Here is a 113517-nt window from a genome sequence, read left to right on the forward strand (position 1 = left end):
GCGCGTAGTTTGCGGCTTCTCCCTCTGCGAACCAGACCCATCGCTCGATGTCGTGGGTCGAGAGTGCAATCGTGAGCATCAGGTCCGCGTCCGCCCTTTGATCGACGGCCTCACCCGAATCAGGATCGGGCGCCGGCACCCCCTGAACGCGCGTCACGAGCACTCCGTGGAAGGCGAATTGCGTGATCGGGCTCACGACATCAGCGGAATCGCCTTCTTCATCCGGATCCACGGTACCGACCAAGCCGATGCGGTCGCCAGCTTTGACTTGACCGCCCACCACTCTGTCGGCGGGAAGCGTGAAGGACACCAGCTGCATTCCCGGAGGTACCGACACATCGCCAGTGGCGGCGAGCTCCGCTGGATCAATGAAACGATCCTCCAGGAGTTGCTCACCAACAAGTATGTCGGCGTCGGCGACGAGGCCTTCCAACTCGGAAAGGTCGCTGACGGCGCCATCAGCGATGTTTCGGATCGGTACTGTGTCCAGCCGTACGAAGTCGGCGATCACCCCACCGTCCGTTCCCTCGGGAATCTCTTCCCGGACGATGTACACCTCGGCGAGCTCGGTGCCGGCTGCGGCACGCGCATCTGCGCCACGCACATAGGTAATGAGCAAGAATGCTCCGACGGCGGCGACAACGAGTGCCACGATGGCGCCGATGATTCGGGTCTTCATATTGGATGTCTCCTGATGGCGGAAAAGCAGTAGGGGTGCCGTGCAGGACTAGCCCGACAGTCGTACGATCATCAAGTCCGAATCGGGCGAGTCGCCCAACTCGAATCCATCGGCGAGGTCTACATACGACCGGAAATACCCCTGAATCGTCTTATTGGCGCAGCCTCCCGAGCACGCCGATCGATCGGGGTCGTTGATACCTGGCACTCGGATTCCGGTGATGTGGAAGGCGGCAAAGGCAACCAAGTGATATTCCACGTCAGAGCCGTTGCACATTGGATTTGGATCCGTCGGGCGTGATGCATCTCGGCAGTCATCGAAAAGCGGAATGAGAACGGTCTGCCCGATGTAACTGCTGAGCAGTTCGGCAGAACATCCAGAAGAGTTGCCGTTGGCGCCGGAAGTGCCTGGCACCCATGGATCGGCTAGGTCGATGTCCACCGTGCAGTTCGAAGACTCCACCCATCCAAATGCGCCCCTTGAGAACACATCAGCCACGCCATCGCCGTCTTCGTCGGGCCCGCAATGCCTGCGCTCGGTCACGTCATAGCTGATGTTGATGGTGGAGCCAGTGAAATCGTCACCGGTCGGCTCATGATCCGCGAATTCGCAACGCCCGAACGTGAGTGCAAGAGTGTTGCCCGCGACGGGAAGCCCCCAAACGGCACTTGCTTCAGCAACGACGGTCGTAGGAGCGAGTCCGAGGGCCGAGGCGAGAGGATGACTGAGTGCTGCGTCACCGTCGATGGTCTGGGTCGACGTCCTGACTGTGACCTTCCCGCTCCGACCATCCACCTCGAAGGTGCCTTCGGGAATTGATGCGGTGGCAGCTCCATCATTCGCGTTGCTATCCGAGTACGTGGATGCAACGTCGCTAGCATCCCCCTCACAGGAGTCGGGTAGCAGTGCGCACTCTTGGGCGACGGCAAGCGCTGCCGCGTCAGCACCGTTCTGGAGCTGGGCCTTCTCGTAGTACAGCAGCCCGATATCCACTACGAACGCCAGTATCGCGAGAAGCGGTACGAGGAGGAGAGCGAACGTGACCGCGGTAGCCCCGCGCTCCTCGCGATTGTGAGCACGAAGAACGTTCAACCGCCGCATCGCATGCTCCCGGTTCCCTTGAGTCTTACCTCCGGTGCGGCCACGCTCAACCACCCCGTCAAATCGGTCAATGGCGTCGTTACGACCATTGTCAACTCGTCGTCATCCACCGTGTCGCTACAAAGGAATGGGTATTCGAACTCAACCGGGCCGGCGACAAGCGCGTCAGCGCGTGCTTCTGCGGATTCCTCGACCGTTGGGCTGCCAGATGCGACCTCATCGTCGTAGTGAATCGCGTAGTAACGAGCGCCTTCGCGAGCTGCGGCCGTAACGGCGAGCTGCTGGCTCAGCACCCAGCCGAAGTCGATGATCGCAAACAGCACGAGAAGGAGCAACGGCAGGATGAGCGCGAACTCGACCGCCGCGGCCCCGCGTTCCGGCGCTTTGGATGGCATGGTGACCTTCACGACGAAGAGACCGGCCGGCCGTGTTCTATCAGGACACGGCCGGCCGGTTGAAGAGCAATCAGCCGGCGGAACCAGCGGGCGCCGGGATGGTCTCCGTGCCGTCCAGAATCGGAACGATCGTGTCGTTCACCCAGTCCACGAGCGCGGGTGCGATGAGAGTCAGGGCGCCGACAATGACGATCGAGGCTGCGCCGATGATAAGCGCGTACTCGGTCGCGGTCGCGCCCTCTTCTTCACTGCGGACGGAGTTGACGAGCGCGCGAACGCGCGAGTATGCCTTGAGCATTGCTGTGTCCTTCGGGTTCGAGGAGAGAGAATTGCCACCGGCGGGCACCAGCGGCTAAGCGAAGGTAACTGTGCGTATGCATACGTAGCTATGCCCCCGTTTGGGGGTGCGGAAGGATTTGCAGCACACGGACCTGTGGGAAAGCACGGAAAACCGCGGATTCACCGAATCGTGGTCCCCCGGTCTGGGGGTACGTCGATGTACCCCACAGGGGTTGACCCCGGAGGTTTTCGTCCGTTTCACGCTCCGACGATGAGGACGGCGAGCAGTGCGCCCACCAGCATCGAAGGTCCGAACGGGATCGATCCGCGCAGCGTCACGCGCCGGAGAAGCAGGGCCACGATCGCGACCAACCCGCCCACCACGAATGCCGCCAGCAGCCCGATGAGCCATGTGTTCAGTCCGAACCATCCGAGCAGCAGGCCGATCACGAGCGCGAGCTTCACGTCCCCCATGCCCATCGACGACGGCGAGATGAGGGCGAGCACGAAGTACACGGCGAACATCGCCGCCGACCCGATCGCCGCCCAGAGCAGCGCGATCCACTCCCCCGACACCCACGTCGGCGGCACCAGCAGCACCCCGACACCGGCGAGCGCCGGGAAGATCACGGCGTTCGGGAGGCGCTTCTCCGCAAGGTCGACGAGCGCGAGCACGGTGGATGCCGCGGCGAACACGAAGAGCGCGGGCAGGATCCACGCGAGACCGAACCGCAGGGCGAGCGCGCCGAACGTGACGGCGGTGATCACAGCGCCGGCGACGCGGACGGTGCGCAGCGGCATCCGCTCGCCCTTCGTCGAACGCTGCGTCCAGGCAGCGAGCGGCCACCACCCGAGCGCGGCCCCGACGATGGCCGCGACCACGGCGGTGGTCACGGTCTCGAGCGGCATGATGTGCAGCGTAGCGGTTCGATCCATCGACAGCGTTCGCCGTGGCTGACACAGTGGAGGGACCACACGGAGGAGACGAGATGAGCGCAGAGGTCGAACAGGCATACGACGCGGTCACGCGCGAGCTCCTGATGGACGAGGACTATGACGTCGACCTGACGCCCGACGGGCTGCTCGTGAAGGGGCGGCTGTTCGCGTTCCTCGATGGCGACGACCTGGTGGTCGAGCTGCCCGAGGCTCGGTCATCCGACCTGCGGGAGCGCGGGATCGCCGTGGCGTTCCACTCGACGAAGGGCGGCGACAGCCGCAACTGGGTGCGCGTCGCCGACCTGCAGCTCTGGTCGGAGCTGGCGCGGGAGGCGCACCAGTTCGTCGGGGAGCCGCCGGTCGGGCATCAGTCGTAGGGGCGTTTCCGGTGAGCCTGCCGCCGTCACTGCGGCCGCGCGCTATTCGCATGTACATTCGATGTTCGCGCGCCTTCTCCATCAGTACATTCGAATAAATGTCGGAGGGTCATGCGAACATCGAAGCATGACGACGCAGGGCGACCGGGTGGCCACGCAGCCGCACGCCCTGCTCTTCGCGATCAGCGGCGGCGGGGCGCTGGGGCGCGTCGGTGAGGGGTTTCGAGAGCTCGTCGCAGCCTGGTTTCCGGCGGCGGATGCCGCGGCTGAACCGGATGCCGCCGCTGAGACCGATGCCACAACCGAAGCGGATGCCGCGGCGAATCCATCCCGAGGCGCCGATGCCCTGAATGACGATCAACTCGTCGAGGCGCTCAGGGCGATCGCCCGGCTCGAGCGATCGATCGAGGCGCTGAAGCTGCAGTGCTCCTCGGCGATCGCCAGGCGTTCGGTGGGCGATTCCCGGCACGACGGGCTCGCGGGTCGACACGGCTTCGCGTCACCCGAGCGGTTCATCGCCGCCACCACCGGCGCGAGCACGTCCGAGAGCACCAAGCTCATCGCGGTCGCCGCGGCCACCTCGACCCGCGAGTCGATCGGCGCGCAGGCCGCTCGAGGGCCGCGCTATGCGCACGTCGCCGCGGCGATCTCCGCCGGAACCATCTCGGTCGAGGTCGCGCACCGCATCACCACGTTCCTCGACTCGCTGCGGCTCACGATCGACGCCGACCACCTCGAGCCCACCGAGCTGAAGCTGCTCGAACGGGCCGGGGCCGTCGGCGTCGACGGCCTCACTCGCTACTTCAAGCTCCTTCGCGCGCAGCTCGACAAGCCTGGCGTCGCAGCACGCGAAGAGGAGCTGCACGCGCGACGGTCGCTGCGCATCTGGGAGGACCAGCACGGGCTCATCCACCTGCGCGGATGCTTCGACCCCGCCACGGCCGCGCCGATCAAGCTCGCGGTCGAGACGCTCGTGTCCGCAGACCTCCACGCTGCACGCGACGCGAAGAGCCGACTCGCGGCCCGCACTGCGGCGGCCGCTTTGGAGGCGATCAGCGCATCGGATGCCCCGGCCTCGCTCGCGGCCAGTGCATCGGATGCCGCGGCCCCGCGCGCGGCCAGTGCATCAGATGCCGCCGCCTCGCACGCGGCACACGCACCGGATGCGGCCACCTTGCGCGCGGCCCATGCATCGGATGCCCCCGCCTCGCACTCGGCCCATGCATCGCACGCCACCGCGCCCGTGACGCCCGTGCCCGACGCGGCCGACCGGGCCCTCGCCGACACGCGCACCATCGAGCAGATGACCGCCGACGCCCTCGCTGACATCGCCCGACTCGCCACCACGGTCGAAGAGGCGCCGCCGGCGCTCGCGGCCGCGACGGTCGTCGTTCGCATCGACAACGACGACCTCATGAGCGGGGTCGGCTTCGCGACCATCGACGACATCGACCAGCCGATCTCCACGACCACCGCCCTCGGCATCGCCGCCGGTGCGGGGCTCGTCCCGATGGTCACCACGGGCGACGGCGAGGTGCTGCACCTCGGGCGCCGTCAGCGGCTCTTCACCAAGGCCCAACGCATCGCACTGGCCGAACGCGACGGCGGATGCGCCCATCCCGATTGCGCTCGCCCGACCGCGCACACGCAGGCGCACCACATCCGGTGGTGGCTCGCACACAGCGGCCCGACCGACCTGTCGAACGGGGTCCTGCTCTGCGCGTTCCATCATTGGATGGTCCATCACGACGGATGGCAGATCTTCATACGCGACGGCGCCGTCTGGTTCGTGCCGCCGCCGCATCTCGATCCCGAACAGCGCCCACGACCGGGTCGCCGCGCCGCACGTCTCGACCTGTTGGCCGCCTGAGGTGACGCGCGCCGGCACGCCGCTGGTGTGAACGCCGCAGGCGCGCCGCGCGTGTGAACGCCGCCGTCGCGGCCGGCACGCTGCGGCATCCGACATCGCAGGCACCAGCAGCCGCGCACGCCGCACCGATCACCAGCGCGCCGCTGCGACGCAGCGCCGCTATGCCACCTCGTCGCGCGAGATCTCGACCATCTCGTCGCGCGGCACGACCTTCACGCGCACCCGACCCTCGGCCGCGCCGAGCGCGAGCTCGTGCTCGTCGAGGCGGTGCCAGCCGTCGAGGTCGGTCCACTCGATGCCGCGCGACTCGAGCATCTCGATCACCGACTCCTCCGACGGCGACTCGGGCCGCCACCAGTTGCCGAGGTCGTTGATCAGGTGGCGGATCGTCTCCATCGCGTCCGACTTCGTGTGCCCGATGAGGCCGACCGGTCCGCGCTTGATCCAGCCGGTCGCGTAGACGCCGTACATCTGGCGCGGGTCGCCCGACTCCTTGTCGCGGATGAGCACCTGGCCCTCGTGGTTCGGGATCACGCCGAACTTCTTGTCGAATGGGATGCCCGGCAGCGGCGTCCCGAAGTAGCCGACCGCGCGGTAGACGGCCTGCACGGGCAGTTCGCGGATCTCGCCCGTGCCGCGCACGCCTCCGGCGCCATCGGGTTCGGTGCGCTCCCAGCGGATGGCGCCCACGCGACCGTTGCCGTCGGAGAGGATCTCGAGCGGCTTCGCGTAGAAGTGCAGGTGCAGGCGACGCGACGCCTGCCCGACCTCGCGCTGCCGCCACTGCTGCAGCACCTTGTCGATGACAAAGACCTGCTTGTTGCCCGAGACCGCGGCGCGCGCGGCGTCGTCGTACTCGAAGTCCTCGTCGTAGACGATCATGTCGACGTCGCGCAGCTCGCCGAGCTCGCGCAGCTCGAGCGGCGTGAACTTCACCGAGGTCGGGCCGCGACGGCCGAACACGTGCACGTCGGTCACCGGCGACTCGGCGAGGCCGGCGGCGACGTTCGCGGGGATCTCGGTCGGCATCAGGTCTTCGACGTGCTTCGCGAGGATGCGCGAGATGTCGAGGGCCACGTTGCCGTTGCCGATCACGGCCACTTCGCGCGCCTCGAGCGGCCAGGTGCGCGGGTAGTCGGGGTGCCCGTCAAACCAGCTCACGAACTCCGCGGCGCCGTAGGAGCCGTCGAGCTCGATGCCCGGGATGTTGAGCGACGCGTCGCGCACGGCACCCGTCGCGAAGATCACGGCGTTGTAGTGCTTCTTCAGGTCGTCGAGCGTGATATCGGTGCCGAAGCGCACGTTGCCGAAGATGCGGATGTCGCCGCGGTCGAGCACCTCGCGCAGGGCGGTGATGATGCCCTTGATGCGGGGATGGTCGGGCGCGACGCCGTAGCGCACGAGGCCGTAGGGCGCCGGGAGGTGGTCGAAGAGGTCGATCGAGACGTCGAAGTTCCGCTCGGCCTTCAGCAGGATGTCGGCGGCGTAGATGCCGGCGGGGCCGGCTCCGACGATCGCGAGTCGCAGCTTGTTCCTCGTCACGTGCGTGGTCTCTCCATCAGGTCTGGCTGTGATCAGCTCTGTCGCTCCACGATCGTCTCGGCGAATCGCGTGAGCGCTTTCTTCACGCTGCCCTCGGGCAGCGGCGCGAGCGCATCCACGGCCTCGCGCGCCCACCGGTGGGCCTCAGCGAGCGTAGCGCGCGTCGCCTCGTGCTCGCGCAGCTCGGCCACGATCGCGTCGACGGTGCGGCGCGACGGCACGACGCGCGCGGCCTGCGTGTTCGTGTCGTGTGGGTCGAACGCGGTGACCGGCTCGGTCTCGACCACCACGTCGCGCTTGATGCGCCGCAGCAGGTCGGCGGATGCCGCATCCGTACGTGCGAGCTCGGCGAGCCGCAGCAGCGGAAGCGTGACGACCCCGGCACGCAGGTCGGTGCCGGGCACCTTGCCGGTCTCCTCGGGCTGCGGCGAGAGGTCGATGACGTCGTCGATGAGCTGGAACGCCACGCCGATCTTCTCGCCGAACTCGACGATCGGCTTCTCGAAGGCGGGGTCGGCGCCCGAGAAGACGACGCCCGACTGCGCGGCCGCGGCGATGAGCGAGCCGGTCTTGTCGGCGAGCACCTGGATGTAGTGCGCGATCGGGTCCTCGCCGTCGGTGGGCCCGACGGTCTCGTGCAGCTGGCCGAGCACCAGCCGCTCGAACGTGTCGGCCTGCATGCGGATCGCCCGCTCGCCGAGGCTCGCCATGAGCTGGCTGGCGCGGGCGAAGAGCAGGTCGCCCGTGAGGATCGCGACCGAGTTGCCCCACACCGTCTGGGCGCTCGGCACGCCGCGGCGGCGCTCCGAGTCGTCCATGACGTCGTCGTGGTACAGCGAGCCGAGGTGGGTGATCTCGATGGCCTCGGCCGCGGTGACCACGTCGTCGGTGGTGCCGGCGCCGAGCTGCGCGGTGAGCAGCGTGAGCATCGGCCGCACGCGCTTGCCGCCCGCTTCGAGCAGGTAGCGCGTCGAGACATCCGCGATCGAGTCGGCGAAGCTCACCTCGCGCACCAGGCCGGCCTCGACGCGCTCGATGCCCGCGTCGATCGCCCTGGCCATGGCCTTGTCGGCGGAGGACGCGAAGACCCGCTCGCTCAAGCCGAGATTCGCGGCGAGCGCGGAGCCGCGTCGCGCGACCGGAGTGCTCGGTTTCACGTCTCCCAGCCTACCGGTGCGGTTCCTGTGAGCCGTGTCGATGACGGCGAGCGGATGCCTCGTCACTCGCCGTGCGGGCGAGGGGTACCGGTGGTCGAGGAGCGAGCGAAGCACGCGTATCGAGGCCGGACACGGGTCTCGATACGCGTCCGGCTGCCCCGGGCGCTACTCGACCACCGGCTTGCGCGCGCGGTGCAGCGCGACGATGCCCATCGAGAGGTTGCGCCACTCGACGTCGACCCAGCCGGCGTCGCGGATCCAGCCGGCGAGCGTGCGCTGGTTTGGCCAGGCGTTGATCGACTCGTTGAGGTACTCGTAGGCCGTGTCGTTCGAGCTCGAGAGCTTCACGAGCGGCGGCATCACGTACCGCTGGTACGCGTGGTACCCCGCCCGCACGACGCCCGTGGGTGGGTGCGAGAACTCGCAGATCACGAGGCGTCCACCGGGCTTGGCGACGCGGAAGAACTCCGCGAGCGCGAGCTTCGGCTCGTTCACGTTGCGCAGGCCGAACGAGATCGTGACGGCGTCGAACTCCTCGTCGCCGAACGGCAGCTTCGTGGCATCCGCCTCGACGAAGACGATGTTCGGCATGCCCGCCTGCCTGCGGCGCCCGACCTCGATCATGCCCGGCGAGAAGTCGGCCGCCACGACGGACGCTCCGGACTTCGCGAGGCTGGCGCTCGAGGTGCCGGTGCCCGCCGCGACGTCGAGGATTCGCTCCCCGTACTTCGGCGCGACGGCCTTCGTCGTGGCGACGCGCCACAGCGGCGCGTTGCCCACCGACAGCACGTTGTTGGTGCGGTCGTAGCGGGCAGCGACCCGGTCGAACATGGCCGAGACCTGGTCGGGATCCTTGCCGAGGTCCGCGCGTGTCATCCCTCGAGTCTACGGCGCGCATGCCCGCCGTCCCGGCGCCGTCGGCCACCCTGCGAAGGTCCTGAGCGCGCTGCATGCATCGGAATGCAATCGGATGCCGCGGCGTTCCATCACGCGGAAGCAATGCGGGTCGACGCCCGCGGGGAGGAATCCATGAAGGCCATCTGGAACGGCGCGGTGATCGCGGAGTCCGACGACACGATCGTGGTCGAGGGCAACCACTACTTCCCGCGCGAGTCGCTCGTCGACCAGCACTTCTCGTCGAGCGGCAACCGGAGCGTCTGCCACTGGAAGGGCACCGCCAGTTACTACCACGTCGAGGTCGACGGCCGGCGCAACCCGAACGCGGCCTGGTTCTACCCGACGCCCTCCGAGGCCGCTTCCGAGATCACCGGACACGTCGCCTTCTGGCACGGCGTGGAGGTCGTCGCCGCGTAGCACCGACGTAGGCTGGTGCGGTGATTCACCCGGATGGCTCGGCGTCGCACGCCGCACGGCCACGGCTCGTCGTGCGCACCGAGCCCGTCGACGAGCTCGCTCCCCTGATCCAACGCGCCGACCCGCGGCATCCGCTGCTCTGGATGCGACGCGGCGAGGGCATCGTCGGCCTCGGCGAGACGTTGCGCATCGAGACGAGCGGCCACGACCGGGTGGTCGACGCCGCCGCCGCGTGGACGTCGCTCGCCGACGACGCCGACATCGACGACCGCGTCGGCCTGCCCGGCACGGGACTCGTCGCGTTCGGCGCGTTCGCGTTCGCCGACCAGTCCGAGTCGACGAGCGTGCTCGTCGTGCCCGAGCTCGTGCTCGGCATCCGCGAGGGGCGCGCGTGGGTCACCCGCATCGCGCTCGCGACGGGCGACGACGAGGCAGCGGATGCCGCGGCATCCGAGATGCTCGAGATCCCCGAGCCGGCGCCGAGGCGTCGCGTGCCCCGGGTGACGTTCTCCCCGGGCGCGGTGCCGCCCGAGCAGTACCAGGCAGCCGTGGCCGAGGCCGTGCGCCGCATCGACGCGGGCGACCTCGAGAAGGTGGTGCTCGCCCGGCAGCTCCTCGGCGAGCTGCACGAGGAGGACGGCCTGCGCGCGACCATCCACCGCCTGGCCGAGGACTATCCCGACACGTGGGTGTACGCGGTCGACGGCCTCATCGGCGCGAGCCCCGAGACGCTCGTGCGGGTCGACCACGGCACCGTCTCGGCGCGCGTGCTGGCCGGCACGACCGCACGCGGTGCGGGCGAGGCATCCGATCGCGAACGCGCAGCGGCGCTCGCCGCGTCGCCGAAGGACCTGGCCGAGCACGCCCTCGCCGTCGCGAGCGCCGTGAAGCGGCTCGAGCCGCACACCGCCCGCCTCGACGCGAGCCCCGAGCCGTTCACGCTGCAGCTGCCGAACCTCTGGCACCTCGCGACCGACCTCAAGGGCACGCTCGGCGACGGATCGAGCTCGCTCGACCTCGTGCAGGCGGTGCACCCGACCGCCGCGGTCGCCGGCACGCCGCGACGCGTTGCGCTGAAGGTGCTCGCCGAGCTCGAGGGGTTCGACCGCGGCCGCTACGCCGGACCGGTCGGCTGGATCGACGGCGACGGCGACGGCGAGTGGGCGATCGCGCTGCGCTGCGCGCAGGTCGCGCCCGACGGCACGGTGGCCGCCTACGCCGGCTGCGGCATCGTGCACGACTCGGTGCCGGCCGACGAGCTCGCCGAGACGGTCATGAAGTTCCGCCCGATCGTGGAGGCCTTCGGCGGCTGACGGCCGTGACCGCCACCGGCGGTCACGTCGCCGCGAGCAGCCGCGCCTTCTCCGCCTCGACGTCGTACTCGACGGCCGGCCACTGCAGGTCCATGGCCTCGAGCGCGTCGATGAGCAGGTGCTGCACGGCGAGGCGCGCATACCACTTGCGGTCGGCCGGCACGACGTACCACGGCGCGATCGGCGTCGACGTGCGGTCGAACAGCACCTGGTAGGCGTCCTGGTACTTCGGCCAGAGCATGCGTTCCTCGATGTCGCCCGGGTTGAACTTCCACTGCTTCTCGGGGCGGTCGAGCCGATCGAGCAGGCGCACCTTCTGCTCGGCGGCCGAGATGTGCAGCATGACCTTGACGATCGTCGTGCCCTCGTCGACGAGCTCGGCCTCGAACTCGTTGATCGCGCCGTAGCGCCGCTCGATCTCCTCGGGCGGCGCGAGCTCGCGCACCCGGCCGATGAGCACGTCCTCGTAGTGCGAGCGGTCGAAGACGCCGATCTTGCCCGCCTGGGGCGCCTCCTTGCGGATGCGCCAGAGGAAGTCGTGCGCGAGCTCCTCCTCGGTCGGCTTCTTGAACGCCGCGAGCTGCACGCCCTGGGGGTCGACCGATCCCATCACGTGCTTGATGATCCCGCCCTTGCCGGCGGTGTCCATCGCCTGCAGTACGAGCAGCACTCGGCGCCCGTCGTCGCCGGCCTGGTGGTTCGCGTAGAGGCGCTCCTGCAGGTCGGCGAGCACGAGCGCACCCTCGGCGAGGGCGGCGACGCCGCCCGCCTTGTTGCCGTCGAACCCCGGATGCGTGTCCGTCGGGGAGGTGATCAGCTGGAACCCCGGCTCCACGCGCAGGAGCAGCTTGGGATCCTCGGTCCAGTACGACTCGCGGCTCATGTCACGCTCCCCTCGCGCGACGCGGCGACGCGCAGGTCCCATCCTGTCGATCGAGCGGATGCCGCGGCAAGGGGTGGCGCGGCGCGTCAGCGCTCGAGCGGCACCTCGACGAGCTGCGGCCCGTCGATGCGGCCCGTGAGCGCCTCGTCGAGCTCGCCGCGCGTCGTGACGCGGACGTAGCCCCAGGCGTACGCCGCGGCGAGCGCCGCGAAGTCGACCTGCTGCGGCGTGAACTGCACGCGATCGAACGCCTCGGGCGGCGCCGAGCCGGCGACCTCGAGCGCGTCGAAGATCGTGCCGCCGCCGTCGTTGCCCACGATCACCTGGATGCGCGGGCGCTGCTCGCCCTGGCCGAGCAGCAGTGAACCGACGTCGTGCAGCAGCGTGAGGTCGCCGATGAGCGCGCGGGTGACGCCGCCCCCGCCGGCCGAGGAGCCGGGAGCGGGCGACTGGCTCGCGATCGCGATGCCGAGCGCCGTCGCGACCGTGCCGTCGATGCCGGCGAGTCCGCGATTCGCGTGCACCGTGATGCGCCGGCCGGGCACGGCACGATCGGCGTCGCGGATGAGCCGGGATGCGCCGTACACGAGCCGGTCGTGCGGCCAGGTCGCGGCCCACAGCGCGTCGACGAGCATCCGTCGCGTGACGGGCGCGCGCACGACCGCGAGTTGCGCGCGCATGTACTCGCGCTGCGCCGCGAAGTCCGACACGTGCCCGGTCTCGTCGATGCCGTCGCGCACGGATGCCACGGGCGGAAGCCCCTCGTCGACGAGCATGCGGCTCGCCCGCACCCATCGGCCGGTCCATGCGCGTTCCTCGGGCGTCGGCGCATGGTCGGCCGCGCGCACCGCACGCTCGAACCGACGGACCGTTCGCCCGGGGTTGTACCACTCGCTCCCCCACGGCGCGACGACGATCGTCTCGACGCCGTCGCGCTGCACGAGCGCGGGCACCTCGCGCGAGAGCGTCGGATGCCCGAACACGACCACGCGCTCGACGTCGTCGCCGAACCCGGGTTCGTGCAGCAGCTCACGGTAGGCGACCACGAGGTTGGGACCGAAGTGCGCGCCGCTCGTAACCTCGGCGATCAGCGGCCAGCCGCCGGCGCGCGCGAACTCCTCGGCGCCCGGTCCGGCAGTCGCCCCGGCGACGACGACGGTGCGCGGCCCCGCTTCGATGACCGCCGCATCGACGGATGCCGCCGCGCCCGCGCCGTCGGCATCGAGTACCGCCCGCTCGCCCCGCGCGTTCGGCCGGGGCGGCTCGTCGAGGGCGACCACCGCCGACAGGGGCTCACGGTACTGGAGGTTCAGGTGCACCGGACCCGGGCCGGGGTGCGGCACGGGATCGCCCGATGCGTCACGTCCGAGCGCCGCGTCGACGGCCTCGCGGGCGAGGCGCGTCGCGGCATCCGCCTCGCCTGCGGCCCCGTCGGGTGCTGCGACGTCGCGCTCGAGCCGCACGGCGCCGGCGAAGATGCCCGGCTGCACGGTGGTCTGGTTCGAGCGGATGCCGCGGAGCTCCACCGGTCGGTCGGCCGAGCACACGATGAGCGGCACGCCGGCGTGGTGCGCCTCGAGCACGGCGGGGTGCAGGTTCGCGACCGCGGTGCCCGACGTCGTCACGACCACCGCCGGCCGGCCCGACTCGACGGCCGTGCCGAGCGCCAGGAAGCCCGCGCCGCGCTCGTCGATGCGCACGTGCAGTCGGATGGCGCCGACGCGCTCGAGTTCAGCCGCGGCGAGCGCGAGCGCCTGCGACCGGGAGCCGGGTGCGACGACCACGTCGCGCACGCCCTCGCGCACGAGCGCGCAGAGGAGCGCCGTCGCGGCATCGCTCGCGGGACTCCGCCGGGTCACGACCCGTCGGGGCTCCGCATCACCCATTCGGACGCCCGGAGGGACCCGCCTCGCCGGGTGCGTCGGGGGCGTCGGGGCGCTTGCGCTCGGTGCCGAGCGTGTCGCCGCCCGGCTCGAATCCGTCGGCCGAGCTCTCGCCCGTGGCGCGGCCCTGCGTGCGGCCGGGATTCGGCGGGTTCATCGGGTCGTCGGCGTCGAGGTCGGCGAGCTCCTGCTCGAGGCGGCGGATGCGCTCGTCCTGCGCGGCGTCGTCGCGGAGCTGACGCAGGAACTCGGTGTCGTCGTCGGGCGCCATCGTGCGACCTCGTGCGGAACCGACCCGATTGGCCCGCCCGCGACCGATGATGAACCAGAGCAGGGCGCCGATGATCGGCACGAAGAGGATCACGACGATCCACCAGCCGCGGCGCAGACCCCGGATGCGCGTCCGGTCGAAGAACGCGCAGTCGGCGACGGCGTAGATCGTGAAGATCACGGCAGCGACGCCGAGTCCGAAGAGCAGCCGGGCCATTCTCACAGTCTAGGCGCGTCGGCGCCCCCTCGGGCTGTGAGAGCGCTCAGGGAGCGTCGACCTACACTGTCATGGTGAAATCCGTGCCCACCTGGATCTGGTACACCGCGCTGCGCGTCCTGCTCTTCGCGGTCCCGCTCGCCGTGCTGCTCATCGCCGGCGTGAATCCGTGGGTGTCTGCGGCCGTCGCCGCCCTCTTCGGACTCAGCGCATCGCTCATCTTCCTGCGCCGGCAGCGCGAGGAGATCGCGGGCGACCTCTACGCCGCCCGCCATCGCGAGAAGCCCGCGGTGCGCGAGGACGACGAGGAGGAGGACGCCGCGGTCGACGCCGCCGAGTCGACCCCCCGCGATGAGGAGCGCCAGGCGCCCTCCGCTGGTTGAGGGGCGCTCAGAGCGCGAACGCCAGCCCCAGCCCCACGCCGTAGGCCAGCGCCGTGAAGCTCGCGAGCTGCAGCGCGAGCAGCAGCTCCCGGGTCGTCTTCGCCCAGAGCACGATGATGCTCGCCGGGATCGCGAGCAGCAGCGCGAACATGACCAGCCACGCCGTCGGGTACAGCAGCGCGAAGAACACCACGAACGCGAACGGCACGAGCATGAACACGGCGAACAGGATCCGGCCGGCGAGCGGCCCGACGAGCACCGCGAGGGTGCGCTTGCGCGCGGCCTTGTCCTGCGCGACGTCGCGGAGGTTGTTCGCCATGAGCACGGCGCACGCGAGCAGGCCGGCGCCGACGCCGCCGAGCCACGCCTCGAGGTTCACGGTGAGCGCCTGCACGTAGGCCGATCCGGCGGTGGCGATGAGCCCGAAGAACACGAACACGAACAGCTCGCCGAGGCCGTAGTAGCCGTAGGGATGCTTCCCGCCCGTGTAGAACCACGCCGCGACGATGGCGACGGCGCCCACCGCGAGCAGCCACCACTGCTGGGTCACGATCACGAGCGCGAGGCCGGCCAGCGCCGCGAGCGCGAAGAAGCTCAGCGACACCGCGAGCACCTGCCTCGGCTTCGCCGCCCCCGAACCGGTGAGGCGGGCGGGCCCCACGCGATGATCGTCGGTTCCCCGGATGCCGTCGGAGTAGTCGTTCGCGAAGTTCACGGCGATCTGCAGCGCCAGCGCGACCACGAGCGCGAGCAGTGCACGGGCCGGATGCCACGGGCCGTCGGCGATGGCCACGACGCCCGCTCCCGTGCCGAGCGCGACCGGCGCGATCGCGAGCGGCAGCGTGCGCAGGCGCGCTCCGGCCACCCAGTCGGCGGCGGTCGCTGGGCCGCGCACGGCGCGCGGGCCGGAGGCCGCGCGCGCCGGATTGCCCGACTTGCCGTGGGTGCGGGCGCGGACATCGTCGGGATTCACTCGCTGGGGTTTCGGGCGTGCCACACGGCCATGCTAGTTCGCGACCCTATGCCTTCGTCGGTCGTCGAGTAGCGCCCGCCGCAGGCGGACGCGTATCGAGACGTGGCGAGCTTCATCGGATCGACATCGTTGCGTCTCGATACGCGTCGACTTCGTCGGCGCTACTCGACGACCGGGGTCAGCGCACGTCCTTCACCGCGTCGAGGTACCGGGCGACCACTTCGAGCTCGTCGGCGGTGAACTGCTCGTGCACGCGCCGCATGCCCTCGAGGATGCCCGCGTACGGATCGTCGTCCCCGCCGCGACCGGCTCCCGCGAGCACGTCGGGCCGCACCTGCACCACCACGCGCCGGCGGTCAGCCGGATCGGTGGAGCGCTCGATGTAGCCCTGCTTCTCGAGCCGGTCGAGCACGCGCGTGGTCGTGCTCGTGGGCAACTCGGTCTGCTGGCTGATCTCCCCCGCCGTCATCGGCGCGCCGTTGCGGGCGATGAACCCGAGCGCCTGGAGGTCGACCACGTTGACCCCCATCGAGCGCGCGATGCGCTCGTTCGTCATCACCGACGAGGCGATGACGAGCTGCATGAGTCCCGCGATACGCCCGGTGACCTCGGCCTTGCTTGACATCTGCGCTCCGACTCCTTATCGTTCCCGTTATGGGATTATCCCATAACGGGACTATCCCGCACTGGAAGCAACTTCAGCATACGAAAGGACGACGAGCATGGCCACCACCCCACGCCGAGGGCTCGCCATCGGCATCCTCCTCTTCGCCTCGTTCATGGACCTGCTCGACGTCACGATCGTGCAGGTGGCGTTGCCGTCGATCGGCGCCGACCTCGGGGCATCCGAGGCGCAACTCGAATGGATCGTGAGCGGCTACATGCTCGCCTTCGCGGTCGCACTCATCACGGGCGGCCGCCTGGGCGACCTGTTCGGCCGGCGCCGCGTCTTCCTGGTCGGCGTCGCCGGGTTCACGCTCGCCTCGGCGGCCGCCGCGTTCGCATGGTCGGGCGACGCGCTCGTCGTGACCCGCATCGCGCAGGGCCTCTTCGCCGCGCTCATGGTGCCGCAACTTCTGGCGTCCGTGCAGGCGCTGTTCTCGCCGAAGGAGCGCGCGCCGATGTACGGCCTCATCGGCGGCGTCAGCGGCCTCGCCGCGGTGCTCGGCCCGGTGCTCGGCGGATGGCTCGTCGACGCCGACCTGTGGGGCCTCGGCTGGCGCACGGTGTTCCTCATCAACATCCCCGTGGGCATCGTGATCTTCGTGCTCGCCGCCCGGTTCGTGCCCGAGACGCGCTCGCCGCGGCCGATGCGCCTCGACCTCGTGGGCGTCGCGCTGCTGAGCGCCGTCGTGCTCGCCTTCATGGTGCCGCTCGTGGAGGGGCAGTCGCTCGGCTGGCCGGCCTGGCTCTGGCTGCCGGTCGCCGTGGGGGCCGTGCTGCTCGCCGTGTTCGTCGGATACGAGCACCGCCGCATGCGCCGCGACGGCTCCGCGCTGCTCCCGATGCCGCTGTTCGCGGACCGCGGCTTCTCGGCGGGCATCGTGACGCAGGCCGCCTTCCAGGGTTCGCTCAACGCCTTCACGCTGCCGTTCATCATCTACCTGCAGGTCGGGCTCGGCTTCGATGCGCTCACCGCGGGCCTCAACCTGCTGGCGTTCAGCCTCGGCGCGCTCGTCGGCACCGGCGTGGTGATCCCCCTCGTCGGGCGCGTGGGCAAGTACCTGGTGACCGCGGGCGCCGTGATCCTCGCCGCCGGCGTGCTCTGGGTGTTCGCGGTGGTCGCCGAGACCGGCGCCGACTTCACCGGCTGGGCCGCCGTCTGGCCGATGCTCCTGTCGGGCCTCGGGCTCGCGCTGCTCATCATCCCGCTCGTCGACGTCGCGCTCGCGACGGTGCCGGTCGCCGATGCCGGCGCGGCATCCGGTGCCTACAGCACGTTCCAGCAGCTGGGCGCGGCCGCGGGCGTCGCGGTGTCGAGCACCGTGTTCTTCACCGTGGTCGGCGACGACTGGAGCCGCGAGCACGTCCTCACCGCCCTGCAGGCCTCGGTGTGGGTGTCGGTCGCCGGCTTCGCGATCGCGGCCCTCGCCAGCCTGCTGCTGCCGAGCCGCCGTCGGGTGCAGGCGCACCTCGAGGAGGCCCGCCGCCTCGCTGAGGCCGACGTCGACGCCGAGGCCGTGGAGCCGACGCCCGTCGCGTGACCTACTCGCCCCGGCCGCCGCGCATCCTCGCCTCGAGGGCGCGGCGGTCGGGCTTGCCCGACGCGAGCAACGGCAGTGCGTGGACGAGTTCCAGGCGCACGGGCCGAGCGGCCGGGGGGAGGCCGGCGGCGTCGGTCGCCGCCGCCAGGGCTTCGAGGGCACCGGATGCCGCGGCGGCATCCGTGCGCGTCGCCACCACCGCCGTGCGCTCGCCCCACTCGCGATCGGGCACGCGCACCGCCACGGCGTCGGCGAACCCCGGCACCCCGCGCACTGCCCGCTCGACCTCGCCGAGCGAGACCTTGACGCCGCCCGAGATGAGCACGTCGTCGGCGCGGCCGCGGATGCGGAGCGTGCCGTCGTGCGTGAGCTCCCCCAGGTCGCCCGTGCGGTACCACCGGGCGCCGCCGGCGTCGGTCGTGAAGGCGGCCGCGGTGCGCTCGGGGTCGCCGAGGTACCCGTCGGCGAGCATCGGACCCGACAGCTCCACGGCGCTCTCGGTGATGCGCACCGCCACGTTGTCGAGCGCGCGGCCGTCGTAGACGCATCCGCCGGCCGTCTCACTCGAGCCGTAGGTGCGCGTGATGCGCACGCCGAGCGTGTCGGCGGCGAGGGTGAGGGCGGGCGACGCGGCCTGTCCTCCGAGGAGGATGCGGTCGAACACGTGCAGCGCGTCGGCGACCTTCGGGTCGGTTCGGGCGGCGTCGACGAGCCGCTGCAGCTGCACCGGCACGAGCGACGTGTAGCGCGGGTACCGCTTGTCGAGCCGAGCGGATGCCGCGGCGAACTCGGCCGGGTCGAAGTGCTCGCCGTCGAGCAGCACCGGTTCGGTCCCCGCCACGATCGACCGGACGAGCACCTGCGCACCCGCGATGTAGTGCGTGGGCAGCGCGAGCAGCCACTGCCCCGGACCGTGCAGCGCGGCCTCCGTCGCTGCAGCGCTCGCGCGCAGGGCGTCGGCCGACAGCAGCACGCGCTTCGGGGCATCCGTCGACCCGCTCGTCTCGACCACGAGCGCGATGCCGTCGTCGACGAGCCAGGTGGGTTCGTCAGCGCTCGGTGGTCGAGGGGAAGCGACCGGCCACACCGCCGGCCCGCCGGCGAGCGCGGCGCGGAGCGCGTCGGTGACCGCGCCCACGTCGGACGCCGGAACCCGGATCAGCGGCTTCATCGCGGCCTCAGTAGTGCCAGGGGTAGGGGCCCCAGTCGGGGTCGCGCTTCTGCAGGAAGGCGTCGCGGCCCTCGACCGCCTCGTCGGTGCCGTAGGCGAGTCGCGTCGCCTCGCCCGCGAACACCTGCTGCCCGACCATGCCGTCGTCGACCGCGTTGAACGCGTACTTCAGCATGCGGATCGCCGTCGGCGACTTCGTGAGGATCGTGCGCGCCATCGCCAACGCCTCGCGCTCGAGGTCGGCGTGCGGCACGACCCGGTTCACGGCGCCCATCTCGTAGGCGCGCTGCGCCGAGTACTCCTCGGCGAGGAAGAACACCTCGCGGGCGAACTTCTGCCCGATCTGGCGGGCGAAGTACGCCGAGCCGTAGCCGGCGTCGAACGAGCCGACGTCGGCATCCGTCTGCTTGAACCGGCCGTGCTCGAGGCTCGCGATCGTGAGGTCGCACACGACGTGCAGCGAGTGCCCGCCGCCGGCAGCCCAGCCCGGCACCACCGCGATGACGACCTTCGGCATGAAGCGGATGAGGCGCTGCACCTCGAGGATGTGGAGGCGGCCGAGCGCCGAGAGGGAGGGGTCGCGGGACGTGTGCGCGTCGCCGACGTCGTCGTACTTGTAGCCGTCGCGGCCGCGGATGCGCTGGTCGCCGCCCGAGCAGAACGCCCAGCCGCCGTCCTTCGGGCTCGGGCCGTTGCCGGTGAGCAGCACCACGCCGATGCGCGGGTTCGTGCGGGCGTCCTCGAGCGCGCGGAACAGCTCGTCGACGGTGTGCGGCCGGAACGCGTTGCGCACCTCGGGCCGGTCGAACGCGACGCGGGCGATGCGCCCGTCGTTCGAGTGGTGATAGGAGATGTCGCTGAAGCCCTCGGGTCGCCCGCCGGGGACGCCGGGTGCGGCATCCGTCCACTCGCTCGCATCGAACAGTTCGGAGACCTCGCGCGCCATGCATCCAGCCTATTCCCGCCGTTCACGCCGGGCGCGGGCAGTGTCACCCCTTCTGGGTGTTTGACAGAAACGCCGGCGCAGCTGGGCGATGGTGCGATGCTCGGGCCGTGGCTGAGCGTGTGGAGCTGGCACGTCGGCTCGCTGGAGACGGCCCATGGGACGCGGTGCTTGGAAGGCTGCGGCCGCCCCATCGCCGCCGCGACTTTAGACCAATGGCAGAGTCGCGGCGGGAGGTTGCGTCGACTCATACCTTCTCGAGAGGCACACCATCTTTCATCGCTGCGGCTTGGACTGCCGGGTTCAGCGGGGCTCGCCATGCGGTCTTTGCGTCCCGCGATATACCCTCGGTTGGGTATTCGCTATCGAAAGTGATATTCACGTTCTGCCAGACGGTCGATTTGTACTTGTCTGGAAGGTATTTTTTTACGACGAACAGCGTTGGACGACGGTCGCCGAATGCTGATCGCTGGATCAGAACCCCATTCGGCGGGTGAATGCCTCGAGCGGCGAGTTCTTTCGGATCCAGCAGGATATTCAATACGAACGCTGGCCGCTCGGTCGCGTTAAGGCTGTACATCTCCTGCACTACCGTCCGGAACTCTCGGGTTGTCACGAAGTCGATCAGCTCGTCATAAGTCGATCTCATCACGCTACGCAGTTCGGTTCGATCAAATTCGAGCCCGTCGTAATTATCTTCGACGCGCTCCACCTTGTCTGTATGCGTCACCAGTGGACCCCCCCGCACGCGCAGAGATCAAACCTACCGGCGCCACCGCAGATCGACCCCGCGATCTGCGCCTCCGCCCCAGGAAGGCCGGTTTCACCAAGCTCGAACCGGGTTCCGTGGACGTGATCTTCGAAGGTCCGGCTTGAGAGCCTGAAGCCTTCGGGAAGATCGGCGCCTGCAGCGCGGAGACTCTCAATCGACAAGGTATCCGCGACGGCATCGTAGGAGCGTGTTTCGTCCTCGGTCACCTTCCGCAACCGTTCGATGAACTCTGGTGACGTGAGGGTATCGATCAAGCTGCTCGTGATTTCGACAAGCCGCTCTCGGTCGAGCTGATCCGGTTCAGACATTGCTCCGCCCCCCTCAGGCGATTGCTGGTCACCGGCACGACAAACACCCCCCATTTTGATGCTTGCCTCGGGTCCTGTCCCGGCATTCGACATGCTCCTCGCAATCGATGCCGCAGTCAAGGAAACCTCAGAAGTTGAGAACTGCGGCGAATAGGCGAGCATGCGTCAGCACGCGAGCGCTCCGCCGCGCCCACTTTGGAGGCGGCTCAGGTGACCGGGAGCGGCGTCACGGGCGGCGGCGGGCCGCCCGTGAAGAACGCGACGACGCCGGCGTAGACGACCGAGCCGACCCAGATCGCGCCGTAGGTCAGCGGGATGAGGGCCGCGATGAGCAGCACGAGCCCGATGACGGCGATGACCACGTTGCGGCCCGCGGAGTCGCGGCGCACCTCGGTCTCCTCGACGCCGAGCTGGTCGAGATCGTCGGACATAGGCACCCCCAAGGAACCTCACGCTAACAGACGAGCGTTCTCCGGTTCACAGGTGCCACGATGGGAGGGTGACCGACGACGCCGCACCGCCCGCCTCCGGCGCCCTCCCGTCCCTCGATGAGCTGCTCGCCACGGCGCGGGTCGTGGCCCTCCCGATGGTGACGCGCTTCCGCGGCATCGAGGTGCGTGACGCCATGCTGCTCGAGGGTCCGGAGGGCTGGACGGAGTTCTCGCCGTTCGCCGAGTACGACGACGAGGAGGCATCCGCCTGGCTCGCCGCGGCGATCGACTTCGGCTGGAGCGCCCCGCCGCCCGCGCTGCGCGACCGCATCCCCGTCAACGCGACCGTGCCGGCCGTCGACCCCGACAGCGTGCGCATCGTGCTCGAGCGCTTCCCCGGATGCCGCACCGCGAAGGTCAAGGTCGCCGGCGGTGACGAGCCCCTGTCGACGGATGTCGCGCGCGTGCGCGCCGTGCGGGAGGTGCTCGGACCCGAGGGTCGCATCCGGGTCGACGCGAACGGCGGCTGGAACGTCGACGAGGCCGAGCACGCGATCCACGCGCTCGCGCCGTTCGACCTCGAGTACGTGGAGCAGCCGTGCCCGTCGATCGACGAGCTCGCCGAGATCCGCCGCCGCACGAAGTACATGGGCATCCCGATCGCCGCCGACGAGAGCGTGCGGCGGGTCTCCGACCCGCTCGCGGTCGCCGAGGCGGGTGCGGCCGACCTGCTCGTCATCAAGGCGCAACCGCTCGGCGGCATTCACCGGGCGCTGCGGATCATCGAGCGCGCAGGCCTGCCCGTGGTGGTCTCGAGCGCCCTCGACACGAGCATCGGCCTCGCGATGGGCGCGCGCCTCGCGGCATCCGTGCCCGACCTCGACTACGACTGCGGCCTCGGCACGGCGTCGCTGCTGGCGGCGGATGTCACGCGCGCGCCGCTGCTGCCCGAAGACGGGTCGATCGCGGTGCGCCGGGTCGTGCCCGACCCCGAGCTGCTCGATCGCTACGCCGCCGACGAGGCGCACACCGACTGGTGGCTGGAGCGCCTGGGCCGCGCGTACGCGGTGCTCACGAGCGGCCGGGACGGCGAGTAGTCGCGCAGCGACCGCCCGGTGGTGACCCCCGGATTGGGCACTCACGGACGTGCCGAGTCTTCGATAGTCAGGGGTCGCACGGATGTCTCGCGTCGACGGGGACGCGACCGTGGAGGGATGTGCGCGCCGCGCGCGGCTCGCACGACGTGAAACCCGACACAGAGGAGACCAGATGTTCAAGCGAACCCTGACCAACATCGGCGCGGGCGTCGCGCTCGCCGCCGCGGGCGTGCTCGCCACCGGTGCCGCCGCCTATGCGCACGAGTGCTTCAACCCCAACCGCTCCGACCAGGGCAACGCCGGCGCCTCGAACTCGCAGGCGTGGTTCACGGTGCACGTCGAGGAGCTCACGTTCGGCATGTCCGAGGAGGACGCGGCCTGCTTCCTCGACGCCTACGCGTCGACCGGTGCGCCGTCGTCCTTCACGATCCACGTGAAGGGAGCGAACGGCCAGGACGGTGTCGTCGCTGGAAACAACCCGCACCCCGAGAAGGCCGCCGACGGCAAGGGCATCGACGAGATCTTCGCCGCACACGGCGCGGACATCTTCTTCGCCTTCGAGACCTGCGGGATCCCGGCTCCGTTCTGAGCGACAGACGGGTCCGGGCGGAGCGGCGCACACCCGCTCCGCCCGGACCTCTCTCATGCCGCGGCTGCCCGCAGCCGGGCTACCACAGCACCACCATCATCGGCACCGAGCTCGAGTCGGCGTAGCCCTCGCCGCCGTCGAACTCGACGGTCAGCAGGTGCGCCCCGGCGCCGAGCTTCGGCAGCTTCGCCTCGAACCGTCCGTTGGCGTCGACCGCGACCTGGGTCGTCGCGATCGCCGTGCCGCCGTCGGAGACGGTGACCGTGCCGATCGGCGTCGTGCCGTCGGCCGCCGTGACCTGGCCGGCGACCTTGATCGCCGAGCCCGCCTTCGCGAGCACCTTGCTGGGCACCGCGAGCACCGAGGTGCCCACGGCCGGCGGCTCCTGCTCGTCGACGAGCACGGCAGCGGTGCGGGCCGGCAGCGTGAGCGTACCCGACGCGGTGTTCCACGCGGTCGACTTCACGACCGGGTCGGAGCCGTTCGCGAGCGCGTCGGCGAGCGCGAACTCGCGTCCGGCGAGGCCGTCGACCTGCTCCGTGATCGCCTCGGGCGACGCGTTGAACACCACCAGGGCGCCGTCGAGCTCGGGGTCGACGTCGTCGCCCACGAGGTCGTCGATCTGCATCACGATGAGGCCCGGCGTGGCATCCGCCCCGCTGTTCGGGAACGTCACCTTCTGGTCGATGAGCTCGGCAGAGCCCAGCTGCAGCAGGTCGACGTCGCCGCGCACGCGCAGCAGGTCGAGCGCGGATGCCTCGGCCGCCGCCATGTCGGCCGCGGTCGGCTTCAGTGCGGGGTCGGCGAGCAGCGGCGCCATGTCGTTCCAGTGGTCGCCGTTGTCCGCCTTGTTCGGAAGGCCCGACCCGAACGTCGACTCCTGACCGGTCCAGTCGATGCGGTTGAACCAGTCGCCCGAGTTGTAGCTGTTGCGGTCGAGCGACTTCGAGCGCAGCAGCTCGGTGCCGGCGTGCCAGAACGAGGGCGTCTGCGCGAACGTCACGGTCGCGAGCGACAGCGTGTTCATGCGCACGCGGTCGGCCATCGACGTGTCCGTCGGGAGCTTGAGGATCCCGAGGTCGAAGAGCGTCTCGTTGTCGTGCGCGTCGACGTAGTTGATCACCTCGTCGGGCTGGTCGGCGTAGCCCGCGGGCGAGTCGTTGTAGTCGAACGCGTCGCCGCGCTTCACCGTGCCGTCGGAGCCGGTGAACTCGAACGCGCGCAGGTTGCCCGCGAGTCCGAGCTTCACGAGGTCGGTCTGCTCGCCGAGCGTGCGCGTGCCCTCCCGAACGGGGTGCCCGTTCGGGTCGCCCGCGAGACCGGTCCCGAAGCCCTGGTCGAACTTCGAACCCGCGTCGACGGGGCTGCCGCCGTGCACGCCGTCCCGGAGCCGGTCGTTGAACGTGCCGATGCCCGTGCCGCCGAGCTGCCCCTGTGTGGCCTGCTCGAACAGCGCGTTGTTCGCCACCTCGCCGAAGTTCCAGCCCTCGCCGTAGAGGTACACCGCCGAGCCGTCCACGCCGTCCTCCGCGAGCGTGAGCTCGTTCAGCGCCGCGCGGATCGCGAGCATGTTGTCGCGAGAGTGGTGGCCCATCAGGTCGAAGCGGAAGCCGTCGACCTTGTACTCCCTGGCCCACAGCACCACGGAGTCGACCATCAGCTTCTCGGCGACCTGGTGCTCGGTGGCGATGTTCTGGCAGCACGTCGAGGTCTCGACGTTGCCGACGCCGTTGAGCCGCTGGTAGTAGCCGGGCACGATCCGGTCGAGCACCGACTTCTGGCCCTGGCCCGATGCCGCGGTGTGGTTGTACACCTCGTCGAGCACGACCTGCAGGCCCATGCCGTGCAGCGCGCCGACCATGCCGCGGAACTCCGCCACTCGGGCGCCGCCGTTCGGGTCCACTGCGTAGGAGCCCTCGGGCGCCTGGTAGTGGAACGGGTCGTAGCCCCAGTTGAAGCCGTCGAGGTCGCGGATCACGTCGATGCACGCCTGCTGCTCGGTCGACGCCGGACCGTACGACGCGAGGTCGCAGGCGGGCGTCGCCTGCTGGTCACGGCGCTCCTCGATCGTGGCGATGTCGAACGTCGGCAGCAGGTGCACGGTGTTGATGCCCGCGTCGGCGAGCTGGCGCAGCTGCGCCGTGCCGGCCGAGTCGCGCGCGAAGGCCGCGTACGTGCCTCGCTCCGCCTCGGGCACCGACTCGTCGGTGATCGAGAAGTCGCGCACGTGCAGCTCGTAGATCGCTCGGTCGACGGGTCGCTCCACCTTCGGCGCGGCCGTCTTCGCCCACTGCTCGGGCGCGAGCGAGTCGTCGTCGAGGTTCACGACGACCGTGCGTGCCGAGTTCGTGGTGAGCGCCACGGAGTACGGGTCGGTGACCGAGTTGACCTCGATCGCGCCCGTGGTCGGGGCGAACACCTCGACCGACCAGCGGTACTCCTCGCCGACCGCGCGTCCGTCGACGTTCCACGTGCCGTCGGCGGCGTTCCACTCGGCCGGAACGACCGTTGGGTCGCCCGTGCCGCCGGCGGGCCAGACCTCGAGCGAGGCCGACTGCGCGGTGGGCGCCCAGAGGCGCAGGGTCGCGTCCTGGCCGCTCACCGTCGCACCGAGCGGCACGGATGCCACGGCGTCGGCATAGAGGTCGTCGAGCACGCCGGGCAGCTGCACGCCGGTGAACGCCGACAGCGTGTCATCCGTCACCTGCGACACCGCGAGCTGCTCGGTGAGGAGCTGCTGCACCTCGGCGCGGTCGAGCCCGACCGGGTGCAGGGCGATGAAGCCCTCGAGCGCCGGGAACTTCGCCAGCTGCTCGTCAGTGAGGCCCGCCGGGTCCCGCTGGAGCTCGATCGGCTCGCCGCCGCCGGTCACGGCGCCCTCGGCTGCCGCGAGCCCGGCATCGGCCGCGTGCTCGAGCGCCCAGGTCGCCGAGTCGGCGGATGCCCCGCCGAGCAGGTCGGCCGGCCAGGCGAGCGTGTCCTCGCTCACCCAGTGCGCGCGCGACTGACCCGTGCCCGCGAGCGGCGGATCCGTCACGACGATCTCGAGCACGTGCGTCGCGACCGTGTAGCGGAACTCGACGAGCTTGCCGTCGGTCGCGGTGAAGGAGTAGTTCGCACCGTCACGAGCGCCGCCGACGCCGTAGTTCTCGGCCCAGCTGCGGTCGTGGGCGACCTTCACCTCGTAGTTGCCGCCCGGGATCGACGAGCTGGACCACGTGTATACGCCGTCCTTGTCGCCGTCCTGCATGAGCGAGGCGAGGCACTCGGGCTGCCAGTCGCCGGGGCATCCGACCTCGGACTGGAAGCTGCCCGGCAGCGTCACGACGGGACCCTCGGCCGTGGATGAGACGACCTTGGTCACGGGGTTCCAGAAGAACGTCACCGGCTTCGTGCCGTCGGTCGTGTAGGTGATGTTCGGCCCGTTCGGCTCGCCGTTCGCGCCGTAGTTGACGTCCCAGCTGCCGTTGATCGCCACCTTGTACTCGTAGGTGCCGGCGGGCAGGGTGAACGTGCCCTCCCAGATGCCGTCGGCGCGCTTCGTGAGCTTCGCCGCCTCGCAGCCGGGGGTCCAGTCGCCCGCGCAGTTCATCTCGGAGTTGTGGTTGCCGGGCACCGTGACGAGGTCGATCGGCTGCTCGGGCTCCTCCTCCTCGACGAGGTTCACGGCGTTGCCCACCGACGCGTAGGTCGAGGCGGCGGAGCGGTGGCCCGCGGCATCCGTCGACACGGCGCGGTACTCGACGAGCGTGCCGTCCGCGAGGCCCACCGTGTCGTGGAAGACGCGCGGCGTGGTGTCCTCCGCGGTGCCGAGCGCGTGCCACTCGTCGCTGCCCGCGACGCGCCACGAGAAGCTCGTCTCGGCCCAGGTGGCGTCGTCGACGTCGGCGACGACCGGCGTGATGCCGGTGACGCCCGCGCCCGCGGCCGGGGTCGCGACCGAGATGGCGGATGCCGCGTCGGGCGCGCTGACCGTGCGGTCGGCCTTCAGCACCACCGTGCCGAGCGCCGGCACGGTCACGGATGCGACGCCGTCGGCGTTCGCCGTCACGCCCGGGCCGTCGGTGCCGTGGAGCGGCGCGAAGACGCCGCCCTTCGTGAGCGTCGGGACGTCGACGGTCTTCGCGGCGTTCGAGTTGTTGGCCGCGACGAGCACCTCGACCTTCTCGGTGCGGTCGATGCGCGAGAACGCGTAGACGCCCGCGCCGTTGTCGACGTAGCGCTCGACCTGCGCGCCGGTCGCGAGGGCCGGGTGCGCCTGGCGCAGCGCCGAGAGCTCGCTGATGTGGCCGTAGAGCGGCACGTCGGTTCCGGCGTGCGCCCCCGTGCCGAAGGTCTCGCCGGTCACGAGCGACTGGCCCTGGTACTCCGCGACCTGGGTCGGGAACAGGGTCTGGCGCGCGCTCTGGTCACCGCCGATTCCCGCGAAGCCCTGCTCGTCGCCGTAGTAGACCACGGGCTGGCCGCGCGTGAGGAAGAGCAGCTCGTGCGCGAGCTCGTCGCGCTGCAGCGGGGCATCCGTAGACTGCAGGAAGTAGCCGACGCGACCCATGTCGTGGTTGCCGAGGAAGGTCGGCAGCGCCGTCGCCGACGAGTCGGGAGTCGTGTAGTAGTCGTCGCCCGCGAACAGCGACTGGAGGTTCTTCGCCGAGTTGCCCGCCGCGAAGCTCACGGCCTGCGACTGGAAGGTGAAATCGAGCACCGAGTTCATGTCGGTCTTGCGCACGTAGGGCGAGAGCTTCTGCGGGTCGGCGTCGTAGACCTCGCCGAACATGAAGAAGTCCTGCTTGCCCTGCGCGTGCGCGTAGTCGAGCACGTCGGTCGCCCACTGCTCCCAGAACTCGAAGTTCACGTGCTTGGCCGTGTCGATGCGGAAGCCGTCGATGCCGAGGTCGATCCAGTCCTCGTACACGTCGACGAAGCCGTTCACGACGGTCGGGTGCTCGGTCATGAGGTCGTCGAGGCCGACGAAGTCGCCGTACGTGACCGACTCGCCCTCCCACGTGGAGTCACCGCGGTTGTGGTACAGCGTCGGGTCGTTGAGCCACGCCGGCACCTTCAGGTCGGCGTCCTCGGGCGCGACCTTCGGCGTGTAGGGGAAGCTCGTCGCCGCGTCGAGCGCGGGGAACGGCTTGGTGCCGTCCGCGTACTCGGGGAGCTTGATCTCGTTGCCGTCGGCGTCACGGTAGGGCTCGGTGGCGATGTCGATGTACGAGTACTGCTGCTCCTCGTAGTCGATGACGTCGGCCGTGTGGTTCGTGATGATGTCGAAGTACACCTTGATGCCGCGGGCGTGCGCGTCCGCGATGAGCGCCTGGAGCTCCGCGTTCGTGCCGAGGTGCGGGTCGATCTGGGTGAAGTCGGTGACCCAGTAGCCGTGGTACCCGGCGCTCGCGTTCGCGCCCTCGCCCTGCACCGGACGGTTCTTGAAGCTCGGCGTGAGCCAGATCGCCGTGGTGCCGAGGCCGTCGATGTAGTCGAGCTGCGAGTGCAGGCCCGCGAGGTCGCCGCCCTGGTAGAAGCCCTTGTGCGTCGGGTCGAAGCCGGTCGCGAGGGCGTCGCCCGTGAGGCCGCCCTCGTCGTTCGTCGCGTCGCCGTTCGCGAAGCGGTCGGTCATCACGAAGTAGAACACCTCGTCGCTGCCGGGCTGGCGCACCGGGTCGGCCACGAGTGCGGCGTCGGATGCCTCGTCGTACGCGCCGCGCAGGCCCGTCGCCTCGAGGCCGACGCGCTTCAGGGTGTCATCGAACACGACGCGCACGGGCGTGTCGCCCTCGACGGTCAGCGGGATGTTGCCGTCGCCGCCGTTCAGGCCGTAGGACTCGGCCCAGCTGTCGTTCACGGCGACCTTGTACTCCCACGTGCCGGCCGGGATGGTGAACTCCGCGGCGTAGACGCCGGGCGTGGCGGTCGGCGCGAGATCGGTGGCCGCGCAGTCGGGCTGCCAGTCGGCCGAGCAGCCGAGCTCGGACTGCAGGCTGCCGACCAGCGCGAACGACCGGTCCTCCGCCTGCGCGGGAAGGACGGACAGCACCACCGCAGCGGATGCCGCGAGCGCTCCCGTCACGATCGCCGCCAACCATCTGCGCTGCTTCGCGCTCCGCGTCATCCTCGACTCCAGTTCTCAGGGCACGTCGACGTGCCACCCGGCTGGGGGTGACGCTAGCAGCGGAGCTCGCGTTAATGCAAGCGCTTGCAACACATGTGGCGCACAGCACTGCGGATGCCGCGTCGTGGCGCCATCCGCAGTGCAAGCGTTCTCACGGAGGTGGGGACGGCTTCTCCCCGTGGTTCCCCTCGTCTGGCGGCGGTCAGAACGTGTGGCTCAGGTAGACGGAGCGGCGCATCTCGTCGCGCAGGCGCTCGCCCTCGAGGCGGCGCACGTGGAGCTCTGCGAGCTCCTCGCGGCTGAGCGGCTGCCGTGACGTGGCGGTCATCGCGAGCACGCCGGCGCGGATCGCCCGCGCCATCCGGGCGAGGCCGTGGACCGCGCCGACCTCGGTCGCCGCGGCGGAGGAGCTGATGGTGAGTGCGGTGTTCATGACGATCCTCGATGGTTCGGAGCCCGCCGGTTGCGAGCCGTGACCCCAGTACAGCGCCGACCGGGGTGTCGCCTCATCGGCGACGGCTACCGAGATCGCCGATGCGGGCTACCGAGATCCCGGGAGCTCACGCCGTGAACAGGCCGAGCTCGCGTGCGGCGCGCACCGCGTCCTGGCGCGACTGCACGCCGAGCTTCGCGAGCACCGCCGCGACGTGGCTGTCGACCGTGCGCACCGACACGACGAGGCGTTCGGCGATCTCCGCGTTGGTGAGGCCCTCGGCGAGCAGCCGCAGCACCCCCACCTGGCGGTCGGTGAGCCCCTCGGGGTTCTGCCGGGTGAGGTTCGACGGACCGCGCGGGATGCTGCGCACGCCGCGTTCGCGGAGTCCCGCGCGCACCCGGCGCGCGAGGGGGGCAGCGCCGATGCGGTCGAGGATGGCGAGCGCATCGAGCAGGTCCGCCTCGTCGGGGCTCTCGGCGAGCGCCGCCGCCTCGTGGTAGGGCGCACCCGCCTCCCGCCAGAGCTCGACGGCGCGGCGCCAATCGCCGCGCGCCTGCACGGCGGCCGGGAACCCCTCCTGCTCGGGCACCTCGATGTCGTCGTCGCCGGCCCGGCGCAGGACGTCCCCGAGCTCGGCCCGCAGCGACGCCGCGTTCCGGCTCGCGGCCTCCTCGTACTCGGGGCGCGCGATGGCCCGCGCAGCGGCCGCGTCGCCGCGGAGCAGCGCCGCCTCGGCTCGAGCCACGGCGACCGGGCCGCGTCGCTGCAGCTCGCCGAGGTGCTCCGCGAGTCGCCGCGCCTCGTCGAGCACCTCGTCGGCGCCCTCGTCTCCGCGGCGCAGGCGCACCGTGCCCATCACGGTCAGCGCGACGCAGCGGGCATGGGGCGGCCCCGGCAGAGGCTCGATGACGGCGAGGGCGTCGTCCCAACGCGCGCGGGCCAGGTGCAGCCGCGCCTGCTCCATCTGCTGGTAGCTCACGAAGCCGATGAACTCCGCCCGCTCGGTGATCTCGATGGCCCGCTCGAGGTGCACCTCGGCGAGGTCGAGCCGGTACTGGTCGAGCAGCCCCCAGACCAGGTTGACCGAGGCGCGCGCGGCATCCTCGATGTCATCGACGGCGAGCGCGACGTCGGCGGCTTCGAGGAGCTCGACCATGCCCGCGTCGTCGGCGAGGAACATGAGCGCCGTGCCGTGGTTGTTCAGGGCGTGCGAGAGCACCCCCGCGTCGCCCGTCTCGCGGGCGATGGCGATCGCCCGCCCGGCGAGTTCGATCGCGCGCACCGTGTCGTGGGCGAGCAGGGCGAGCTGCGACTCGTTGCTCAGCGCCATCGCGTACAGGCTCCGGTCGCCCGCGTCGACGAGCAGTGCGGATGCCTCCTGCGCCGACGCCTCGGCCGGTGCGCGGAGCCCGTCGAACCACTGGAACCGCGACAGCCAGCGCAGGCTCGCGCCGAGCCGCCGCACGTCGCCGAGCGCACGACGATGCTCGACCGCATCCGTCTGGGCGAGCATCGCCGAGTGCGCGGCACCCACGGTGTACGCCTCGATCGCGTAGTGCTCGGTCAGGTCGGCGAGGGTGGCCGTGTCGTAGCGCCCGGCGTGCTCGAGCGCCACGCGGTAGTGCGCGGCTGCCTGGCGGTGCGCTCCCGATGCGGCGGCATCGCGTCCGGCGCGCGGCGCCCACTCCACGATGGCGTCGACGTCGCCGGCGGCGAGCGCGTGGTGCACGAGCCGGGCGGGGTCGGCGACGCCCGAGGCGACGAGCGCGTCGAGCGCGTGCTGCTCGAGCTCGATCCGCCGCGACGCCGGCAGCGAGTCGACCACCGCGCGCCGCGTGAGCTCGTGGCGGAACCGCACCCCGTCGGGGCTGACCGCCAGCAGGCCGCCCTCCTCGGCCGCCCGCAGCGCGCCCGCCGAGCCGGGCACCAGTCGCGCGAGCAGGTCGGCGTCGACCGCAGACGGCACGACTGCGAGCTGCTCGACGTGCTCCTGCGTGGCCGCGTCGAGCCGCCGGAGGCGCCCCGTGACGGCATCGACCACGGTCGGCGGCACGGTCACCTCGTCGGCCGACGCGACGAGCTCGCTCACGAAGTACGGGTTGCCCTCGGTCATCGCGAACACGCGTCCCGCGTCGAGCCCGCTGCCGGCGGTGAGGGCGCCGACCGCCGCGGGAGACAGGCGCTGCAGGGCGAGGCGCTCCACGCGCTCGCTGGGACCGAGGTCGCCGAGCAGGCGGTTGAGGGGGTGGTTGCGATCGAGCTCGTTCCGGTAGGTGAGCACGAGGGCCGCGGGCACGGCGTCGATGCGGCGAGCGAGGAAGCGGAGGACGTCGAGCGTCGCCTCGTCGGCCCAGTGCACGTCCTCGACGACGAGGATCGTGCCCGGGGCATCCGCCAGCTCGTCCTGCAGCGCCGCATAGACGTCCTCGCGGTCGCCGCCGCGTAGGGCGTCGCGGAGCCGCGGTCCGACGTCGGGGGCGAGGTCGCGCAGCGGGCCGAGCGTGCGCGGGGTCGACATCGCGTCGCACGAGCCGACGAGCACGCGCGTGCCCGCCGGCGGATCAGCGCGGAGCGCCTCGACGAGGCTCGTCTTGCCGATGCCGGCCTCGCCGTGCAGCAGCACGACGCGACCGCGACCGCTCACCGCCTCGCCGGCGGCATCACGGAGCTCGGCGAGCTCGGGCTCGCGCTCGAGCAGGTCCCTGCGCATAGTGCGAGCATGCCCGCGCGCCACCCGGCACGCAACCGAGCGCGCCCGGAACACGGGAAGCGGCACTGCGACCGCGCGGTGCGGCGGTCACCGCCCGGCGGCCGCGGGGATCAGAGCCCCGAGTATGCGTGCAGGCCCTTGAAGAACAGGTTGACGATGGTGAAGTTGAACAGCACCGTCGAGAAGCCGATGATCGCGAGCCACGCCGACCGCGAGCCGCGCCAGCCGCGCGTCGCCCGGGCGTGGATGTACCCGGCGTAGACCACCCAGATGATGAACGTCCACACCTCCTTGGTGTCCCAGCCCCAGTACCGGCCCCAGGCCGCCTCGGCCCAGATCGCGCCGGCCATGAGCGTGAACGTCCAGAGGATGAACCCGATGATGATGACGCGGTAGGCGAGGTTCTCGAGCGTCGCCGAGTCGGGCAGCGTCGCGAGGAACGACTGCTTCACGGCCTTGCCGGATGCCGCGATCGACTCGCGGCGCGCCTGCATGAGCTGCACGACCGACAGCGCGAAGCCGAGCGCGAGGAAGCCGACCGACGAGGTCGCGACGAAGACGTGGATCACGAGCCACGCGGACTGCAGTGCGGGCGGCAGCGGCACGACGCTGACGTAGAAGTTCACCGTGGCGATGCCGAGGAGCACGAGCACGAGGCCCGTCACGAACGTGCCGAGGAAGCGCAGGTCGTGCTTCGACACGACGAGCACGAGCAGGTAGACGCTCGTGATGATGAGCGTGCCCGTGAGCGCGAACTCGTACATGTTCGCCCACGGCACGCGGCCGGCCGCGAGGCCTCGCGTGATGTCCGCCGCGAGGTGCAGCGCCCACGCGACGACGGTGAGGGCGACGCCGACCCGCAGCGACGGCGAGCGGCCATAGGCGACGGCGCCGTCCTGAGCCCATCGGGATGCCGCGCGCTTCGGCGGTGCGGCCACGATCGTGCCCCCGCCGGCTGCGTCGGCCGTGCGCTCGGATGCCTCGACGGAGGCGGCCTTGGCGTCATCGGCCGCCTTGGCGGCCACGGCCGAGCGACGCGCGAGGTCGATCGCGTACGCGATGAACGCGAGCGCGTACACGGCCATCGCCGAGTACACGAGGATGATGGAGATCTCGTCGAGCGTCACGTGACTACCTTACGTCGGGGGATTCGCGGGGTCATCGGGCGATTCCGCGGCCTTCCCCGCGTGCTTGTCGGCGAACGCGGCCACGGCGTCCTCGAGGCCGGGGTCCTCGCCGCGGGCCAGACCGGCGTACTCGAGCACGACCGTGCCGTCGGGCCGGCGGGCGGCCTTCACCCACATGCGCCGGCGCGGCACGAACAGCGAGAGCAGCAGTCCGCCGACGATGAGCACGGCGAAGACGAGCACCCAGCCCTGCGAGGGGTCGTTGTGGATGTCGAAGCTGGCGAAGCGCGAGACGCTGTGCGAGAAGTCGTCCTCCGCGGCATCCGGATCTGCGTTCTCGAAGGTGATGGAGCCGAGCCCGTTCGGCAGGTCGACGGTGTCGCCGGGCATCAGCTCGAGCGAGTCGACGCCGGTGCTGCCGCCCGTGAGCTGCTCCATGGTCGACGGGTCGAGCGTGTAGACCGAGGTGGGGGTGCCGCCGTCGATGCCGAGGTCGCCCTGGTACACGTTGAGCGTCAGCACGGGGTAGACGAGGTCGGGGTAGCTCGACGTGTAGGCGCCCGACGGGAGCGTCGTCTGCGTCGGGTAGAGGAACCCGACCATGCCGAGCTGGTCGGCGAGGCCGTCGGGCACCTTCACGACGCCGATCGAGGTGAGGTTCGCGTCCTGCGGCAGGAACGGCACCGAGTCGGTGAACACCACGTTCCCGTCGGGGTCGCGCACCGTGATCGTGGGCGCGTAGCCGTTGCCGAGCAGGTAGACGTCGGTGCCGTGCACGCGCAGCGGCTCGTTGACCTTGACGATGCCCTCCGCCGGCTCGCCGCCCTGCGCCTGCACGGTCACGCGCGCGGTGAAGTCGATCGGCTGCCCGATCGCCTCCTGGTTCCGCGTCTCGTAGACGGCGTCGAGCTCCTCGAGCGACAGGCGGTAGGGGTCGAGGCGCGTGTCGTCGAAGAAGCGCCCCGGGTTGAACGAGTCGTAGGCGGCGAGCGTGTTCACGAACGACTGGCCCTCGACCACGACGCGCTGGCCCGAGAACCCGAACCCGCCGCCGATGCCCACGGCCACGAGCACGCCGAGCAGCGCCGTGTGGAACACGAGGTTGCCGGTCTCGCGCAGGTAGCCGCGTTCGGCCGAGACGGATGCCTCGCCGCGCAGCTCGTAGCGCTCGACCCGGTAGCCCGCCTGCTTGAGCTGCGTCGCCGCGGCGGCGATCGCGGCATCCGTGTCGACGCCCGCCGGAAGGGATCTCTCGGTGTACCCCGCCAGCCGCTGCAGTCGCACCGGCGTGCGCGGCGGCCGCGCCCGGAGCGCGTCGAAGTGGTGCTTCGTGCGCGGGACGACGCAGCCGATGAGCGATACGAACAGCAGCAGGTACACCGCCGAGAACCACGCCGACGTGTAGACGTCGAACAGCTGGAACCCGTCGAGCACCGGCGCGAGGCCGGGGTTGTCGGCGAAGTACTGGGTGACGCCGTTCGGGTCGCTCGAGCGCTGCGGCACGAGCGATCCGGGCACCGCGGCGATCGCGAGCAGGAGCAGCAGGAGGAGCGCCGTGCGCATGCTCGTGAGCTGCCGCCAGGCGAAGCGCAGCCAGCCGACGAACCCGAGCTTCGGCTGCGCGATCGCGTCGCCCTGAGCCGGGCGAGGGCTCGCGGCATCCGTCGACCCGTCATCGCGCACGGGGGCGTCGATGTGGTCGTCGGGACGCGACAGCGCGTCGGGATCAGATCGCGGGGACAAAGCCGGTGATCACCGCCTGCAGTTCGTACATCCAGATGCTCCAGAGGCCCGACACCATGAGCAGGCCGATCGCGATGAGCAGCGAGCCGCCGATGATGTTGATCGTGCGGATGTGCCGACGGAGGAACGCGAGCGAGCCCGTGACCCAGCCGAAGCCGAGCGCCACGAGCAGGAACGGGATGCCGAGGCCCAGGCAGTAGGCGAGGCCGAGCAGTACCGCGCGGCCGGCCGACGCCGAGTCGGCGCTGAGCGTGAGCACGACCGCGAGGGTCGGGCCGATGCAGGGCGTCCAGCCGAGGCCGAACACGATGCCGAGCAGCGGGGCGCCCGCGAGCCCGGTCGCCGGGCGCCAGGACGGCTTGAACGTCCGCTGCAGGAACGTGAACTGGCCGATGAACACGAGCCCCATGAGGATGAGCACGACGCCGAGCACGCGCGTGATGGTCTCGCCGTACGCGTTGAACCACGCGCCGGCCACGCCCGCGAGCAGGTTGAACGTGACGAACACGAGCGTGAACCCGGCGATGAACAGCAGCACGCCGAGCACGAGTCGCCGACGGTAGCGCCGTTCCTCCGAGGGCTCGGCCGAGGCATCCGTGAACCCGCCGAGGTAGCCGAGGTAGCCCGGCACGAGCGGCAGCACGCACGGCGAGAGGAACGACACGACGCCCGCGGCGAGCGCGATCGGCACGGCCGCGAGCAGCTGCCCGTTCAGCACGATGTCGCCGACGCCTCCCACGCTCCCGTTGCCTCCTAGGCCTGCTCGGCGAGGAGGTCGTCGATGATCGACTCGAGGATCGACGCGTCCGTGAGCTGGCCGAGCACGCGAGCCGCGACGCGGCCCTGGCGGTCGAGCACGATCGTCGTCGGCACCGCCGCCGGCGGCACGTCACCCGCGAAGGCGAGCTGCGCGGTGCCCTCGTTCACGTCGAGGATCGACGGGTAGCTGACGCCGTAGGTCTGCTCGAAGGATGCCGCGGTGCCGGCCTGGTCGCGCACGTTGACGCCCACGAAGGCGACGCCCGGGTTGTCGATGGCCGCCTCGCCCTCGTCGCCGACGCCGACGCCGAACGACTGCGAGACCTCCTCGAGGATCGGCGCCTCGACGCGGCATGGGGCGCAGCCCGCGTACCAGAAGTTCACGACCGTGACGCCGCCGAGCGTGTCGGCGGAGTCGAACGTGGCGCCGTCGACGGTCTCCCCCGAGAACTCGATGGGCTCGCCGCGCTGCGACGCGTCGAACTCCGAGATCGTGCCGTCCCCGGCGATGTAGTTCTTGCCGCTGCCCTCGCGGTACTGGTCGGCGAGCGGGTCGCTCGCGCAGCCCGCGAGCAGCAGGGCGGATGCCGCGGCGAGCGCGACGATCGCGGAGCGCTTCATCACACCGCCCCCACGTCGGTCGCATTGGCGGACAGCCCGGCAGCCGGATCGCGGTATCCCACCTCGACGAACCGCTCGCCACGGCGCTCGTACGTCGTGATGCTCGACAGCGCACAGCGGCGACGGCGCGGGTCGTGCGCGAGCGACTTGCCCGTGACGCTGCGGTGCACCATCCAGATCGGCAGCTGGTGACTGACGATGACCGCGTCACCGCCATCGGTCGCGTTCCAGGCGTCGTCCATGGCGAGCAGCATGCGACGGGCGATCGAGCCGAACGGCTCTCCCCAGCTGGGCTCCCACGGATTGACGAGGAACACCCAGTTGCGCACATCGCGCAACGCGCCGTCCCGCCCGCTCATGCGCTTGCCCTCGAAGCGGTTCTCGGGCTCGATGACCCGGTCGTCGAGCGCGGTCTCGAGGCCGAACACCCGTGCGATGGGCTCCGCGGACTGCTGCGTGCGCTGGAGCGGCGACGAGACGAGCGTCGTCACGGGCCGCGACCGGGAGAGCAGGTCGTCGGCGGCGAACTGCGCCATCTCATGCCCGAGGCTGGACAGGCCGTAGCCCGGGAGTCGGCCGTAGAGCACGCCCTGGGGGTTGAACACCTCGCCATGGCGCACGAGATGGATCTGCTCGGCCGGCACGGACTCCAGTCTAGAGAGCGGTTCCCTTTGAATCCGCCGAGGGTCCGCGCCGGTGGTGGAGGAGCCTCGGAGCGGCTGCTCCTCAACCGCGGATGCGCTCGACGGTAGGATGGGTGCCCGTGACTTCCCGCACCCTCATCAAGAACCTCGCCGCGCTCCCCGACGGCCCCGTCTCCGTCGCCGGATGGGTCGACACCGTGCGCGACCAGAAGAAGGTGCAGTTCGTCATCCTGCGCGACGAGACCGGTGCGGTGCAGCTGGTGAACCCGGCGGTGCGCGAGCTCGACCCCGAGGGCGTCAGCGTCGGCGCGGCCGAGGCGCTCGCCCTCACCGAGTCCATCTCGGGCCTCTCGCACGGCACGTTCGTGCGCGTCACCGGCGAGCTCAAGCACGACGAGCGCGTGAAGCTCGGCGGGCTCGAGGTGAAGATCGGCGACCTCGAGGTCGTCACGGCGGCCCTCGAGATCCCCATCGCGGCGGACTCGGGCCTCGACAAGCGCATGGACTGGCGATTCCTCGACCTGCGCCACCCGAAGCAGAACCTCATCTTCCGCATCCAGACCACGTTCCTGCACGCGCTGCGCACGTACTGGGTCGAGCACGAGTTCGTCGAGGTCCAGACGCCGAAGCTCATGGCCTCGCCGTCCGAGTCGCGCGCCGAGCTCTTCCAGCTCGAGTACTTCGACACCACGGCCTACCTCGCGCAGAGCCCGCAGCACTTCAAGCAGATGGCGCAGTCCGCGGGCTTCGGCAAGATCTTCGAGGTCGGCCCCGCGTTCCGCGCCGACCCGTCGTTCACGTCGCGCCACGCCACGGAGTTCACGTCGATCGACACCGAGGTCAGCTGGATCGACTCGCACGAGGACGTCATGCGGCTCCACGAGGAGCTCATGGTCGCGGGCTTCACCGCGGTCGTCGAGAAGCACGGCGCCGAGGTCGCCGAGCTGTTCGGCATCGAGCTCACCGTGCCGACGACGCCGTTCCCGCGCATCCCGCTCGCCGAGGCGAAGCAGATCGTGGCCGACCACGGCTACGTGGTTCCGCGTGCCGACGCCGACATGGACCCCGAGGGCGAGCGCCGCATCTCGCAGTACGTCAAGGAGATGTACGGGCACGACTTCGTGTTCCTCACCGACTACGCGTCGACGATCCGGCCGTTCTACCACATGCGCCACGAGGACGACCCGTCGCTGACCAAGTCGTACGACCTCATCTACAACGGCACCGAGATCTCCACGGGCGCGCAGCGCGAGCACCGCATCGACGTGCTCGTCGCGCAGGCCGAGTCGATGGGCCTCGACCCCGAGGAGCTCGGCACGTACCTCGAGTTCTTCAAGTACGGCGTGCCCCCGCACGGCGGCTTCGGCATGGGCCTCGCCCGCGTGCTGATGCTCATGCTCGGCGAGGGCTCGATCCGCGAGACCACGTACCTCTTCCGCGGCCCGACCCGCCTGCTCCCGTAGTCCAGCCCGGGTCGCCGGCCGCTCCAGCCTCGGTGAGATGACGCGATCCGCCCTGCCCGCCTGAGCAGAAGGGCGGATCGCGTCACTTCGAGCCGGGGACCCAGCCCGCGGCGATGAGCGCCTCGCGAAGGCGCTCGAGCCGTGCGGTGCGCCGGATGCCGCGGTGCGAGCGATTGAAGCGCACGACGCGCCATCCCGCGCGGGCCAGGTCGTCGAGCCGGTCGACGTCCCGCGCATACTGCGCGTCGTCCAGGCGATGCTGCTCGCCGTCGTACTCGACGAGGACGCGGCACTCGGGATAGACGAGATCTCCGATCGCGATGCGTCGACCCCGATGGTCGAAGACGTCGAGGTTCACCTGGGGTTCGGGGAGCCCGTGGGCGACGATGTCGAGGCGCAGTTCGGACTCGGCAGGCGAATCGGTGCGAGGTCGGACCCGGCCCATCGCCTCGACGAGCGCCCGATGCCCGCGACGTCCGGCGCGTCGAGCGACCGCGGATCGCAGCTCGTCCACGTTCGCGATCGGGCGGCTCCGCCGCATGAGTGTGTCGCCGACGATGACGAGCTCGCGCACGGACAGCTCGGAGGCGAGCTGGCACCAGGCGTCCACCGCCGAGACGGCTCGGAGTCCATGGATAGTGGCGAGCCGCACATCGCCCTCCCGCACCCGATGTCCTCGCACGCCGCTTGCTCGCGGGAGTCCGTTCGGGACGAAGGCGCCGACGTCGAGGCGCCCGTCGACCGGCGGGCGAACCGGCAAACCGTGGAGGATCGCTGCCGTACGGTGCGTGAAGATCTCGCACGACCGCATCCGCTGCGCGTACGCGACAGCGCGGTCAGGAACGGTCGTGCCCTGCCTCGCGGGCATGCGCACGCCGCTGAACGGGATCTCGAGATCCGCAGACCGGAGCCGCTTCTCGGAGACGCCGAGCCGGGTCGCCCGCGCGAGGCTGAACGGGACTCCGGCGAGCTCGTCGGGAAGCGGGATTCGGCGAGGCACCTCCGCAGTCTCGCCGCCCGTCTCCCACTCCCGCGGTGTTCCGCTTCACGCGTGCCCGTCCACCCATTCCCCATCCCGGTGGAGGACGGGTCGCGAGGTGACGCGATCCGCCCCGTCGTGCGATCGGGATGGGCGCATCGCGTCATCTCGCGCGAGCGGAAGGCCGGCGAACCGCGCGTAGGCTCGAAGGATGGTCGACCTCACCCCGACGGTCCGCATCGAGGGCGGCACGTTCCGCATGGGCTCCGCGGAGTTCTACCCCGACGAGACGCCCGTGCACGAGCGCACCGTCGCCGCGTTCGAGCTCGACCTGCACCCGGTGACGAACGAGCAGTTCGCGGCGTTCGTCGAGGCGTCGGGCTATGTCACGGTCGCCGAGCGCCCGCTCGATCCGGCGGACTTCCCCGGGTACGACCCGGCCGGCCTGGTGCCGGGCGCGCTCGTGTTCACGCCGACGCCCGGCCCGGTCGACCTGCGCGAGTGGCGGCAGTGGTGGCGCTGGGGCGAGGGCGCGAGCTGGCGGCATCCGCTCGGCCCCGACGGCCTCGACGCCCTCGAGGAGCGACCCGCCCACCCGGTGGTGCAGGTCAGCTTCGAGGATGCCTCGGCCTACGCCGCGTGGGCGGGTCGGCGCCTGCCCACCGAGGCCGAGTTCGAGTTCGCGGCCCGCGGCGGCCTCGACGGCGCGCGGTTCGCGTGGGGGGACGAGGAGTTCCCCGACGGGAAGCTCATGGTGAACCGCTGGCAGGGCTCCTTCCCGTACCGCAACACGGGCGCCGCCGGCTGGGTCGGCACGTCGCCCGTGATGACGTTCCCGGCGAACGGCTACGGCCTCTACGACGTGACCGGCAACGTCTGGGAGTGGACGACCGACTACTACGCGCCCCGCCACGAGGTGCCCGGCCAGTCGCCGGTCGACGCCGGGGCCCGCGAGAACCTCCTCGCCGCGGCATCCGCCGAGCCGGGGTCGCGCATTCCGCGCCGGGTGCTCAAGGGCGGATCGCACCTCTGCTCGCCCGACTACTGCCTGCGCTATCGCCCGTCGGCCCGCTCCCCGCAGGCCGACGACACCGCGACGACGCACATCGGCTTCCGCTGCGCGCGCGACGTCGCCTGAGCTGCGCGGACGCCGACCGAGCTGCGCGCACGACGCCGACTGTCCCGGCGACGTCCCACGGAGCCGCCCCGAGCACCGGCGACTCCCCGCCCACCTCAGTCCGCCGGATGCCGCGCTGCGACCGCGTCGGCGAGCGTCGGGTATACCCGCCCGGCCGCTTCCAGCCCGTGGAACCAGCTCCCCCGGCGTGCCACCGCAGCGCCCGACTCGGGGACCGCCGCGAGCCGCAGCTCGACGCCGTGCCCAGCGAGGTCGCGATCGAGGTCGGCGAGCGTGTCGAGCACGGTGATCGACGTCACGCCCATGCGGGTGAGCTCGACCGCCACCGCACGCACGCCCCCGTCGCCGCGCGACCGCACCGCGTCGAGCACCGCGTTCTCGTACGCCAGCGCGTTCGCGGTGTAGAGCGGGCCGAGCAGCCGGATCGGCAGCACTCCGTCGGCGGGCTCGTCCACCTCGACCCGGAGCCGGTCGAGCTCGCGCAGCACGACGCCGAGCGTCGCGACGATGCCGACGGCGACGGCGAGCAGCAGCCCGGCCGTGAGGCCGACCGCGGCGGTGACGACCGCGATCCAGAAGTCGTTCCGGCTGATGCGCCAGAACCGCACGAGCGACGCGATGTCGACGAGCCCGACGACCGCGACGAACACGAGCGCCGCGAGCGTCGCCTGCGGCAGGAGGCTCAGCACCGGCGCGAGGAACAGCGCGACGAGCACCGCCAGCACGACGGTCACGATCGAGGCGAGCTGCGTGCGCGCGCCAGCGCCCTGGTTCACCGCGCTCTGCGAGAAGCCGCCCGCGGCGGGCAGCACCTGGAAGAACGAGCCGACCGTGTTCGCGGCACCGGTCGCGAGCAGCTCCTGGTTGCTGTCGACCTGTGGTTCGCCGGGTTTGCGGATGCCCCGTGCCACCGCCGCGGACTCGAGGAACGCCATGATCGCGATCGCGATCGCACCGGGCAGGAGCGCTCCGAGGTTCGCGAACGACGGCAGCTCGGGAGCGGGGAACCCCTGCGGCACGGGATCGATGAGCTCGACGCCCGCGTCACCGAGCCCTGAGAACGCCACGAGCAGGATGCCGCCCGCGACGACCACGAGCGGGCCCGGCACCCGCGGCAGGAATCGCTTCAGCAGGAGCAGCACCGCGATCGACCCGGCCGACAGCGCGATCGTGGCGGGGTTCGCGCCGGGGACGGCCTCGAACACGGCGACCACCGAGCGGATGAACCCGTGCGTGCTGAGGTCGTCGGTCTCGCCGAGCAGCTTCGGCAGCTGCCCCACCGCGACGGTGGCGCCGACGCCCACCTGGATGCCGACGAGCGTCGCCTTCGAGATGTTCTCGACGAGCGACCCGAGCCGCACCACGCGCGCCACGAGCAGGATCACGCCGACGAGCAGCGTGAGCGCCATGAGGTCGGGCACCGGGTCGTCGGACCCGGCGGCGACCCCGGCGGACACCAGCGTCGTGCCGCTCAGGGTCGCGATCGTCGACGTCGTCGAGACGCTCATCGCGCGCGAGCCGCCGAGCATGGCGTAGACGAGCATGGGCACCATGCAGGTGTAGAGGCCGAGCTGCACGGGCAGGTTCGCGATCGTCGCGTACGCCATCGCCTGCGGGATCACCACAGCGCCCGCCGAGAGCCCGGCGAGCACGTCGGGCCCGAGCCAGCCGAGCCGGTACCCCGCGAGGGTCGGGAACAGGCGGAACCGGCGCGGCGCGGCGACCGCCGGGACCTCGGCGCGCGGCATCCGCTACGCCTCGGGGAAGACGGTCGACCAGTCGCGCTTGACGCTCACGACGGTGAAGCCGTGGTCGGATGCCGCGGCGAGCGCCTGCTCGGCCCCCTTGTCGTAGGGGGCGTCGCCGCGTCCGCCGTCGTCGTCGTGGTGGATGAGCAGCGACAGCGAGCGCGGATGCCCCTGCACGTAGCGCAGCATCGGCACATCGCCGTTGGAGTTGCCCGCGGCCAGCAGCGGACGACGCCCGATGCGGCTCCAGATGCGGATGGGCTTCTCGGGGCCGTCGTCCATGAAGTCGAATGTCGAGCCGTAGCGCACCGCGGTCGCGTCGTCGTCGTAGGTCAGTCCGACGGCCGACCCGACGACACGCTCGGGCGGGATGCCGTAGTACTCGACGGTCATGGGCCGCATGAAGTCGCGGTCGCCGCCCGACACGATGTAGCACGCGAATCCGTGCGCCTCGAGGAAGCGCAGGAGCTCGATCATCGGCTGGTAGATCGCGAACCGGTAGGGCCGGTGCAGCGTGAGGTGCTCGGCGTCGCGGTAGAACGCGGCGACCTGCGCCTCGTAGTCGTCGACGCTCTCCCCCGCCGTCGACGCGAGGATCGCACCAACCATCGCGTGCAGGTCGGAGTCGTCGCCCGCGTAGTGCTTGTCGATCGCCCCGCCGAGCCACGCGAGGTCGCCCGTGGCGGCGGCCCGGTAGGGCTGCCGGTCGGCCAGAGACGGGTCGGCGTCCACGGCCGCCTTCCACTGCTGCACGATGAAGTGCAGCTGCGTCGGCATGGGCTTCTCGGTCCAGAGCGTGCCGTCGTTGTCGAAGACGGCGACGCGTTCGGACTCGGGCACGGCGTCGGGGCCCGACGAGACCGACGCCGCGAACGCGATGATCGCGTCGCGCGTCGGCCCGTCGGACCACGACGGGAGCGTGCGGGGCACCCGATGCCCCGTCAGTCCCTGGCCATGGCCGCGGCGAGGTGCGCCTCGAGGTCGACGTAGGCGTCGTCGGCGATGTCGAAGACGACCTTGCGGATCTCGCCGTTCACGAACGGGAAGTTCGATCCGGCGTAGTCGGCCGCGACCGCGTCGGCCGAGTCGTAGCCGATGCAGAGGCCCTCGCCGCAGAGCGAGAAGTGCCCGAGCACCGTGCGGATCTCGGTCTCGGCGACCTGCTGGTCGTCGACGTACAGCCGCAGCGGACCGACGCCCTCGCGGTACTCCCCCGTCTTCTCCTTCGTGAAGTCGACGCCGATGACGTGCGACCCCGAGGTCGGCGCCGGCGCCGCGACGCGGTAGATCGGCGGGATGCCGAGGAAGTTGTACACGTAGACGACCTGCCCGTCCTTGATGAACAGCGAATGCCCTCCGAACCGGGAGCCCTGGGCGAAGATCACGCCCTCGGACTGCCGCGTGAGGTCGACCTCGGCGAGCACCTTGAACGACACGCCGTGCGTGTTCGCCGCGGAGCGCTCGGGCACCTCGGACGTGCCCGGGTAGTAGGTGTACTGGCCCGAAGGCGGCACCGGCACGTGGAACTCCATCGTGATGAAGGTCTCGAAGTCCTTCGGGTTGCCGATGATCTGGAGGTCGTTGAGCGGCAGCACGAGATTGCGCTTCGCCTCCTCCATCCACAGCGCCTTCAGCTCCTCGACCTTGTCGGGGTGCTCCCCCGCGAGGTCGTTCGCCTCAGACCGGTCGACGTCGGTGTGGAAGAGCTGCCACACGTCATCGTCGAACCGGCCGCGGCCGCTCACCGGTCCGTGCTCCGTGACGGCCTTCCAGCCCTCGTGCCAGATGCCGCGATTGCCGAACATCTCGTAGTACTGGGTCTCCTTCTGCGTCGCCCCGTCGGTGTCGGCGTCGAAGGAGTACCGCATCGAGACGCCGTCGAGCGGACGCTGGGTCACCCCGTTGTACGCGTCGGGCAGCGAGACGCCGCACGCATCGAGGATCGTCGCGACGATGTCGGTCGAGTGGTGGTACTGGTTGCGGATCTCGCCGCGCGCCTGCATGCCGGCCGGCCACGAGATGACGAGCGGGTCGCAGACGCCGCCCTGGTACACGTACCGCTTGAACATCCGGTACGGCGTCGAGAACGCGGCAGCCCATCCCGTCGGGTAGTGGTTGTAGGTGTCGGGGCTGCCGAGCTTGTCGACGAGCCGCAGGTTGTCCTCGAGCGAGTCGGGGTAGCCGCCGAAGACCTTGCCCTCGTTGACCGAGCCGTTCGGGCTGCCTTCACCGGATGCCCCATTGTCGGCCGCGTAGATGACGAGCGTGTTCTCCAGCTGGCCCGACTCCTCGAGGTAGTCGATGATGCGGCCCACCTGCGCGTCGGTGTACTCGGAGAATCCGGCGTACACCTCCGCCATGCGGGAGAACATCGCCTTCTCCTCGTCGCCGAGCTCGGCCCACGGGCGCACGAGGTCGGTCTCGGAGAACGTGCCCTCTGGCATCGGGTTGAGCGGCGTGAGCTCGGTGCCCTCGGGCAGGATCCCCTTCTCGATCATGCGCGCGAGCACCCACTCGCGGTAGGCCTCGTAGCCGTCGTCGAACTGGCCCTTGTACTTGTCGATGTACTCCTGCGGCGCGTGATGCGGCGCGTGGTTCGCGCCCGGGCAGAACCAGAGGTACCAGGGCTTGTCGGGCTCGGTCTGCTTCACGTCGCGGATCATCTTCAGCGCCTGGTCGGCGAGGTCCTTCGAGAGGTGGTAGCCCTCCTCGGGCGTGTACGGCTGCTCGATGTAGTGGTTGTCCTCGGCGAGCGACGGGTACCAGTTGTTCGTCTCGCCGCCGACGAATCCATAGAAGCGGTCGAAGCCCTGCGCGAGCGGCCAGTTCTTCTTCGAGGCGCCCGCGGTCCACTCGTCGATCGGCACGTTGTGGTTCTTGCCGACCCAGAACGTCGCCCAGCCGGCGTCGCGCAGCAGGTGCGCCATCGGCACGTTCTCGGGCGGGATGTGCGAGTTGTACCCGGGGAACCCGGTCGACGACTCCGAGATGGTCGCGAACCCGTTCGCGTGGTGGTTGCGTCCCGTGAGGAACGTCGACCTCGTGGGCGAGCACAACGCCGTCGTGTGCCACTGCGTGTACGTCAGGCCGTCCTTCGCGAGCCGCTCCATCGTCGGCATCTGGATGCGCCCCCCGTACGGCGACCAGGCCGCCTGCCCGGTGTCGTCGTAGAGCACGACGAGCACGTTCGGCGCGCCCTTCGGCGCCGGCTCCGGCAGGAACGCGTCCCAATCGCCCACCGAGTCCCGTACGTCGAGCTTGATGGTCCCCTTGAATTCCTTCGCCACGATGCGTACCCCTTCCCCCAGACCGACCGCCGAGGGGTTCGGCGGTCGTGCCTTCACGTTGCCACGCGGCATCCGTCGAGGCAAGGAACAAGCTCCGAGCGAACCTCACCTCCCGGTGGTCGAGGAGCGCCGCGCGCAGCACCCCGGTCGTCGAGTAGCGCCGGCGAAGCCGACGCGTATCGAGACGCGTCCCCGCCACTCCTCACGCGTCGGGCATGCTCCGACCCTTGGCCCCAGCCCTTCGCGGCATCCGCGGCTCCTCGGGCAGGTCATGCACCGCGGGCCCTTCGATGCGCACTCCGGATGCCTCGAACCGCGAGCCGTGCAGCGGGCAGTCCCAGGTGCATTCCGCGTCGTTCCACTGCAGCACCCCGCCGAGGTGCGTGCACACCGCGCGGACCGCGACCGTGCGACCGTCGACCGTCGAGATCCCGTGCGGCACCCCGCCGCGCGTGACGACGACGCCCTGACCCTCGGACGGACGCTGCGCAGGCGCCCGCCGACCCTCGGCCTCCGCCCAGCCCACCGCGATCCACTTGCCCACGCGCGACCCCTCCGCGACGCCGCGCCCGAGGTCCGACGGCATCGTCGTGCGCGAGCCGATCACGCGGATCCACGGGCGGCGCTCCCGCCATGGCACGCCGAGGATCTCCTCGCTGATGCGGATCCCGGCCGCGGCGCCGTTCGTGAGCCCCCACTTCGCGTACCCGGTCGCGATCCAGACCCGGCCGGAGCCGCGCGGCATCCGACCGACGAAGGGGACGAGGTTCGCCGAGTGGTAGTCCTGCGCGGCCCAGCGGTGGGTGAGCTCCGCTCCGGGGAAGTGCCGGCTGGTCCAGTCGACGAGGTCCTGCACCTTCGCCTCGGTCGAGGGCACGCGGCCGGGCGCGTGGTGGTTGCCGCCGACCATGAGCAGGGGCGGCGCATCGGCGTCGAGGTCTGGCGCGGTGCGCAGCGACCGGGTCTCGCCGTCGACCGAGATGAACAGACCCTCGGGCAGCGGTCCCTCGACGCGGTAGGTCGTGAGGTACGAGCGCGACGGGCGCACCTTCGCGAAGTACAACCCGCGATTGAGCACCGGATGCCCCGTGGCGATCACCGCGGCATCCGCTCGCACCACGCCGTTCGGCGTGTGCAGCTCGACCGGCCGCCCGGCGTGCACGCCCTGCACGCGCATGTCCTCGAGCAGCACGCCGCCCGCGGCGACGAAGGCGCGCGCCATCGCGACCAGCAGCCGGTACGGATCGAGCCCGAGCTGCGCGGGCAGCGCGACGCCGCCCGCGAACGGGAAGGGCAGCGGCATCCGCTCGACGCGCTCGACCGGCAGGCCGGCCTCCGTCGCTGCGACGAACTCGCGGTCGATCGTGCGGAGCCCGTCGTCGGAGGTGGCGAAGCTGTACGCCGTCTCCTCGGTGTACGGCACGCCGTGATGCTGTGCGAAGTCGACGATGAGGGCCTGGCCGTCGAGGTTCGCCTCGACGTACGCGCGCGCCAGCCGAGCGGGATGCACCGCGCGGAGCCGCTGCAGCATCGCGCCCTGGAGCACGCTCGCCTTGCCCGTGTTGAGGCCCGACGCGAGCGCGCCGACGTCCCGCGCCTCGAGCACCACGACCTGCATGCCGGCGTCGACGAGCGTGAGCGCGGTCGACAACCCGGTGATGCCGGCGCCGACGACGGCGACGTCGAACCGCTCCCCCGGCGACACGGCGCCCTCGTACCGGGCGGTGGGTGCGGCGTCGCCGTTCGCGGCGGCCGCTGCGAGGTCCCTCCAGAGCGAGGCCATGCGCCCAGTCAACGCCCGGTGCCGTGCACCGGCAAGGGTTTGACGGGCGCGGATGCCGCGACTACGCGCCCGCGTCGTCGCCTCAGTCGGTTCGGCGGATCCAGTCGAGCGCGAGCTCCGCGACGGTGTCTGGCGCGTCGTCGGGGACGAGCTTCCCCGCGCCGTCGACGAAGGCGAGTTCCATGCGGTCGGCGAAGCGTTCGGGGTGGGCGCAGACACGGCGGATGAGCGACTCGTCGAACCTCGTGTCGAGCCGGCCGAATGCCACGAGCGTCGGGACGGTCAGGCGCATCCGCCGGTAGACGCCCCGGCTGAGCCGCATCGACTCCGGGAGCACCATGCCGCGGTAGAGGTGGCGTACCGCCTGGTCGATCTCGGTTCGTCGCATGGGCGCGAGGTGCGCGGCGATGGTCGCATCCGGCAGGACCTCCGCGTTGTACGGCCCCGTGAACACGCGGCGAAGCGAGCTTCCCGGGCGATGCCAGATCAGCGACGGCAGGTGCCGGAACGCCGGGACGAGCCTCGGGCTGAACGACATGAAGACGGGCGGCATCGAGAACTGCACCGCCCGCCGCACGCGTTCGGGATGGGTGTAGGCGAGCTGCGTCGCCGTGACCGCCCCCATGTCGTGGCTGACGACGTGTGCGCGTTCGATGCCGAGGGCCTCGAAGACGGCGAGCAGATCGTGCAGTCGCGTCTCGCGCTCGATGCCGGGGTCGTCGGCTTCGGTCCATCCGGCCCCGCGGAGATCGGGGCAGATCACGCGGTAGCCCTGCTCGGCGATCCGCGGTGCGACCCGATGCCACTGCCACCAGTGCTGCGGGAAGCCGTGCAGCATGACGACGGGTTCACCGGCGCCAATCGTCGCGACGTGGGTGCGCAGGCCCGGCGTCTCGACGACGAGGTGGTCGAAGCCGGGCGCACCGGGCAGCGACGGCGCCCAGTCGGTGGTCTCGGCGGTGGACACGAGGTGGGGTTCCTGGGCACGCATGACGACTCCTTCGTCGCGCCAGCTCTACTATGTTCATAGTGGAGACTACTATGGTCATAGTAAACCGGTTCGAGGAAGGTGTCCATGGCCGCGACGAGGGATCGAGCACTGGACGCGGCGGTCGAACTTCTCGGCTCCGACGGGATGCGAGCCCTGACCCACGCGCGGGTCGACGCGCGCGCCGGGCTTCCGCCGGGGACGACGTCGAACTGGTTCCGCACGCGGCGGGCGCTGCTCATCGGCGTGGTCGACTGGATGGCGGAGCTCGAACGCGCGGACTTCGACGCCGGCGAAACGCCGATGCCGCCCGGGCCCGAGGCGCTGATCGAGAACATGTGCGCCGCGATCGACCTGCAGACCGGTCCATACGCGGCCCGCACGCGGGCGCGCTACGCGCTGTTCCTTGAGCTCGCCCCCGATCCCGAGCTGGGCGAGCCGCTGCGACGGCAACGCGGCGAGTTCGAACGATGGACCGAGCAACTGGTGACCGCGGCCGGAATCCCCGACCCCGTTCCGGCCGCTCGCGCGCTCATGGCACTCGGCGATGGCCTGATGCTGCACCGGCTCACCGTCGACCCCGCCCTCGATGTGCGACCCGTCGTCGAGCGCGCGGTGCGGAGCCTGACGGCCGTGCCGTGATCGATGCGATCGGGCCTCTCCCTGCCCCGACCGGGCCGTTGCCGGCTATCCGGCCAGCAGCGCCGTCTTCAGCCGCACCGGGTCGATGCGCCAGTAGTTGTGCACCTCGCCGTCGATGAGCAGCACGGGGATCTCCTCGGCGTAGCGCTCGGCGAGTGCCTCGTCGTCGAGGATCGACTGCTCCTCGAGGGTGATGCGCGGCGGGGCATCCGACGCCTCGACCTCGGCGATCACGGCCTGCACGACCTCGCGCGCATCGTCGCAGAGGTGGCAGCCGGGCTTGCCGATGAGGGTGAGGTGGAGCTCTCGGGTCACGTCTCCAGCGTACGTCGGCGCCGGTGGTGGAGGAGCGCCCGGCGGAGCGTCCCGGTGGTCGAGGAGCGCCCGGCGCAGCCGGACGCGTATCGAGACCCAGCGAGCCTCCCCGGGAACAGCGAAAAGCGCCAGGCCCGCAGGGCCTGACGCTCAGCCGGTCGTGCGAAGACGACTACTTCTTGTTGCGACGCTGGTGACGCGTCTTGCGAAGCAGCTTGCGGTGCTTCTTCTTCGCCATGCGCTTGCGGCGCTTCTTGATGACGGAACCCATCGAAACCTCACAGAGAAAGATCAGTCGGGCGCGCGTGCCGCAGCCCGGGGCGGAGAGCCTCGGGATAGTCTAGCGGATCCGCGCGGCGGCGCCGTTCGGATGCGTTACCGTCGAGGAATGCGCGCCGACGACCTCGTGATCCGCACGACCACCGAGGACGACTGGTCGTCGGTGCGCACGCTGCGGCTCGAGATGCTGCGCGACTACCCGCTCGCCTACGGCGAGACGCTCGAGCACGCCGAAAGAGTCGACGAGACGGGCTGGCGACTCCGCGCCGCCCGTGGCACGACGCCGGGGCAGACGTCGATCGTCGCGATCGACGGCGACCGCTGGGTCGGGCACATGGGCGGGTACATCCCCGACGCGCGCACCGGCCCGCTGCTCGTCGGCGTCTACGTGTCGCCCGACTACCGCGGCGACACGCTCGGAGTGACCCGTCGGCTCCTCGACGCCGTCGAGGACTGGGCGCGCGAGCACGGCGACACGCTGCGCCTCGAGGTGCACGAGGACAACCCGCGCGCCCGACGGTTCTACGAGAAGCTCGGCTTCACGCTCACCGGCCGCAGCCGCGAGTACGAGCTCCCGCCCGGCGGACTCGAGCTCGAGATGGTCAAGCCGCTGCGCTGACGGCGGGGCACGCCGCGGTGACGGGGGCGCACGGCAGACTGGCGTGATGACCGTGTTCATCCAGGTGCTGCTCATCGCCGCGATCCTCGGCGCCGGCATCGCCGCCGGGGTCTTCTACGCCTTCTCGGGCTTCGTGACCCAGGGGCTCGATCGACTGCCTCCATCGGATGCCGCGCGGGCCATGCAGGAGATCAACGTGACGGCCGTGCGCGCACCGCTCATGCTCGAGCTCTTCGGCACGGCGCTCATCGCGGCCGTCGTGTTCGTGCTCGCCCTGCTCGGGTCGCTCGGCGACGGCACCTCGTGGGCGGTCGCGTCATCCGTCGTCTACCTCGTCGGCGCGATCGGCGTGACGGGCGCCGCGAACGTGCCCCGCAACAACCGGCTCGCCGCCACCCCGGCCGCGGATGCCGCGGCGCTGGCCGCCGCGTGGACGGCGTTCCGCCCGGGCTGGCAGGCGTGGAACCACGTGCGCACCGTCACCTCGGCGCTCGCCTGCCTCGGCTTCACGCTCGCCCTCCTCGCCACCTGATCCGCCTCGCCCGGTCGTCGAGTAGCGCCGCGCGAAACGCGACGCGTATCGAGACGCAGCGCGTTCCGTATCCGGTCGTCGAGTAGCGCCGCGCGAAGCGCGACGCGTATCGAGACGCAGCGCATTCCGACCCGGTCGTCGAGTAGCGCCGCGCGAAGCGCGACGCGTATCGAGACGCAACGAGACGTCCGCTTACTCGCCTCGCCTCCACTGCTTCCGAGACAGCCCAGGCAGCGCATCGAACCGACCCTCGATCAACGCGAGCCGCTTCGCGCGACTCCATCCCTGCACCTGCTTCTCGAGGGCGAATGCGTCTTCGACGCGATCGAACTCCATGCTGAAGATGAGCCGCACCGGAAGTCGACGCCGAGTGTAGGCCGATCCCTCCCCGCGTTGGTGTTGGGCGATTCGTCGCTCGAGGTCGATGGTGCTTCCGACATACATGGTTCGGTCGATGCATTCGAGGATGTAGAGGTGCGGCATGCAATCCAGCCTGCGCTGCCGGGCGGCGGGTCGCGGCGGTTCGGTTCGCTGCAGGTGCGGATTCGTTCGGCGCGCCGATGGGGAGGAGGGCTCGCAGTCGTGGCGTCTCGATACGCGTCGCGCTTCGCACGGCGCTACTCGACGACCGGCAGCGGAACCTTGCGTCTCGATACGCGTCGCGCTTCGCACGGCGCTACTCGACGACCGGCCGACGAAACCCTTGCGTCTCGATACGCGTCGCGCTTCGCGCGGCGCTACTCGACGACCGGACGGGTCAGCGACGCTTCTTCTGGCCGACGACCGCGTGCGCGGCCTCGGCGAAGCGCTGGCCGATCGCGGAGGCCCAGGCGCGCTGGTCGTCGTTGAGCGCTTCGCCCTGCGCCTCGGCCTCCGCCTCGGCGAGGGTCGCGGCATCCGCTGCGGCATCGGATGACACGAACGGAATGAGCCAGTCTTCAAGGGTCTCGAGCGGACCGCGGTCGAGGTGGTAGTAGCGGTGCTGGCCCTCTTCGCGCACACCGACGAGGCCCGCCTCGCGCAGCACCTTGAGGTGCTTGGAGACGGTGGGCTGGCTGAGGCCGAGCGTCGAGACGATCTCGGAGACGCTGATCTCGCCGCCGGATTCGGGCGCGGACGTCTCACGATCGAGGAGCACCCCGAGGATGTCGCGCCGGGTCGTGTCCGCCACCACGTCGAAGATGTCCGCCATGCGTCAAGGGTAGTCATTCCCGCCGAGGAGTACCATGACTCACGCATTCGGTGACGGCGGCTAGGGGGCTCGATGCGCGCACGGGCGATGGACCGCCTCGGTCGATCGGATCGGCGGTCATGGCTCGGCCGACTCCGCGACGCGGTCGACGCGCTCGTCAAGAGCTCGCCCTCGCGATTCGCGATCCTCGTCTTCGCCGCGCTCATCCTCGTCTTCACCCTGCTGTTCTCGTTGCCGATCGCGCGGGCGGGCTCGGGCTCTGGTGCGCCGCTGCACGACGCGTTCTTCACGGCCGTCTCGGTCATCTGCGTCACGGGTCTCGCCACGGTCGACATGGCGACGTACTGGTCGCCGTTCGGGAACGCCCTCGTGTTCATCGGCGTCAACATCGGCGGCGTCGGCGTGCTCACGCTCGCGTCCATCCTGGGCTTCGTCATCTCCCGCCGGCTGGGGCTGCGGGCCAAGCTCATCGCGGCGAGCGACACGAACCCGTCACGCATCCACGTCGGCCCCGTCTCGGAGCGGCAGGCGGTGCGACTCGGCGAGGTCGGCGGCCTGCTCGTGACCGTCGTGATCACCGCCCTCGTCATCGAGCTGACCCTCGCGGTCGCGATGATCCCGAGCATGCTCCGCACGGGATACGACTGGTTCCACTCGATCTGGTACAGCTTCTACTACTCGGCGATGGCATTCACGAACACGGGCTTCAGCCCGAACCCCGGCGGGATGGAGCCCTTCGAGCAGGACTACTGGATGCAGACGCTGCTCATGATCGGCGTCTTCGTCGGCAGCCTCGGCTTCCCAGTGATCTTCGCGCTCGCGCGATCGTGGCGAACCCCGCGTCGGTGGAGCCTCCACGTCAAGCTCACGATCACCACGACCGTGATCCTCTTCGTGCTCGGCGCCGGCATGTTCCTGCTGCTGGAGTACAACAACCCGAGGACGTACGGCCAGCTGGATGCCGGACCGACCGTCTTCCAGTCGCTCTTCATGTCGGCCATGACGAGGTCGGGCGGCTTCGCGACCATCAACATGCACGACCTCAACGGATCGAGCCTGCTCGTCTCCGACATGCTCATGTTCATCGGCGGCGGCTCGGCGTCGACGGCCGGTGGCATCAAGGTCACGACGCTCGCCGTGCTGTTCCTCGCCGCCTTCGCCGAGGCGCGCGGCGCGCCCGCGATGGAGGCGTTCGGCCGGCGTATCCCGCGCGACATGCTCCGCCTCTCGGTGAGCGTCGTGCTGTGGGGCGCGACCATCGTCGCGGTGTCGTCGATCGCGATCCTCCAGATCACCAAGGAGCCGTTCGACTACGTGCTCTTCGATGTCATCTCGGCCTTCGCCACATGCGGCCTCTCGACCGGCCTCACGGGCGAGCTCCCGCCCGCCGGCGTCTACGTCATGGGCGCCACGATGTTCTTGGGGCGGGTTGGTACAGTGACTTTCGCCGCGGCCCTGGCCGCCAGCCAGCGCCGGCAGTTGTACCGTCGTCCGGAAGAGAGGCCCATCGTTGGTTGATCGGATCAGACACGACGCCCCGGTGCTCGTGATCGGCCTCGGCCGGTTCGGCGCGGCGACCGCGGGCCAGCTCGACCGGCTCGGCCGCGAGGTGCTCGCGGTCGACGACGACGAGACGCTCGTGCAGAAGTGGGCCGAGCGGGTCACGCACGCAGTGGTGGCGGATGCGCGCAATGTCGACGCGCTCCGCCAGATCGGCGCCCAGGACTTCTCCATCGCCGTCTGCGCGGTGGGATCGTCGATCGAGGCATCCGTGCTCATCACCGCGAACCTCGTCGACCTCAAGATCCCGCAGATCTGGGCGAAGGCCATCTCGGCCTCGCACGGCAAGATCCTCGAGCGCATCGGCGCGAACCACGTGATCTACCCCGAGCGCGAGGCGGGCGAGCGCACGGCGCACCTCGTCAGCGGTCGCATGCTCGACTTCATCGAGTTCGACGACGACTTCGCGCTCGTGAAGATGTACCCCCCGAAGCCCATCCGCGGCAAGAACCTCACCGAGTCGGGCGTGCGCTCGCGCCACAATGTCACCGTGGTCGGCGTGAAGAGCCCCGGCAAGCCGTTCACGTACGCGACCGAGAAGACCGTCGTGTCGAACCACGACCTCATCATCGTGTCGGGCACCGAGGGCGACATCGAGAAGTTCGCGGCACTCGAATAGGGGCGCACGGATGCCGCGACGGCGGCCGTCGATCCTGCATCGGATGCCGCGACGCACCGAGCCCGTTAGAGATCCGTTAAGAAGATTCACAAAATTGTGAATCGCGCGTAGCATCGCGCTCATGACCACCGTGATCAGCACCCGAGGCCTCGAGAAGCGCTTCGGGCGCACTATCGCCCTCGACGGCCTCGACTTCTCCGTCGACGCCGGCGAGATCCACGGCTTCCTCGGCCCGAACGGCGCCGGGAAGTCCACGACCATCCGCATCCTGCTCGGCCTCGCCCGGGCGTCGGGCGGCGAGGCGACCCTGTTCGGCCGGGACCCCTGGAAGGATGCCGCCGACCTGCACCGGCGCGTCGCGTACGTGCCCGGCGACGTCGCGCTCTGGCCGAACTTCACCGGCGGCGAGGCGATCGACCTGCTCACCCGGCTTCGCGGCGGGATGACCGACAAGGCCGCCTATCACGACCGCAAGCAGCGCCTGCTCGACGTGTTCCAGCTCGATCCGCGCAAGAAGGGCCGTGCGTACTCGAAGGGCAACCGCCAGAAGGTGGCGCTCGTCGCCGCGTTCGCCACGCCCGCCGAGCTCTACGTGCTCGACGAGCCGACGAGCGGCCTCGACCCCCTGATGGAGCAGGTCTTCAACCGCGAGATCGATGCGGTGGCCAAGGAGGGCGCGACCGTGCTGCTGTCGAGCCACATCCTCTCCGAGGTCGAGGAGCTCTGCGACCGGGTGACGATCATCCGGGAGGGGAAGGCCGTCGAGAGCGGCACGATGGCCGACCTCCGGCACCTCACTCGCACCGAGGTGGCCTTCGTGCACGAGGCCGGTCAGCAGGAGGCGATCGATGCCATCGAGGGCGCCTACGACCTGGTGGTCGACCACGGCCGAGTCAGCTTCACGGTCGACACCGACCGGGTCGCGAGCGTCCTGCCCGAGCTCGCCCGCCTCGACGTGAAGGGCCTCACGGTCTCGCCGCCGTCGCTCGAGGACCTCTTCCTGCGACACTACGGCGACGAGCTCGCCACGCTCGTGCAGGCGCAACGGTCATGACGCGAGTCCTCGTGCTGCTCCGGCAGCGGATCCGCCGCGACCGCCTGCAGCTCGCGCTGTGGATCGTCGGCATCGCGGTGCTCACCTACGGGTCCATGAGCGCCGTGCTCTCGACCTACGGCGAGGAACAGGACCGCCGTGAGATCCTCGGCGTCGCGATCGCGACCCGCACCATCCTCGTGTTCCGCGGCACGCCGAACGGCGTGGACGACGGGGCGTTCGCCTTCTTCCTCCTCTTCGCGTGGCTCGCCCTGATGGGCGGCCTGATGAGCACCTTCCTGGCGGTTCGCCACACCCGCAAGGAAGAGGAGGAGGGCCGTGCCGAGGCCGTCGCCGCCACGGCGGCGGGGCGCATCCTGCCCACGACCGCGACGGTCGTCCACGGCGTGCTCGCCAACGTCGCGCTCGGCCTGCTCACGGCGCTCGCCCTCATCGCGAGCGGCCTCGAGCCCGGCGGCTCGTTCGTCTGGGGCGCGGCGATGATGGTGACGGGCTTCGCGTTCCTCGCCTTCGGGCTGTTCGCCGCCCAGTTGTTCCGCACCTCGCGCGGGGCGAACAGCCTGTCGGTCACGTTCGTGCTCGCGGCATACCTGCTGCGCGGCATCGGCGACGCAGCGGGAACCCCGTCGGAGGACCTGCTGCACGTCACGCCGGCGTGGCCGAGCTGGTTGTCGCCGATCGGCTACGGGCAGTTCACCGGGGCCTACGTCGAGAACGACCTCACGCCCCTGCTCATCCCGCTCGCCTTCGCCGCCGTGCTCATCGGGGTCGTCTTCGCGCTCCAGTCGGTCCGCGACCAGGGCGCGAGCCTGCTGCCGGGCCGAGCCGGGCGGGCGACGGCCGGGCCGGTGCTGTCGAGCTCGTTCGGGCTCGCGTGGCGCCTGAACACCTCGATCCTGCTGTCGTGGACGGCGGGCGGCATCGCCACCGGCTTGCTCGCCACCTCGCTCTCGTCCGTGGTTGACCAGGCGGCGACCGACGCACCGCAGATCCTCGAGACGCTGCGGAGTGCGATCGGCAGCGACGCCTCGATCGAGGAGGCGTTCGTCGCCGTCTTCTACGCCATCGTCGGGATCCTGGCCGCGTGCTGCGCCGTCCAGGTCGGCATCCGCGCGCGGCAGGAGGAGGCGCACGGCACCGCCGAGCTCGTGCTCGGCACGCCCGTTCCGCGGCTGCGCTGGCTGCTCGAGTACTGGATCGTCGGCATCATCGTGATCGTGATCGTGCTCGCGGCCTCCGCCCTCGCGGGCGTCGTCGGCGCGAGCAGCGCGGCCGATCCGGAGTCGCTCATCCCGAACGTCCTCGAGGCCGCACTGGCCCAGCTGCCCGCCTGCCTCGTCTTCCTGGGGCTGACACTCCTGGTGTTCGCCTTCGTGCCGCGCGCGACCATCCCGGTCGGCTGGACGGTCGTCGGCGTCGCGGCGATCCTCGGTGTCTGGGGCCCGATCCTGCAGGCCCCCGACTGGCTCGTGGACCTCTCGCCGTTCCACCACTCGCCGGTCCCGTCCGGCGGGGAGACCGACTGGACGGGCGGCTTCTGGATGCTCGCCATCGGCCTCGCCGCGGGTGCGCTCGCGGTCTGGTCGATGCGGCGCCGCGAGCTGGCTTCGGGCGGGTGAGGACCGGGCGGATGGGAGACTGAGCGGATGTCACGAGACGAGCAGGGCCTGAAGGCCGCGGTCGAGCAGTCGGCCGCGGTCCTCACGGCCGCCGGCTTCCCCCGGATGCCGGCACGCGTGCTCATGGCACTGCTCGTCGCCGAGGCCGGCGGCCTCACCGCGTCGGAGCTCGGGGACCGGCTCGGCGTCAGCGCCGCCGCGATCTCGGGGGCCGTGCGCTACCTCTCGCAGATCGGCATCCTGCACCGCTTGCCGCAGGCCGGCAGCCGACGCGACCGTTGGGAGTTCCTCGACGACGCCTGGTACACGGCGCTCATGGCGAAGAGCCCGGTCTACGGCGTGATCGCCGACCTCGGCGACCGCGCGGCCGACGCGATCGGCGACGAGACGGATGCCGGCGCGGCGCGCGCCCGTGAGATGGCCAGGTTCTACCGCTTCATCGACGCGCGGATGCCCGACCTCATGCGGGAGTGGGAGGAACTGCGCTAGCGCTGATCAGGCGGCGAACATCAGCAGCACGCCGACGATGCCCGCGATCACGGCGATCCCGATCAGGATGAGCCCGACGTTCCGGATGATGCGGCGGCCGGGTGGCGGCTCGTGCAGGCGCAGGCGGTCGGGCTCGCGCTCCTTGAAGAAGGCGGGCTCCTCCTCGGGATGCCGCACGTGCGCGCGCTCCTCGTCGCTCAGGCGTCGCTGGTGGAACGCGCCCTCGGCGAACCAGCGGATGGTCGCCCCGTGCTCCTGATCGATGACGACCGCCTCGGTGGGGAGCCACCGGCCGTCGGCGAGGCGGATCAGCAGCGCGAGCAGGAGGCACACGAGACCGCCGCCGAGGGCGATCCACCCGATCACCTCGGCGACGACCGAGACGACCTCCGACGCATCCATGGAGCACACGGTAGCGGACGCCGCCGTCCCGGAGCGCGTGAGCACCGCGTTGGGATCCGACGCGCCGGCGTTAGGGCTCCGTGAGGATCGGCGGCCCCGCGACATCCGCGGTGTTGCATCGGGGGTGCAGCCGAAGCCGCTGCCCGCCGCCGCGCTTGCGGCCCGCGGCATCCCAACCTGGAGTCATCGTGCTCGACCTCGTCTACGTCGTCGTCATCATCGCGACGTTCGCCCTCATCGGCCTCATCGCGAAGGGGGTCGAGAAGCTGTGATCGTCTTCGAGCTCCTCGCCGTCGCGCTGGGCGTCGCCGCCGTGGCGTACCTCGTGTACGCCCTCGTCAAGCCCGAGCGGTTCTGATGGGCGCGCTCTTCGCCGTCCTCCAGGCGGCCACCCTCGCCCTCGTCCTCGCCCTGCTGTACCGCCCGCTGGGCGATTACATGGCGCGCATCTACACGTCCGATCGCGATTGGCGGATCGAGCGGGGGCTGTACCGCCTCGTGGGCGTCGACCCGCGATCCGAGCAGTCGTGGCCGGCCTACCTGCGCGGCGTCCTCGCGTTCAGCGTGATCGGCGTGCTCTTCGTCTACGTGCTGCAGCGCACCCAGCAGTGGCTCCCGTACTCGCTCGGCCTGCCGGCTGTGCCGGAAGGGCTCTCGTTCAACACCGCGGCGTCGTTCGTGACGAACACGAACTGGCAGTCGTACTCCCCCGAGCTCACGATGGGCTACACCGTGCAGCTCGCAGGGCTCGCGGTGCAGAACTTCGTGTCGGCCGCGGTCGGCATCGCCGTCGCCGTCGCGCTCGTGCGCGGCTTCGCCCGGCGCCGCTCGGGCACGATCGGCAACTTCTGGGTCGACCTCTTCCGCGGGTCGTTCCGCCTGCTGCTCCCGCTGGCGCTCGTCGGCGCGATCGTGCTGCTCGTGGGCGGCGTGATCCAGAACTTCAACGGGTTCACCGAGGTGACGACGCTCGCCGGCAACGCGCAGAACCTGCCCGGCGGCCCGGTCGCCTCGCAGGAGGCGATCAAGGAGCTCGGCACCAACGGCGGCGGCTTCTTCAACGTGAACTCCGCGCACCCGTTCGAGAACCCGACCGCATGGACGAGCCTGTTCCAGAACGTGCTCATGCTGGCGATCCCGTTCGCGTTGCCGCGCACGTTCGGCCGGATGGTCGGATCGAACAAGCAGGGCTACGCGATCCTCGCGGTCATGGCCTCCCTGTTCGTGATCTCGCTCGTCGTGGTGAACGCACTCGAGGCCGCCGGCAACGGCACCGCCCCGCAGCTCGCGGGCGGCGCGATGGAGGGCAAGGAGCAGCGGTTCGGCATCTTCGGCACCGCGCTCTTCGGCTCGACCTCGACGCTGACCTCCACGGGTGCGGTGAACGGCATGTTCGACTCGTACACGGCGCTCGGCGGCATGATGCCGATGCTCAACATGATGCTCGGCGAGGTCGCTCCGGGCGGTGTCGGCTCCGGCCTCTACGGCCTGCTCGTGCTCGCCGTCATCGCCGTGTTCATCGCCGGCCTGCTCGTGGGACGCACGCCCGAGTACCTGGGCAAGAAGATCGGCCCGCGCGAGATCAAGCTCGCGAGCCTCTACATCCTCGTCACGCCGTTCCTCGTGCTCGCGGGCACCGCGCTCTCGTTCGCGATCCCGGGCGTGCGCGAGGACGTCGAGTCGACGTCGATCTGGAACCCGGGCGTGCACGGCATGTCCGAGGTGCTCTACGCCTTCACGTCCGCGTCGAACAACAACGGCTCCGCGTTCGCGGGCCTGACCGCCAACACGCCGTGGTTCAACACGGCGCTCGGCGTCGCCATGCTGCTCGGCCGATTCGTGCCGATCGTGCTGGTCCTCGCGCTCGCCGGCAGCCTCGCCGCCCAGGACAAGGTGCCCACGACCACCGGCACGCTCCCCACCTACCGGCCGCAGTTCGTCGGCCTGCTCCTCGGCGTGACGATCCTCGTCACCGCCCTCACCTATTTCCCCGTTCTCACGCTGGGTCCCCTGGCGGAAGGGCTGAACTGATCCATGTCCTCGCAGACCATTTCCGAGATGACCGGCCACACCCCGCGGCCGATGGGCTCGCCGTCGAAGCGCCCGATGGGCGGCTTCGGCCCCGGGCAACTCGTCCGGGCGATCCCCGGCGCACTCCGCAAGCTCGATCCGCGCGAGATGTGGCACAACCCCGTCATGTTCATCGTCGAGATCGGCGCGGCGCTCACTACGCTGCTCGCGATCGCCGAGCCGCTCCTGGGCGGACCCGAGGCCTCGGGCGGCACCGAGGTGCCGGGCTCGTTCACGTGGGCGATCGCCGTCTGGCTCTGGATCACCGTGATCTTCGCGAACCTCGCGGAGGCGGTGGCTGAGGGCCGCGGCAAGGCGCAGGCCGACACGCTGCGCCAGACCCGCACGTCGACCGTCGCCCACCTCGTGACCCGCTACGACGAGGTGTCGGATGCCGCGGCCGAGCGCACGCCCACCACCGACGTCTCATCGGCCGACCTCCGGCTGGGTGACATCGTCATCGTCTCGGCGGGCGAATCGATCCCGGGCGACGGCGACATCGTCCACGGCATCGCCTCGGTCGACGAATCGGCGATCACGGGCGAGTCCGCCCCGGTCGTCCGCGAATCCGGTGGCGACCGCTCCGCGGTCACGGGCGGCACCCGGGTCCTCTCCGACCGGATCGTCGTGCGCATCACCTCGAAGCCCGGCGAGACGTTCGTCGACCGCATGATCGCCCTCGTCGAGGGCGCGTCGCGCCAGAAGACGCCGAACGAGATCGCACTGAACATCCTGCTCGCGAGCCTGTCGATCGTCTTCGTGGTCGTGGTGCTCACGCTGAACCCGATCGCATCGTACGCGGCGGCCCCGGCGAGCATCCCGGTGCTCATCGCCCTGCTCGTCTGCCTCATCCCGACGACGATCGGCGCGCTCCTCTCGGCGATCGGCATCGCCGGCATGGACCGGCTCGTGCAGCGCAACGTGCTCGCGATGTCGGGCCGTGCGGTCGAGGCCGCCGGCGACGTCACGACCCTGCTCCTCGACAAGACCGGCACCATCACGCACGGCAACCGCCGCGCGAGCGACTTCGTTCCGATGCCGGGCGTCGCCGACCACGAGCTGGTGCGGGCGGCGGCGCTCGCGTCGCTCGCCGACCCGACTCCCGAGGGCAGCTCGATCGTCGACCTGGCGGCGGCACGCGGCATCCGCTTCGCCGAGGCGCCCGCGGGCGACGTCGTGCCCTTCACCGCGCAGACCCGCATGTCGGGCCTCGACCTGGCCGACGGCACGGTCGTCCGCAAGGGCGCCGGGTCGGCGGTCACGGCATGGGTCGAGGAGCGCGGTCGGTTCCCGTCGAGCGAGCACGAGGAGCTCGACCGTCGAGTCGACGCGATCTCGGTCGACGGCGGGACGCCGCTCGTCGTCGCGCAGCGGTCGGCTGACGGCACGACCCGCATCCTCGGCGTCGTCCATCTGAAGGACATCGTCAAGGACGGGCTCGTGGACCGCTTCCGCGAGCTCCGGCAGATGGGCATCCGCACCGTGATGATCACGGGCGACAACCCGCTCACGGCGAAGGCCATCGCAGCGGAGGCCGGCGTCGACGACTACCTCGCCGAGGCGACGCCCGAGGACAAGATCGCGCTCATCCGGAAGGAGCAGGCGGGCGGGAACCTCGTCGCCATGACCGGCGACGGCACGAATGACGCGCCGGCGCTCGCGCAGGCCGACGTCGGCGTGGCGATGAACTCGGGCACGTCGGCCGCGAAGGAGGCCGGCAACATGGTCGACCTCGACTCCGACCCGACGAAGCTCATCGAGATCGTCGCCATCGGCAAGCAGCTCCTCATCACGCGCGGGGCGCTCACCGCGTTCTCGATCGCCAACGACGTCGCGAAGTACTTCGCGATCATCCCGGCGATGTTCGCGGGCGTGTTCCCCGGCCTGCAGGCGCTGAACATCATGCAGCTGCACTCCCCGGCCTCGGCGGTGCTGTCGGCGATCATCTTCAACGCGATCATCATCGTGCTCCTGATCCCGCTCGCGCTCCGCGGCGTGAAGTACCGGCCGCTCGGGGCATCCGCCGTGCTGAACCGCAACCTGCTCGTCTACGGCCTCGGCGGCATCATCGCCCCGTTCATCGGCATCTGGCTCATCGACCTCGTCGTCCGCCTGATTCCTGGATTCTGATTCCCATGCTCTGCGCCACTTCGACACGCATCGCGCCACTTCAATTGGCGCAGCGGTCGCCGAAGTGGCGCGGCGCCCACCTTGAAAGGACCACACCATGAGCACCACGCGCACCACAGCGCGGACCCACTGGGTCGCGATCCGCGCCATGCTCCTCTTCACGCTCGTGCTGGGCGTCGCGTACACACTCGTCGTGACCGCGATCGGCCAGCTCGCGCTTCCAGCCCAGGCCAACGGCTCCGTCGTGCGGAACGCGGACGGCGAGGTCGTCGGCTCGGGGCTCATCGGCCAGTCGTTCACGGATGCCGCGGGCGACCCGCTCCCCGAATGGTTCCAGCCCCGCCCGTCGGCCGCGGGCGACGGCTACGACGCCGGCGCGTCGAGCGGCAGCAACCTCGGCCCGGAGAACCCCGACCTCATCGCCGCCATCGAGGAGCGGAAGGCGCAGGTCGCCGAGCTCGACGGCGTCGCGAATTCGGACGTCCCCGTCGACGCGGTGACCGCCTCAGGTTCGGGCCTCGACCCGCACATCAGCCCCGAGTACGCGCTGCAGCAGGTCGCCCGCGTGGCCGACGCGCGCGGGCTCGACGAGGCCGACGTGCGAGCGCTCGTCGAGTCGCACACGCAGTCGCGCGACCTCGGATACCTCGGCGAACCGACCGTGAACGTCCTCGAGCTCAACCTCGCGCTCGCGCAGGTGGAAGACTGACGCACATGAAGAGGGGGCGGCTGCGAGTGCTCCTCGGCGCCGCTCCCGGCGTCGGCAAGACCTACACCATGCTCGAAGAGGGCCGGCGCCTCCGCGACGAGGGCCGCGACGTCGTCGTGGCCTTCGTCGAGACCCATGGTCGCGCCGCGACCGCCGCGATGATCGAGGGGCTGGAGGTCGTCCCGCGCCGGCACGAGGAGCACCGCGGCCTCGCGCTCGAGGAGATGGACGTCGACGCGGTGCTGGCGCGCACGCCCGAGATCGCCCTGGTCGACGAGCTCGCCCACACCAACGCGCCCGGCTCGCGGCATCCGAAGCGCTGGCAGGACGTCGAGGACCTGCTCGCGGCGGGCATCGACGTCATCTCGACCGTGAACACCCAGCACATCGAGTCGCTCGGCGACGTCGTACTCGAGATCACCGGTGCGCAGCAGCGCGAGACGATCCCCGACTCCGTGCTGCGCGCCGCCGACCAGATCGAGGTCGTCGACCTCGCCCCGCAGGCCCTGCGCGATCGGCTCGCCGGCGGGCTCGTCTACCCGGCCGAGCGCATCGATGCCGCGCTGTCGAACTACTTCCGGCTCGGCAACCTCACCGCCCTGCGCGAGCTCGCGCTGCTCTGGCTCGCCGACGAGGTGGACCAGGCGCTCAAGGCGTACCGCGCCGAGCACGGCATCACGGGCAAGTGGGAGGCCCGCGAGCGCGTGGTCGTCGCCCTCACCGGCGGCCCCGAGGGCGAGACCCTGCTGCGCCGCGGCGCTCGCATCGCCGCGCGCAGTTCGGGCGGGCAGCTCCTCGCGGTGCACGTCACCACTCCCGACGGGCTCCGTGCGCGGCACCCCGAGGCGCTCGACCGGCAGCGCTCGCTCGTCGAGCAGCTCGGCGGCACGTTCCACCAGGTGGTCGGCGAAGACGTCCCCCGCGCGCTCGTCGAGTTCGCCAGGGCATCGGATGCCACGCAGCTCGTCCTCGGCGTCAGCCGCCGGTCGCGCCTGGCCGCCGCCTTCACCGGCCCGGGCATCGGCGCGACGGTGATCCGCGAGTCGGGCGACATCGACGTGCACATCGTGACGCACGCGGCGGCCGGATCGGGGTTCTCGCTTCCACGTCTCGGCGGCGCGCTCAGCCGCACCCGCCTCTTCGTCGGCTTCGCGATCGCGCTCGTGTTCGGCCCGCTGCTGAGCTGGGTGCTCACGCTGTTCCACACCGAGACGTCGATCACGAGCGACGTGCTCGCGTACCAGCTGCTCGTCATCGTGGTCGCGCTCGTGGGCGGGCTCTGGCCGGCCCTGTTCGCGGCCGTGCTCTCCGGACTCACGCTCAACTTCCTCTTCATCGCGCCGCTCTACACGCTCACGATCGCCGAGCCGCGGCAGCTGCTCGCGCTCGTCTTCTACGTCGCGAACGCGCTGCTCGTGAGCCTCGTGGTCGACCAGGCCGCCCGACGCACCCGAGAGGCCCGGCGGGCGGCGGCCGAGTCGCAGCTGCTCGCCACCATCTCGGGCAGCGTGCTGCGCGGCGAGGACGCGCTGCAGGCCATGGTCACCCGGACCCGCGAGGCATTCGGGCTGAGCGGCGTCCGCCTCCTCGTCGACGGCGAACCGCGGGTGACCGACGGCGAGCCGGCCGACGACGACCGGGTGAGCACGGTCCCGATCGGCACGCGCGGCGTGCTCGAGCTGCACGGCGGCGACCTCGAGGCATCCGAGCGCCGCCTGCTGCAGGTCATCGCGACCCAGCTCGACGCGGCCATCGAGCACGGCGCCCTCGCGTCGGCCGCCGAGGCCGCCGGCGAGCTGGCCGAGACCGACAAGGTGCGCTCGGCGCTGCTCGCCGCGGTCGGGCACGACCTGCGGCGCCCGCTCACCTCCGCGTCCGCCGCCGTGAGCGCACTGCGGTCGCCCGACGTGACGCTGCCGCCCGAGCAGCGCGCCGAGCTGCTCGACACCGCGGCCGAGAGTCTCGACGCGCTGGCCGACCTCGTGACGAACCTGCTCGACGTGAGCCGCCTGCAGGCGGGCGCGCTCGCCGTCACGCTCGGGCCGACGGATGTCGCGGACGTGGTGTTCCCCGCGCTCGACGAGCTCGAGTTGGGGCCCGCCGAGGTGGAGCTCGACCTCGCCGACGACCTGCGGCCGATGCTCGCCGACGCCGGCCTCCTGCAGCGCGTCGTCGTGAACCTGCTCGCGAACGCGCTGCGGCACTCCCCCGACGGCGAGCGCGTCAGGGTCGCCGCGAGCACGTTCCGCGGCCGCACTGAGCTGCGGGTCGTCGACCGGGGTCCGGGCATCCCGCCCGAGCGCCGCGACGAGGTGTTCACCCCGTTCCAGCGCCTCGGCGACATCGACAACGAGACCGGCCTCGGGCTCGGCCTGGCTCTCTCGAAGGGCTTCGTCGAGGGCATGGACGGCACGCTCGAGGTCGAGGACACCCCCGGCGGCGGCCTCACCATGGTCGTCACGCTGCCCACCGCAGAGGAGGCAGAATGAAGATCCTCGTCGCCGACGACGACGCCCAGCTGCAGCGCGCCCTGCGCATCACGCTCGCCTCGCGCGGCTACGACGTGGTCGCGGCGCGCGACGGCGCGGAGGCCATCGAGCTCGCGGCGAGCGCGCACCCCGACCTCCTGCTGCTCGACCTCGGCATGCCGAACGTCGACGGCATGGACGTGATCCGGGCGGTCCGCGCGTGGTCGAGCGTGCCGATCCTCGTGCTGTCGGGCCGCACCGACTCCGCCGAGAAGGTCGAGGCCCTTGACGCCGGGGCCGACGACTACGTCACGAAGCCATTCGCGATGGACGAGCTGCTCGCCCGCATCCGGGCGCGGGCCCGGGCGACGGGCGGCGCCGAGGCGGATGCCGCGACGGTCGCGATCGGCGACCTCGTCGTCGACCTGGCGGCGAAGACGATCCGGCGGGCGGGCGGGCCCGACGGACCGGGCGCCGACAGCGCGGGGAGCGGCGCGGGGAGCGGCGCGGGCGAGGGCGCCGCGGCATCCGTGCGCCTGACGCCCACGGAGTGGCGCCTGCTCGAGCTCTTCCTGCGCAACCCCGGCAAGCTGCTCACTCGCGAGATGCTGCTCTCCGACGTGTGGGGTCCGTACCACCGCAACGACGCGGGCTACCTGCGGCTCTACGTGGCGCAGCTGCGGCGCAAGCTCGAGCCCGTGCCCTCGGAGCCGCGGCACTTCCTCAACGAGCCGGGCCTCGGCTACCGCTTCGAGCCGTAGCCGGTCCTCCTCGACCTCCGGGAACGCCCGCGTAGCCTTGTCGGGTGCAGTGCCCCTACTTCGACGCCTGGTCGTGCCGGTCGTGCTCGCTCATGGGGCGTCCGTACGACGACCAGCTCGCCGAGAAGCAGGCGCACGCCGAGGAGCTCCTCGCGCCGTTCGACGTGCCCGCGTGGCTGCCGCCCGTCGCGAGCGTCGAGCGCGACTACCGGAACAAGGCGAAGATGGTGGTCGGCGGCTCGACGGATGCCCCGACGATCGGCATCCTCGACGCCGACGGCCATGGCGTCGACCTGCAGGCCTGCGGCATCTGTTCGCCCGGGCACCGCGCCGCGTTCCCGGTGCTGGCGCGCTTCATCATGCTCGCCCGCATCGCGCCGTACGACGTCGGCACCCGCACGGGCGAGCTCAAGCACCTCATCGTGACCGAGTCGCCCGACGGCGAGCTCATGGTGCGCTTCGTGCTGCGGTCGACCGAGCCGCTCGCGCGCCTCCGCAAGCACCTGCCGACCCTGCTCGCCGAGCTGCCGCAGGCGCGGGTCGTGACGGCGAACCTGCTGCCCGAGCACAAGGCCGTGCTCGAGGGCTCCGAGGAGGTCGTGCTCACCGAGCAGCAGGCGCTGCCCATGCGGCTCAACGACGTGACCATGCACCTGCGCCCGCAGAGCTTCTTCCAGACGAACACCGCGATCGCGGCGGCGCTCTACGCGGAGGCGCGTTCCTGGATCCGCGACCTCGCACCCGAGGACGCGTGGGACCTCTACTCCGGCGTCGGCGGCTTCGCCCTGCACCTCGCGGATGCCGCGACCGACGTGACCGGCATCGAGACGAGCGTCGAAGCCGTCGCGAGCGCGGAGCTGAGCCGCACGGATGCCGCGCTCACCCGCGTCCGGTTCGCGGCCGGCGACGCCACCGCGTTCGCCGTCGGCGCGGAACGCGCCCCCGATCTCGTGGTGGTGAACCCGCCCCGCCGCGGCATCGGCCGCGAGCTCGCCGACTGGCTGGAGCGATCGGATGCCGCGCACGTGCTCTACTCGAGCTGCAACGTCGCCTCGCTCGCCCGCGACCTCGCGGCGATGCCGTCGCTCAGGCCGGTGAAGGCGCGCGTGTTCGACATGTTCCCGCAGACGACGCACTTCGAGGTCATGGTGCTGCTGGAGCGTCGAGGTCGGCCGTGAGCCGCTCGAGCTCGGCGATGCGAGCGGCGCGGTCGCGCGGCATCCCGGGGACGCCCGGCCGCTGCTGGTCGGGTCGCGGACCGTCGAGCGGCCGGAAGTCCACGCCCCGCTCTTCGAGCCATGCCAGGTAGCCGGGCAGCCGGTACGCGAAGTCGTCCCAGTCGAGCGGTCCGCCGTTCCACGCGACCTCGGCGAACGCGCCGAGCCGTGGGAACACGGCGTAGTCGAGTCGCTCGCGAGTGTCGAGGTGCTCGGTCCACACGTTGGCCTGCACGCCGATGACGTGCTGCCGCAGCGCGTCCGACGACGTGGATGACAGCGGCTCGAACGACGCGACGTCCTCGAGCGAGAGCACGGTGCCGACGGGGATCGGCTCGCGCGGGTCGTCGGACTGCCGGTAGTCGAGGTAGGTCCACAGGTCGGGGCACAGCACGACGTCGTGGCCGAGCCGCGCCCCGAGCTCGGCGCCGACCGATCCGCGCCACGACGCGACGATCGCGTCGGGCGCCGGCGCCCCGCCGCCCTCGAGCATCTCGTCCCACCCGATCACGCGGCGCCCTCGACGTGCGAGGTGCGCCGCGACGCGGCCGAGGAACCACGCCTGCAGTGCCGACTCGTCGGCGAGCCCGCGCTCGGCCATGAGCTCCTGCGTGCGCGCATCCTCGCGCCACCGCGTCTTCTGCGCCTCGTCGCCGCCGATGCCGACCACGTCGGAGTCGAACACGTCGCACACTTCGTCGAGCACCTCGCACACGAAGGCGACCGTCGCGTCCTCGACGTTGAGCACCCCGTCGGAGATGCCGAACCGCGTCCACGGCTCGGTCACCCGTTCGCGCACGGCCTCCGCCCCGCCGACGCCGTACTCGGGATACGCCGCGAGGATCGCGCGCGCATGCCCGGGCACGTCGACCTCGGGCACGATCCGGATGCCGCGCTCCGATGCGTACCGCACGAGCTCGCGCAGCTCGTCCTGCGTGTACCACCCGGCGTGCGGCACCCCGTCGCCGCGTGCGTCGGGCCCGTGCCCGAGCTGGGACTCCGACCGTCGCCCGCCCACTTCGGTGAGCAGCGGATGCCGCCGCACCTCGAACCGCCAGCCCTGGTCGTCGGAGAGGTGCAGCTGCAGCACGTTGAGGCCGTGCGCCGCGACGAGGTCGACGAACCGGTGCAGCTGGGGCGGCGGCCGGAACCGGCGCGCGACGTCGAGCATGACGCCGCGCCACGCGAAGCGGGGCTCCCCGGTGAGGCGGAGCGGGGCCAGCGTCTCGATACGCGTCGGCCTGCGGCCGGCGCTACTCGACGACCGGGATGGCGGCGAGGTCACGCCCCGGTCGCCAGCTCGCGGGCGCGAGCCAGCGCGGCATCCGTCGCCCGGTCGAAGACCTCCTTGAGCCGCGCCTCCTCGAGCACCGCGATCGCCCGCTCGGTGGTGCCCTTCGGGCTCGTCACGCGGCGGCGCAGCTCGCCCGGGTCGTCGTCGGATGCCGCGAGCAGCTCGCTCGCGCCCCGGAACGTGCCCTCCACCATGAGCGCCGCCTGCTCGGGCGTGAAGCCCTTGTCGATGGCCGTGGCGGTGAGCTGCTCGATGAGGAAGAAGACGTACGCGGGGCCCGACCCCGAGATCGTGGAGAGCGGGTCGATCTGCTCCTCGGGCACGACGATCACGTCGCCGACGGTCTCGAACAGGGCCACGGCGAGCGCGAGATCGTCGTCGGTCGACCGGGTGCCGGGCGCGACGCCCGTCACCGCGCGGCCGACGACGGCGGGCGTGTTCGGCATCGAGCGGATCACCGCGACCGACTCGGGAAGCAGCGACTCGTACGTCGCGACCGTCACACCCGCCGCGACCGAGACCACCACCGTGCCGGGGTCGAGCGCGTCGGCGATCTCGCGCAGCAGGTCGGGCACCATCGCGGGCTTGACCGCGACCACCACGACCTTCGCGCCCGCGACCGCCGAGCGGTTCGCCGTGGCATCCGACTCGGTCGCGTAGGAGGTCACGCCGGGCAGGCCGTCGAGCTCGTCGGCCCGCTCGCGCGAGCGGTTCGTGGCACGGATGCCGCCTTCGATCTCGATGCCGGGCTGGAGCAGCCCGGCGAGGATCGCACGGGCCATGGACCCGGCTCCGAGGAAGGCGATGGAGGGCAGCTTCACGGGGGCGTCGGCGCTCATGCGACCATCCTAGGATTGACGCCATGAGCGCATCCGGCGGCACCCGAGCCATCATCGCGGCCTTCCTCGCCAACACGGGGATCGCCCTCACGAAGTTCATCGCGTGGTTCTTCTCGGGGTCGGCCTCGATGCTCGCCGAGGGCGTGCACTCGGTGGCCGACGCCGGCAACCAGCTGCTGCTCATCCTGGGCGGGCGCCAGGCGAAGAAGGCAGCCGACAAGGAGCATCCGTTCGGCTACGGCCGCGAGCGCTACGTCTACGCGTTCGTCGTCTCGATCATCCTCTTCTCGGTCGGCGGCATCTTCTCCATCTACGAGGGCATCGACAAGCTCCAGCACCCGCACGAGCTCGAGGTGCCCTGGCTGCCGATCCTCGTGCTCTCGATCGCGATCGTGCTCGAGTCGTTCTCGCTGCGCACCGCGGTCAAGGAGTCGAACCACGTGCGCGGCCGGCAGAGCTGGGTGCAGTTCGTGCGGCACGCGAAGGCGCCCGAGCTCCCCGTCGTGCTGCTCGAGGACATCGCCGCGCTCCTCGGCCTCGTGTTCGCGTTCTTCGGCGTCGGCCTCACGATCATCACCGGCAACTCGCTCTTCGACGCGATCGGAACGCTCATGATCGGCACGCTGCTGATCATCGTGGCGATCATCCTGGGCATGGAGACCAAGAGCCTGCTCGTCGGCGAGGGAGCGAACGACGACGACCTGCAGAAGATCGAGCGGGCGATCCTCGCGGGCCCCGAGGCCGAGCGCATCATCCACATGAAGACCCTCTACCTCGGCCCCGACGAGCTGCTCGTCGCGGCGAAGATCGGCTTCCACGCCGACCAGCGGCTGCTCGAGGTGGCGACGGCGACGAACGTCATCGAGGAGCGCATCCGCCACGCCGTGCCCACCGCGCGGGTGATCTACCTCGAGCCCGACGTCTACGTCGACCCGAAGGCGGCCGCGCCGGCCACCGACGCGATCGTCATCAAGGGCCTCGAATGACCGGGGCCGGTGGTCGAGTAGCGACCGGCGCAGCCGGACGCGTATCGAGACCCCTGACGGCCCTCGTGCTCCGGCACGACTCCGCGATCGGGCTCGGCAACCTCGGGCCCACGCTCGAGGCGCACGGCTACCGGATCGTGACCGTCGACGCGCCCCACGAGGACGTCACGGCGCTCGACGCGCTCGCGCCCGACCTCGTCGTGGTGCTCGGCGGCGACGAGGGCGCCTACGAGACCGACCGCTACCCCTACCTCGCCGACGAGATCGAGCTGCTGCGCCGCCGCATCGACGCCGAGGCGCCGATCTTCGGCGTCTGCCTCGGCGCCCAGATGCTCGCGAAGACGCTCGGCGCCGACGTGCGCAAGGGCCCGCGCAAGGAGGTCGGCTGGCTGACGGTCGAGCCGACCGAGGCGGGCGCCGCGTCGCCCGTCCGGCACTTCGCCGGCGTGCCGACCGTGCAGTGGCACGGCGACACGTTCGACCTGCCCGAGGGCGTCGAGCGGCTCGCCACGTCTGGACAGTACGAGAACCAGGCGTTCGCCAAGGGCGACTGGCTGCTCGCGGTGCAGTTCCATCCCGAGATCACCGACGAGATCCACGAGGACTGGCTCGCGGCGTGGGGCGACGAGCTGCCCGAGTACGGGCTCAGCCGCGAGCAACTGCGCGCGGAGCGCGCCGTGAACGGGCCGCGAGCCGAGGCGGCATCCGCTGCCCTGCTCTCGGAGTACCTCGACGGCCTCGAGGCCCGCCGCGGAGCGCGGGTCGCCTAGGGGGATCGTGTCGTCGGCTGGCAGGGTGGTGCCCATGGCCTCCGAGCGCTTCCGCCTGACCGACGACTACGTCCGCACCCTGACCGCCACCGCCTACCTCTGGTCGTGGCCGCTCATCAACCTGCACAACCGCCAGACGGTGATGCAGCAGCTGCCCGAGCCCGGGCTGCTCAAGGGGATCGTCCCCGCGGCACCCCTCGGGCGGCTCGGCATGCTGCACGACTACATCGAGCCGCAGGAGCGGCTCGTCGCCTGCCCGAACCAGGACGTGGCCTACGGCTTCGGCATGGTCGCCGCGAGCGTCGGCCCCTCGGTGATCCAGGTACCCGACTTCGACGACCGATTCTGGGTCTACCAGGCCGTCGACCAGCGCACCGACTCGTTCGTCCAGCTGGGGGCGATGTACGGCACGGAGCCGGGACACTACCTGCTCGCGCCTGCGGAGTGGGACGGCGACGTGCCCGACGGCATCTCCGCGGTGTTCCGCTTCGACACGGCGGTCGGCGTGGTGATCCCACGCGTGTTCATGGACGACACCGCCGAGGACCGGGAGGCCATCCTCCCGCTTCTCGCCCGGATCGGCATGTACCCGCTCGCCGAGTTCGACGGCACCATGAAGGAGGTCGACTGGACCGCCGTCCCGTCGTTCGGCGCCGACGACGCGGCGGGCGCCGGCGAGGCCGAGACCCGGTGGGTCTTCCCCGAGGCCTTCCCCGAGGCGCTCGCCGCCGTGCTCGACGAGGTGCCCGCGCGGGCAGGCGAGGAGGCGCTCTACGACTGGTTCCGCACGCTCGCGGATGCCGCGGCATCCGACCCGCACGTGCACGACGTCGTCGTCGACGCGGCGGTGCAGGCCGACGCCGGCCTCGTGCAGGAGCTCTTCGAGTTCCGGAACATCGGGCTCCCCTCGACCGACCACTGGTCGACGCAGCGCAACGGCGCGCAGTCGGGCACCGACTACCTCTCGCGCACGGCCATGGCCAAGGCGAACATCTTCGTGAACCTGCCGAACGAGACGTGCTACTACTACCAGGACCTCGACCACGCGGGTGATCGCCTCGACGGCGCCCGCCGCTACCGTGTGACGTTCCCGGCCGGCGGCCTGCCGCCCGTGCGCGGCTTCTGGAGCCTGACGCTCTACAACGAGCACCACTTCTTCCACCCGAACGACCTGCACCGGTTCTCGCTGGGCACGAAGAACCAGGGGCTCCACTTCGCCGACGACGGCTCGCTCACGCTGACCGCCGGCGGACCGGCGCCGACCGATCCCGATGAGCTCGCGAACTGGCTGCCCGCCCCGGCGGGCCCGTTCTCCCTGTACCTGCGGGCCTACTGGCCGGATGCCGCGATCCTCGACCAAGGGTGGACGCCGCCGGCGGTGGTCGCCGAGTAGACCGCGTTCGCGGCGGCTCGTGCGACGGCCCGGTCGCCTAGCCCCGCTCGGGCCGGCGCAGCGGGTCCTCGAAGAACTCGAGCAACAGCCGAGCGGATGCCTCGGGGTCGACGCCCGGGTACACCTCGACGCGGTGGTTGAGCCGCCGGTCGCGCACGATGTCGTAGAGCGAGCCGGCCGCGCCGGCCTTCTCGTCCCACGCCCCGAACACGAGCGTGCCGACGCGTGCGCTCACGATCGCACCGGCGCACATCACGCACGGCTCGAGCGTGACGACGAGCGTGCAGTCGGTGAGCCGCCAGTCGCCGATCGCCTCCGCCGCGTCGCGCAGGGCGAGGATCTCGGCGTGCGCGGTCGGGTCGTTGGTCAGCTCGCGCTCGTTGCGGCGGGCCGCGATCACGACGCCGTCGCGCACCACGATCGCGCCGACCGGGACGTCGCGCGTCGCGGGCGCCTGCTCAGCCTCGGCGAGGGCCAGTCGCATCCACTCGCGGTGGATCGGCACGTCCACGAGCCCCTCCCTCCGCGAGAACCCCCGCAACTAGACTCGAGCCTATGCGAGTCCACGTTGCCGACCACCCGCTCATCACCCACAAGCTGACGGTGCTCCGCGACGTGAACACGCCGTCACCGGTCTTCCGCTCGCTCGTCGAAGAGATCATGACGCTGCTCGCCTACGAGGGCACCCGCGGGGTCCGCGTCGAACCGGTCGACATCGTGACGCCCGTGGCACCCACCACGGGCGTTCGCATCGCCGAGCCCAAGCCGCTCATCGTGCCGATCCTCCGCGCGGGTCTCGGCATGCTCGAGGGCATGGTGAAGCTCCTGCCGAGCGCCGAGGTCGGCTTCCTCGGCATGGCCCGCAACGAGGAGACGCTCGAGCCGACCACCTACGCCGAGCGCCTGCCCGACGACCTCTCCGACCGCCAGTGCTTCGTGCTCGACCCGATGCTCGCCACCGGCGGCTCGCTCACGGCCGCGATCGAGTTCCTCCTGAAGCGCGGGGCGACGGATGTCACTGCGATCTGCATCCTCGCGGCGCCCGAGGGCCTGAAGGCCGTCGAGGACGCGCTGCACGGTCGCGAGGTGACCGTCGTGCTCGGCGCCGTCGACGAACGACTCAACGAACACGGCTACATCGTGCCCGGCCTCGGCGACGCCGGCGACCGGCTGTACGGCACGGTCGAGTAGTCCGCGGCGCGTCATCCGCTCGCGCTGCCCGTACACTCCTCGACCCTTCACTGGCTTCGCCGCAGGATCTTCGCGCCCTCACACGCTGGCGCGGATGCGACTGCGGAAGATTTTTCTGAACGCCCTCTTTTCGCAGATCCTTGCGGCCGTGTCATCCGCTCCCCCGATCCTCCCGGATGCCGCACCGCAGCGTGCACCGTCTGCGCCGTCACACCCCGTCATACCGGCGTCATGAATTGACACACGCTCGCGTATCCGTTTCACTGGCACCCATGACTGACACCGCACGCAACCTGACCGCCCGCGAGGTGACCAGGACTGCCGACATGATGATGTCGGCGCGTGCGCCCATGTGTTGTCGAATGTGCCGCTGACCGCGACCCGACCGCCGAGTTCCCGTCTCCGATCGACATCCTGATCGGCTCGGACTCCACCGAACCCGCTCTTCAGGGTTCCCCGGCCGAACGGCCTTTCGCATCGACCCCGCCACCGTCTTGGGGTCCATTCGCTGCACCGACTCCACAAGGACCAACGTCATGTCTCTCGCACTCGCTCCCGTCCGCTCCACCGCCGTCCGCACCGCTCCGTCGCTGCCGGCCGTGCCCGCTCGTCCCGTCTCGATCGCGCCGCGCCCGGCCGAGGTCGCGGCGCCGCCCGCACCCACGGCACCGGCCGCTGCCGCTGCGCCGCGCGTCCGCGCCGTGCCCGAGGGCACCGAGGCCCGCGGCTTCGTGCTCTACGTCGGCATCGACGAGGCCAAGGCCCTCGCCGACGGCACCACCCTCCACCGCATCGTCGAGGCGCTCCGAGCCCTCACCGCCGATGTCGCTCCGTCGGCCGAGACCTATGCCGCCGTCGCGCTCGCCCCCGAGGGCGCCGGCGGTCGCGACGTCGAGGTCGTGCGCCTCGCGCTGCAGGACCCGGCCGCCCTCGCCAAGCAGCGCGAGAGCCAGGGCATCCGCGACGACGCCGACCGCCACCCCAACGGCGTGATCATCGACATCTCGCGCAAGCGCGTCCTCCTCGACGGCGAGCCCGCCGGGCTCACCTACAAGGAGTTCGAGCTCCTGCAGTACCTCGTGCTCCGCGAGGGCCGCACGATCGACCGCCACGAGCTCATCGACAGCCTGTGGGACGCCGACGACGAGGCCCCGAGCGAGCGCACGATCGACGTGCACGTCCGTCGCCTGCGCTCGAAGCTCGCCCACTACCAGGACATCGTGCGCACCGTGCGCGGCGTCGGCTACCGGTTCGACCGCCACGCCGACGTCTCGATCCGTCAGGCCTCGACGCCGTCGCCCGACCTGTACTGATCGGGCGACGAGCCCGGCTCGCGCCGGCGTGACGCGGCGACGACCTGGGCGACGAGCAGCGGCACGACGCATGCCGTGAGCAGGAGGCTCAGGCCGATCGACACGGCAAGGTCGGGTGCGCCCGACCACCACCACGTGTCGATGAGCGACGCCCGGGTGCTGGCCGGGACCACGACGAACGCGATCCACAGCGTCAGTGCGACGAGCACGGCGGTGACGGCGACCGGCAGCCAGCGCGCGATGCGGGATGCCGGGGGTCGACGGAGCACCAGTACAACCCACGCGATCGCCGCGGCCAGCAGCAGCGGCATCCCGATCATGATCGCCGGCGCCGCAGCGATGAGCGGGTCGGTGCTCACGGGCGCGGCTCGGGTGCCGACGATCTCGTGCAGCAGTGCGTTCGTGAATCCGGCGAACCGTCCCTGATCGCTGCCCAGCCCGGTGTTGGTGAGCACCACGACCCCGAACCCGAGGTCGGGCGCGATCGCGATGTAGGACATCGCCCGCAGCGCGTCGCCGCCGTGCTCCCAGATCCGCGGGAGGTCGGGATCCTCCCATCCGGCGTCGAATTCGGTCAGCTCCCAGAACGCGCGTTGGTACCATCCGCTCGCGTAGCCTGCGTAGCGGTCGATCTCGGTCAGCGGGCGACGAGCGGCCTCGAGCACGTCGGGGTCGATGCCCGTCGACGTGCCGAGATGCGCCTCGACGAGGCGGGTCAGGTCGTGCGCGTTCGACGTGAGGTAGCCGCTCGGCGCCGCGGCGGCGGTCACTGGGGTCGGCGTGGTCACGTTGAGCAGGCGGAACCAGGTGTACTCGCCGATGGCGAGGCCGTCGGCCGCGGCCCGATCGAGGTCGCTCGTGGTCGCCTCCAGTCCGAGGGGGTCGACGACGAGTTCCTGCATCGCGGACTCGTAGGTTTCGCCCGTCGCGGCCTCGATGATCGCGCCGAGCAGCGTGTAGTTCGCGTTCGTGTACTCGAACCGCGTCCCCGGCTCCACTTCCGGTTGCTCGCGCAGCAGGCGGCGGGCGTCCTCCTCGATGGAACCCGCCTGCGGCCACAGGCTGAAGAAGTCGAGGCCCGCGCGCATCGTCAGGCCCGACGTGTGCTCGAGGAGCTGCTCGACCGTCACGGACGCCAGCGCGCTCGCGTCGCCGCCGAGCTCGAACAGGAGCGATCCGATCGTGTCGTCGGGGCCGAGGCGATCCTGCGCGACGAGCTGCTGCACGGCGAGCGCGGTGAACTGCTTCGACGTGGAGCCGAGCACGAACGGAGTGTCGAGCGTCACCGGGCGTCCGTCGGGCGCCGCCTCGCCGTACGTCCCCTCGAACAGGACCTCGTCCTCCGCCAGGACGACGACGGCGAGGCCGGCCAGCCGCAGCTCGTCGGCCTTCGCCCGGAGGAAACCTTCGAGCTCCGATGCCGTCGCCCACTCGGGGTCGTACGCGGCATCCGCCCATGCCGGCATCGCGCCCGCCTCGACCGGGCCCGGCGCCGCGGCAGCGGCCCCCGAGCTCACGCCGACTCCGACCCCGACCCCGACGGCGACGCCGGCGCACGCCAGCACGGCAGCGGCGACGAGCCGATCGGTCCCCCGTCCGATTCGCGGTGCTCTGCCCCCGCTCGAGCGCACGCATCCAGTATCGACGCCGAGAGCGCGCGGGAGTAGCCTCCGTCCGGGGGGACCGCTCGCGTGCGGGTCCGCGGGGTGCGGGTCGTCGGATCCCCCGAGGGGGGTGCGTCGGGATGCGCTTCAGGTCACCGGTGGCGGGCGGCATCCGCGTCTTCGCCGTCGCGGGCACGAACACGATCTCGTTCGGCATCGAGGCGGATGCCGCGGCGCGGACCGGGCTGCTCGGGTTCGCGGTCGAGCGCATCGACCCGACCGAGAACCAGCGCTACTTCATGAGCGGCTTCAAGGTGTTCCCGAGCGTCATCCCGGCACCCGACGCGTCGATCACGGTGTCGACGTTCGAGCATCCGATCCAGAGCCTCGTGTGGGACGACTTCACCGCGAAGCCCGGCCGGCCCTACAAATATCGCTTCCATCCGCTCGCCGGCGCCCCGAAGAACCTCGATCGCACGCGCCCGGTCGTCGAGCTCGACGTCGAGACCGAGCCGCTCCACGGCGGCACGCACGACGTCTTCTTCAACCGGGGCGTCGCCTCGAGTCAGCGGTACGCCCTGAAGTTCGGCAACCTCCCGCCCGACCGGCAGCCGTCCGAGCGCAGGCGCAAGGAGGCGCTCGCGTGGCTCAGCCGTGATCTCGACGAGGCGATGCTGCGCTTCATTCGAGCTGCACGGCCGGGCCAGGCGATCCGCGGATGCTTCTACGAGTTCACCTACGCCCCGGTGCTCGCCGAGCTGAAGCACGCGATCGACCAGGGCGTCGACGTGAAGCTCGTCGTCGACCTCAAGGTCAACGAGCACACCACGAACGAGAAGCAGCCCGACGGCACCACGAAGGCCGTGTTCCACGCGAGCGACCCGCGCCTGCGGAACCTCCAGGCGATCATCGATGCGGGCCTCCCCGACTCGGCGATCGTCCGCCGCGAGGCACGGCGCTCCTCGATCGCCCACAACAAGTTCATGGTGCTGCTCAACGCCGCCGGGAACCCCACGCAGGTGTGGACCGGTTCGACCAACCTCACCGACGGCGGCGTACACGGCCAGGCGAACGTCGGCCACTGGATCCGCGACCGGGCGGCGGCCGCAGCGTACCTGGACTACTGGCACCTGCTCGAGCAGGATCCCGGCGGACGTGTCGGCGACTCGAGGTCCACCGTGCGCACGCGGAACGCCGCGTTCTATGCGGACGTCGCTGGGCTCTCCCCGGTGCCCGCTGCGTCGGCGATCCCGCTTGGCATCACCCCGGTGTTCAGCCCCCGCTCGGGTCTCGCACCCCTCGACCTCTACGTGGAGCTCGCCGCGACGGCGTCGTCGCTGGCGTGCATGACCTTCGCCTTCACCGTGCCGGCACCGTTCAAGGACGCCCTCGTGAAGAACACGCCGGCCGGCCCGGTCTGCTTCCTCCTGCTCGAGAAGGAGGACCGCCCGAATGCGCAGTCCACCAAGCCCTTCATCCGCCTGAACGCGCGCAACAACGTGTACCAGGCCTCGGGCTCGGAGATCTCGACGCCGCTGGGCCAGTGGGTCGTGGAGACCGACAACCGCAAGCTCGGCCTCAACTCGCACGTCGCATTCATGCACTGCAAGTTCCTGCTGCACGACCCGCTCGGGCCCGACCCGATCGTGGTCACCGGGTCGGCGAACTTCAGCGAGGCGTCGACGACCGGTAACGACGAGAACATGGTGATCATCCGCGGCGATCGGCGCGTCGCCGACATCTACTTCACCGAGTTCAACCGGCTCTTCAACCACTACTACTTCCGTGCAGTCGTCGACCGCACGCGTCCCGGCACCGCTGCCGCGGCCTCCCCCACGACGGCCGGATCGCTCGCCCTCGCGGAGGACGATGGCTGGCTGGAGAAGTACGCGCCCGGCACGCTGCGCACGAAGCGAGTCGACCAGTACGTCCGAATGGCCCTCTGACCGGGCCCTCGTTGCGGGCCTATCGAACGGTGCGTCGACGCCGTCGGGGCGTGGGCGGATCCCTCCCCCACCCGGGGGACGAAATCTCGAAAAATCACGGAACGATAACTAGCGCCCGTTATCGATCCGTTATATATTTCTAGAGCACCGACTGTTTGCTGTGGCGGTCGGTGCGGAATGTGATTGCAGGACACTCTTGGTGCAAGGGAGAGGGTCGGTCGTCAGCCTCTACGACCGGCCCTCACCCGTTTCCGGGCACCGGTTCCCTATCCTTGGATCAGTCGGGTCGACAGGCACGACCGTCGAAGACGTCGAGGGGAGCCGAGGGTGGCGGAACGCGGGATCACGGTCGCCGCATGGGAGTCGCTCTTCCGAGCCCAGGTCACGATCATGCGGGCCCTGGCGGCGGAGTTCCCGAGCGAGGTCATCTCGCTCAACGAGTACGACGTGCTCTTCAACATCACGCGGGCGCCCGGGCGCCGGCTGCGGCTGAAGGACCTCAACCGCTCGGTGCTCATCACGCAGCCGAGCGTGAGCCGGCTCGTCGACCGCCTCACGGCACGCGGGCTCGTGACGAAGGAGCACGACCCCGAGGACGGCCGCGGCACCATCGTGTCGATCACGGAGGAAGGCTTCGCGCTCTTCCGTCGCGTCGCCTTCACGCACGTGGACGCGATCACGAAGCACGTCGGCAACTCGCTCGACGAGGACGAGCTGCGCACGCTCACCGAGCTCTGCGACCGCCTGCGGCTCGGCGTGAGCGAGGAGCAGCGGGCGCAGCGGTCCGACGAGTCGCCCGGGGCGTGAGCCTCAGCCCCCGATGACGGATGCCGCCGCGTACTCGTTCGCGATGGACGCGACCTTGTCGACGTACGAGTCGAGGTGGTTGTACGAGAACACGGCCGCGCGCCAGCCCTCGACGCTCGTCATCGGCCCCGACGCGCACAGGTAGCGGGCCGTCGCCTGCGCCGCGTCGTCGATCTGGTTCGGGTCGGCGAGACCGTCGGCGTTGCCGTCGTTCGCCCAGCGCGCCCACGTCGACGGGATGAACTGCATGGGTCCGACGGCGCGGTCCCACACGGTGTCGCCGTCGAACTCGCCGCCGTCGGTGTCGGCGATGGCGGCCACGCCGTTGCCGTCGAGCGGCACGCCGACGATGCGCTTCGTGGGATAGCCGTCGTCGCCGAGCGTCGCGCCGCCGTAGCGGCCGTGGTTCGACTCGATCGAGCCGATGGCCGCGACCGTGGTCCAGTCGAGACCGCACTCGGGCTGCTCGGCGGCCACCGCGAGGTGCGCAGCGACGTACGCGTTCATCGCCCGCCCGGGGATGCCGGTCGCCGCGGCGACCTGCGCGATCCACTCCGGATCGACCCAGGTCATCAGGGACCCGCCGGAGCTCGAGAGCGCCGCCGGGGCCTCGGCTCCCTCGACGGGCGCGACGGGCTGCTTCGTCGTCGCCGGCGAGTCGATCGGGCCGGTCAGGAGCGGCCGGGCGATCTTCTGCCCGCTGTCGAGCTGCGAATCGAACCCGCCGGGCTTGGCCCCGAGCCCCGCGACGTTCACGGCGTAGACGGCACCGACGGCCAGGGCGGCGATGCCCGCGACCACGCCCGACCAGCCGAGCACGCTCCGCGTGCCGCGCCACATCCGCGCACCCCGGGCCTCCCCCGTCGCTCGAGGGCGTCGATCCTCGTCGTCCTCGTCGGAGAACGGGTCCCAGCTCATCGTGGTGCTCCATTCGGGCCGCTCGTCAGGCGCTCGCCCGCCGGTCCCCCGCGTCCCTGCCGTCGCGGCGTGAAGCCGCTCAATCCAGAGTACCCAGCGTGGTGGGAACCGTCACTACCGCGATCAGAACCGATCGAATCCGTGCACCGCGACCTCGTCGGGCGTGCCCGGGTGCAGCTCGAGCGCGAAGCCGGGCAGGTCGAGCGCGATCGTGAGCAGCGTGCCCCACTGCTCGTGCACCGGCCTCGCGGCATCCGGTCGCACGCAGATCGGCGCCGAGCCGCCGTCGGGGCCGCAGAACGCCGCGGCGCGCTCGGCGGCCGGGAGTCCTGACATCGCGCCGCCGACCGCCGAGGCGTGCGCGTAGCGGGCACGGGTGGTCGAGTCGTCGGCGCTGGTGTCGCCCTCGGCGAGCGCGGGGTCGAGGAAGTGGTTGGTGTGCACGAGCCGGCCGTCGGCTGCTGGCGGCACGACCGCCATGCCGGCCGGCGAGAGCTCCAGGCTGGCCGCTTCGGCGATTCCGTCGTGGAACGCGGCCACGGTCAGCACGGTCGACGCGCTGACTCGAGCGGATGCCGCGATGCGGCGAGCCTCGTCGAGAATCGTCGCCTCCTCGAGGATGCGTCGCGCGATCGCGTGTACTGGGACCCCGCCCGCGTCGCTGTCGGAGCGGTGCGACAGGATGTTGAAGTGCACGCCGAGACCGGCGTCGTTGACGCCGATCTTCGCCGCCGTGCCGAACTCCGTGAACAGCTTCACTCCACGACCCGAGGCGGCCGTCAGCCGGTGCAGCAGGCCGTCGGGCGCGAGGTGGTCGTGCCAGTCCCAGGTCTGTATGGTCTCGGGCGCGCCTCCGTCGGCGGGCACGCGGACCGCGGTCGAGCACTCCCCCTCGCCGGCGGAGGGCGCGACGGCGAGCACCTCGGTGCGCGCGGCCACCGCGAAGGCGCGCCAGGGTTCGATGCCCGCGGCGGAGGCCGTGGCATCCGATTCGACGACGAGCGCCGGATGCCACGCGTCAAGGGAGGCGCGGCTGCGCTCGACGATGTCGCGGACCCGGTCGGCGGGGATGCCGAGCGCGTCGAAGTGCGCGAGGTAGCGATCGGCGCCCTGGCGGACGAACCCGCTGTAGGCCCGGCCGATCGCATCTCCGCGCTCGGCCGGGTCGGTCGTCTCGGTGGTCAGGTGGTGCAGCCGCATCGCGTGTTCCGGTCTCCCTCGCTCGCGCCCTCGTGGTGGTCCATCGTCGGGCGCCTACAGGCTAGGAGCGTAAAACGTTTTATACAATCGGCCTCGGCGGAACGAGGTCGGGAGGCCCTGATGGCACGAGCGGGCGGCGTGACCATCCGCGACGTCGCGAAGCGTGCGGGCGTCTCGATCGCAGCGGTCTCGATGGCACTGAACGGCACCGGAACCCTGAGCGTGGCGACGCGCACGCGCGTGCGCGAGGTCGCCGACGAGATGGAGTACCAGGCCGACGCGCTCGCCCGCGGACTGCGGCGCTCCTCGGTCGGTGCGATCGGGCTCGTGATCCGCTCACTCGACCTGCTGGGCGACTACGCGCCCGCGGGCGTCGACGTGTTCGCCCGGTTCATCGGCGACCTCTCGTCGCAGGCGATGGCGCGCGGTCTCAGCGTCATGCTGGTGCCCGACCTCACCCGGCGGCCCTCTCCTCCGCTGGCCCTCGGCCTCGACGGCTACGTCGTCGACCTGCCGACCGTCGACGACCCCGTCGTGCGCCTGCTCGAGCGGCGCGGCATCCCCTACGTGACGCTCGGACGCGATCCCGACCGTCCGACCTTCACCGACTGGGCGTCGGAGGACGGCCCGACGATCACCCGACGGGTGCTCGACCACCTCGCCGCCCGCGGTGCGCAGCGCATCGCGCTCGTGCGCGGGACGGTGCCGAACGCGTGGAACCTCGACGCCGAGGCCGCCTACCGCGGCTGGTGCGCCTCGCGCGGAGCGGCACCGATCGTGCGCGAGGTCGCCGAGGGCGACGGCGCGGCCGGCGGCCGGTCGATGGCCCACCGGCTGGCGGACGAGGGAGCGCCCGACGCGATGCTCTGCCTCACGGGCCGCCACGCGGCCGGGATGCTCGCGGGGCTCGCCGAGCGCGGCATCCGCGTGCCCCACGACGCCATGATCGCGACCGCGTCCGACTCGGAGCACGCCCGCCACAGCCGGCCCGCGATCTCAGCGGTGGAACTCGACACCGCCGCCACGTCGGCGGCGCTGCTCGACCTGCTGCAGGCGCGCATCGACGGGCGACCGAGCGCCGGCCCGGTGCTCACCGGAGCACGGTTCCATCCGCGCGGCTCGAGTCGACGACGCGACTGAGCCGGTCAGCGAAGGCGCCGACGCGCCGTCGAGAGTCGGGCCACCGCGGCGGCCGCCCAGCCCACCGCCGAGACGAGCGGGACGGCGAGCGCGATCATCGCGACCGGGTTCGGGTGGAACTTCAGCCCGTTCGGACCGCCGATGTAGGCGCCCACCGGGATCGCGTAGCCGCCGCCTCCGCCGCCGCTGCCCTCGCCGCGACCAGGCGGGAACTCGCCCTGTCCCTCGGACTCCCCCGAGCCCTCACCGCCGCCGAACCCGAAGACCACGAGCGCGGCGGGCACGAAGTCCTGCCCGTTCAGTGTGGTCTTCTCGCCGTACGCCATCTTCGCGCCCCATGTCGGCAGCGATTCCGCCAGTCCCTCGAGTACCTTCGCCATGGCTCGACGCTACGCGGGTCTGCTCCGCACGGCTACCGGCGATCGGGCACGCGCGTGCCCGGTGATCGAAGGCGATCCCTCGACGGATGCCGCGGCATCCGCTCGACGCCCGCCGGAAACGGGCGGAGACTACTGGCATGAGCACCGACACCCCGACCGCCGCCCTGTCGCAGGCCGGCGTCAGCATCTGGCTCGACGACCTCTCCCGCAAGCGCATCACCACGGGCGAGCTCGAGCGGCTCATCGCCGAGCGCGACGTGGTGGGCGTCACCACGAACCCGACGATCTTCGCGAACGCCTTCGCCGACGGCGAGTCGTACACGGCGGCCCTGCACGAACTGGCCGCACAGGGCACCGACGTCGAGCATGCGATCTTCGAGATCACCACCCACGACGTGCGGGATGCCGCCGACCACCTCCGCGAGGTCTACGACCGCACCGACGGCTACGACGGACGCGTGTCGATCGAGGTCCAGCCCGGTCTCGCCCATGACACCGAGGGCACCGTGGCCGAGGCGCACGCGCTCTGGGACGAGGTCGCCCGCCCCAACGCCATGGTCAAGATCCCGGCGACCGTCGAAGGGCTGGACGCGATCACCGCGGCGATCGGTGCCGGGATCAGCATCAACGTGACGCTGATCTTCAGCCTGGACCGGTACCGGCAGGTCATCGACGCCTACCTCGCCGGGCTGGAGCAGGCGAACGCCGCGGGCATCGACCTGTCGACGATCCACTCGGTCGCATCGTTCTTCGTGTCCCGGGTGGACACCGAGATCGACAAGCGGCTCACCGCGATCGGCACCGACGAGGCGCTCGCGCTGAAGAGCAAGGCCGGCGTCGCAAATGCCCGGCTCGCCTACCAGCTCTACCAGGAAGCGTTCGCGACCGACCGGGCTGCCGCGCTCCTGGGCGCAGGAGGGAAGCGGCAGCGTCCGCTGTGGGCGTCGACCGGGGTGAAGGACCCGGCGCTGCCCGACACGCTCTACGTGACCGAGCTGGTCGCCCCGGGCGTCGTGAACACGATGCCCGAGAAGACCCTCGAGGCGACCTTCAAGCACGGCGAGATCCGCGGCGACACCGTCACCGGATCGTACGTCGAGGCCCGCGCCGTGCTCGACGCGCTCGCTGCGGTGGGCGTGGACTACGACGAGGTCACGGCCGTGCTCGAGCGCGAAGGCGTGGAGAAGTTCGCCGTCTCCTGGAACGAGCTGCTCGACACCGTCCGCACTGCACTGGAGGCGGCCCGATGAGCCTCCGACGTCCGGGCTGACGCGACGAGGCCGCCCGCCCTCACGTCGCGGCGGCCGCCCGGCGGGTGTGGCTGCGCGCGTGCTCGACCGCCGCCGGGAGGTCGTCGAAGAGGTGGTTGCGGTGTCGCAGCGAGTCGATGACGCCCACACGTCGCGCGAGCTCGAGGTGACGCGGTTGCACGCCCTTCACGAGCACGGTGACGCCCCGGCGCTCGAGCGCGCGGATCAGCTCGGTGATCACCTGCGCACCGGTCGCGTCGAGCAGCTGGAGCTGCGACATCCGGATGATGACGACGTCGACGTCGCGCAGCGTCGCGACCCGTTCGAGCATGCGCTCGGCCGCGCCGAAGAAGAGCGCGCCGTCGAGCCGGAACAGGGCGATGCGGTCGTCGGCCGGTTCGGCCGGCCCCGGAAGCTCCTCCCGGTGCACCCCGCTCGAGCGCGCGACCGCGCGCAGGGCGAGGAACGCGGCGACCACGATGCCGACGAGCACGGCGGTGATGAGGTCGACGCTGACCGTGATGATCGCGGTCGCGACGAACACGGCGGCATCCGCCCGCGACGACCTCACGACGGTTCGGACCGTCGCGAACGAGATCATGCGCGTCGCGGTGACCATGAGCACGCCGGCGAGCGCCGCGAGCGGGATGGAGGCGACGACGACCGCGCCGACCGCGACGATCCCGGCGAGCAGCAGGGCGTGCACGATCGCCGCGACGCGCGTGCGCCCGCCGGTGCGGACGTTGACCGCCGTCCGTGCGATCGCGCCCGTCGCCGGCATGCCGCCGAAGAGCGCCGAGACGATCGACGCGAGCCCCTGGCCCACGAGTTCGCGATCCGCGTCGTACGGCCCGGTGTCGGCCATGGTCGCCGCGACCCGCGCCGACAGCAGCGACTCGATCGCCGCGAGGGCGGCGACGGTGGCGGCGGGCAGGAGCAGCCCGGTGAGCCCCGCCGGGTCGACGACGGGAAGCGCCGGCGCGGGCAGCCCGCTCGGCAGCGCACCGATCGTTGCGACGGGCACGCCAGCGAGCACCGTGACCGCGGTCACGACGACGATCGCCAGGATCGAGCCCGGGACGAGGGGGTGGATGCGCGGGGCGACGAGCATGATCACGGCGACCACCGCGACGACGGCGAGCGACCACGCGGCATCCGGCCACGAGGCCTGCAGCACCGCCTGGATCGCGCCGACCACGGCGTTCGCACCCTCGGTCGCGGGCACGCCGAGGGCCGACGGCACCTGCTGCAGGAAGATGATGACGGCGATGCCGAGCGTGAAGCCCTCGATGACCGGCCACGGGATGAACGTGACCGCCCGGCCGAGCCGCAGCGCACCGGCGACGAGCACCATGGCGCCGGCGAGCAGTCCGACGATGGCGAGCGCGCCCGGCCCGTGCGTCGCGATGATGGGGGCGAGCACGACGACCATCGCGCCCGTCGGCCCCGACACCTGCACGTTCGACCCGCCGAACACCGCCGCGACGACGCCCGCCACGATCGCGGTGACGAGTCCGCTCTCGGCGCCCGCGCCCGAGCTGACGCCGAACGCGAGGGCGAGCGGCAGTGCGACGATGCCCACGGTGACGCCCGCGATGAGGTCGCCCTTCCAGGTTCGCCGCAGGTCGCGGTAGTCCCCGGCAGCGGGCAGCAGCGATCGGATGCCGCTCGCGACGCGCCGCACGGTCGTGCCGGTCATGCGCGGGCGACCGCCTGCGACCGCTCCGGCAGCTCCGGAAGCTCCGCCTGCGCGACGAGCTGCCGCTCGGTCGTCTGGAGGATCTCGCCGAGCAGGACGCGCGCCACTCGGAGCAGGTCGGCGACCTGCGGATACGCCAGCCGGTAGAGCACCTGGTTGCCCCGTCGCTCCGCGGTCACGAGGCGATGCGTGCGGAGCACCGCGAGGTGCTGCGACAGGTGCGACGCCTCGAGGCCGGTCGCCTCGAGGAGCTCGCCGACCGGCGTCTCCTCGCCGTTCGCCGCGACGAGCACCTCGAGCACGCGCACGCGCAGCGGGTGCGCGAGGCCCTTGAACAGGTTGGCCTTCACCTCGTACAGCGGGCGGCTGGCATCCGTGAACACGGCGACTCCTCATGGATTGATGAATCCATCAAACCATGAATCAGATACGTCGCCGAATCGGGGCCGCGCTGGACGACCCGGAGTGAACACGACCCACTGGCCCCACCCGGGTCCGAGCGATCCCCCGGGTCGTCACCCCCGTGCCTCCGACCAGTGACTTCGACGGGCGCGACGAGCGGGGCCCCACGGGCAGGCTCGGAGCAGTCACTGACCGAACCCGGTCACCGAAAGGAAATCATGAGCACCATCATCGACACCCCCACCAGCATCCGGCCGTTCACGGTCGAGTTCTCGCAGGAACAGATCGACGACGCGCGCCGGCGGATCGCGGCGACGCGATTCCCGAGCCGGGAGCTCGTCCAGGACCGCTCGCAGGGGGTGCAGCTCGCCACGCTGCAGGCGCTTGCGCGGTACTGGTCGGACGAGTACGACTGGCGCAGGGTCGAACGACGGTTGAACGCGCTGCCGCAGTTCACGACCGAGATCGACGGCGTCGAGATCCACTTCATCCACGTGAGGTCGCCGCATGAGAATGCGATGCCCCTGATCATGACGCACGGCTGGCCGGGCTCGGTCATCGAGCTGCTGGACACCATCGGCCCGTTGACCGACCCCACCGCGCACGGCGGTTCCGCCGAGGACGCTTTCGACGTCGTGCTTCCGTCCCTGCCCGGCTACGGCTTCTCCAGCGCACCGACCGAGCTCGGCTGGGAGAACGGCCCGATCGCCAGCGCCTGGGGAAAGCTGATGGAGCGGCTCGGCTACACGCGCTACGTCGCCCAGGGCGGCGACGTCGGCGCCGCGGTCACCGACGCGATGGGCCGCCAGGGCCCCGACGGGCTGGTCGGCATCCACATGAACCTGCTCGCCCTCGCGATCGGCGTCAAGGACATCCTCCCGGCCGAGTCGGAGCGGGAGCGTGCTGCGCACGCCGCCCTCGAGACGTTCACCACGGACGGCTTCGGCTACTTCCTCGAGCAGTCCACCAGGCCGCAGACCATCGGCTACTCGCTGCTCGACTCGCCGATCGGGCTCGCCGCATGGATGCTCGACCACGACACCGACAGCTACCTCAAGATCACCCGCGCGTTCGTCGACGGCGACCCCGTCGGCAACCTCACCCGGGACCAGATCCTCGACAACATCACGCTGTACTGGCTGACGGGCACCGGTGCGTCGGCCGCCCGCTGGTACTGGGAGTTCGGCCGGTTCCTGGCCGCGACCCACGGCCACACGCCGCCGCCGGTGCAGGTCCCGGTCGCGTTCACGACGTTCCAGGGCGAGCTCTTCCCGTCTCCGCGCACCTGGGTCGAGACCGTCTACCCGACGACCGCGTACTTCAACGAGGTCGACCGCGGCGGCCACTTCGCAGCCTGGGAGGAGCCCCAGCTCTTCACGGCCGAGGTGCGGGCCGGATTCAGGTCGCTGCGCTGATGTTCGCACTTCGCGCCTACGCCCGGAGCGACGCCGCCCGACTCGTTCACGAGGAGGCGCCGTCGCCCGGGCTCGGCGCGCACGACGTCCTGGTCCGGGTGCACGCCAGCGGCGTCAGCCCGGGCGAGCTGGACTGGCCCGGTGCGTGGCTCGACCATGACGGCACGCCTCGGGTTCCGCCGATCGTGCCGGGCCATGAAATCTCCGGCGTCGTCGAGGCGATCGGCCCCGACGCGACGGGCTTCGTCGTCGGGGACGAGGTCTTCGGCTACACCGACGTCCGACGTGACGGCGGGGACGCGGAGCTCGTCGCCGTCCGCGCCGACGGCGGCGAGATCGCACCCAAACCCGCCTCGCTGACCCACGTCGAGGCATCGGCGGTCCCGCTTTCCGCCCTGACGGCGTGGCAGGCGCTCTTCGAGCGCGGGGAACTGCAACCCGGTCAGCGCGTGCTCGTCCACGGCGGGGCCGGGGGCGTCGGGACGTTCGCCGTGCAATTCGCCCGCTGGCGGGGCGCTCGCGTCATCGCGACGAGTTCCGAGCGTGATCGTGCGTTCGTGAGCCGGCTCGGAGCCGACGAGGTGATCGACTACCGCGGCACGCGATTCGAGGACGTGGTGCCCGACGTGGATCTCGTCCTGGACACGGTCGGAGGTGACACGTGGTCGCGTTCATGGGACGTGATCCGCCCCGGCGGGCGCCTCGTCTCGATCGCCGTCCCGCGTCCACCCGAGCGCGACGATGGCGACGGTCGACTGGCGATCTGGTTCGTCGTCCGGCCCGATGTCGGACAGCTGGTCGAGATCGGCCGACTGCTCGACGCCGGCCTCGTCCGGTCGATCGTCTCGGACGTCCTGCCGCTCGCCAGGGGTGCCGAGGCCTACGGGCCCGCCGCACGGCGGAGCGGGCCCGGCAAGGCGGTGCTGTCCGTGGCCGACGGATAGCAGCGACGGCGCCCGCGAACGTGCCGGCTGGGAGCCACGAGCTCCCGGCCGGCGCGCCTGCGCTGTCGCTAGCCGGCGACGGGCTCGTACTTCGGGAGCGAGCTTCGAAGCGCCCTGCGGGAGTTGATCTGGAGCTTGAGGAAGACCTTCTTGAGATGCCATTCGACCGTGCGGGGACTGAGGTAGAGCGTGGCGCCGATCTCGGCGTTCGTCCTCCCGTCCGCGGCCAATCGTGCGACGTGCGCTTCCTGGGGCGTGAGCTCCTCGTGCTCCGACTGCGTACGTTTGCGCACCGTCGCGCCCGTCGCGAGCAGCTCGTCCCGAGCGCGTTCCGCGAACCCCTCGGCGCCCAGCTCCGTGAACATCGAGTGCGCGGTCCGCAGCTGCTCGCGGGCGTCGACCCGCCGGCCCTCGCGTCGAAGCCATTCGCCGTACACGAGGTGCGTCCGCGCCAGCTCGGGGCGCAACCGGGTGGCGCTGAGGGACTGGATCGCCGACACGTAGTGCGGTTCGGCCTCGGGCCCATCGCTCAGCAGGGCGGTCGAGCGCTCCGAGATCCCGACCGCCCAATCGGTGCCACCCACGCTCGCGCTCGCCGTGAGACGCTCGAGCGATTCCGCGGCTCGGTGCGGCTGGCCGAGCCGCGCCGCCGCCTCGATGAGCTCTGCGGAGGCGAAGATCGAGACGAACCAGTCGGGCCATGCATCCCACGCTCGCTGCGCGGCATCCAACGCCTCGTCATATCGCCGCAGGCCGTTCAGCAGCAGGGAGCCGGTCCAGTGCGCCCACTGGAGCCCGAAGCCCGACCCGCTCTCGTCGGCCTTGCGCGCGGCCTCCTCGAGCAGGCTGAACGCCCCGGACTCACGACCACGGAAGGCTGCCAGGAGCATCCCCCCGAATGGAGGAACCCGGCTGCCGATCGCCTGGTTCACCGCATTCGCTTCGGCACAGAGCCGGAGGGCTGCTTCGAACTGGCCCGTCATGACCATCGTGATCGCGGCACCGTTCAGGCCGAACGCGAGGGGGGTCAGGGCGCCGGCGTCTCGCGCCCGCTGCAACTGGCGCATCGTGATCACGTTCCGGCTCTCGAAATCCCACATCTCCAGGGCAGCGGCCGACGCGATCACGCTCCACCGCATGCCCCGGTCCACCGGCAGGTCCTCGACGAGGAACTCTCCCAGCGCGCGACGGATGGCGGGTGCCGCCGCCTGACGACCGTCGGTCATCCGCACGGACATCGCGTGCAGGAGGAGGTCGGTACCGTGCTGATCGTCTCGGAAGAGTCGCCGGCTGAGCACGACGCGGGAGACCTCGCGCATGTCCGCACCGGCGCGGTCGCCCGCGAAGAGGGCCGCTCCCCATGCATCGAGATAGGCCTCGCGCGCCAGGACCGGATCGAGCGCCTCCAGCCGTTCCGCAGCGGCGAGCAGGAGGGCGGGCACCTCGTCGAGGGCTCCCGAGGCTGAGACGATCTGGGCATGTACCAGGTCGGCCCGAGCTCGGTGCAGCTCGTCGAACGCGAATTCGTCGGCCGTCTGGAGGACGTGCGACGCGGACTCGAACTCGCCGGCCAGCAGGCTGGCCCGGGCTGCCGCGAGGGCGCGGTCCGCCCGTGCGGTCGGGTCGCCCGTCAACTCGACGGAGCGCCTGAGGAACGCCGCCGCCGCGGAAAGTCCCCCTCGGGCGCGCGCTCGTCCTGCTGATCGCTCCAGCTCCAGGGCGACGGTCTCGTCCGGTCCGATCGTCGCCGCCGCGAGGTGCCACGCGCGTCGGTCGGGCTCGGTCGTCGGATCGATGGACTCGGCGAGCGCGAGGTGGACGGCGCGGCGGTCCCGCGGCGACGCCGCGCGGTAGATCGCGGAGCGCACGAGCGGATGCCGGAACCGCACGCCGCTGTCGACGGTGAGCAGGCCCTCTGCCTCGGTCGCTTCCGCGGCGGAGGCGTCGACGCCGAGCCGATCCGCGGCACGCCAGAGCAGGATCGGATCATCGGCCGGTTCGGCGGCGGCGAGGAGAAGCAGGAGCTGCGCCGCTCGGGAGAGCGCATCGAGGCGAGCGAGGAAGGCGTCTTCGATGCGCTCGGGAAGCTCGCGTTCGTCACCCACGACGAAGGCGCCGGTGAGTTGCGTCGAGCTCAGCCGCCGCGGCAACTCCAGCAACGCGAGCGGATTGCCACGGGTCTCCATCACCAGGCGATCGCGCACCCGCGAGTCGATCCGGCCAGGGATGACCGTGTGGAGGAGTGCGCGAGCGTCGTCCTCGGCGAGACCCTCCAACCACAGGTCCGGCAGGCCGTCGAGGTCGCGGTTGACAGCCGGCTCCCGGACGGCGAAGACCATGGCGATCGAGTCCGCGAGCAGCCGCCTGGCGACGAAGGCGAATGCCTGCCCGGAGGCGCTGTCGACCCATTGCGCATCATCGATGAGGCAGAGCATCGGCTGCTGCGCAGCCGATTCGGAGAGGAGGCTGAGTGCGGCGAGCGACACGAGGAACGGGTCGGGCGTCTCGCCCTCGATGAGCCCGAGCGCGACGCTCAGCGCTCCCGCCTGGGGTGGAGGAAGCGAGCCCACTCGATCGAGGATCGGCCGGCAGAGCTGATGCAGGGAAGCGAACGGCAACTGCATCTCCGACTGCACTCCGGCCGTGCGGCGAAGATGGAGGCCGGACGCATGTTCGGCGCAGTGGCGCAGGAGGCTCGTCTTGCCCACCCCGGCTTCGCCGCGGATCACCAGGACGCCGCCATGACCCCCTCGCGCCTGCGTCAGGAGCTCGTCCAGCACTTCGCGCTCGCGCGCACGATCCAGGAGGATCCTGTCGTCGTGCACGCCCATGGTGAGGCCTCCCTGCAACCGATCCGCTCGATCCTGCCCTGTGACGAGGGAATGCGATGCGCCGGACATCGCGTCGCATCGGCTGTCGGAGCACTGCCGATGCGGCACGGAGGCAGGGAATCACGGAGGCTCGGTTGGCTCGGAGTGTAATCCGGGGCATGATCGGCCGCAATCGGACCTCGCAGGCCGATCCCGATCGCGGTCCGGTCCGGTGAGCACCGCGCCGACGCTCGCCAGGACGACCAGCGCGATCGCCGCAAGGTCGAGCGGCGTCAGCGCCTGGCCGAGCATCACGAAGCCGGCCGCAGCAGCGGTGACCGGCACCAGCGCCATGAGCACGCCGAACGTCGATGCCGGAATCCTCCGCAGCGCGATCAGCTCGGCTGCATACGGCACGGCCGAGCTCAGGAGCGCGACCACGAGGGTGAGTCCCAGCAGGTCGAGCCGGAGCAGCGCCGGCCCTGCCGACAGCGCGCCGAAGGGCAGCGCCGTGATCGCTCCGATCCCCATGGCCAGCGCGAGCCCGTCCAGCCTCGCGAACCGGCGTCCGGTGCGCGCCGACGCCAGGATGTACAGCGCCCAGCACACGCCCGCGACCCCCGCGAACACGATGCCCAGCGGGTCGAGTCGATCGGGGTCGAAGCCGAATCCGCTCAGCATGAGCACCCCGCCGAATGCGAGCGTGGCCCAGACCCAGCTGAGGAGTCGGCGGTCGATGACGACGGCGAGGATGAGCGGGCCGAGCACCTCGATGGTCGCGGCCACCCCGAGGGGGATGCGCTCGATCGCGAAGTAGAAGGCGGTGTTCATCGCTGCGAGCACGAGTCCGAAGACCGCGACGGTGATCCAGTCCGCCCTGGTGCGGCCGCGGAGCGACGGGCGCGCGACCGCGAGCAGGATCACCGCCGAGAAGCCGAGCCGAAGCGCGACCGCGCCCATCGGCCCGAGAGCCGGGAAGACGAGGACCGCGACAGCGGCCCCGATCTCTGGCGTGACGAGCGCGACGAACACCAGCAGGGCGGCGGCGCCCCTGGACGGTGCGCTGAACATCCGGGCAACGCTACAGGATGCCCCCGAGATCGGAGGGCTCGTATCGTGGAAGACGGGTACTCCCACCGCGAGGGAGGTCGAGGATGAGCGAGGATCCGAAGCGCGCCGCGTCGCAGTACCGGCTCGATCGCCTCGCGCGTGAAGCGGCGATCGCTCGTGGCGAAGAGCCAGATGTTTCCGACGCGGCATCCGATCCGGCTCGACCGTCCACGCAGGCTGAGCGGGCGGCGTTCGTGGAGAACGCGATCCAGCAGGCGATCCGTCGCGGCGAGTTCGACAACCTCCCGGGCGCGGGGAAGCCCCTCGAGGGATTGACCGGGCAGTACGACCCCGACTGGTGGATCCGCCGCAAGATCGAGCGCGAGCAACTGAGCGGATTGGGTCCGCCCGCGCTCACCCTGCGAGTCGAGAACGCACAGCTCGAGGCCCGCCTGGATCGGATGCACCGCGAATCCGAGGTGCGCGAGGCCGTCGAGGACTTCAACCGACGCGTGATCGAGGCGCGCCGCCAGCTCCTGGGTGGGCCGCCCGTCGTAACCCCGACCCGGGATGCCGGCGACGAGGTTCGTGCATGGCGCGATCGCCGCGAAGCCCGACAGCGCCAGGCGACCGAGGAGCGAGCCCAGCTCGAGCAGGAGCACGAGCGGCGGACACCACGAACTCGGTGGTGGCGGCGGCGCGGCTGAGGATCCTGTGACGATGATGGGCGGCGTCAGCCGCCCAGGATTCGAGCGAGCTCGACGTACCCGCGCGATCGGGCGTGCTCGAGGGCGGTGACGCCGTCGTGGTCGCCGATCGAGGGGTCGGCGCCGGCGTCGAGGAGGATCCGCACGATCTCCTGGTGGCGGGCGCCGCCGTCGCCGAGGATCACCGCCTCGAGCAGCGCGGTCCAGCCGAGGTCGTTGACGTGGTTCACGTCGATGCCGGTCTCGACGACGCGACGCACGTACTCGACATGTCCACGCTCGCTCGCCGGAATGACGGAGACCCCGCCGAAGCGGTTGCGGATCGTGAGGTCGGGCTCCGCCGGGAGGAGCACCTCGAGCATCGGAACGCTGCCGGTGACGCCGGTCACGAGCCACGGGGTGTCGTGACGGTCGTCGAGCGCATCGGGGTCGGCCCCCGCGGAGACGAGCACCTTCGCCACCTCGACATGGTCCGCCGCGGCGGCGAGCAGCAGGGCGGTGCGCTGGTGGTCGTCGCGCGCCTCGATCGCGGCGCCCGCGCGCAGGGCCAGCGACACCCGTGCGGCATCGCCGGCTGCGGCCGCCGCGAGCAGGGCGCCGTCGGGGTCGGCGAGCGGAGGTGCGGAGGGTTCGGTCATGCGGGCATCCTCTCGTGCCGGGGCGGGTTCGTCCGCGATCGCGGGTGGCTCGGCGTTCGTCGCACAGCCGGAGAGGAGCAGCGCCGCCGCGAGTGCCGCGACGACGCCGCTCCGGATCGTCAGCGCCACGGCGACCCGACGACGTCGTACGGGCCGGTCGCGACGGGCTCGTCGAACTTGCTGTCGACGGCGAGCAGGCGGCCGTGCAGCATCTTCGCCGTGGTGTAGACGCGGTCGGGATCGCTCGCCACCTGCGAGCGGAGCGTCGCTGCCGAGCCGTCGGCGGTGAGGTGCAGGCTCGCCACCATCCTCGAGAAGTTGCGGATCACGGTGAGGTCGTTGCCCTCGCGCACGAGGCCGTCGGCGTTCACGAGGTCGGCGCCGCCCGTGGCGACCTCCGAGACCGCGCCGTCGGTGGTCGCGAAGCGCCACAGCCGTCCCGTGTTGCCCTGGGCGACGACGAACGCGCTGCGGTCGGCCGTGAGCACGATGCCACCGAGATTGAATCCCGCGAGCCGCTCGACCGTGCCCGTGGCATCCGCCCACAACTCGGCCGACCAGCCGCCCGGCCCCTCTGCGACGCGGAAGACCTGCGGGTCGTTGGAGTTCGTGAAGTACGCCGCGCCGTCGGGACCGATCGCGACGTCGTTGAGGAACGCATCGCCGGCGGGCACGCGCAGGGCTGCGAGCAGCTCGCCGTCGGGTGCGTACACCCACAGGTCGGGACGGCCGGGCTGCCCGATGCCGTTCGGGCCGCCGGCGATGTAGACGTTGCCGTCGCCGTCGACCGTGACGCCGCGCGCGGTGAAGCGGCCGTCGGTGCCGTCGCCGGCGAGCCACTCCTCGGCCGCGGGGTCCTGCACGCTCCCGCGGTGGATCTCGCCGCCCGTGACCTCGCTGACGTAGAACAGTCCCCGGCGCTCGTCCGCACCGATGCCCTCGAACTTCGACCCGCCCTCGTCGGCCGTGAGGGTGTACCGGTCGGGGCGGCCGTCGGCGGCGAACGCCGCGCCCGCGCCGGCGGTGAGTGCGGTCGCGGTGATGCCGGTGGTGAGGCTCGCCGCGGCGAGCAGGGTGGCGATGGTGCGTTGCATGATGCTCCTCGAGTCCGTTCACGCCGGTGATCGACGCGTCATCCCAGCGTGCGGCGCACGCGCGGTGCGGCACGTCGGGCGAACGGCTGCTTCTCGATAGCCGATCGGATGATGCCGGCGTGCATCGGGATTGCCTAGGCTGGCGGATCATGTCCGTCCCCGACCGCGCCGGCGTCCGCGGCATCCTCGCCCCGGTGGCCCGCCTCGACCGCTGGTTGTACGTCGTCTTCCTCGTGGTGCTCGCCACGTGCGTGCTGCGCTACCTCGAACGCCACGGGCTCGGCGCCGAGGGCGTTCTCGTGCTGGCGGGCGCGGTCCTGCTCGCGGCGACGTTCTCGCTCCGCCCGCTGCTGCCGGCCCGCGCACCGTGGCCGGCCCTGTGGGTGGTCGCCGTCACCGTGCTGTGGGCCCTGCTCACCCTCGCCGCGCCGTCGTTCGCCTGGTGCGCCGCGCCGCTGGCGTTCGCGGTGCTGCAGGTGCTCCCGTTCCGCGCCGCCGTCTGGGTGGTCGTGCTGATGACAGCCGTCGTCACCGCCGCCGAGCTGCGCCTCGCCGACGGGTTCGACCCCACCGTCATCGTCGGGCCGATCGGCATCGCCGTCGTGGCCGTCGTCGTCTATCGCGCGCTGCAGCGCGAGGCGTCGGCTCGGCAACGCCTGCTCGACGAGCTCACCGACGCCCAGGCCGACCTGCTCTCCGCGCAACATCGCGCCGGCGCGCTCGCCGAGCGCAATCGGATGTCGCGGGAGATCCACGACTCGATCGGGCAGCGCTTCGCCAGCATCACCCTCCTGCTCGCGGCGACCGAGCAGGACTGGGAGCGCCGGCCCGTGCTCGCCCACGATCACGTGCGCGTCGCCGCCACGACCGCTCGCGACGGCCTCGACGAGGTGCGCCGTGTGGTGCACGCCTTGCCGCCGGTGGAGCTCGCCGACGACACGGCCGATGCGCTGCCGATCGCACTGCGGCAGCTGATCGACGAGATCCGGCCGCCGCTCCAGGCGCGCCTGCACGTGCACGGCGAGCCCGCGCCGGTGCCGACGGATGTCGCGGGTGCGCTGCTCCGCTCCGCCCGCGGCGCGCTCGCCAACGTGGTCGAGCACTCCGGTGCGCGTCACGTGGCAGTGAGCCTCACGTTCCAGCCCGACGAGGTGCGCCTCGACGTGCGCGACGACGGGTCGGGGTTCAGGCCCGACGAGGTGCGCGCACCGGGCGACCGCGGCCGCGGGATCGCCGGCATCCGCGACCGTGCCGAAGGGCTCGGCGGCCGCGCCTCGGTGGAGAGCGCACCCGGTGAGGGCACGACGCTGTCGATCGCGCTGCCCCTGGACACGGTTCGATGACGGTCCGCGTCGTCCTCGTGGACGACCACCCCGTGGTGCGGGCCGGGCTCAGCGCGCTGATCGGCGGCACCGACGACCTCGAGGTCGTGGGTGAGGCGAGCGACCTCGCCGGTGCTCGCGCCGAGGTGTCGCAGCAGCATCCCGACGTCGTGCTCATGGACCTGAACCTCGGTGAAGGCGCGGGCGGCGCCGAGGTGACGGCCGAGCTCCGCGCGCTCGACCGACCGCCCCGGGTGCTGGTGCTCACCACCTACGACACCGAGGCCGACATCCTGCGAGCCCTCGACGCCGGAGCGAGCGGCTACCTGCTGAAGGATGCCCCCGCCGAGGAGTTGTTCGGCGGGATCCGCGCCACCGCTCGGGGTGAGACGGTGCTCGCGGCATCCGTCGCAGCCACGCTCGTGCGGCGCACCGCCTCACCCGAGCCGACCATCACGGAACGCGAGGTCGAGGTGCTGGAGCTGCTCGCCGGCGGACTCGGCAACAAGGAGATGGCCCGCGAACTGCTCGTGTCGGAGGCGACGGTCAAGTCGCACCTCTCGCACATCTACACGAAGCTCGGGGTCGACACCCGCGCAGGGGCGGTCGCGGCCGCGATCGAGCGGCGCATCATCCGGCGCAGCTGAGGGACGGCGGGGTGGAGACCCGTTTCGATGTGCCGTCAAATCGGTCGTCTTCGGCCACTTCCCCGAGATTCCGGGCGAGTCGGCTCATCTGTCCATGCGTTGATCTGAGTTGGATGCCTCATTAGCTGCGTTCACCCACACGCGTCCGGAGATGTCGAACGATCCGTTGGTGAGCCAACGCGGACGCCGATCACGCACTGGTCAGTCCACTTCTCTCTTGGGCGCGATGCGGGGTGCATCCGTTCCCGCACCTGCGGGGGAAGTACATGGTGAACACAACGCGTCACGGCCCTGAATCTCGAGGGCTCGACATGGAGCGAATCATGGCGAAGGTCTTGGTGGATGGTGTCGCTAGGTCACGGCAGATGACATTGGCGACCTTCGCTCAGGGCGTTGCTGCTGAGCGCACTGAGAAGTCGGATGAGCTCATCGGTGCGGCGATCGGCTCGCCGATGAGGAACACCGGGAGTCGGCGACGGAGCCCTTGGTGGCCCGTTGTCGCAGCGGCGACCGTGGTCGGCGTGCTCATTGGTTTCGGGGTCGGGGCAGCAACCCACGAGGTCGTGCTGAATCCTTGGGGCCCAGCTGCAACCGTGATCGCGAGTACGAAGCTCGACCGCGCTCCCGGCGGGTCCCCGACGGGAACGGCCGTGATCGAACAAGACCACGCGGGGTTGCGATGGCTGAAGGTCGATCTCGATGCAAAGGTGCCCGTCGGCGACGTGCGTGAAGTCTGGTTGATCCGTTCGGATTCCTCGGGCTACCAAAGTCTTGGCCTTCTTCTCGGAATTTCGGGCCGGTTCGTGGTGCCTGATGGCATCGACCTTCGCGAGTACACCCTGGTCGATGTGTCCGCAGAACCGGCGGATGGGAATCCAGATCACTCCGGTGACTCGATCGTCAGCGGGAAGCTCGCACGGCCATGACCTCGGCGTTCAGTCCTCGCGAACCGCAGACGATGGCGGAGTTGGCGGATCGTTGCCGCGGACAACGACATGGGGTGGTCACATGACGACTGTCGTGATCTCTGGGTCATCTGGCCTGATCGGCAGCGCACTCGCGCGCAGCCTGCGCGCGGATGGCATCACCGTGAAACGGCTGGTTCGTCGGCGCACGCGACGCGATGACGAGATCGAATGGCTCACGACGGGCCAACCTCTTGATCCCGACGTTCTGATCGGCGCGCAAGCGGTCGTCTGCCTGAACGGAGCAAACATCGGGCGGCTGCCGTGGACGCGCGGATACCGACGAACATTACGCCAGTCGCGCATGGTCCCGACGCGTACCCTGGCAAAGGCCCTCCGCACTCTTGGCGCCGAATCGCCCGCGCTCGTATCGGCGTCAGCCGTGGGCTACTACGGCAACCGCCCCGGCGTGATCCTCACTGAGGGAGCACATGCTGGCACGACTTTCCTGGCTCATCTCTGCGTCAACTGGGAACGCGAAGCACAGCAGGCCGGTGACGCATGTCGTGTGGCCTGCATCAGATCCGCTCCCGTCCTCCACCGCGACGGAATGCTCAAACCGCTCATTCGCCTTACCGCTCTTGGCGCGGGCGGACCGATTGGAACAGGGGACCAGGTATGGCCGTGGATTCATCTTGACGACGAAGTGCGCGCAATCCGGCATGTTATCGAGTCAGACATCGATGGAGCAGTCAACCTGGCGGGGCCGACCCTGGCAACGGCGAACGACATCGGACGATCGGTCGCGAGCGTCTTGCGTCGTCCCTTCTTCGTTCCCGCCCCGGAATGGGCTCTCAACCTCGTGGTGGGACGAGCAGCGACCGAGTCGCTGCTCACGACAGACGCACGTGTGACAGCGGCCGTGCTCGAGAGAACGGGTTTCACTTTCACGCACCACACGGCGGCTGAAGCGATTTTCGCGGCGCTGGCAGCTCCCGCAATTCCGGCGGCCGGAGCGAAACACGATAACTAGCGCAGCTCAACCGAAAGTTGGGTTCCGCAGCGATCAATCCAACCTATCCTTTTCGCGTTCGCAGCACGCAGTGAGCTCGTATGAATGCATTCCTCCCGGAAGGAGGGGAAACATGAGCGCAGCGGCGCTTCAGGACTTCGCTCCGCACTTTCCCGTCGCGATGATCTACGACCTCGAGTACCGACTCAAGAATTCGCGCTGGCCCGATGAGCTCGAAGATGTCGGCTGGGACAACGGAATGAGCACACCTGTGCTGAAATCGTTGATCCAAAGCTGGCTGTACGAGTTCGATTGGGACCAGGCTGAGACCCGGCTCGCCGGGTTCTCCCACCATCTGGTCCCCACAGCACATGGTCGAGTTCACGTGATTCACCAGCCTGCCGATCGGGCTACGCACGAAGCAGGTATCCCGCTGCTCCTCCTTCACGGCTGGCCGAGTTCCTTCGTTCAGATGCTGCCGGTCATCCGACCGCTCTCCGCACCGGAGGCCCCGGAGGATCCGGCCTTCCACGTCGTGGCGATGTCGCTGCCAGGCTACGGGTACTCCGATCGGCCGGCCGTTCGTGGAACTGATACCGCACGCATTGCGAGCATGGCCGTTGAGGTCATGAGTGCCCTCGGGTATGACCGATTCATCGGTCGCGGCAGCGATCTCGGCGCTGGGGTACTGCAGCAACTCGCGCTCGGTCAGCCCGGTTCCCTCATCGGGTTGCACCTCTCCGGCACCAACCCGTACGTCGGGCAGCTCCCCGACGATCTCAGACCGGACGAGCGCGAGTTCGTCGAGCGGGCGCAGGAGTGGAGCCGAACCGAGATGGCGTACGCGATGGAACACGCCTCGAAACCGCAAACCCTCGCCCACGCCCTCAACGACTCCCCCGCGGGCCTCGCCTCCTGGATCCTCGAGAAGTTCCGCCGCTGGAGCGACTGCGATGGCGATCTCGACTCGGTGTTCGATCGAACGGACCTGTTGACGAACATCAGCGTCTACTGGGCCACGCAGACGATCGGATCGTCGATGCGACTGTACGCGGAGACCGCCCGAAGCACGTCGTTGGCATGGGGTCGGGTGGAGGTCCCCACCGCGATGGCGATGTCGGCGGCGGACATGTTCCCCACTCCGCGCGAGTGGGCGGAGCGTTCATACAACGTGGTCCGGTGGACCGAGCTCGATCACGGAGGTCACTTCCTCGAATGGGAGAACCCCGAGGCGATCATCGCGGATCTCAGAGCAACCGCGCGTGACTGGCAAGCGTCCTAGCACTCGGGCGGCACGATGAGACGAAGCAGCCTGCACCCGGCCTACGAGCTGGTCGACGTCGGCACGCGTCGCGCCTGGAGAGAATGGCTGGAGCGACACCATGCGGATACTCCCGGTGCGTGGGCGGTCACCATGCGAAGATCTGCGCTGGGACCAGATGCCGTGTACGTCAGCGCCCAGGACATCAACGAGGAGTGCCTCTGCTTCGGATGGATCGACTCCCGCCCCGCCGCCATCGACGACGCGAGGACGGCGCTGCTCTGCACACCACGGAAGCCGGGCGGCGGATGGTCGAAGGTCAACAAGGTGCGTCTCGAACGCCTGCTCGACGAAGGGTTGGTCGCGGCAGCCGGGCTCGCAGCGATCGAGCGAGCGAAGGCGAACGGCTCGTGGTCGAAGCTCGACGAGGTCGAGACCTTGACCATCCCGGACGACCTCGCTGAGGCACTCGACGCGTATCCTGAGGCACGGTCGAAGTTCGATGGATTCCCACCCTCGGCACGGCGGGCCGTCCTCGAATGGATCGCGTCTGCGCGGCGTGAGGCCACACGGTCTGCCCGAATCGCCGAAACCGCATCCCTCGCGGATCGCGGGATCCGAGCGAACCAGTGGCCTCGCGACCGATCGCCCGGCTCGACCAGGGACGGGTGAAATCGTGGACGAACCGAGGTTCGTGCCGGCAGATGCTAGGCGGCGGCTCGACTCCGTTCTGCCGATGCCGGGAACCGTGACTCGATCCACGCGAACAGTTCCTCCTGCCGGGCGAGGTCGAACGTCGGCTCCGCGGCGAGCGTCACACGGCCGATCTCGACGTACGCGTCGTGAAGCCCCGGATGCCGGTCGCCGAGGAGCAGGTCGACGGCGTGGCGGGCGGTGTGGCGCGGCGTCGTCGCCTTCGGCAGCACCGCCATGGCGGGCATGAGGTGCTCCCAGCCCCAGAACGCGAATTCGGGCAGGGTTCTCGTCAGCCCGGTGCCGGGGACCAGCCCCGGATCGTAGGTGTTCAGCCGATGACCGGATGCCGCCGCGCGGCGCGCCAAGGCGTGCGACAGGGTGACGAGCGCGAGCTTGCTGTCGGAGTAGGCGCGTCCTCCGGCCTGCCGTGTCGCACCCGCCGGCGAGCAGTCGGCCTCGGCGAGCTCGGCGGGCGGCGCGTACCGCGGTGATGGAAGCAAGCCGAAGGACTGCGCGCGCCCGCGGTGTGTGCTCGAACCCATGAGTACCACGTGCGATTGCGGCGCCAACAACGGCAGCAGGCCACGCACCAGCGCATGCTGGGCGACGACATTGACGGCGAACGTCTGTTCGATTCCCTGAACACTCGTGCCACGGCGATCGCCGAACTGGGCGCCGGCATTGAGCATGACCGCGGTGGGCTCGGCCACCTCGCCGGCGGCGATCAGCTTCCCGAGTACGTCGAGGGCGGCATCAACGCTCCGCAGGTCGGCGAGGTCGAGGCGGATGCCGCTCGCGCGCTGGCCGGCGGCGTGGACACGCCGCACCGCGGCCGCGAGTGCCGACGGGTCACGGGCGAGGAGGACGAGGTTCGGTCGGGATGGGTGGTCGACGAGTCGATCGAGCATCGCGGATCCGATGCCCCGGGTGGGACCGGTCAGGACGACCGTCGGCGAAGTGATGTCATGATCTGTCATGGCTTCATGATGGCTGATGTCAGATCATGACACAAGGTGTGGCTACGATGACCTCATGCCCCGATGGCCTGCCGACTCGCGTGAGCGCCTCGCGACCGCCGCGATCGACCTGTTCGTCGAACACGGCTACGGCGCGGTCACGATCGACCAGATCGCCGGTCGCGCGGGCGTGACCGCCCGCACCTTCTTCCGCCAGTTCCAGGACAAGGAGGAGGTGCTCTTCGCCGACGACGACCTGCTCCTGCCCGTCCTGCTCGAGACGATCGCAGAGCCCACCGGTCCCGTCGGAGCCGGCACGCTCATGGAGCACGCCTTGGTCGCTCTCGCCGACCGGATGCAGCCGGAACACGAGTACCTCCGGCGCCGCCAGGCTGTCATCGACACCGACGTCGCGCTCTCCGGGCGCGAACTGGCGAAGCAGGCCCGCTGGCAGGACGCCATCGCGGCCGCTCTCACCGACCGTGGGTTCCGTGCGGATGATGCGAGCCTGCTCGCTGCGATCGGGTTCGCATTGTTCCGGCGTGAGCTTCATGCCTGGCTCGCTGACGGGACACGGGACGCCCAACCGCTCGCTGACCGGGTCCGAGCGGCGCTGCCATCGCTGCGTACGATCCTCGATGTCAAGACCGCGACCTGAGCACGCCTGCGGTTCATTTCACCCCCGACTGATCCGGCCGCGCTGCGGATGTCGGCGGCGAGGGCTGGTCGTGGGTGCTGAGTTCGATGAAGTCGCTGATCGAGACCGGCACGGCACTCGCATCGGCGTGATCGCCGTGCACGCCGCGGCCGTCAGTCGGCCAGCCTCGGGCGGAATGGGACCTCCACGGCTTCCCAGGTGTCTGAGGCCGGTCGTACGGAATCAGCGCGATTGACAGATGAGCGCACGATGCCAGGCGAATTCGAAGCTCTCACCGCTTGTCCCTCGTCGACCAGGCGCTTCATTTCACGCCGATCGCCGGCGGCTCGCTGATACCGCTCCATGAGATTGACGTTCCGGTCGTATTGAGGCCCGTCTCTCCGCTCGACGGAGTGGTGCAAGGCGTACACCACGCCCTCGTGCCGTTTCGGCGGCGCTCCGAGTAGCGTCTGATGTGCGAGGTACCACGCTGAGTCCTCGAAGCCCCAGCCTCTGAAGCGCTCGTCTTGGCCTCCGTGGGATTCCCAGGTGCGTCGGGTGGTCACGTAGACGCCGGAGCACGCGTCATGGACAAGCTCGTGGTCGCAGTCCTCGAGGGCTCTGCCAGCCGCCAGTTGGGCCGTGCCCGTCGGGCCCAGCCAGTGGTAGGCCGTGTATGGAAGGTGTACGCGTCCGCTTCGGGGTGCCGCCGCGATGGCCGCCATGAGCGGCTCGGGTTCGGGGAGCGTGTCCGCGTCGCTGATGACGATCACGTCATCAGCCGTGCTGGCTCGGGTCACTGCGAGGTTGCGGATGCGGGAGAGGGAGAACAGATCATCGCCGGTATCGAGCGCTACGATCCGGAACGCTGGCAGAATTTGCGAGTACCACGCCACGACACGCCGGAAGGCGTAGAGTCGCGACGGCGAAGGCCGCCACGGAATGACGAGGGTGTCTGTCACGTGTGATTCCTCGTCGAAGACTCAGGTGTTGAGGGCATCGAACGCCCGCTCTGGTCCCGGTCGTGCCCGCTGACTCGCTGACACGGCGTCGAGCCTGGCCCGCGCGCCCTCATCCAACGCGAGGGCGTCGCCCATTGCCTCGCCCAGCTGCTCGACCCTCGCTGAGTTGGGGTCGAGGACGACACCGAAACCACTCCGTTCGACGGATGCCGCGCCCGCGAACTGATCCGATGAGAAGGGAAGGACCACGAGCGGAACCCCCTGCCCCACGGCTTCGGTGACCGAGTTGTTTCCCCCGTGCGTCACGGCCAACGTCGCCGCACTGAGCAGGCGGACCTGAGGCAGATACGTGTGGACGAGCCAGCCCTCGGGTAGGTGCCCGAGCTGCGTGACATCGGTTGATCCGGTGGCGATCGCCAGGCGCAGACCGAGCGATCTGGCGGCGTCGACGACCCGACGCAGCACATCTCCGCGGACGGAGAGGAAACTCCCGAAACTCACGAACGCAAACCGATCCGCGCCGCGTATCCATGCCTCGACATCCGGCTCCACGGTTTCGGTCCTGAGCGTCGCTCCGAGGAACCCATTCGGTGAGGCATGCTCTCGGCGTTCGTCGTCGACGAGCTCCGCCGGGTAGTTGTACAGCACCTTCGGACCGTGCGCGGCGAAGGCATCTGGTGTCGGTCGGAAGCTTTCACTGAGCCCGGCACCCACTCGATTCCATTCGGCAGTGAAGTGACCCGCGACGACCGCGCACAGCGAGGCAAGCTCCTCGAGATCACCGGGGTCGGGACGAAACGCGGAGGGCCAAGCCGTCGGGAACCCGTAGAGCTCATCGCCGATCGGCAGTGCGGTCGGATGGCCCAGCACGACGTCCCCGTACGCGACTGCAGCGGCGTCGAGTCCCAGTCGGGCGCTGAACGCGAGGTGATCCACCAGAATCTGGTCCGGGGCGACGTCCTCGACGATGCGCTGGGTGGCGCGGGCTGTGGCGTCCGGCTCCCACATGAGGTCGGCGAGCCGCTCCATCGCCTGGTATCGCAACGTCGGAATGGCGCCCTCGTGCGTCGCGGCGAAGAAGGCTCGAAGCGACGCCCCCTCGTCGCGTGGCTGATCCGTGGGGTCTATGACGCCGGCATTCGATCCGCGGCCGAGGCGGAGGTCGGACCGCTCGAAGCCGAACTCCGCGACGATATCGGCGGTGGCGGGGCCAGTGGCGACGACCACGCGCTGTCCACGGTCTCGCCACGCGGTCGCCAAGGTCGCCAGGGGAAGGAGATGGGAAGCGTAGTCGGGACTGATCACCAGGAGGGTCATCTCGCAATATCCTGTCGCTCGAGTCGCTCGCGTTCGTCATCTGCGACACCTCGGTAGACCACTCCGAGCGATTCAGACATGCGCTCGATCGTGAAACGGTCGCGGACCATCTGTCGCGACCGTTCGGAACGCGCGTTGCTGTCCAGACCACCCGCTGCGGTCAGTGCCCGGTCGAGCCCTCCGCGAAGGCGCTCAACATCTGACGTGGCCGCGAGCATCCCGGTGACGTCATCATCGACATACGTAGCCGGGCCACCAGCGTCTGGCGCGACGACGAGAAGCCCCGTCGCCATTGCCTCGAGCAAGGCGATGCCGAATTCCTCCTTCACGCTTGCGCAGGCGTAGACACCGCCGGGCGCCACCAGATCGGGTAGCCCCGTTCGCGCTGCGGCGAGCCAGCGAATCGCGATGTCGTTCGGACGATGACCGGGGAGAAGCAGGCCGGCGGCGGACCGCTCGGCGGACGGCACCACACGTTCGATGAGCTCGAGCTGGTGCCGTTCGTCAACGGAAGGGCGCTCCAGGTTCCCTCCGATGATCAGGAGGTTCGCGCGTCGATGCAGCGGCGATCCAGCCCAAGCCCCCACAAGCGTCGCCATCCCCTTGACCGGATGCAGTCGCCCGAGGCTGACGATGAGCGGGAGACCCAGGCGTTCCGCGGACAGGTCCTGGATGAGGGCACGCAACTCGGCAAGCGCCGGCACCGGCTCGCCGCCTGTCGCGTGCGCCCACGCGTCCTCGACCGCCAGGTCGATCGTCTTCATGTCGACGCCCTCCGGTACAACGGCGTAGTGCTCTGGAGTCACGTTGAGATCGATCCCAACGAGTCGACGGAGATCCTCCTGTAGACGAGGCCGCGGGAAGAGGACCGTTCGCGCGGCTCCGGCCGCTAGGTAGCGCACCAACTGCGCTCGGAACCAGAAATGCTCGACGAGATCGACTTCGCCGAAGTTGTCACGACGGAGGACGCCGGATCTCTCGAGCGAGTCGATCAACGCGTGAGGGTCGGGTGCCAAGGTGAACACGTACGGTATTCCGAGATCACGGGCGACATCAGCGGCTGCGAGGCTGCCGACGTCCGCCATCCGCAAGTGCAACACATCGACGTTGCCCGCCTGCTGCAGAATTCGTCGAATCCCGCGCCGCACGACGACCCGGAGCGGCCACGCCTCTGCCGCGGGCCCGGCGGTCCGGTGCAACGGAATCTGCGTCAAGGCGTGCCCCTGGCGAAACGTGCTGAGCGCCGCGAGGCTTCGTAGGGCATCGCTCGTCGAGCCGCGCGACAGGGTGAGGACGCGGCCCACTCCCGTGTCGGTGTCACTGACGAGCGCGTCACCCAACCTGACGAGCAGTGTGGCGATGCCCCCAGTGTCACCGGATCCGGCCGAGCTCAACTGCGAATCGATATCGGCGTGCAGGAAGAGCTGAGCCACGGTGAGTCCCTCATTGCGCGGCTGCGGCATCGCAGTCACGGGTTCCAGGTCGATGAGCGCGAGGCGTGCGACCTCTGCCAGCAACCCATCCGTGGCGGCGAGCGAACGAACAAGACGGATGAGCCGCGCATACGGGGGCCGTTGACCCAATGCTGAAACGGCGGCGACTCGAACGGCTTCGGACTCGGTTGCATCCATCGCCACATTCGCGAGTGGCGTGATGGGCGTCGGTCCTGGTACCAGGCCCAGTGTCTCCACCACACGGGCGCGCGCCTCGGGCTCGTCGGTGTGGGCGAGGGCGTTCATGGCACTTTGCATCACCAGGTCGGCGTTCGACGACGACCACTGCTCAAGCGTCTGCTGAGCGACCATTCCCGAGAATCCTCCGGCGATGGTCATCTCGAACAGGACGCCGGTGGCGTCGGCACGTGGCGGCGTCGCACTGAGGGCCCATGCTGCGTGTTGTCGGACGAAGGCCCGATCATCGGAGAGCATCCGGACGAGCGAGCGTTCGACCTGGTCGTCCTGCACTCTTCCGAGTGCATGCGTGCACGCAACAGCAGTGAGTTCGTCATCGCCCATTACGCTCTGCAACAGCAGCCGAACGGTGGAAGCCCGCGGATCTCGTCTGGCTTCGGCGGTCAAGTCGTCGGCGAGCTGCAGTGCCTCGACGATGGTTGAGGCACGGTACACGCCATCGAGCGCGGTCAGCACTCCCAAAGCTGCTCCCCTCCACTCAGAGTGTGAAAGCCTCGGTCGCTTTCGCCGAGGTCCGGGACAAACAGCCGACGCCCGCGTCGACTATGAATTCCTCCAACGGCGAGGTCATCCATCGTCGGTTTGAATCCGCCTCCCGATGGTTCTCGGGAAGAGCCCTGGCCGTTCAAACGTCATTCCTCCGAATCGAATCCGTTTCGAGGTTTGCGGCACCGCAGCCTGCACACGGCGCCTTCATCAATCCCTTCCGGTTGGTTCGGTGAAACGGATGCATTGACTTGGGATCGAGATCCGATGCATCCGATCCCAATCGCTCGGCGGAACTCCTTCATGTGACGCACCATTCGACCTTCCACTGGAGTGAACATGAAGCGCGCCGCCACCGTCGGCGTCCTCGCCGTCGCGGTCATCGTCTTGGCCGGGCTCGCCCCAGCACAGGCATCCGACGGTTCGTCGAGGCAATCACCGCATCCGATGCAACGGATGCGTCGTCGCCGGCCATCGGGCCGGTCGATCTGCCGCTCGAAGGGGGCGTGAACTTCACCGCTGTCGCTCACCTGACCGAGTCGGGTGACCCGACCGCCACCCTGTTCACGAACGACACGGTCCCGACCGCAGCGGGTCAGAGACGGTTGACCGTCCGCCATGTCGCCGCGGAGGCCCCTCGGAGAGGGACGGCGGGGTGGGAACCCTACCTCCCACCCCGCCGCGGCCTCCAGGGGAGGCCTCTCCCGCCGAGCGACCCGAACTGAGCTCGGCGAGCAGGACCCGAGGGATCATCCTTGGGAGGACGGGCCAAGGTCGTCGACGCGCGACGATCAGTCGGGTTCGGGACCGACTCGGGTTTGCTCGAATCGTAATCGCGGCATCCGATGCCCGCACCGCCCCGAATGAGGGACATTCGGTTTTCGCGCGCCGTGCGCGCAAGCGCGGGATGGCGCGGCAGCGGGGCGCCCGCTAGGCGGTCGGCCAGTCGACGGAAGCCTCGTAACCGGTGTGCTCGCGAAGGTACGCGGCGATGAACGGGCAGCGCGGCACGATGCGCTCGCCGCGGGCGACGGCGTCGTCGAGCGCGAACTTCGCGAGGCGGGTGCCGAGGCCCTGGCCGCCGAACTCGGGGCGGACGACGGTGTGCGTGAAGACGATGCCGTCGGGGGTGGTGCGGAACTCCGCGAAGCCGGCGAGCTCGTCACCGAGGGTGAGTTCGTAGCGTCGGGTCGCGTCGTTGCGTTCGATGGTGATGGTGTCGTTCATGCGTCCTCCTGCTCAGGACAACGCGGGTCGGGTCGTGCGGAATTCCTGCGCACGACCGATTCGGGTGTCCGGCGGCTCGTCGGCTCGCTTCGCATTCCGCCGCAGCGCGCGGTGCACGTCGTGCGACGCAGCGGCTCGGGCCGGTGCGCGCGGAGTCCGGCCCCGCGTCCTCGGGGACGTATGGTCCTGGGTGACGCGAGTGCGCGGGCGATCGGCCGTGACGGCACCGGCGTGCAGGGCCGCCCCGGCACGGATGCGTCGGACGTGACGCTGCTGCTGTTCGACGACGGGATCGGGCGCGGCGTGCGTGATCGCGACGAGGGCGATGAGCCAGGCGAACACGAGCGTGAACGCGACGATCTCGAAGACGGTGAGGTTGAAGACGCCCATGCCGTCGTAGGCGACCATCGCGACGACCTCGATCGCGATCGACCCGTACGACGCGATCACCATGGAGCGCGGGAGGCGGCGCGCCCAGACCTGGACGCCCAGGCAGAGCACGGCGAACGAGGCCGCCGCACCGCACGCGGCGAGGTTGTGCAGGTCGGTCGCGCCGTCGATCGGCACCAGGCCGACGCCCATGAGGCTCATGCCGATCAGCACGATGAGCACGCGCATCGCGGTGAGCCCACCGCGCCGCACCCCGTACCTCGGGTCGGAGACGGCGCGGGTGAGTCCGGCCGACATCGCGGCCATGCCGGCACCCGACACGACGATCGCGATGTTGAAGCACGCCGCGGCGAAGTCGTCTGAGGTGCCGAGCGTGCTGAAGTTGTGCGTCCACCACTCGCCCGTCGGCGTGAGGCTCATGCTCGCGAGGCTGCCGGCCGCGAGCAGCATGGCGACGAGGTTGAAGGTGCGGTACGCCTCGTGGTCGATCGCGTGGCGGTGCAGGCGGAACGTCCCGTAACCGAGCACCGAGCCGAGCGCGACGGCCGCCACCACCTGTCCGCCCGGGAAGACCTCGAACGCCTCGCGCGTGAAGTGCACGCCGAGCAGCGCGATGGCGCCCCAGGTCATGCCGTTGGCGCGGGCCCGGGCGTCGCGACCGAGGCCGGGCAGGCCGAGCCTTCGCAGCGCCGTCACACCGCCCCGAGAAGCGGATGCCACGACGAGCGCGGCGCCCACCACGGCACCCGCGGCGAGCGACGGCAGCGCCCACATGAAGCCGATCGGCGCGAGTCGTTCCGCGACGCCGGCGTCGACCGCTCCGCTCACGAAGCCCGACGAGAACTCGTGGAAGGCGACGATGGCCACCGCGAGCGCGATGAGCGCGGCATACGCCCGCCGCATGATCGCGGCACCCCGCAGCGGGTCGAACCGCTGCGAGCCGGGGCGCCGCAACCCGACACTGCTCGCGGGTCCACTGAACGGTCGACCGTGCCCCTCACGGCCGACGCTGCCCGGGCGGACCCTGCGCCGCTGTCGCCGATCCCCCCGGTTCGACGACGCCAGGAAGCTCCCGGCCCGCGCACCCCTCATATCCGAACTCTCGATCACGGGAATCAGATGTGTGCCGAGCATAACGGCGGCCGACGACACCGGCCATCGGCGTTACACCACGCACATACCGATCTTCGGCTGATTCCCAGCCTGCCCGGCGTGTCCGGCGGTGTGCACCCCCCGTTCGGGGCATCCCTCGCCATTCGGGGCGTCACCGCGCGCGATGCCCCAGGAACGACGAAAGCGGCCCGCAACCGCGAACCGCTTTCTCCACCGCGCGCCCGGAGGGACTCGAACCCCCAACCTTCTGATCCGTAGTCAGATGCTCTATCCATTGAGCTACGGGCGCATGGGATGTCGCCCGCGCGTCATCGGCGATCAGGCAACCACGTAACTCTAACCCACGCGCTCCGTTCACGCCAATCGAGGCGGGCCGGACGGGCCAGCGGCATCCGCCGTCGGTCAGTGGTCGGCGTGGTCGGGCCGGAGTGCGTCGAGCGCGGCCAGCTGGCGACGGTTCGCCACCTGCCGGTACGAGGTCTCGATGAGCTCCGCGAGCAGGTCCCAGTCGGTGTCGGGCGCGTCGAGGTCGGCGCCGACCCAGTGGTCGCGGCTGTAGTAGGGCACGCCGTAGAAGCGGCCGTCCTGGAGCAGCGCGAGGTGCTCCTCGGGGTCGGTCTTCACGACGATCGACAGCGGCTGCTCGGAGGTCGCGGCGACGTGCACGAAGATCGGCTTCGCGGCGCGGAACGTCGGCCGTCCCCACGCCTCGACCTCGACGGCCTCGGGCAGCGCGAGGCAGATCCGCCGCACCCGCTCGACGAGGGGATGCCCCGGGTCGACGACGCGCGGATGCTCCACGGCGCCAGCCTATGGGCGAGGCCGGCGCCGCGGCATCCGCCTCAGGACCTCAGAACTCGACGCCGCAGGCCGCGTAACTGCCGAAGATCTGCTCGCCGTACGCCTCGAAGGCGTGGTCGATGCCCTTGCCGTCGGTCGCCCGCACGGAGTTCGGGTTGTGGCCGGCGATGACGCCGTCCTGCCCGACGGCGCCCTTGACCATGAGCGTGAACGACGCGGGCGCGCCGGTGTCGGCGTAGGCGTCGATGATGCAGTCGGCCTCCTCCTGCGTGATGAAGCCGTTGACGACGTCGCCCTGGATGGCGTCGGCCACGACGAGCGTGAACCACGCCTGCGAGTTGGATCCGGCTTTCGCGTTGCCCTGCTCGGATCGACTCGGGTTGTAGCATTCGTGCGCGTAGGCAGCAGCGCCGCTGCCGAGCACGAGGGCCGCGGCGAGACCGACCGTCGCCCCGGCGTACGTGAAGAGCTTCCTGGACATGTGTCTCCTTCGGGTTCCGGCGCGTCGGGTTGCCGCGCCACGACCCAACCTCGCGGAGCCCGGTGGGCCGTCGCATCAGGCATACCACTCACGTCCTCGCGCAGCGGACCCCCAGTGCTGGGCACGCGATGGATGCCGCGGCCCTGCGGCATCCGTGCGACCCCGCGGCATCCGGGCGAGGCGACCGACCGGCTCAGCCCTTGACCGCGCCCCCGAGCCCGGCGCTGCGCAGGAACAGCCGCTGGAACATGAGGAACAGCAGCACGGGGATGAGCGTCGAGATGGCGAGCGCGGCGAGGAACACGTCGAGCTCGGTCTGCGACTGCACCGCCGGGAGGCGCACCGACAGCGGCTGCACCGCCGGGTCGGGCAGCACGAGCAGCGGCCAGAGGAAGTCCTTCCACGCCGAGATCACCGCGAACACCGAGACCACGCCGAGCACGGGCTTCGACATCGGCAGCACGATCGACCAGAACACCCGGAGCGGGCCGGCGCCGTCGGTCTTCGCGGCCTCGAACACCTCGCGCGGGAGACTGTCGAAGAAGCGCTTCACGAGCAGGATGTTGAACGCGTTCGCGGCGGCGGGCAGCCACACCGCCCAGTACGTGTTGAGCAGCGAGACGTCGATGACTGGTGGGTGGAGCACCGTGAGGTAGAGCGGCACGAGCAGCACGACCGCGGGGATGAACAGCGTCGCGAGCACGAGCGCGTTGAGGATCGGCGCGTATTTCGGGCGCAGCACCGACAGCGCGTACCCGGCGGTGGTGGCGATGAGCAGCTGGAAGAACCAGGAGCCCGCCGCGACCCAGATCGTGTTGAGGAAGTACTGGTCGATGTGGATGTCGTTCCACGCCGTCTCGAGGTTCGCCCAGTCGATGCCGTTCGGCCAGAGCGCGAACGGCTGGCTCAGCGTGTCCTGCGTGGGCGTGACGGCGGCCTTGGCGAGCCAGAGCAGCGGTCCGAGGCCGGCCACGACGAGCCCGATGAAGAGGAACACGTGCACGAGGCTGAGCGACCCGCGCACGCTGCCGCGGCGACGGTCGAACGCCGAGAGGACGCCGCGGTCGCCGAACTCGTCGGTCGCGTCCGTGCGACGTCGCCGGAGGAACCAGCGGGAGCCGCGGCGCCCGGGTCGACCGGGCCGGCCGGAGTCCTCGGCGGCGTCGGCCTCGGCGCCGTCGGGGCGCTCGAGGAGGGGCTGGACGGGTGCGCTGGTCAATTCGTGCTCCAACGTTCGGTGAGCTTGAAGTACAGCCAGCTCAGGAGCCCGAGGAAGATCGCGAGCATCAGGCTGAGCGCGGTGGCCTCGCCGTAGTCGCCGCCGAGGCTGTTCTGGAAGGCGTAGCGGTAGATGAGGAGGAGGATCGTCAGGGTCGCGTTGTTCGGACCGCCACCGGTGAAGAGGAAGGGCTCGAGGAACACCTGCGACGTCGCGATGACCTGCAGGATCAGCATGATGAACAGCACGCCGCGCAGCTGGGGCAGCGTCACGTGCCAGAGCTTGCGCCAGATGCCGGCGCCGTCGACCTCGGCGGCGTCGTACAGCTCGGGCGGCACGGAGATGAGCGCCGCGAGGTAGATGATGATCGACCCGCCAGCCGCTGCCCAGGTCGCCTCGATGACGAGCGAGGGCATCGCGGTCGCCGCGGACTGCAGCCACGGCTGCGGCGGGATGCCGAACCACCCGAGGATCGTGTTGAACACGCCGTCGGGGCTCGCGTTGTAGAAGACCTTCCAGAGGAGCACCGCGACCACCGGCGGGATGACGACCGGCAGGTACGCGAGCGCGCTGTAGAGGCCCTTGCCCCGGCGCACCTCGCTCATCATGACCGCGAGGATGAGCGGCAGCGGGAACCCGAGGATGAGCGCCAGCACCGCGAAGTACAGCGTGTTCGCGATCGCGACCCCGAGGTTCGGGTCGCTCAGCACGTTGACGAAATTGTCGATGCCGACCCACTCGGGCGTCGTCACGAGGTTCGTGCGCTGGAAGCTCATGATCACCGACTGCACGATCGGCGACCAGCTGAACACCCCGAAGACGATGAGCATCGGGGCCAGGAACGCGAGGTTCCAGAGGCCGCCGCCGCGGATCCAGGTCTTCGGGTTGCGCCTGCGGCTCGGGCGAGCGGATGCCGCGGGCGGCGCGTCCGGGTCGGGCGCGGGCCGCGCGGCCGCGGGCTTGGCGGTGAGGGTCATCGGTGATCCTTCAGTGGTTCGGGGAGGGCGCCGCGGGTTGAGGAGGGCGGAGCCCGTCTCGAAACCCGCCCGGGGAGGAGGGGGTTTCGAGACGCCGGCGGGGCCGGCTCCTCAACCCGCGATCACGGCCTACTCGTCGAGCAGCGCCTGCGCGTCCACGTCGATCTGCTGCAGCAGGGCGTCGACGTCGGCGGCCTGGTCGGTCAGCACGGCCTGCACGAGGTTGTCCATGAGCGCGTAGATCGGCTGCGTCTGTCCCTTGAACTCGCCGACCGGGGTCTGCTCGAAGATGCCGTCGAAGAATCCGGTCATCTGGTCCTGCGGCACG

The 113517-nt window shown here is 70.6% G+C and carries 105 protein-coding genes, 1 tRNA gene and 4 pseudogenes (2 of these 110 only partly in view); 45 read left to right on the forward strand and 65 right to left on the reverse strand.

The window, feature by feature from the left end:
• The 5 genes from cpaB to ACWEOH_RS06025 all read right to left on the reverse strand — a co-directional run.
• Positions 1-679: the 5' portion of a Flp pilus assembly protein CpaB gene (gene cpaB / locus ACWEOH_RS06005; RefSeq protein ID WP_452029132.1), read on the reverse strand. It extends 80 nt beyond the left edge of the window; 679 of the gene's 759 nt are visible here — the first part of the coding sequence; its start codon is at positions 677-679; its stop codon lies off the left edge, out of view.
• Between the two features lie 48 nt (positions 680-727).
• Positions 728-1780, reverse strand: coding sequence for a pilus assembly protein TadG-related protein (locus ACWEOH_RS06010; RefSeq protein WP_452029134.1), 1053 nt, complete (start codon positions 1778-1780; stop codon positions 728-730).
• Positions 1768-2175: a TadE family protein gene (locus ACWEOH_RS06015; RefSeq protein ID WP_452029136.1), complete on the reverse strand. Its 408-nt coding sequence runs from the start codon at positions 2173-2175 to the stop codon at positions 1768-1770. Before ACWEOH_RS06015 ends, ACWEOH_RS06010 begins: the two co-directional genes overlap by 13 nt.
• 70 nt (positions 2176-2245) lie before the next feature.
• Positions 2246-2473: a Flp family type IVb pilin gene (locus tag ACWEOH_RS06020; RefSeq protein ID WP_452029138.1), complete on the reverse strand. Its 228-nt coding sequence runs from the start codon at positions 2471-2473 to the stop codon at positions 2246-2248.
• Positions 2474-2712: 239 nt separating this feature from the next.
• Positions 2713-3363 carry a prepilin peptidase gene (locus ACWEOH_RS06025; RefSeq protein ID WP_452029140.1) on the reverse strand — a complete coding sequence of 217 codons (651 nt, stop codon included), beginning with the start codon at positions 3361-3363 and terminating at the stop codon, positions 2713-2715.
• 80 nt (positions 3364-3443) lie between these two features.
• Here ACWEOH_RS06025 and ACWEOH_RS06030 point away from each other — a divergent pair, with 80 nt between their 5' ends.
• A complete protein-coding gene (locus tag ACWEOH_RS06030) occupies positions 3444-3767 on the forward strand; it encodes a hypothetical protein (RefSeq protein ID WP_148732669.1) in 324 nt (107 codons plus the stop codon).
• Between the two features lie 127 nt (positions 3768-3894).
• Positions 3895-5637 carry a DUF222 domain-containing protein gene (locus tag ACWEOH_RS06035; protein WP_452029143.1) on the forward strand — a complete coding sequence of 581 codons (1743 nt, stop codon included), beginning with the start codon at positions 3895-3897 and terminating at the stop codon, positions 5635-5637.
• A gap of 159 nt (positions 5638-5796) precedes the next feature.
• On the opposite strand, the gene ACWEOH_RS06040 is transcribed toward ACWEOH_RS06035, so the two are convergent.
• The 3 genes from ACWEOH_RS06040 to ACWEOH_RS06050 form a co-directional block, all read right to left on the reverse strand.
• A complete protein-coding gene (locus tag ACWEOH_RS06040) occupies positions 5797-7179 on the reverse strand; it encodes an FAD-dependent oxidoreductase (RefSeq protein WP_452029145.1) in 1383 nt (460 codons plus the stop codon).
• Positions 7180-7211: 32 nt separating this feature from the next.
• Positions 7212-8336 (reverse strand): polyprenyl synthetase family protein, encoded by a 1125-nt coding sequence (locus ACWEOH_RS06045; RefSeq protein WP_452029147.1) that lies wholly within the window; start codon positions 8334-8336, stop codon positions 7212-7214.
• A 165-nt stretch (positions 8337-8501) separates the two neighbouring features.
• Positions 8502-9212 carry a class I SAM-dependent methyltransferase gene (locus ACWEOH_RS06050; protein ID WP_452029149.1) on the reverse strand — a complete coding sequence of 237 codons (711 nt, stop codon included), beginning with the start codon at positions 9210-9212 and terminating at the stop codon, positions 8502-8504.
• A 153-nt stretch (positions 9213-9365) separates the two neighbouring features.
• Between ACWEOH_RS06050 and ACWEOH_RS06055 the strand changes: the two genes are divergently transcribed.
• On the forward strand, positions 9366-9650 hold the full coding sequence (locus tag ACWEOH_RS06055) for a DUF427 domain-containing protein (protein ID WP_452029150.1): 285 nt from the start codon (positions 9366-9368) through the stop codon (positions 9648-9650).
• 20 nt (positions 9651-9670) lie between these two features.
• On the forward strand, positions 9671-10963 hold the full coding sequence (locus tag ACWEOH_RS06060; protein WP_452029152.1) for an isochorismate synthase: 1293 nt from the start codon (positions 9671-9673) through the stop codon (positions 10961-10963).
• A 22-nt stretch (positions 10964-10985) separates the two neighbouring features.
• On the opposite strand, the gene ACWEOH_RS06065 is transcribed toward ACWEOH_RS06060, so the two are convergent.
• From ACWEOH_RS06065 to ACWEOH_RS06075, 3 genes are all read right to left on the reverse strand, one after another.
• Positions 10986-11846: a polyphosphate kinase 2 family protein gene (locus tag ACWEOH_RS06065; protein WP_452029154.1), complete on the reverse strand. Its 861-nt coding sequence runs from the start codon at positions 11844-11846 to the stop codon at positions 10986-10988.
• Between the two features lie 86 nt (positions 11847-11932).
• Positions 11933-13732, reverse strand: a complete 1800-nt coding sequence (gene menD, locus ACWEOH_RS06070) for a 2-succinyl-5-enolpyruvyl-6-hydroxy-3-cyclohexene-1-carboxylic-acid synthase (RefSeq protein WP_452029156.1) — start codon at positions 13730-13732, stop codon at positions 11933-11935.
• On the reverse strand, positions 13725-14216 hold the full coding sequence (locus ACWEOH_RS06075) for a PLD nuclease N-terminal domain-containing protein (RefSeq protein ID WP_452029158.1): 492 nt from the start codon (positions 14214-14216) through the stop codon (positions 13725-13727). The genes menD and ACWEOH_RS06075 overlap by 8 nt, the downstream gene beginning before the upstream one ends.
• A gap of 74 nt (positions 14217-14290) precedes the next feature.
• Here ACWEOH_RS06075 and ACWEOH_RS06080 point away from each other — a divergent pair, with 74 nt between their 5' ends.
• Positions 14291-14599 carry a DUF4229 domain-containing protein gene (locus ACWEOH_RS06080; protein WP_452029160.1) on the forward strand — a complete coding sequence of 103 codons (309 nt, stop codon included), beginning with the start codon at positions 14291-14293 and terminating at the stop codon, positions 14597-14599.
• A gap of 7 nt (positions 14600-14606) precedes the next feature.
• Here the strand turns inward: ACWEOH_RS06080 and ACWEOH_RS06085 are convergent, their stop codons facing one another.
• Together ACWEOH_RS06085 and ACWEOH_RS06090 are read right to left on the reverse strand one after the other, a co-directional pair.
• Positions 14607-15596, reverse strand: a complete 990-nt coding sequence (locus tag ACWEOH_RS06085) for a 1,4-dihydroxy-2-naphthoate polyprenyltransferase (RefSeq protein WP_452029162.1) — start codon at positions 15594-15596, stop codon at positions 14607-14609.
• 154 nt (positions 15597-15750) lie between these two features.
• Positions 15751-16197, reverse strand: a complete 447-nt coding sequence (locus tag ACWEOH_RS06090) for a MarR family winged helix-turn-helix transcriptional regulator (protein ID WP_452029164.1) — start codon at positions 16195-16197, stop codon at positions 15751-15753.
• A 97-nt stretch (positions 16198-16294) separates the two neighbouring features.
• Here ACWEOH_RS06090 and ACWEOH_RS06095 point away from each other — a divergent pair, with 97 nt between their 5' ends.
• Positions 16295-17776, forward strand: coding sequence for an MFS transporter (locus ACWEOH_RS06095; RefSeq protein ID WP_452029166.1), 1482 nt, complete (start codon positions 16295-16297; stop codon positions 17774-17776).
• A 1-nt stretch (position 17777) separates the two neighbouring features.
• Here the strand turns inward: ACWEOH_RS06095 and ACWEOH_RS06100 are convergent, their stop codons facing one another.
• From ACWEOH_RS06100 to ACWEOH_RS06120, 5 genes are all read right to left on the reverse strand, one after another.
• Positions 17778-18947: an AMP-binding protein gene (locus ACWEOH_RS06100; RefSeq protein WP_452029168.1), complete on the reverse strand. Its 1170-nt coding sequence runs from the start codon at positions 18945-18947 to the stop codon at positions 17778-17780.
• 7 nt (positions 18948-18954) lie between these two features.
• Entirely contained in the window at positions 18955-19893 is a 939-nt protein-coding gene (locus ACWEOH_RS06105) for a 1,4-dihydroxy-2-naphthoyl-CoA synthase (protein WP_452029170.1), read from the reverse strand.
• Between the two features lie 244 nt (positions 19894-20137).
• Complete coding sequence (locus tag ACWEOH_RS06110; RefSeq protein ID WP_452029172.1) at positions 20138-20620, reverse strand: hypothetical protein; 483 nt, start codon at positions 20618-20620, stop codon at positions 20138-20140.
• Entirely contained in the window at positions 20617-20970 is a 354-nt protein-coding gene (locus ACWEOH_RS06115; protein WP_452029174.1) for a hypothetical protein, read from the reverse strand. The genes ACWEOH_RS06110 and ACWEOH_RS06115 overlap by 4 nt, the downstream gene beginning before the upstream one ends.
• A 206-nt stretch (positions 20971-21176) precedes the next feature.
• A complete protein-coding gene (locus tag ACWEOH_RS06120) occupies positions 21177-21401 on the reverse strand; it encodes a hypothetical protein (RefSeq protein WP_452029176.1) in 225 nt (74 codons plus the stop codon).
• Between the two features lie 68 nt (positions 21402-21469).
• On the opposite strand from ACWEOH_RS06120, the gene ACWEOH_RS06125 reads away from it, so the two are divergent.
• Together ACWEOH_RS06125 and ACWEOH_RS06130 are read left to right on the forward strand one after the other, a co-directional pair.
• Complete coding sequence (locus ACWEOH_RS06125) at positions 21470-22498, forward strand: o-succinylbenzoate synthase (protein WP_452029177.1); 1029 nt, start codon at positions 21470-21472, stop codon at positions 22496-22498.
• 172 nt (positions 22499-22670) lie between these two features.
• The gene (locus ACWEOH_RS06130) at positions 22671-23087 is read left to right on the forward strand and encodes a hypothetical protein (RefSeq protein ID WP_452029179.1); all 417 of its coding nucleotides are present in this window, start codon (positions 22671-22673) and stop codon (positions 23085-23087) included.
• A gap of 79 nt (positions 23088-23166) precedes the next feature.
• On the opposite strand, the gene pulA is transcribed toward ACWEOH_RS06130, so the two are convergent.
• The 8 genes from pulA to ACWEOH_RS06170 all read right to left on the reverse strand — a co-directional run bounded on the left by pulA (position 23167) and on the right by ACWEOH_RS06170 (position 37236).
• Positions 23167-29196 carry a pullulanase-type alpha-1,6-glucosidase gene (gene pulA / locus ACWEOH_RS06135; RefSeq protein WP_452029181.1) on the reverse strand — a complete coding sequence of 2010 codons (6030 nt, stop codon included), beginning with the start codon at positions 29194-29196 and terminating at the stop codon, positions 23167-23169.
• Between the two features lie 202 nt (positions 29197-29398).
• On the reverse strand, positions 29399-29629 hold the full coding sequence (locus ACWEOH_RS06140) for a hypothetical protein (RefSeq protein ID WP_452029183.1): 231 nt from the start codon (positions 29627-29629) through the stop codon (positions 29399-29401).
• Between the two features lie 127 nt (positions 29630-29756).
• Positions 29757-32342, reverse strand: a complete 2586-nt coding sequence (locus tag ACWEOH_RS06145) for an ATP-binding protein (RefSeq protein ID WP_452029185.1) — start codon at positions 32340-32342, stop codon at positions 29757-29759.
• A 110-nt stretch (positions 32343-32452) separates the two neighbouring features.
• A complete protein-coding gene (gene ccsB, locus ACWEOH_RS06150; protein WP_452031864.1) occupies positions 32453-33427 on the reverse strand; it encodes a c-type cytochrome biogenesis protein CcsB in 975 nt (324 codons plus the stop codon).
• A 51-nt stretch (positions 33428-33478) separates the two neighbouring features.
• Complete coding sequence (gene resB, locus ACWEOH_RS06155) at positions 33479-35185, reverse strand: cytochrome c biogenesis protein ResB (protein WP_452031866.1); 1707 nt, start codon at positions 35183-35185, stop codon at positions 33479-33481.
• A gap of 10 nt (positions 35186-35195) precedes the next feature.
• Positions 35196-35951, reverse strand: coding sequence for a cytochrome c biogenesis CcdA family protein (locus ACWEOH_RS06160; RefSeq protein ID WP_452029187.1), 756 nt, complete (start codon positions 35949-35951; stop codon positions 35196-35198).
• A 14-nt stretch (positions 35952-35965) separates the two neighbouring features.
• Positions 35966-36592 carry a TlpA family protein disulfide reductase gene (locus ACWEOH_RS06165; protein ID WP_452029188.1) on the reverse strand — a complete coding sequence of 209 codons (627 nt, stop codon included), beginning with the start codon at positions 36590-36592 and terminating at the stop codon, positions 35966-35968.
• Positions 36592-37236 (reverse strand): histidine phosphatase family protein, encoded by a 645-nt coding sequence (locus tag ACWEOH_RS06170; protein ID WP_452029190.1) that lies wholly within the window; start codon positions 37234-37236, stop codon positions 36592-36594. The genes ACWEOH_RS06165 and ACWEOH_RS06170 overlap by 1 nt, the downstream gene beginning before the upstream one ends.
• 119 nt (positions 37237-37355) lie before the next feature.
• On the opposite strand from ACWEOH_RS06170, the gene aspS reads away from it, so the two are divergent.
• On the forward strand, positions 37356-38699 hold the full coding sequence (gene aspS / locus ACWEOH_RS06175; protein WP_452029192.1) for an aspartate--tRNA(Asn) ligase: 1344 nt from the start codon (positions 37356-37358) through the stop codon (positions 38697-38699).
• Between the two features lie 82 nt (positions 38700-38781).
• On the opposite strand, the gene ACWEOH_RS06180 is transcribed toward aspS, so the two are convergent.
• Positions 38782-39699 (reverse strand): endonuclease domain-containing protein, encoded by a 918-nt coding sequence (locus ACWEOH_RS06180; RefSeq protein WP_452029194.1) that lies wholly within the window; start codon positions 39697-39699, stop codon positions 38782-38784.
• A 190-nt stretch (positions 39700-39889) separates the two neighbouring features.
• Between ACWEOH_RS06180 and ACWEOH_RS06185 the strand changes: the two genes are divergently transcribed.
• A complete protein-coding gene (locus ACWEOH_RS06185) occupies positions 39890-40816 on the forward strand; it encodes a formylglycine-generating enzyme family protein (protein ID WP_452029196.1) in 927 nt (308 codons plus the stop codon).
• 95 nt (positions 40817-40911) lie between these two features.
• Here ACWEOH_RS06185 and ACWEOH_RS06190 read toward each other — a convergent pair whose 3' ends face one another.
• The 5 genes from ACWEOH_RS06190 to ACWEOH_RS06210 all read right to left on the reverse strand — a co-directional run bounded on the left by ACWEOH_RS06190 (position 40912) and on the right by ACWEOH_RS06210 (position 48625).
• A complete protein-coding gene (locus ACWEOH_RS06190; protein ID WP_452029198.1) occupies positions 40912-42564 on the reverse strand; it encodes a SulP family inorganic anion transporter in 1653 nt (550 codons plus the stop codon).
• Between the two features lie 3 nt (positions 42565-42567).
• On the reverse strand, positions 42568-43494 hold the full coding sequence (locus ACWEOH_RS06195; protein ID WP_452029200.1) for an HAD family hydrolase: 927 nt from the start codon (positions 43492-43494) through the stop codon (positions 42568-42570).
• An 11-nt stretch (positions 43495-43505) separates the two neighbouring features.
• A complete protein-coding gene (locus ACWEOH_RS06200; RefSeq protein ID WP_452029202.1) occupies positions 43506-45851 on the reverse strand; it encodes an arylsulfatase in 2346 nt (781 codons plus the stop codon).
• Positions 45852-46053: 202 nt separating this feature from the next.
• Positions 46054-47634 carry an FAD-dependent oxidoreductase gene (locus tag ACWEOH_RS06205; protein WP_452029204.1) on the reverse strand — a complete coding sequence of 527 codons (1581 nt, stop codon included), beginning with the start codon at positions 47632-47634 and terminating at the stop codon, positions 46054-46056.
• A gap of 82 nt (positions 47635-47716) precedes the next feature.
• Positions 47717-48625, reverse strand: a complete 909-nt coding sequence (locus tag ACWEOH_RS06210) for an alpha/beta fold hydrolase (protein WP_452029206.1) — start codon at positions 48623-48625, stop codon at positions 47717-47719.
• Positions 48626-48709: 84 nt separating this feature from the next.
• Here ACWEOH_RS06210 and ACWEOH_RS06215 point away from each other — a divergent pair, with 84 nt between their 5' ends.
• Positions 48710-49264 carry a TetR/AcrR family transcriptional regulator gene (locus ACWEOH_RS06215; RefSeq protein WP_452029208.1) on the forward strand — a complete coding sequence of 185 codons (555 nt, stop codon included), beginning with the start codon at positions 48710-48712 and terminating at the stop codon, positions 49262-49264.
• A gap of 45 nt (positions 49265-49309) precedes the next feature.
• Here the strand turns inward: ACWEOH_RS06215 and ACWEOH_RS06220 are convergent, their stop codons facing one another.
• Complete coding sequence (locus ACWEOH_RS06220; protein ID WP_452029210.1) at positions 49310-49579, reverse strand: glutaredoxin family protein; 270 nt, start codon at positions 49577-49579, stop codon at positions 49310-49312.
• Positions 49580-49751: 172 nt separating this feature from the next.
• Positions 49752-49850, reverse strand: coding sequence for a 30S ribosomal protein bS22 (locus ACWEOH_RS06225; RefSeq protein WP_003792170.1), 99 nt, complete (start codon positions 49848-49850; stop codon positions 49752-49754).
• Between the two features lie 117 nt (positions 49851-49967).
• Here ACWEOH_RS06225 and ACWEOH_RS06230 point away from each other — a divergent pair, with 117 nt between their 5' ends.
• Together ACWEOH_RS06230 and ACWEOH_RS06235 are read left to right on the forward strand one after the other, a co-directional pair.
• Positions 49968-50477 (forward strand): GNAT family N-acetyltransferase, encoded by a 510-nt coding sequence (locus ACWEOH_RS06230; protein ID WP_452029212.1) that lies wholly within the window; start codon positions 49968-49970, stop codon positions 50475-50477.
• A 46-nt stretch (positions 50478-50523) separates the two neighbouring features.
• Complete coding sequence (locus tag ACWEOH_RS06235) at positions 50524-51009, forward strand: anthrone oxygenase family protein (RefSeq protein ID WP_452029214.1); 486 nt, start codon at positions 50524-50526, stop codon at positions 51007-51009.
• A gap of 192 nt (positions 51010-51201) precedes the next feature.
• Here the strand turns inward: ACWEOH_RS06235 and ACWEOH_RS06240 are convergent, their stop codons facing one another.
• Positions 51202-51492, reverse strand: a complete 291-nt coding sequence (locus ACWEOH_RS06240) for a GIY-YIG nuclease family protein (protein WP_452029216.1) — start codon at positions 51490-51492, stop codon at positions 51202-51204.
• Positions 51493-51915: 423 nt separating this feature from the next.
• A pseudogene (locus ACWEOH_RS06245) lies at positions 51916-52201 on the reverse strand (ArsR/SmtB family transcription factor); the annotation flags it as partial.
• A gap of 72 nt (positions 52202-52273) precedes the next feature.
• On the opposite strand from ACWEOH_RS06245, the gene ACWEOH_RS06250 reads away from it, so the two are divergent.
• The 5 genes from ACWEOH_RS06250 (at position 52274) to ACWEOH_RS06270 (ending at position 57542) form a co-directional block, all read left to right on the forward strand.
• Positions 52274-53719: a TrkH family potassium uptake protein gene (locus tag ACWEOH_RS06250; RefSeq protein ID WP_452029217.1), complete on the forward strand. Its 1446-nt coding sequence runs from the start codon at positions 52274-52276 to the stop codon at positions 53717-53719.
• On the forward strand, positions 53712-54380 hold the full coding sequence (locus ACWEOH_RS06255; protein WP_452029219.1) for a potassium channel family protein: 669 nt from the start codon (positions 53712-53714) through the stop codon (positions 54378-54380). Before ACWEOH_RS06250 ends, ACWEOH_RS06255 begins: the two co-directional genes overlap by 8 nt.
• A gap of 121 nt (positions 54381-54501) precedes the next feature.
• Positions 54502-55434 (forward strand): ATP-binding cassette domain-containing protein, encoded by a 933-nt coding sequence (locus ACWEOH_RS06260; RefSeq protein ID WP_452029221.1) that lies wholly within the window; start codon positions 54502-54504, stop codon positions 55432-55434.
• Positions 55431-57053 carry an ABC transporter permease gene (locus tag ACWEOH_RS06265; protein WP_452029223.1) on the forward strand — a complete coding sequence of 541 codons (1623 nt, stop codon included), beginning with the start codon at positions 55431-55433 and terminating at the stop codon, positions 57051-57053. Before ACWEOH_RS06260 ends, ACWEOH_RS06265 begins: the two co-directional genes overlap by 4 nt.
• A 27-nt stretch (positions 57054-57080) precedes the next feature.
• On the forward strand, positions 57081-57542 hold the full coding sequence (locus ACWEOH_RS06270; RefSeq protein WP_452029225.1) for a GbsR/MarR family transcriptional regulator: 462 nt from the start codon (positions 57081-57083) through the stop codon (positions 57540-57542).
• 6 nt (positions 57543-57548) lie between these two features.
• Here ACWEOH_RS06270 and ACWEOH_RS06275 read toward each other — a convergent pair whose 3' ends face one another.
• Positions 57549-57944, reverse strand: coding sequence for a hypothetical protein (locus ACWEOH_RS06275; protein WP_452029226.1), 396 nt, complete (start codon positions 57942-57944; stop codon positions 57549-57551).
• 268 nt (positions 57945-58212) lie between these two features.
• On the opposite strand from ACWEOH_RS06275, the gene ACWEOH_RS06280 reads away from it, so the two are divergent.
• The 7 genes from ACWEOH_RS06280 (at position 58213) to rlmC (ending at position 67260) form a co-directional block, all read left to right on the forward strand.
• Positions 58213-58302 (forward strand): potassium-transporting ATPase subunit F, encoded by a 90-nt coding sequence (locus tag ACWEOH_RS06280; RefSeq protein WP_452029228.1) that lies wholly within the window; start codon positions 58213-58215, stop codon positions 58300-58302.
• On the forward strand, positions 58302-59975 hold the full coding sequence (gene kdpA, locus ACWEOH_RS06285; protein WP_452029230.1) for a potassium-transporting ATPase subunit KdpA: 1674 nt from the start codon (positions 58302-58304) through the stop codon (positions 59973-59975). Before ACWEOH_RS06280 ends, kdpA begins: the two co-directional genes overlap by 1 nt.
• A 51-nt stretch (positions 59976-60026) precedes the next feature.
• Positions 60027-62144 carry a potassium-transporting ATPase subunit KdpB gene (gene kdpB / locus ACWEOH_RS06290; RefSeq protein ID WP_452031868.1) on the forward strand — a complete coding sequence of 706 codons (2118 nt, stop codon included), beginning with the start codon at positions 60027-60029 and terminating at the stop codon, positions 62142-62144.
• Positions 62145-62241: 97 nt separating this feature from the next.
• Entirely contained in the window at positions 62242-62853 is a 612-nt protein-coding gene (kdpC, locus tag ACWEOH_RS06295; protein ID WP_452029232.1) for a potassium-transporting ATPase subunit KdpC, read from the forward strand.
• A gap of 5 nt (positions 62854-62858) precedes the next feature.
• The gene (locus tag ACWEOH_RS06300) at positions 62859-65342 is read left to right on the forward strand and encodes an ATP-binding protein (protein WP_452029234.1); all 2484 of its coding nucleotides are present in this window, start codon (positions 62859-62861) and stop codon (positions 65340-65342) included.
• Positions 65339-66082: a response regulator gene (locus tag ACWEOH_RS06305; protein WP_452029236.1), complete on the forward strand. Its 744-nt coding sequence runs from the start codon at positions 65339-65341 to the stop codon at positions 66080-66082. The genes ACWEOH_RS06300 and ACWEOH_RS06305 overlap by 4 nt, the downstream gene beginning before the upstream one ends.
• 44 nt (positions 66083-66126) lie before the next feature.
• Complete coding sequence (gene rlmC, locus ACWEOH_RS06310; RefSeq protein WP_452029238.1) at positions 66127-67260, forward strand: 23S rRNA (uracil(747)-C(5))-methyltransferase RlmC; 1134 nt, start codon at positions 66127-66129, stop codon at positions 67258-67260.
• Here rlmC and ACWEOH_RS06315 read toward each other — a convergent pair.
• Together ACWEOH_RS06315 and proC are read right to left on the reverse strand one after the other, a co-directional pair.
• Complete coding sequence (locus ACWEOH_RS06315) at positions 67226-68584, reverse strand: beta-N-acetylhexosaminidase (RefSeq protein WP_452029240.1); 1359 nt, start codon at positions 68582-68584, stop codon at positions 67226-67228. The two genes, rlmC and ACWEOH_RS06315, sit on opposite strands and share 35 nt — an antisense overlap.
• On the reverse strand, positions 68581-69432 hold the full coding sequence (gene proC, locus ACWEOH_RS06320; protein WP_452029242.1) for a pyrroline-5-carboxylate reductase: 852 nt from the start codon (positions 69430-69432) through the stop codon (positions 68581-68583). Before proC ends, ACWEOH_RS06315 begins: the two co-directional genes overlap by 4 nt.
• 23 nt (positions 69433-69455) lie before the next feature.
• On the opposite strand from proC, the gene ACWEOH_RS06325 reads away from it, so the two are divergent.
• From ACWEOH_RS06325 to ACWEOH_RS06335, 3 genes are all read left to right on the forward strand, one after another.
• Entirely contained in the window at positions 69456-70418 is a 963-nt protein-coding gene (locus tag ACWEOH_RS06325; protein WP_452029244.1) for a cation diffusion facilitator family transporter, read from the forward strand.
• 65 nt (positions 70419-70483) lie between these two features.
• Complete coding sequence (locus ACWEOH_RS06330) at positions 70484-71188, forward strand: glutamine amidotransferase-related protein (RefSeq protein WP_452029246.1); 705 nt, start codon at positions 70484-70486, stop codon at positions 71186-71188.
• Between the two features lie 34 nt (positions 71189-71222).
• Positions 71223-72581 carry a DUF1214 domain-containing protein gene (locus ACWEOH_RS06335; protein ID WP_452029248.1) on the forward strand — a complete coding sequence of 453 codons (1359 nt, stop codon included), beginning with the start codon at positions 71223-71225 and terminating at the stop codon, positions 72579-72581.
• A 37-nt stretch (positions 72582-72618) separates the two neighbouring features.
• Here ACWEOH_RS06335 and tadA read toward each other — a convergent pair whose 3' ends face one another.
• Positions 72619-73065 carry a tRNA adenosine(34) deaminase TadA gene (gene tadA, locus ACWEOH_RS06340; protein WP_452031870.1) on the reverse strand — a complete coding sequence of 149 codons (447 nt, stop codon included), beginning with the start codon at positions 73063-73065 and terminating at the stop codon, positions 72619-72621.
• A gap of 71 nt (positions 73066-73136) precedes the next feature.
• Between tadA and upp the strand changes: the two genes are divergently transcribed.
• Together upp and ACWEOH_RS06350 are read left to right on the forward strand one after the other, a co-directional pair.
• Positions 73137-73772, forward strand: coding sequence for a uracil phosphoribosyltransferase (gene upp / locus ACWEOH_RS06345; RefSeq protein ID WP_452029250.1), 636 nt, complete (start codon positions 73137-73139; stop codon positions 73770-73772).
• Between the two features lie 536 nt (positions 73773-74308).
• The gene (locus ACWEOH_RS06350) at positions 74309-75085 is read left to right on the forward strand and encodes a winged helix-turn-helix domain-containing protein (RefSeq protein WP_452029252.1); all 777 of its coding nucleotides are present in this window, start codon (positions 74309-74311) and stop codon (positions 75083-75085) included.
• On the opposite strand, the gene ACWEOH_RS06355 is transcribed toward ACWEOH_RS06350, so the two are convergent.
• Positions 75052-76602: a serine hydrolase domain-containing protein gene (locus ACWEOH_RS06355; protein WP_452029253.1), complete on the reverse strand. Its 1551-nt coding sequence runs from the start codon at positions 76600-76602 to the stop codon at positions 75052-75054. The genes ACWEOH_RS06350 and ACWEOH_RS06355 overlap by 34 nt on opposite strands.
• Positions 76603-76829: 227 nt before the next feature.
• Here ACWEOH_RS06355 and ACWEOH_RS06360 point away from each other — a divergent pair, with 227 nt between their 5' ends.
• Together ACWEOH_RS06360 and ACWEOH_RS06365 are read left to right on the forward strand one after the other, a co-directional pair.
• The gene (locus ACWEOH_RS06360) at positions 76830-78635 is read left to right on the forward strand and encodes a phospholipase D-like domain-containing protein (RefSeq protein WP_452029255.1); all 1806 of its coding nucleotides are present in this window, start codon (positions 76830-76832) and stop codon (positions 78633-78635) included.
• 327 nt (positions 78636-78962) lie between these two features.
• Positions 78963-79442, forward strand: coding sequence for a MarR family winged helix-turn-helix transcriptional regulator (locus tag ACWEOH_RS06365; protein WP_452029256.1), 480 nt, complete (start codon positions 78963-78965; stop codon positions 79440-79442).
• Positions 79443-79445: 3 nt separating this feature from the next.
• Here the strand turns inward: ACWEOH_RS06365 and ACWEOH_RS06370 are convergent, their stop codons facing one another.
• Positions 79446-80360 (reverse strand): lytic transglycosylase domain-containing protein, encoded by a 915-nt coding sequence (locus ACWEOH_RS06370; protein WP_452029258.1) that lies wholly within the window; start codon positions 80358-80360, stop codon positions 79446-79448.
• 123 nt (positions 80361-80483) lie between these two features.
• Positions 80484-81560: a C45 family autoproteolytic acyltransferase/hydolase gene (locus ACWEOH_RS06375; RefSeq protein ID WP_452029259.1), complete on the reverse strand. Its 1077-nt coding sequence runs from the start codon at positions 81558-81560 to the stop codon at positions 80484-80486.
• A 120-nt stretch (positions 81561-81680) separates the two neighbouring features.
• Between ACWEOH_RS06375 and ACWEOH_RS06380 the strand changes: the two genes are divergently transcribed.
• Positions 81681-82700 (forward strand): LacI family DNA-binding transcriptional regulator, encoded by a 1020-nt coding sequence (locus tag ACWEOH_RS06380; protein ID WP_452029261.1) that lies wholly within the window; start codon positions 81681-81683, stop codon positions 82698-82700.
• A gap of 5 nt (positions 82701-82705) precedes the next feature.
• Here ACWEOH_RS06380 and ACWEOH_RS06385 read toward each other — a convergent pair whose 3' ends face one another.
• Positions 82706-83080: a hypothetical protein gene (locus ACWEOH_RS06385; RefSeq protein ID WP_452029263.1), complete on the reverse strand. Its 375-nt coding sequence runs from the start codon at positions 83078-83080 to the stop codon at positions 82706-82708.
• 137 nt (positions 83081-83217) lie between these two features.
• On the opposite strand from ACWEOH_RS06385, the gene tal reads away from it, so the two are divergent.
• On the forward strand, positions 83218-84330 hold the full coding sequence (gene tal, locus ACWEOH_RS06390; protein WP_452029265.1) for a transaldolase: 1113 nt from the start codon (positions 83218-83220) through the stop codon (positions 84328-84330).
• Between the two features lie 40 nt (positions 84331-84370).
• On the opposite strand, the gene ACWEOH_RS06395 is transcribed toward tal, so the two are convergent.
• Both ACWEOH_RS06395 and ACWEOH_RS06400 read right to left on the reverse strand, forming a co-directional pair.
• On the reverse strand, positions 84371-86029 hold the full coding sequence (locus ACWEOH_RS06395; RefSeq protein WP_452029267.1) for a SulP family inorganic anion transporter: 1659 nt from the start codon (positions 86027-86029) through the stop codon (positions 84371-84373).
• On the reverse strand, positions 86026-86412 hold the full coding sequence (locus ACWEOH_RS06400; protein WP_452029269.1) for an ArsR/SmtB family transcription factor: 387 nt from the start codon (positions 86410-86412) through the stop codon (positions 86026-86028). The genes ACWEOH_RS06395 and ACWEOH_RS06400 overlap by 4 nt, the downstream gene beginning before the upstream one ends.
• 237 nt (positions 86413-86649) lie before the next feature.
• Between ACWEOH_RS06400 and ACWEOH_RS06405 the strand changes: the two genes are divergently transcribed.
• Positions 86650-87846, forward strand: coding sequence for an epoxide hydrolase family protein (locus tag ACWEOH_RS06405; protein ID WP_452029271.1), 1197 nt, complete (start codon positions 86650-86652; stop codon positions 87844-87846).
• Entirely contained in the window at positions 87846-88790 is a 945-nt protein-coding gene (locus ACWEOH_RS06410) for an NADP-dependent oxidoreductase (protein ID WP_452029273.1), read from the forward strand. The genes ACWEOH_RS06405 and ACWEOH_RS06410 overlap by 1 nt, the downstream gene beginning before the upstream one ends.
• A gap of 68 nt (positions 88791-88858) precedes the next feature.
• On the opposite strand, the gene ACWEOH_RS06415 is transcribed toward ACWEOH_RS06410, so the two are convergent.
• From ACWEOH_RS06415 to ACWEOH_RS06425, 3 genes and pseudogenes are all read right to left on the reverse strand, one after another.
• Entirely contained in the window at positions 88859-90658 is a 1800-nt protein-coding gene (locus ACWEOH_RS06415; RefSeq protein WP_452031872.1) for a helix-turn-helix transcriptional regulator, read from the reverse strand.
• 549 nt (positions 90659-91207) lie between these two features.
• Positions 91208-91690 (reverse strand): annotated as a pseudogene (locus ACWEOH_RS06420) (AAA family ATPase); the annotation flags it as partial.
• 51 nt (positions 91691-91741) lie between these two features.
• Positions 91742-92671, reverse strand: a complete 930-nt coding sequence (locus ACWEOH_RS06425; protein WP_452029275.1) for an EamA family transporter — start codon at positions 92669-92671, stop codon at positions 91742-91744.
• 83 nt (positions 92672-92754) lie between these two features.
• On the opposite strand from ACWEOH_RS06425, the gene ACWEOH_RS06430 reads away from it, so the two are divergent.
• A complete protein-coding gene (locus ACWEOH_RS06430; RefSeq protein ID WP_452029277.1) occupies positions 92755-93357 on the forward strand; it encodes a DnaJ family domain-containing protein in 603 nt (200 codons plus the stop codon).
• Positions 93358-93383: 26 nt separating this feature from the next.
• Here the strand turns inward: ACWEOH_RS06430 and ACWEOH_RS06435 are convergent, their stop codons facing one another.
• Together ACWEOH_RS06435 and ACWEOH_RS06440 are read right to left on the reverse strand one after the other, a co-directional pair.
• Complete coding sequence (locus tag ACWEOH_RS06435) at positions 93384-93995, reverse strand: ankyrin repeat domain-containing protein (RefSeq protein WP_452029279.1); 612 nt, start codon at positions 93993-93995, stop codon at positions 93384-93386.
• A 119-nt stretch (positions 93996-94114) separates the two neighbouring features.
• Positions 94115-95089 carry an SMP-30/gluconolactonase/LRE family protein gene (locus ACWEOH_RS06440; protein ID WP_452029281.1) on the reverse strand — a complete coding sequence of 325 codons (975 nt, stop codon included), beginning with the start codon at positions 95087-95089 and terminating at the stop codon, positions 94115-94117.
• A 149-nt stretch (positions 95090-95238) separates the two neighbouring features.
• On the opposite strand from ACWEOH_RS06440, the gene ACWEOH_RS06445 reads away from it, so the two are divergent.
• From ACWEOH_RS06445 to ACWEOH_RS06470, 6 genes are all read left to right on the forward strand, one after another.
• Positions 95239-96432: a sensor histidine kinase gene (locus ACWEOH_RS06445; protein WP_452029283.1), complete on the forward strand. Its 1194-nt coding sequence runs from the start codon at positions 95239-95241 to the stop codon at positions 96430-96432.
• Positions 96429-97058, forward strand: a complete 630-nt coding sequence (locus tag ACWEOH_RS06450; protein ID WP_452029285.1) for a response regulator — start codon at positions 96429-96431, stop codon at positions 97056-97058. Before ACWEOH_RS06445 ends, ACWEOH_RS06450 begins: the two co-directional genes overlap by 4 nt.
• 323 nt (positions 97059-97381) lie before the next feature.
• Positions 97382-97984 (forward strand): anti-sigma factor domain-containing protein, encoded by a 603-nt coding sequence (locus tag ACWEOH_RS06455; protein ID WP_452029287.1) that lies wholly within the window; start codon positions 97382-97384, stop codon positions 97982-97984.
• Between the two features lie 82 nt (positions 97985-98066).
• The gene (locus ACWEOH_RS06460) at positions 98067-98996 is read left to right on the forward strand and encodes a TIGR01777 family oxidoreductase (protein WP_452029289.1); all 930 of its coding nucleotides are present in this window, start codon (positions 98067-98069) and stop codon (positions 98994-98996) included.
• A 112-nt stretch (positions 98997-99108) separates the two neighbouring features.
• A complete protein-coding gene (locus ACWEOH_RS06465) occupies positions 99109-100257 on the forward strand; it encodes an epoxide hydrolase family protein (RefSeq protein ID WP_452029291.1) in 1149 nt (382 codons plus the stop codon).
• 132 nt (positions 100258-100389) lie between these two features.
• The gene (locus ACWEOH_RS06470; RefSeq protein ID WP_452029292.1) at positions 100390-100908 is read left to right on the forward strand and encodes a YdeI/OmpD-associated family protein; all 519 of its coding nucleotides are present in this window, start codon (positions 100390-100392) and stop codon (positions 100906-100908) included.
• A gap of 35 nt (positions 100909-100943) precedes the next feature.
• Here the strand turns inward: ACWEOH_RS06470 and ACWEOH_RS06475 are convergent, their stop codons facing one another.
• Both ACWEOH_RS06475 and ACWEOH_RS06480 read right to left on the reverse strand, forming a co-directional pair.
• Entirely contained in the window at positions 100944-101474 is a 531-nt protein-coding gene (locus ACWEOH_RS06475; RefSeq protein WP_452031943.1) for a hypothetical protein, read from the reverse strand.
• A gap of 48 nt (positions 101475-101522) precedes the next feature.
• A pseudogene (locus ACWEOH_RS06480) lies at positions 101523-101909 on the reverse strand (SDR family NAD(P)-dependent oxidoreductase); the annotation flags it as partial.
• A 55-nt stretch (positions 101910-101964) separates the two neighbouring features.
• Here ACWEOH_RS06480 and ACWEOH_RS06485 point away from each other — a divergent pair.
• Positions 101965-102546 carry a TetR/AcrR family transcriptional regulator gene (locus ACWEOH_RS06485; RefSeq protein ID WP_452029294.1) on the forward strand — a complete coding sequence of 194 codons (582 nt, stop codon included), beginning with the start codon at positions 101965-101967 and terminating at the stop codon, positions 102544-102546.
• A gap of 152 nt (positions 102547-102698) precedes the next feature.
• Here the strand turns inward: ACWEOH_RS06485 and ACWEOH_RS06490 are convergent, their stop codons facing one another.
• The 4 genes from ACWEOH_RS06490 to ACWEOH_RS06505 all read right to left on the reverse strand — a co-directional run bounded on the left by ACWEOH_RS06490 (position 102699) and on the right by ACWEOH_RS06505 (position 107511).
• Positions 102699-103487 (reverse strand): hypothetical protein, encoded by a 789-nt coding sequence (locus ACWEOH_RS06490; RefSeq protein WP_452029296.1) that lies wholly within the window; start codon positions 103485-103487, stop codon positions 102699-102701.
• Positions 103488-103508: 21 nt separating this feature from the next.
• The gene (locus ACWEOH_RS06495) at positions 103509-104804 is read right to left on the reverse strand and encodes a nucleotide disphospho-sugar-binding domain-containing protein (RefSeq protein ID WP_452029298.1); all 1296 of its coding nucleotides are present in this window, start codon (positions 104802-104804) and stop codon (positions 103509-103511) included.
• Positions 104801-106951 carry a glycosyltransferase gene (locus ACWEOH_RS06500; protein WP_452029300.1) on the reverse strand — a complete coding sequence of 717 codons (2151 nt, stop codon included), beginning with the start codon at positions 106949-106951 and terminating at the stop codon, positions 104801-104803. Before ACWEOH_RS06500 ends, ACWEOH_RS06495 begins: the two co-directional genes overlap by 4 nt.
• 176 nt (positions 106952-107127) lie before the next feature.
• Positions 107128-107511 carry a hypothetical protein gene (locus ACWEOH_RS06505; protein WP_452031945.1) on the reverse strand — a complete coding sequence of 128 codons (384 nt, stop codon included), beginning with the start codon at positions 107509-107511 and terminating at the stop codon, positions 107128-107130.
• On the opposite strand from ACWEOH_RS06505, the pseudogene ACWEOH_RS06510 reads away from it, so the two are divergent.
• Positions 107413-107610, forward strand: a pseudogene (locus ACWEOH_RS06510) (DUF4397 domain-containing protein); the annotation flags it as partial. The gene ACWEOH_RS06505 and the pseudogene ACWEOH_RS06510 overlap by 99 nt on opposite strands.
• A 301-nt stretch (positions 107611-107911) precedes the next feature.
• On the opposite strand, the gene ACWEOH_RS06515 reads toward ACWEOH_RS06510, so the two are convergent.
• From ACWEOH_RS06515 to ACWEOH_RS06550, 8 genes are all read right to left on the reverse strand, one after another.
• Positions 107912-108208: a GNAT family N-acetyltransferase gene (locus tag ACWEOH_RS06515; RefSeq protein ID WP_452029301.1), complete on the reverse strand. Its 297-nt coding sequence runs from the start codon at positions 108206-108208 to the stop codon at positions 107912-107914.
• 12 nt (positions 108209-108220) lie between these two features.
• The gene (locus ACWEOH_RS06520; protein ID WP_452029303.1) at positions 108221-109552 is read right to left on the reverse strand and encodes a DUF998 domain-containing protein; all 1332 of its coding nucleotides are present in this window, start codon (positions 109550-109552) and stop codon (positions 108221-108223) included.
• A 375-nt stretch (positions 109553-109927) separates the two neighbouring features.
• A tRNA-Arg gene (locus tag ACWEOH_RS06525) sits at positions 109928-110000 on the reverse strand.
• 113 nt (positions 110001-110113) lie between these two features.
• Positions 110114-110512 (reverse strand): MmcQ/YjbR family DNA-binding protein, encoded by a 399-nt coding sequence (locus ACWEOH_RS06530; RefSeq protein ID WP_452029304.1) that lies wholly within the window; start codon positions 110510-110512, stop codon positions 110114-110116.
• 49 nt (positions 110513-110561) lie between these two features.
• Positions 110562-110993, reverse strand: coding sequence for a hypothetical protein (locus ACWEOH_RS06535; protein WP_452029306.1), 432 nt, complete (start codon positions 110991-110993; stop codon positions 110562-110564).
• A 193-nt stretch (positions 110994-111186) separates the two neighbouring features.
• Complete coding sequence (locus ACWEOH_RS06540; protein ID WP_452029307.1) at positions 111187-112212, reverse strand: carbohydrate ABC transporter permease; 1026 nt, start codon at positions 112210-112212, stop codon at positions 111187-111189.
• Entirely contained in the window at positions 112209-113189 is a 981-nt protein-coding gene (locus ACWEOH_RS06545) for a carbohydrate ABC transporter permease (RefSeq protein WP_452029309.1), read from the reverse strand. The genes ACWEOH_RS06540 and ACWEOH_RS06545 overlap by 4 nt, the downstream gene beginning before the upstream one ends.
• A gap of 129 nt (positions 113190-113318) precedes the next feature.
• On the reverse strand, positions 113319-113517 hold the 3' portion of the coding sequence (locus ACWEOH_RS06550; protein WP_452029311.1) for an ABC transporter substrate-binding protein. 1160 nt of this gene lie beyond the right edge of the window; only the last 199 of its 1359 coding nucleotides appear in the window; its start codon lies off the right edge, out of view; its stop codon occupies positions 113319-113321.

The sequence above is a fragment of the Agromyces sp. NPDC004153 genome, from assembly GCF_053603635.1.

Bases quoted from the DNA above. Each gene is read 5' to 3' on its own strand.
- ACWEOH_RS06475 (WP_452031943.1), bottom strand. From the start codon at position 101,474: ATGGGTTCGAGCACACACCGCGGGCGCGCGCAGTCCTTCGGCTTGCTT.
- ACWEOH_RS06395 (WP_452029267.1), bottom strand. From the start codon at position 86,029: ATGACCGGCACGACCGTGCGGCGCGTCGCGAGCGGCATCCGATCGCTG.
- ACWEOH_RS06450 (WP_452029285.1), top strand. From the start codon at position 96,429: ATGACGGTCCGCGTCGTCCTCGTGGACGACCACCCCGTGGTGCGGGCC.
- ACWEOH_RS06270 (WP_452029225.1), top strand. From the start codon at position 57,081: ATGTCACGAGACGAGCAGGGCCTGAAGGCCGCGGTCGAGCAGTCGGCC.
- ACWEOH_RS06325 (WP_452029244.1), top strand. From the start codon at position 69,456: ATGAGCGCATCCGGCGGCACCCGAGCCATCATCGCGGCCTTCCTCGCC.
- ACWEOH_RS06100 (WP_452029168.1), bottom strand. From the start codon at position 18,947: ATGAAGCCGCTGATCCGGGTTCCGGCGTCCGACGTGGGCGCGGTCACC.
- ACWEOH_RS06120 (WP_452029176.1), bottom strand. From the start codon at position 21,401: ATGTCCGACGATCTCGACCAGCTCGGCGTCGAGGAGACCGAGGTGCGC.
- ACWEOH_RS06410 (WP_452029273.1), top strand. From the start codon at position 87,846: ATGTTCGCACTTCGCGCCTACGCCCGGAGCGACGCCGCCCGACTCGTT.
- kdpB (WP_452031868.1), top strand. From the start codon at position 60,027: ATGGGCTCGCCGTCGAAGCGCCCGATGGGCGGCTTCGGCCCCGGGCAA.
- ACWEOH_RS06065 (WP_452029154.1), bottom strand. From the start codon at position 11,846: ATGAGCCGCGAGTCGTACTGGACCGAGGATCCCAAGCTGCTCCTGCGC.
- ACWEOH_RS06275 (WP_452029226.1), bottom strand. From the start codon at position 57,944: ATGGATGCGTCGGAGGTCGTCTCGGTCGTCGCCGAGGTGATCGGGTGG.
- ACWEOH_RS06405 (WP_452029271.1), top strand. From the start codon at position 86,650: ATGAGCACCATCATCGACACCCCCACCAGCATCCGGCCGTTCACGGTC.
- ACWEOH_RS06470 (WP_452029292.1), top strand. From the start codon at position 100,390: ATGCGAAGATCTGCGCTGGGACCAGATGCCGTGTACGTCAGCGCCCAG.
- upp (WP_452029250.1), top strand. From the start codon at position 73,137: ATGCGAGTCCACGTTGCCGACCACCCGCTCATCACCCACAAGCTGACG.
- ACWEOH_RS06235 (WP_452029214.1), top strand. From the start codon at position 50,524: ATGACCGTGTTCATCCAGGTGCTGCTCATCGCCGCGATCCTCGGCGCC.
- ACWEOH_RS06190 (WP_452029198.1), bottom strand. From the start codon at position 42,564: ATGCCGCGCGCCGAGGTCCCGGCGGTCGCCGCGCCGCGCCGGTTCCGC.
- ACWEOH_RS06385 (WP_452029263.1), bottom strand. From the start codon at position 83,080: ATGGCGAAGGTACTCGAGGGACTGGCGGAATCGCTGCCGACATGGGGC.
- ACWEOH_RS06035 (WP_452029143.1), top strand. From the start codon at position 3,895: ATGACGACGCAGGGCGACCGGGTGGCCACGCAGCCGCACGCCCTGCTC.
- ACWEOH_RS06485 (WP_452029294.1), top strand. From the start codon at position 101,965: ATGCCCCGATGGCCTGCCGACTCGCGTGAGCGCCTCGCGACCGCCGCG.
- ACWEOH_RS06020 (WP_452029138.1), bottom strand. From the start codon at position 2,473: ATGCTCAAGGCATACTCGCGCGTTCGCGCGCTCGTCAACTCCGTCCGC.
- ACWEOH_RS06370 (WP_452029258.1), bottom strand. From the start codon at position 80,360: ATGAGCTGGGACCCGTTCTCCGACGAGGACGACGAGGATCGACGCCCT.
- ACWEOH_RS06240 (WP_452029216.1), bottom strand. From the start codon at position 51,492: ATGCCGCACCTCTACATCCTCGAATGCATCGACCGAACCATGTATGTC.
- ACWEOH_RS06335 (WP_452029248.1), top strand. From the start codon at position 71,223: ATGGCCTCCGAGCGCTTCCGCCTGACCGACGACTACGTCCGCACCCTG.
- tadA (WP_452031870.1), bottom strand. From the start codon at position 73,065: ATGCGACTGGCCCTCGCCGAGGCTGAGCAGGCGCCCGCGACGCGCGAC.
- ACWEOH_RS06380 (WP_452029261.1), top strand. From the start codon at position 81,681: ATGGCACGAGCGGGCGGCGTGACCATCCGCGACGTCGCGAAGCGTGCG.
- ACWEOH_RS06105 (WP_452029170.1), bottom strand. From the start codon at position 19,893: ATGGCGCGCGAGGTCTCCGAACTGTTCGATGCGAGCGAGTGGACGGAT.
- ACWEOH_RS06425 (WP_452029275.1), bottom strand. From the start codon at position 92,671: ATGTTCAGCGCACCGTCCAGGGGCGCCGCCGCCCTGCTGGTGTTCGTC.
- ACWEOH_RS06205 (WP_452029204.1), bottom strand. From the start codon at position 47,634: ATGGCCTCGCTCTGGAGGGACCTCGCAGCGGCCGCCGCGAACGGCGAC.
- ACWEOH_RS06445 (WP_452029283.1), top strand. From the start codon at position 95,239: ATGTCCGTCCCCGACCGCGCCGGCGTCCGCGGCATCCTCGCCCCGGTG.
- ACWEOH_RS06140 (WP_452029183.1), bottom strand. From the start codon at position 29,629: ATGAACACCGCACTCACCATCAGCTCCTCCGCCGCGGCGACCGAGGTC.
- ACWEOH_RS06230 (WP_452029212.1), top strand. From the start codon at position 49,968: ATGCGCGCCGACGACCTCGTGATCCGCACGACCACCGAGGACGACTGG.
- ACWEOH_RS06265 (WP_452029223.1), top strand. From the start codon at position 55,431: ATGACGCGAGTCCTCGTGCTGCTCCGGCAGCGGATCCGCCGCGACCGC.
- proC (WP_452029242.1), bottom strand. From the start codon at position 69,432: ATGAGCGCCGACGCCCCCGTGAAGCTGCCCTCCATCGCCTTCCTCGGA.
- pulA (WP_452029181.1), bottom strand. From the start codon at position 29,196: ATGACGCGGAGCGCGAAGCAGCGCAGATGGTTGGCGGCGATCGTGACG.
- ACWEOH_RS06545 (WP_452029309.1), bottom strand. From the start codon at position 113,189: ATGACCCTCACCGCCAAGCCCGCGGCCGCGCGGCCCGCGCCCGACCCG.
- ACWEOH_RS06015 (WP_452029136.1), bottom strand. From the start codon at position 2,175: ATGCCATCCAAAGCGCCGGAACGCGGGGCCGCGGCGGTCGAGTTCGCG.
- tal (WP_452029265.1), top strand. From the start codon at position 83,218: ATGAGCACCGACACCCCGACCGCCGCCCTGTCGCAGGCCGGCGTCAGC.
- ACWEOH_RS06055 (WP_452029150.1), top strand. From the start codon at position 9,366: ATGAAGGCCATCTGGAACGGCGCGGTGATCGCGGAGTCCGACGACACG.
- kdpA (WP_452029230.1), top strand. From the start codon at position 58,302: ATGGGCGCGCTCTTCGCCGTCCTCCAGGCGGCCACCCTCGCCCTCGTC.
- ACWEOH_RS06030 (WP_148732669.1), top strand. From the start codon at position 3,444: ATGAGCGCAGAGGTCGAACAGGCATACGACGCGGTCACGCGCGAGCTC.
- ACWEOH_RS06185 (WP_452029196.1), top strand. From the start codon at position 39,890: ATGGTCGACCTCACCCCGACGGTCCGCATCGAGGGCGGCACGTTCCGC.
- ACWEOH_RS06075 (WP_452029158.1), bottom strand. From the start codon at position 14,216: ATGGCCCGGCTGCTCTTCGGACTCGGCGTCGCTGCCGTGATCTTCACG.
- ACWEOH_RS06300 (WP_452029234.1), top strand. From the start codon at position 62,859: ATGAAGAGGGGGCGGCTGCGAGTGCTCCTCGGCGCCGCTCCCGGCGTC.
- ACWEOH_RS06025 (WP_452029140.1), bottom strand. From the start codon at position 3,363: ATGCCGCTCGAGACCGTGACCACCGCCGTGGTCGCGGCCATCGTCGGG.
- ACWEOH_RS06375 (WP_452029259.1), bottom strand. From the start codon at position 81,560: ATGCGGCTGCACCACCTGACCACCGAGACGACCGACCCGGCCGAGCGC.
- ACWEOH_RS06460 (WP_452029289.1), top strand. From the start codon at position 98,067: ATGACGACTGTCGTGATCTCTGGGTCATCTGGCCTGATCGGCAGCGCA.
- ACWEOH_RS06145 (WP_452029185.1), bottom strand. From the start codon at position 32,342: ATGCGCAGGGACCTGCTCGAGCGCGAGCCCGAGCTCGCCGAGCTCCGT.
- ACWEOH_RS06050 (WP_452029149.1), bottom strand. From the start codon at position 9,212: ATGACACGCGCGGACCTCGGCAAGGATCCCGACCAGGTCTCGGCCATG.
- ACWEOH_RS06440 (WP_452029281.1), bottom strand. From the start codon at position 95,089: ATGCAACGCACCATCGCCACCCTGCTCGCCGCGGCGAGCCTCACCACC.
- ACWEOH_RS06435 (WP_452029279.1), bottom strand. From the start codon at position 93,995: ATGACCGAACCCTCCGCACCTCCGCTCGCCGACCCCGACGGCGCCCTG.
- ACWEOH_RS06010 (WP_452029134.1), bottom strand. From the start codon at position 1,780: ATGCGGCGGTTGAACGTTCTTCGTGCTCACAATCGCGAGGAGCGCGGG.
- ACWEOH_RS06305 (WP_452029236.1), top strand. From the start codon at position 65,339: ATGAAGATCCTCGTCGCCGACGACGACGCCCAGCTGCAGCGCGCCCTG.
- ACWEOH_RS06130 (WP_452029179.1), top strand. From the start codon at position 22,671: ATGTTCAAGCGAACCCTGACCAACATCGGCGCGGGCGTCGCGCTCGCC.
- menD (WP_452029156.1), bottom strand. From the start codon at position 13,732: ATGGGTGATGCGGAGCCCCGACGGGTCGTGACCCGGCGGAGTCCCGCG.
- ACWEOH_RS06495 (WP_452029298.1), bottom strand. From the start codon at position 104,804: ATGACCCTCCTGGTGATCAGTCCCGACTACGCTTCCCATCTCCTTCCC.
- ACWEOH_RS06115 (WP_452029174.1), bottom strand. From the start codon at position 20,970: ATGTCTGAACCGGATCAGCTCGACCGAGAGCGGCTTGTCGAAATCACG.
- ccsB (WP_452031864.1), bottom strand. From the start codon at position 33,427: ATGGCCGTGTACGCGCTCGCGTTCATCGCGTACGCGATCGACCTCGCG.
- ACWEOH_RS06215 (WP_452029208.1), top strand. From the start codon at position 48,710: ATGGCCGCGACGAGGGATCGAGCACTGGACGCGGCGGTCGAACTTCTC.
- ACWEOH_RS06535 (WP_452029306.1), bottom strand. From the start codon at position 110,993: ATGTCCAGGAAGCTCTTCACGTACGCCGGGGCGACGGTCGGTCTCGCC.
- ACWEOH_RS06515 (WP_452029301.1), bottom strand. From the start codon at position 108,208: ATGAACGACACCATCACCATCGAACGCAACGACGCGACCCGACGCTAC.
- ACWEOH_RS06165 (WP_452029188.1), bottom strand. From the start codon at position 36,592: ATGAAGCGCTCCGCGATCGTCGCGCTCGCCGCGGCATCCGCCCTGCTG.
- ACWEOH_RS06095 (WP_452029166.1), top strand. From the start codon at position 16,295: ATGGCCACCACCCCACGCCGAGGGCTCGCCATCGGCATCCTCCTCTTC.
- ACWEOH_RS06210 (WP_452029206.1), bottom strand. From the start codon at position 48,625: ATGCGTGCCCAGGAACCCCACCTCGTGTCCACCGCCGAGACCACCGAC.
- ACWEOH_RS06090 (WP_452029164.1), bottom strand. From the start codon at position 16,197: ATGTCAAGCAAGGCCGAGGTCACCGGGCGTATCGCGGGACTCATGCAG.
- ACWEOH_RS06225 (WP_003792170.1), bottom strand. From the start codon at position 49,850: ATGGGTTCCGTCATCAAGAAGCGCCGCAAGCGCATGGCGAAGAAGAAG.
- ACWEOH_RS06360 (WP_452029255.1), top strand. From the start codon at position 76,830: ATGCGCTTCAGGTCACCGGTGGCGGGCGGCATCCGCGTCTTCGCCGTC.
- ACWEOH_RS06465 (WP_452029291.1), top strand. From the start codon at position 99,109: ATGAGCGCAGCGGCGCTTCAGGACTTCGCTCCGCACTTTCCCGTCGCG.
- ACWEOH_RS06260 (WP_452029221.1), top strand. From the start codon at position 54,502: ATGACCACCGTGATCAGCACCCGAGGCCTCGAGAAGCGCTTCGGGCGC.
- ACWEOH_RS06250 (WP_452029217.1), top strand. From the start codon at position 52,274: ATGCGCGCACGGGCGATGGACCGCCTCGGTCGATCGGATCGGCGGTCA.
- kdpC (WP_452029232.1), top strand. From the start codon at position 62,242: ATGAGCACCACGCGCACCACAGCGCGGACCCACTGGGTCGCGATCCGC.
- ACWEOH_RS06455 (WP_452029287.1), top strand. From the start codon at position 97,382: ATGGCGAAGGTCTTGGTGGATGGTGTCGCTAGGTCACGGCAGATGACA.
- ACWEOH_RS06430 (WP_452029277.1), top strand. From the start codon at position 92,755: ATGAGCGAGGATCCGAAGCGCGCCGCGTCGCAGTACCGGCTCGATCGC.
- ACWEOH_RS06350 (WP_452029252.1), top strand. From the start codon at position 74,309: ATGTCTCTCGCACTCGCTCCCGTCCGCTCCACCGCCGTCCGCACCGCT.